The sequence below is a fragment of the Lentzea sp. NPDC054927 genome, from assembly GCF_053610285.1.
The window spans coordinates 56,655-140,279 of record NZ_JBSGXZ010000018.1; the positions used below are offsets into that span (position 1 = coordinate 56,655).

Annotated in this window: 101 protein-coding genes, 2 tRNA genes and 1 rRNA gene (1 of these 104 cut by a window edge); 42 read left to right on the plus strand and 62 right to left on the minus strand. The window is 68.4% G+C overall.

The window, feature by feature from the left end:
• Nucleotides 1–504: the 3' end of an ATP-binding protein gene (locus tag ACWGE0_RS23640; protein ID WP_452263070.1), read on the plus strand. It extends 837 nt beyond the left edge of the window; the window shows 504 of its 1,341 coding nt (coding positions 838–1,341); its start codon lies beyond the left edge, outside the window; it ends in the stop codon at nt 502–504.
• Here ACWGE0_RS23640 and ACWGE0_RS23645 read toward each other — a convergent pair.
• From ACWGE0_RS23645 to ACWGE0_RS23655, 3 genes are read right to left on the minus strand one after another with little or no spacing between them, the layout of a single operon-like run.
• Nucleotides 457–1,080 (minus strand): hypothetical protein, encoded by a 624-nt coding sequence (locus tag ACWGE0_RS23645; RefSeq protein WP_452263071.1) that lies wholly within the window; start codon nt 1,078–1,080, stop codon nt 457–459. The genes ACWGE0_RS23640 and ACWGE0_RS23645 overlap by 48 nt on opposite strands.
• A 16-nt stretch (nt 1,081–1,096) precedes the next feature.
• Entirely contained in the window at nt 1,097–1,957 is an 861-nt protein-coding gene (locus ACWGE0_RS23650; RefSeq protein ID WP_452263072.1) for an exodeoxyribonuclease III, read from the minus strand.
• 23 nt (nt 1,958–1,980) lie between these two features.
• Nucleotides 1,981–3,114, minus strand: a complete 1,134-nt coding sequence (locus ACWGE0_RS23655) for an MFS transporter (protein WP_452263073.1) — start codon at nt 3,112–3,114, stop codon at nt 1,981–1,983.
• Between the two features lie 53 nt (nt 3,115–3,167).
• Between ACWGE0_RS23655 and ACWGE0_RS23660 the strand changes: the two genes are divergently transcribed.
• Nucleotides 3,168–3,899: an AraC family transcriptional regulator gene (locus ACWGE0_RS23660; RefSeq protein WP_452263074.1), complete on the plus strand. Its 732-nt coding sequence runs from the start codon at nt 3,168–3,170 to the stop codon at nt 3,897–3,899.
• Here the strand turns inward: ACWGE0_RS23660 and ACWGE0_RS23665 are convergent.
• Nucleotides 3,896–4,597: an SDR family NAD(P)-dependent oxidoreductase gene (locus ACWGE0_RS23665; protein WP_452263075.1), complete on the minus strand. Its 702-nt coding sequence runs from the start codon at nt 4,595–4,597 to the stop codon at nt 3,896–3,898. The genes ACWGE0_RS23660 and ACWGE0_RS23665 overlap by 4 nt on opposite strands.
• A gap of 109 nt (nt 4,598–4,706) precedes the next feature.
• Between ACWGE0_RS23665 and ACWGE0_RS23670 the strand changes: the two genes are divergently transcribed.
• The gene (locus ACWGE0_RS23670; protein WP_452263076.1) at nt 4,707–5,264 is read left to right on the plus strand and encodes a TetR/AcrR family transcriptional regulator; all 558 of its coding nucleotides are present in this window, start codon (nt 4,707–4,709) and stop codon (nt 5,262–5,264) included.
• 109 nt (nt 5,265–5,373) lie between these two features.
• Here ACWGE0_RS23670 and ACWGE0_RS23675 read toward each other — a convergent pair.
• A tRNA-Ile gene (locus ACWGE0_RS23675) sits at nt 5,374–5,448 on the minus strand.
• Between the two features lie 104 nt (nt 5,449–5,552).
• Between ACWGE0_RS23675 and ACWGE0_RS23680 the strand changes: the two genes are divergently transcribed.
• Nucleotides 5,553–6,014, plus strand: a complete 462-nt coding sequence (locus ACWGE0_RS23680; protein ID WP_452263077.1) for a GNAT family N-acetyltransferase — start codon at nt 5,553–5,555, stop codon at nt 6,012–6,014.
• Here the strand turns inward: ACWGE0_RS23680 and ACWGE0_RS23685 are convergent.
• Nucleotides 5,969–6,826, minus strand: a complete 858-nt coding sequence (locus ACWGE0_RS23685; protein ID WP_452263078.1) for an oxygenase MpaB family protein — start codon at nt 6,824–6,826, stop codon at nt 5,969–5,971. The two genes, ACWGE0_RS23680 and ACWGE0_RS23685, sit on opposite strands and share 46 nt — an antisense overlap.
• 67 nt (nt 6,827–6,893) lie before the next feature.
• Here ACWGE0_RS23685 and ACWGE0_RS23690 point away from each other — a divergent pair, with 67 nt between their 5' ends.
• Nucleotides 6,894–7,973, plus strand: a complete 1,080-nt coding sequence (locus tag ACWGE0_RS23690; RefSeq protein ID WP_452263079.1) for a glycosyltransferase family 4 protein — start codon at nt 6,894–6,896, stop codon at nt 7,971–7,973.
• A 50-nt stretch (nt 7,974–8,023) separates the two neighbouring features.
• Here ACWGE0_RS23690 and ACWGE0_RS23695 read toward each other — a convergent pair.
• Nucleotides 8,024–8,096 (minus strand) — tRNA-Asn (locus ACWGE0_RS23695).
• Between the two features lie 143 nt (nt 8,097–8,239).
• Between ACWGE0_RS23695 and ACWGE0_RS23700 the strand changes: the two genes are divergently transcribed.
• On the plus strand, nt 8,240–8,521 hold the full coding sequence (locus tag ACWGE0_RS23700) for a YtxH domain-containing protein (protein ID WP_452263080.1): 282 nt from the start codon (nt 8,240–8,242) through the stop codon (nt 8,519–8,521).
• 6 nt (nt 8,522–8,527) lie between these two features.
• Here ACWGE0_RS23700 and ACWGE0_RS23705 read toward each other — a convergent pair whose 3' ends face one another.
• Genes ACWGE0_RS23705 through dnaG form a run of 3 tightly spaced genes read right to left on the minus strand, consistent with a single transcriptional unit; the run spans nt 8,528 to nt 11,673 of the window.
• Nucleotides 8,528–9,268: a trans-aconitate 2-methyltransferase gene (locus tag ACWGE0_RS23705; RefSeq protein ID WP_452263081.1), complete on the minus strand. Its 741-nt coding sequence runs from the start codon at nt 9,266–9,268 to the stop codon at nt 8,528–8,530.
• A gap of 24 nt (nt 9,269–9,292) precedes the next feature.
• Nucleotides 9,293–9,784: a hypothetical protein gene (locus ACWGE0_RS23710; protein WP_452263082.1), complete on the minus strand. Its 492-nt coding sequence runs from the start codon at nt 9,782–9,784 to the stop codon at nt 9,293–9,295.
• Nucleotides 9,784–11,673: a DNA primase gene (gene dnaG, locus ACWGE0_RS23715; protein WP_452263083.1), complete on the minus strand. Its 1,890-nt coding sequence runs from the start codon at nt 11,671–11,673 to the stop codon at nt 9,784–9,786. Before dnaG ends, ACWGE0_RS23710 begins: the two co-directional genes overlap by 1 nt.
• Nucleotides 11,674–11,699: 26 nt before the next feature.
• Between dnaG and ACWGE0_RS23720 the strand changes: the two genes are divergently transcribed.
• Both ACWGE0_RS23720 and ACWGE0_RS23725 read left to right on the plus strand, forming a co-directional pair.
• Nucleotides 11,700–12,575, plus strand: coding sequence for a sigma-70 family RNA polymerase sigma factor (locus ACWGE0_RS23720; RefSeq protein ID WP_452263161.1), 876 nt, complete (start codon nt 11,700–11,702; stop codon nt 12,573–12,575).
• A 96-nt stretch (nt 12,576–12,671) separates the two neighbouring features.
• Nucleotides 12,672–13,298, plus strand: a complete 627-nt coding sequence (locus tag ACWGE0_RS23725; protein WP_452263084.1) for a dioxygenase family protein — start codon at nt 12,672–12,674, stop codon at nt 13,296–13,298.
• A 15-nt stretch (nt 13,299–13,313) separates the two neighbouring features.
• On the opposite strand, the gene ACWGE0_RS23730 is transcribed toward ACWGE0_RS23725, so the two are convergent.
• Together ACWGE0_RS23730 and ACWGE0_RS23735 are read right to left on the minus strand one after the other, a co-directional pair.
• Complete coding sequence (locus tag ACWGE0_RS23730; RefSeq protein ID WP_452263085.1) at nt 13,314–14,126, minus strand: class I SAM-dependent methyltransferase; 813 nt, start codon at nt 14,124–14,126, stop codon at nt 13,314–13,316.
• A gap of 4 nt (nt 14,127–14,130) precedes the next feature.
• Nucleotides 14,131–14,688 (minus strand): carboxymuconolactone decarboxylase family protein, encoded by a 558-nt coding sequence (locus ACWGE0_RS23735; protein WP_452263086.1) that lies wholly within the window; start codon nt 14,686–14,688, stop codon nt 14,131–14,133.
• Between the two features lie 95 nt (nt 14,689–14,783).
• Here ACWGE0_RS23735 and ACWGE0_RS23740 point away from each other — a divergent pair, with 95 nt between their 5' ends.
• Nucleotides 14,784–14,963: a hypothetical protein gene (locus tag ACWGE0_RS23740; RefSeq protein WP_030472123.1), complete on the plus strand. Its 180-nt coding sequence runs from the start codon at nt 14,784–14,786 to the stop codon at nt 14,961–14,963.
• On the opposite strand, the gene ACWGE0_RS23745 is transcribed toward ACWGE0_RS23740, so the two are convergent.
• From ACWGE0_RS23745 to ACWGE0_RS23760, 4 genes are all read right to left on the minus strand, one after another.
• Nucleotides 14,960–15,478 carry a Scr1 family TA system antitoxin-like transcriptional regulator gene (locus ACWGE0_RS23745; protein WP_452263087.1) on the minus strand — a complete coding sequence of 173 codons (519 nt, stop codon included), beginning with the start codon at nt 15,476–15,478 and terminating at the stop codon, nt 14,960–14,962. The two genes, ACWGE0_RS23740 and ACWGE0_RS23745, sit on opposite strands and share 4 nt — an antisense overlap.
• Nucleotides 15,479–15,556: 78 nt before the next feature.
• Nucleotides 15,557–16,564 (minus strand): serpin family protein, encoded by a 1,008-nt coding sequence (locus ACWGE0_RS23750; RefSeq protein ID WP_452263088.1) that lies wholly within the window; start codon nt 16,562–16,564, stop codon nt 15,557–15,559.
• A 277-nt stretch (nt 16,565–16,841) separates the two neighbouring features.
• A complete protein-coding gene (locus ACWGE0_RS23755; protein ID WP_452263089.1) occupies nt 16,842–18,080 on the minus strand; it encodes a deoxyguanosinetriphosphate triphosphohydrolase in 1,239 nt (412 codons plus the stop codon).
• The gene (locus tag ACWGE0_RS23760) at nt 18,080–18,745 is read right to left on the minus strand and encodes a YdcF family protein (RefSeq protein WP_452263090.1); all 666 of its coding nucleotides are present in this window, start codon (nt 18,743–18,745) and stop codon (nt 18,080–18,082) included. The genes ACWGE0_RS23755 and ACWGE0_RS23760 overlap by 1 nt, the downstream gene beginning before the upstream one ends.
• Before the next feature lie 60 nt (nt 18,746–18,805).
• On the opposite strand from ACWGE0_RS23760, the gene ACWGE0_RS23765 reads away from it, so the two are divergent.
• The gene (locus tag ACWGE0_RS23765) at nt 18,806–19,537 is read left to right on the plus strand and encodes a Type 1 glutamine amidotransferase-like domain-containing protein (protein WP_452263091.1); all 732 of its coding nucleotides are present in this window, start codon (nt 18,806–18,808) and stop codon (nt 19,535–19,537) included.
• A 16-nt stretch (nt 19,538–19,553) separates the two neighbouring features.
• Nucleotides 19,554–20,456, plus strand: coding sequence for a serine hydrolase (locus ACWGE0_RS23770; RefSeq protein ID WP_452263092.1), 903 nt, complete (start codon nt 19,554–19,556; stop codon nt 20,454–20,456).
• A gap of 1 nt (nt 20,457) precedes the next feature.
• On the opposite strand, the gene ACWGE0_RS23775 is transcribed toward ACWGE0_RS23770, so the two are convergent.
• The 4 genes from ACWGE0_RS23775 to ACWGE0_RS23790 form a co-directional block, all read right to left on the minus strand.
• On the minus strand, nt 20,458–21,321 hold the full coding sequence (locus tag ACWGE0_RS23775; protein WP_452263093.1) for a hypothetical protein: 864 nt from the start codon (nt 21,319–21,321) through the stop codon (nt 20,458–20,460).
• 5 nt (nt 21,322–21,326) lie between these two features.
• On the minus strand, nt 21,327–21,878 hold the full coding sequence (locus tag ACWGE0_RS23780) for a hypothetical protein (protein ID WP_452263094.1): 552 nt from the start codon (nt 21,876–21,878) through the stop codon (nt 21,327–21,329).
• Entirely contained in the window at nt 21,845–22,294 is a 450-nt protein-coding gene (locus tag ACWGE0_RS23785; protein WP_452263095.1) for a hypothetical protein, read from the minus strand. The genes ACWGE0_RS23780 and ACWGE0_RS23785 overlap by 34 nt, the downstream gene beginning before the upstream one ends.
• Before the next feature lie 90 nt (nt 22,295–22,384).
• Nucleotides 22,385–23,770, minus strand: a complete 1,386-nt coding sequence (locus tag ACWGE0_RS23790) for a glycine--tRNA ligase (protein WP_452263162.1) — start codon at nt 23,768–23,770, stop codon at nt 22,385–22,387.
• 93 nt (nt 23,771–23,863) lie between these two features.
• Here ACWGE0_RS23790 and ACWGE0_RS23795 point away from each other — a divergent pair, with 93 nt between their 5' ends.
• Nucleotides 23,864–24,541 carry a hypothetical protein gene (locus ACWGE0_RS23795; RefSeq protein ID WP_452263096.1) on the plus strand — a complete coding sequence of 226 codons (678 nt, stop codon included), beginning with the start codon at nt 23,864–23,866 and terminating at the stop codon, nt 24,539–24,541.
• Here the strand turns inward: ACWGE0_RS23795 and ACWGE0_RS23800 are convergent.
• Nucleotides 24,528–24,902, minus strand: a complete 375-nt coding sequence (locus ACWGE0_RS23800) for an antibiotic biosynthesis monooxygenase (RefSeq protein WP_452263097.1) — start codon at nt 24,900–24,902, stop codon at nt 24,528–24,530. The two genes, ACWGE0_RS23795 and ACWGE0_RS23800, sit on opposite strands and share 14 nt — an antisense overlap.
• Before the next feature lie 17 nt (nt 24,903–24,919).
• On the opposite strand from ACWGE0_RS23800, the gene ACWGE0_RS23805 reads away from it, so the two are divergent.
• The 3 genes from ACWGE0_RS23805 to ACWGE0_RS23815 are packed head-to-tail and all read left to right on the plus strand — an operon-like array spanning nt 24,920 to nt 25,955.
• Nucleotides 24,920–25,198 carry a hypothetical protein gene (locus ACWGE0_RS23805; RefSeq protein WP_452263098.1) on the plus strand — a complete coding sequence of 93 codons (279 nt, stop codon included), beginning with the start codon at nt 24,920–24,922 and terminating at the stop codon, nt 25,196–25,198.
• 11 nt (nt 25,199–25,209) lie between these two features.
• A complete protein-coding gene (locus ACWGE0_RS23810; RefSeq protein ID WP_051768539.1) occupies nt 25,210–25,560 on the plus strand; it encodes an ArsR/SmtB family transcription factor in 351 nt (116 codons plus the stop codon).
• Nucleotides 25,557–25,955 (plus strand): Fur family transcriptional regulator, encoded by a 399-nt coding sequence (locus ACWGE0_RS23815; RefSeq protein ID WP_030474433.1) that lies wholly within the window; start codon nt 25,557–25,559, stop codon nt 25,953–25,955. The genes ACWGE0_RS23810 and ACWGE0_RS23815 overlap by 4 nt, the downstream gene beginning before the upstream one ends.
• Here the strand turns inward: ACWGE0_RS23815 and ACWGE0_RS23820 are convergent.
• From ACWGE0_RS23820 to ACWGE0_RS23880, 13 genes are all read right to left on the minus strand, one after another.
• Nucleotides 25,948–26,424 (minus strand): hypothetical protein, encoded by a 477-nt coding sequence (locus ACWGE0_RS23820; protein WP_452263099.1) that lies wholly within the window; start codon nt 26,422–26,424, stop codon nt 25,948–25,950. The genes ACWGE0_RS23815 and ACWGE0_RS23820 overlap by 8 nt on opposite strands.
• On the minus strand, nt 26,424–27,125 hold the full coding sequence (locus ACWGE0_RS23825; protein WP_452263100.1) for a TIGR03943 family putative permease subunit: 702 nt from the start codon (nt 27,123–27,125) through the stop codon (nt 26,424–26,426). The genes ACWGE0_RS23820 and ACWGE0_RS23825 overlap by 1 nt, the downstream gene beginning before the upstream one ends.
• Nucleotides 27,122–28,132 carry a permease gene (locus tag ACWGE0_RS23830; RefSeq protein WP_452263101.1) on the minus strand — a complete coding sequence of 337 codons (1,011 nt, stop codon included), beginning with the start codon at nt 28,130–28,132 and terminating at the stop codon, nt 27,122–27,124. Before ACWGE0_RS23830 ends, ACWGE0_RS23825 begins: the two co-directional genes overlap by 4 nt.
• Nucleotides 28,129–28,560, minus strand: a complete 432-nt coding sequence (locus tag ACWGE0_RS23835; protein WP_452263102.1) for a hypothetical protein — start codon at nt 28,558–28,560, stop codon at nt 28,129–28,131. Before ACWGE0_RS23835 ends, ACWGE0_RS23830 begins: the two co-directional genes overlap by 4 nt.
• A gap of 23 nt (nt 28,561–28,583) precedes the next feature.
• Nucleotides 28,584–28,982 (minus strand): YbjN domain-containing protein, encoded by a 399-nt coding sequence (locus ACWGE0_RS23840; protein WP_452263103.1) that lies wholly within the window; start codon nt 28,980–28,982, stop codon nt 28,584–28,586.
• Nucleotides 28,979–29,797, minus strand: coding sequence for an isoprenyl transferase (locus tag ACWGE0_RS23845; protein ID WP_452263104.1), 819 nt, complete (start codon nt 29,795–29,797; stop codon nt 28,979–28,981). Before ACWGE0_RS23845 ends, ACWGE0_RS23840 begins: the two co-directional genes overlap by 4 nt.
• A gap of 47 nt (nt 29,798–29,844) precedes the next feature.
• Complete coding sequence (gene recO, locus ACWGE0_RS23850; protein ID WP_452263105.1) at nt 29,845–30,597, minus strand: DNA repair protein RecO; 753 nt, start codon at nt 30,595–30,597, stop codon at nt 29,845–29,847.
• Nucleotides 30,597–31,493: a GTPase Era gene (gene era / locus ACWGE0_RS23855; RefSeq protein WP_319970072.1), complete on the minus strand. Its 897-nt coding sequence runs from the start codon at nt 31,491–31,493 to the stop codon at nt 30,597–30,599. Before era ends, recO begins: the two co-directional genes overlap by 1 nt.
• 78 nt (nt 31,494–31,571) lie before the next feature.
• The gene (locus tag ACWGE0_RS23860; protein ID WP_452263106.1) at nt 31,572–32,468 is read right to left on the minus strand and encodes a carbohydrate-binding protein; all 897 of its coding nucleotides are present in this window, start codon (nt 32,466–32,468) and stop codon (nt 31,572–31,574) included.
• A gap of 51 nt (nt 32,469–32,519) precedes the next feature.
• Entirely contained in the window at nt 32,520–32,855 is a 336-nt protein-coding gene (locus ACWGE0_RS23865) for a cytidine deaminase (RefSeq protein WP_452263107.1), read from the minus strand.
• A complete protein-coding gene (locus tag ACWGE0_RS23870; RefSeq protein ID WP_452263108.1) occupies nt 32,848–34,134 on the minus strand; it encodes a hemolysin family protein in 1,287 nt (428 codons plus the stop codon). Before ACWGE0_RS23870 ends, ACWGE0_RS23865 begins: the two co-directional genes overlap by 8 nt.
• A gap of 5 nt (nt 34,135–34,139) precedes the next feature.
• Nucleotides 34,140–34,685 (minus strand): rRNA maturation RNase YbeY, encoded by a 546-nt coding sequence (gene ybeY, locus ACWGE0_RS23875; protein WP_086667736.1) that lies wholly within the window; start codon nt 34,683–34,685, stop codon nt 34,140–34,142.
• 5 nt (nt 34,686–34,690) lie between these two features.
• Nucleotides 34,691–35,740, minus strand: a complete 1,050-nt coding sequence (locus ACWGE0_RS23880; protein ID WP_452263109.1) for a PhoH family protein — start codon at nt 35,738–35,740, stop codon at nt 34,691–34,693.
• A 144-nt stretch (nt 35,741–35,884) separates the two neighbouring features.
• On the opposite strand from ACWGE0_RS23880, the gene ACWGE0_RS23885 reads away from it, so the two are divergent.
• Both ACWGE0_RS23885 and ACWGE0_RS23890 read left to right on the plus strand, forming a co-directional pair.
• Complete coding sequence (locus tag ACWGE0_RS23885) at nt 35,885–36,631, plus strand: GNAT family N-acetyltransferase (protein ID WP_452263110.1); 747 nt, start codon at nt 35,885–35,887, stop codon at nt 36,629–36,631.
• 11 nt (nt 36,632–36,642) lie between these two features.
• On the plus strand, nt 36,643–37,425 hold the full coding sequence (locus ACWGE0_RS23890) for a GNAT family N-acetyltransferase (protein ID WP_452263111.1): 783 nt from the start codon (nt 36,643–36,645) through the stop codon (nt 37,423–37,425).
• Here ACWGE0_RS23890 and ACWGE0_RS23895 read toward each other — a convergent pair.
• The 6 genes from ACWGE0_RS23895 to hrcA all read right to left on the minus strand — a co-directional run bounded on the left by ACWGE0_RS23895 (nt 37,422) and on the right by hrcA (nt 42,398).
• Nucleotides 37,422–37,739: a histidine triad nucleotide-binding protein gene (locus ACWGE0_RS23895; protein ID WP_452263112.1), complete on the minus strand. Its 318-nt coding sequence runs from the start codon at nt 37,737–37,739 to the stop codon at nt 37,422–37,424. The two genes, ACWGE0_RS23890 and ACWGE0_RS23895, sit on opposite strands and share 4 nt — an antisense overlap.
• 8 nt (nt 37,740–37,747) lie before the next feature.
• On the minus strand, nt 37,748–38,338 hold the full coding sequence (locus tag ACWGE0_RS23900) for a TetR/AcrR family transcriptional regulator (RefSeq protein ID WP_452263113.1): 591 nt from the start codon (nt 38,336–38,338) through the stop codon (nt 37,748–37,750).
• 9 nt (nt 38,339–38,347) lie between these two features.
• A complete protein-coding gene (locus ACWGE0_RS23905; RefSeq protein ID WP_452263114.1) occupies nt 38,348–39,004 on the minus strand; it encodes an alpha/beta hydrolase in 657 nt (218 codons plus the stop codon).
• Between the two features lie 451 nt (nt 39,005–39,455).
• Nucleotides 39,456–40,187, minus strand: a complete 732-nt coding sequence (locus ACWGE0_RS23910; RefSeq protein WP_452263115.1) for a 16S rRNA (uracil(1498)-N(3))-methyltransferase — start codon at nt 40,185–40,187, stop codon at nt 39,456–39,458.
• Nucleotides 40,184–41,332 carry a molecular chaperone DnaJ gene (dnaJ, locus tag ACWGE0_RS23915; RefSeq protein WP_452263163.1) on the minus strand — a complete coding sequence of 383 codons (1,149 nt, stop codon included), beginning with the start codon at nt 41,330–41,332 and terminating at the stop codon, nt 40,184–40,186. The genes ACWGE0_RS23910 and dnaJ overlap by 4 nt, the downstream gene beginning before the upstream one ends.
• A 43-nt stretch (nt 41,333–41,375) precedes the next feature.
• Entirely contained in the window at nt 41,376–42,398 is a 1,023-nt protein-coding gene (hrcA, locus tag ACWGE0_RS23920) for a heat-inducible transcriptional repressor HrcA (RefSeq protein ID WP_452263116.1), read from the minus strand.
• 186 nt (nt 42,399–42,584) lie between these two features.
• Here hrcA and ACWGE0_RS23925 point away from each other — a divergent pair, with 186 nt between their 5' ends.
• The gene (locus ACWGE0_RS23925) at nt 42,585–44,318 is read left to right on the plus strand and encodes a hypothetical protein (protein WP_452263117.1); all 1,734 of its coding nucleotides are present in this window, start codon (nt 42,585–42,587) and stop codon (nt 44,316–44,318) included.
• A gap of 34 nt (nt 44,319–44,352) precedes the next feature.
• Nucleotides 44,353–44,568 (plus strand): hypothetical protein, encoded by a 216-nt coding sequence (locus tag ACWGE0_RS23930; RefSeq protein WP_452263118.1) that lies wholly within the window; start codon nt 44,353–44,355, stop codon nt 44,566–44,568.
• On the opposite strand, the gene hemW is transcribed toward ACWGE0_RS23930, so the two are convergent.
• A complete protein-coding gene (gene hemW / locus ACWGE0_RS23935) occupies nt 44,569–45,777 on the minus strand; it encodes a radical SAM family heme chaperone HemW (RefSeq protein WP_452263119.1) in 1,209 nt (402 codons plus the stop codon). It lies immediately after the preceding gene.
• 368 nt (nt 45,778–46,145) lie between these two features.
• On the opposite strand from hemW, the gene ACWGE0_RS23940 reads away from it, so the two are divergent.
• From ACWGE0_RS23940 to ACWGE0_RS23980, 9 genes are read left to right on the plus strand one after another with little or no spacing between them, the layout of a single operon-like run.
• Nucleotides 46,146–47,825, plus strand: coding sequence for a nitrite/sulfite reductase (locus ACWGE0_RS23940; protein WP_452263120.1), 1,680 nt, complete (start codon nt 46,146–46,148; stop codon nt 47,823–47,825).
• Nucleotides 47,822–47,980, plus strand: coding sequence for a hypothetical protein (locus tag ACWGE0_RS23945; protein WP_030472080.1), 159 nt, complete (start codon nt 47,822–47,824; stop codon nt 47,978–47,980). The genes ACWGE0_RS23940 and ACWGE0_RS23945 overlap by 4 nt, the downstream gene beginning before the upstream one ends.
• Nucleotides 47,977–48,672, plus strand: coding sequence for a phosphoadenylyl-sulfate reductase (locus ACWGE0_RS23950; RefSeq protein ID WP_452263121.1), 696 nt, complete (start codon nt 47,977–47,979; stop codon nt 48,670–48,672). The genes ACWGE0_RS23945 and ACWGE0_RS23950 overlap by 4 nt, the downstream gene beginning before the upstream one ends.
• Nucleotides 48,669–49,568 carry a sulfate adenylyltransferase subunit CysD gene (cysD, locus tag ACWGE0_RS23955; RefSeq protein WP_452263122.1) on the plus strand — a complete coding sequence of 300 codons (900 nt, stop codon included), beginning with the start codon at nt 48,669–48,671 and terminating at the stop codon, nt 49,566–49,568. Before ACWGE0_RS23950 ends, cysD begins: the two co-directional genes overlap by 4 nt.
• Entirely contained in the window at nt 49,569–50,912 is a 1,344-nt protein-coding gene (locus ACWGE0_RS23960; protein WP_452263123.1) for a sulfate adenylyltransferase subunit 1, read from the plus strand.
• Between the two features lie 14 nt (nt 50,913–50,926).
• Nucleotides 50,927–51,976, plus strand: coding sequence for an ABC transporter substrate-binding protein (locus tag ACWGE0_RS23965; protein ID WP_452263124.1), 1,050 nt, complete (start codon nt 50,927–50,929; stop codon nt 51,974–51,976).
• Nucleotides 51,977–51,996: 20 nt separating this feature from the next.
• Complete coding sequence (locus ACWGE0_RS23970) at nt 51,997–52,773, plus strand: ABC transporter ATP-binding protein (protein ID WP_452263125.1); 777 nt, start codon at nt 51,997–51,999, stop codon at nt 52,771–52,773.
• Nucleotides 52,757–53,629, plus strand: a complete 873-nt coding sequence (locus ACWGE0_RS23975) for an ABC transporter permease (protein ID WP_452263126.1) — start codon at nt 52,757–52,759, stop codon at nt 53,627–53,629. The genes ACWGE0_RS23970 and ACWGE0_RS23975 overlap by 17 nt, the downstream gene beginning before the upstream one ends.
• Nucleotides 53,626–54,321 carry a sirohydrochlorin chelatase gene (locus tag ACWGE0_RS23980; RefSeq protein WP_452263127.1) on the plus strand — a complete coding sequence of 232 codons (696 nt, stop codon included), beginning with the start codon at nt 53,626–53,628 and terminating at the stop codon, nt 54,319–54,321. The genes ACWGE0_RS23975 and ACWGE0_RS23980 overlap by 4 nt, the downstream gene beginning before the upstream one ends.
• Nucleotides 54,322–54,329: 8 nt before the next feature.
• Here ACWGE0_RS23980 and ACWGE0_RS23985 read toward each other — a convergent pair whose 3' ends face one another.
• Nucleotides 54,330–54,506 carry a hypothetical protein gene (locus ACWGE0_RS23985; protein ID WP_452263128.1) on the minus strand — a complete coding sequence of 59 codons (177 nt, stop codon included), beginning with the start codon at nt 54,504–54,506 and terminating at the stop codon, nt 54,330–54,332.
• A 112-nt stretch (nt 54,507–54,618) separates the two neighbouring features.
• On the opposite strand from ACWGE0_RS23985, the gene ACWGE0_RS23990 reads away from it, so the two are divergent.
• From ACWGE0_RS23990 to ACWGE0_RS24000, 3 genes are all read left to right on the plus strand, one after another.
• Nucleotides 54,619–55,722: a sensor histidine kinase gene (locus tag ACWGE0_RS23990; protein ID WP_452263129.1), complete on the plus strand. Its 1,104-nt coding sequence runs from the start codon at nt 54,619–54,621 to the stop codon at nt 55,720–55,722.
• Complete coding sequence (locus tag ACWGE0_RS23995; RefSeq protein WP_452263130.1) at nt 55,719–56,336, plus strand: response regulator; 618 nt, start codon at nt 55,719–55,721, stop codon at nt 56,334–56,336. Before ACWGE0_RS23990 ends, ACWGE0_RS23995 begins: the two co-directional genes overlap by 4 nt.
• A gap of 68 nt (nt 56,337–56,404) precedes the next feature.
• Nucleotides 56,405–57,004, plus strand: a complete 600-nt coding sequence (locus tag ACWGE0_RS24000; protein ID WP_452263131.1) for a hypothetical protein — start codon at nt 56,405–56,407, stop codon at nt 57,002–57,004.
• A 10-nt stretch (nt 57,005–57,014) separates the two neighbouring features.
• Here the strand turns inward: ACWGE0_RS24000 and ACWGE0_RS24005 are convergent, their stop codons facing one another.
• The gene (locus ACWGE0_RS24005) at nt 57,015–57,779 is read right to left on the minus strand and encodes a GNAT family N-acetyltransferase (RefSeq protein ID WP_452263132.1); all 765 of its coding nucleotides are present in this window, start codon (nt 57,777–57,779) and stop codon (nt 57,015–57,017) included.
• Nucleotides 57,780–57,982: 203 nt separating this feature from the next.
• Between ACWGE0_RS24005 and ACWGE0_RS24010 the strand changes: the two genes are divergently transcribed.
• Nucleotides 57,983–58,597: a cyclase gene (locus ACWGE0_RS24010; protein ID WP_452263133.1), complete on the plus strand. Its 615-nt coding sequence runs from the start codon at nt 57,983–57,985 to the stop codon at nt 58,595–58,597.
• A 39-nt stretch (nt 58,598–58,636) separates the two neighbouring features.
• Here the strand turns inward: ACWGE0_RS24010 and ACWGE0_RS24015 are convergent, their stop codons facing one another.
• Nucleotides 58,637–59,029 carry a MarR family winged helix-turn-helix transcriptional regulator gene (locus ACWGE0_RS24015; protein WP_452263134.1) on the minus strand — a complete coding sequence of 131 codons (393 nt, stop codon included), beginning with the start codon at nt 59,027–59,029 and terminating at the stop codon, nt 58,637–58,639.
• A gap of 64 nt (nt 59,030–59,093) precedes the next feature.
• Nucleotides 59,094–59,711, minus strand: coding sequence for a DJ-1/PfpI family protein (locus tag ACWGE0_RS24020; RefSeq protein ID WP_452263135.1), 618 nt, complete (start codon nt 59,709–59,711; stop codon nt 59,094–59,096).
• Between the two features lie 62 nt (nt 59,712–59,773).
• Between ACWGE0_RS24020 and ACWGE0_RS24025 the strand changes: the two genes are divergently transcribed.
• Nucleotides 59,774–60,565, plus strand: a complete 792-nt coding sequence (locus ACWGE0_RS24025; protein WP_452263136.1) for an enoyl-CoA hydratase-related protein — start codon at nt 59,774–59,776, stop codon at nt 60,563–60,565.
• Here ACWGE0_RS24025 and ACWGE0_RS24030 read toward each other — a convergent pair.
• From ACWGE0_RS24030 to ACWGE0_RS24045, 4 genes are read right to left on the minus strand one after another with little or no spacing between them, the layout of a single operon-like run.
• Nucleotides 60,562–60,978 (minus strand): hypothetical protein, encoded by a 417-nt coding sequence (locus ACWGE0_RS24030; RefSeq protein WP_452263137.1) that lies wholly within the window; start codon nt 60,976–60,978, stop codon nt 60,562–60,564. The two genes, ACWGE0_RS24025 and ACWGE0_RS24030, sit on opposite strands and share 4 nt — an antisense overlap.
• A gap of 43 nt (nt 60,979–61,021) precedes the next feature.
• Nucleotides 61,022–61,285 carry a barstar family protein gene (locus ACWGE0_RS24035; protein WP_452263138.1) on the minus strand — a complete coding sequence of 88 codons (264 nt, stop codon included), beginning with the start codon at nt 61,283–61,285 and terminating at the stop codon, nt 61,022–61,024.
• On the minus strand, nt 61,282–61,725 hold the full coding sequence (locus ACWGE0_RS24040) for a ribonuclease domain-containing protein (protein ID WP_452263139.1): 444 nt from the start codon (nt 61,723–61,725) through the stop codon (nt 61,282–61,284). The genes ACWGE0_RS24035 and ACWGE0_RS24040 overlap by 4 nt, the downstream gene beginning before the upstream one ends.
• Nucleotides 61,722–61,946 carry a hypothetical protein gene (locus ACWGE0_RS24045; RefSeq protein ID WP_452263140.1) on the minus strand — a complete coding sequence of 75 codons (225 nt, stop codon included), beginning with the start codon at nt 61,944–61,946 and terminating at the stop codon, nt 61,722–61,724. The genes ACWGE0_RS24040 and ACWGE0_RS24045 overlap by 4 nt, the downstream gene beginning before the upstream one ends.
• A gap of 70 nt (nt 61,947–62,016) precedes the next feature.
• Here ACWGE0_RS24045 and ACWGE0_RS24050 point away from each other — a divergent pair, with 70 nt between their 5' ends.
• Together ACWGE0_RS24050 and ACWGE0_RS24055 are read left to right on the plus strand one after the other, a co-directional pair.
• The gene (locus ACWGE0_RS24050) at nt 62,017–62,985 is read left to right on the plus strand and encodes a quinone oxidoreductase family protein (protein ID WP_452263141.1); all 969 of its coding nucleotides are present in this window, start codon (nt 62,017–62,019) and stop codon (nt 62,983–62,985) included.
• A 108-nt stretch (nt 62,986–63,093) separates the two neighbouring features.
• Nucleotides 63,094–64,512, plus strand: a complete 1,419-nt coding sequence (locus ACWGE0_RS24055; RefSeq protein ID WP_452263142.1) for an amino acid permease — start codon at nt 63,094–63,096, stop codon at nt 64,510–64,512.
• Here ACWGE0_RS24055 and ACWGE0_RS24060 read toward each other — a convergent pair.
• Genes ACWGE0_RS24060 through ACWGE0_RS24070 form a run of 3 tightly spaced genes read right to left on the minus strand, consistent with a single transcriptional unit; the run spans nt 64,487 to nt 68,593 of the window.
• Complete coding sequence (locus ACWGE0_RS24060; RefSeq protein ID WP_452263143.1) at nt 64,487–66,013, minus strand: DUF885 domain-containing protein; 1,527 nt, start codon at nt 66,011–66,013, stop codon at nt 64,487–64,489. The genes ACWGE0_RS24055 and ACWGE0_RS24060 overlap by 26 nt on opposite strands.
• The gene (locus tag ACWGE0_RS24065; protein ID WP_452263144.1) at nt 66,013–67,536 is read right to left on the minus strand and encodes a DUF885 domain-containing protein; all 1,524 of its coding nucleotides are present in this window, start codon (nt 67,534–67,536) and stop codon (nt 66,013–66,015) included. Before ACWGE0_RS24065 ends, ACWGE0_RS24060 begins: the two co-directional genes overlap by 1 nt.
• Nucleotides 67,537–67,546: 10 nt before the next feature.
• Nucleotides 67,547–68,593, minus strand: coding sequence for a nitronate monooxygenase (locus ACWGE0_RS24070; protein ID WP_452263145.1), 1,047 nt, complete (start codon nt 68,591–68,593; stop codon nt 67,547–67,549).
• A gap of 137 nt (nt 68,594–68,730) precedes the next feature.
• Here ACWGE0_RS24070 and ACWGE0_RS24075 point away from each other — a divergent pair, with 137 nt between their 5' ends.
• On the plus strand, nt 68,731–69,510 hold the full coding sequence (locus ACWGE0_RS24075) for a hypothetical protein (protein ID WP_452263146.1): 780 nt from the start codon (nt 68,731–68,733) through the stop codon (nt 69,508–69,510).
• A gap of 92 nt (nt 69,511–69,602) precedes the next feature.
• Here the strand turns inward: ACWGE0_RS24075 and ACWGE0_RS24080 are convergent, their stop codons facing one another.
• The gene (locus ACWGE0_RS24080) at nt 69,603–71,066 is read right to left on the minus strand and encodes a chitinase (protein WP_452263147.1); all 1,464 of its coding nucleotides are present in this window, start codon (nt 71,064–71,066) and stop codon (nt 69,603–69,605) included.
• Between the two features lie 98 nt (nt 71,067–71,164).
• Here ACWGE0_RS24080 and ACWGE0_RS24085 point away from each other — a divergent pair, with 98 nt between their 5' ends.
• Together ACWGE0_RS24085 and ACWGE0_RS24090 are read left to right on the plus strand one after the other, a co-directional pair.
• The gene (locus tag ACWGE0_RS24085; RefSeq protein ID WP_452263148.1) at nt 71,165–71,596 is read left to right on the plus strand and encodes an HD domain-containing protein; all 432 of its coding nucleotides are present in this window, start codon (nt 71,165–71,167) and stop codon (nt 71,594–71,596) included.
• Nucleotides 71,597–71,669: 73 nt separating this feature from the next.
• Entirely contained in the window at nt 71,670–71,894 is a 225-nt protein-coding gene (locus tag ACWGE0_RS24090; protein ID WP_452263149.1) for a hypothetical protein, read from the plus strand.
• A 53-nt stretch (nt 71,895–71,947) separates the two neighbouring features.
• On the opposite strand, the gene ACWGE0_RS24095 is transcribed toward ACWGE0_RS24090, so the two are convergent.
• Complete coding sequence (locus ACWGE0_RS24095; RefSeq protein WP_452263150.1) at nt 71,948–72,559, minus strand: class I SAM-dependent methyltransferase; 612 nt, start codon at nt 72,557–72,559, stop codon at nt 71,948–71,950.
• A gap of 37 nt (nt 72,560–72,596) precedes the next feature.
• Complete coding sequence (locus ACWGE0_RS24100; RefSeq protein WP_452263151.1) at nt 72,597–73,058, minus strand: winged helix-turn-helix transcriptional regulator; 462 nt, start codon at nt 73,056–73,058, stop codon at nt 72,597–72,599.
• Nucleotides 73,059–73,149: 91 nt separating this feature from the next.
• On the opposite strand from ACWGE0_RS24100, the gene ACWGE0_RS24105 reads away from it, so the two are divergent.
• Nucleotides 73,150–73,740, plus strand: coding sequence for a dihydrofolate reductase family protein (locus ACWGE0_RS24105; protein WP_452263152.1), 591 nt, complete (start codon nt 73,150–73,152; stop codon nt 73,738–73,740).
• The gene (locus ACWGE0_RS24110; protein WP_452263153.1) at nt 73,737–74,099 is read left to right on the plus strand and encodes a PPOX class F420-dependent oxidoreductase; all 363 of its coding nucleotides are present in this window, start codon (nt 73,737–73,739) and stop codon (nt 74,097–74,099) included. The genes ACWGE0_RS24105 and ACWGE0_RS24110 overlap by 4 nt, the downstream gene beginning before the upstream one ends.
• An 8-nt stretch (nt 74,100–74,107) precedes the next feature.
• Here the strand turns inward: ACWGE0_RS24110 and ACWGE0_RS24115 are convergent, their stop codons facing one another.
• Genes ACWGE0_RS24115 through lepA form a run of 3 tightly spaced genes read right to left on the minus strand, consistent with a single transcriptional unit; the run spans nt 74,108 to nt 77,027 of the window.
• Nucleotides 74,108–74,293: a hypothetical protein gene (locus ACWGE0_RS24115; protein WP_452263154.1), complete on the minus strand. Its 186-nt coding sequence runs from the start codon at nt 74,291–74,293 to the stop codon at nt 74,108–74,110.
• A 41-nt stretch (nt 74,294–74,334) separates the two neighbouring features.
• Nucleotides 74,335–75,159 (minus strand): DUF72 domain-containing protein, encoded by an 825-nt coding sequence (locus tag ACWGE0_RS24120; protein ID WP_452263164.1) that lies wholly within the window; start codon nt 75,157–75,159, stop codon nt 74,335–74,337.
• 32 nt (nt 75,160–75,191) lie between these two features.
• A complete protein-coding gene (lepA, locus tag ACWGE0_RS24125) occupies nt 75,192–77,027 on the minus strand; it encodes a translation elongation factor 4 (RefSeq protein WP_452263155.1) in 1,836 nt (611 codons plus the stop codon).
• Between the two features lie 89 nt (nt 77,028–77,116).
• Between lepA and ACWGE0_RS24130 the strand changes: the two genes are divergently transcribed.
• Nucleotides 77,117–77,539 (plus strand): type II toxin-antitoxin system PemK/MazF family toxin, encoded by a 423-nt coding sequence (locus ACWGE0_RS24130; RefSeq protein ID WP_452263165.1) that lies wholly within the window; start codon nt 77,117–77,119, stop codon nt 77,537–77,539.
• A gap of 142 nt (nt 77,540–77,681) precedes the next feature.
• On the opposite strand, the gene ACWGE0_RS24135 is transcribed toward ACWGE0_RS24130, so the two are convergent.
• The 3 genes from ACWGE0_RS24135 to ACWGE0_RS24145 are packed head-to-tail and all read right to left on the minus strand — an operon-like array spanning nt 77,682 to nt 81,114.
• Nucleotides 77,682–78,524 carry a transglutaminase family protein gene (locus ACWGE0_RS24135; protein ID WP_452263156.1) on the minus strand — a complete coding sequence of 281 codons (843 nt, stop codon included), beginning with the start codon at nt 78,522–78,524 and terminating at the stop codon, nt 77,682–77,684.
• A gap of 2 nt (nt 78,525–78,526) precedes the next feature.
• Nucleotides 78,527–79,474 (minus strand): alpha-E domain-containing protein, encoded by a 948-nt coding sequence (locus ACWGE0_RS24140; RefSeq protein ID WP_452263157.1) that lies wholly within the window; start codon nt 79,472–79,474, stop codon nt 78,527–78,529.
• Between the two features lie 11 nt (nt 79,475–79,485).
• Nucleotides 79,486–81,114, minus strand: coding sequence for a circularly permuted type 2 ATP-grasp protein (locus tag ACWGE0_RS24145; protein WP_452263158.1), 1,629 nt, complete (start codon nt 81,112–81,114; stop codon nt 79,486–79,488).
• A 98-nt stretch (nt 81,115–81,212) separates the two neighbouring features.
• On the opposite strand from ACWGE0_RS24145, the gene ACWGE0_RS24150 reads away from it, so the two are divergent.
• Entirely contained in the window at nt 81,213–83,441 is a 2,229-nt protein-coding gene (locus tag ACWGE0_RS24150; protein ID WP_452263159.1) for a P-loop NTPase fold protein, read from the plus strand.
• 86 nt (nt 83,442–83,527) lie between these two features.
• Here the strand turns inward: ACWGE0_RS24150 and rrf are convergent.
• Nucleotides 83,528–83,625: ribosomal RNA gene (rrf, locus tag ACWGE0_RS24155) — 5S ribosomal RNA — on the minus strand; the annotation flags it as partial.

Genomic DNA, 83,625 nt, shown 5'->3' on the forward strand with positions numbered 1-83,625 from the left:
GACGACTTCCGCCTGGACATGGCCGCGGTAGCCCTGGAACCCGTCGTGCGCTCAGCCGCCGAGGTGTGGCACGCCCGCTCCCACGCCCGCGGAGTGCACTTCGCCCTGGAGGTGTCCGCCTCCCCGGTGGTGTTCGCCGACGCCCGCCGCCTCCGCCAGGTGATCGACGGCCTGATGGAGAACGCCCTGCGCGTAACACCCGCCGGCCACCCCGTCGTGCTCTCGCTGTCCTCCGTGCTGGAGGTGCGCGACGGCGGCCCCGGCCTGGCGCCGGAGGACTACCCGGTGGCGTTCGACCGAGGCGTGCTGCACGCGCGGTACCAGGAATCGCGACCGGTCGGGACTGGGGTGGGGCTCGCGTTGGTGCACGGGCTGGTGACGCGGATGGGCGGGACGATCAAGGCGGGGCCGGCCCCGGAAGGCGGGGCGGCGTTCACCGTGACGCTGCCACCGCCGTCAGACCTCACCCAGCAGTTGGGAAGGGAACACAACCCGGCTGGATGACGGCAGATCCGCGCCGTCCGGCGAACCCGCGGCCTTGTTCCAGGACTCCAGCACCGCGACGAACAGCTCGTCGATCTGCTTGCCGGTACGGGCGCCGAGCGACCGGCTCGTCTTCCAGTCGACATCGCGCCACTGACCGTCCGACGTCCGGCGCGACGCGTTGGCCAACGGCGCCAGCGCTTCCTGCAACCGGTGCTCGAGCCCTTCGCCGATCGCCTTGGGGCTCAAGGCTTCGAGCACGCCGCCGGCCTCGGGCAGCTGCGGCCACGCCACCACCACGACGTGATGCCAGATCTCGGGCGGGTAGGTGTTGGCCAGGTGGTGGCTCTCCCCGATGGCCAGGTCCTTGAGCCTGCGCTCGGCCTCCAGCGTCTGACCGACGTACAGCAGTCCCCACTGCAACCAGACCCCGTAGACGGCAGGACCGCTCAATCCACCCGCCAGTTCGCGCCCGAGCCGGTGCGCGAACTTGTACCTGTGCTGCCGCCAGGCGAGCGATGTCGCCCTGGTCGCCGCGACGTCGCGCATCGCGTGCCACCAGCGGTCGAAGGCGACGTCGGGAACTCCGGGGTCCATCCGGCCAATCTAGCGATCACTTCGACTGCGGCAGCTTGACCTTCTTCTTCGCCCCCGGCGAAGACGGTGGCGGCACCACGGGCCCGATGTCCCCGTCCGGCGCCTCGTCCAGATCCACGATCACCGGCGCGTGGTCGCTCGGCCCGGTGCCCTTGCGCGCCAGGCGGTCGATCCAGGCCGCCTTCGCCCGCGGCGCGACGGAGGTCGAGGCCAGGATCAGGTCGATCCGCATGCCCAGGTCTCGGTGGAACATGCCGGCGCGGTAGTCCCAGTAGCTGAAGATCCGCTCGTTCGGCCACCGGTCGCGCACGACGTCGTGGAACCCCAACGCTTCGATGGCCTGCAACGCGGCGCGTTCGGGTTCGGTGACGTGGGTCTGGCCGATGTAGGCCTCGGGGTCGAAGACGTCGGCGTCGGTGGGGGCGATGTTGATGTCGCCGCACACCAAGGCGTCCGCGGGGCCGGCTTGCAGGACGTCGCGCAGGGCGGCCAGCCATTCCAGCTTGTACTTGTAGTGGTCGGACTCCGGCTCACGGCCGTTGGGGACGTACAGCGAGTGCACGCGCACTCCGCCGCACGTGGCGGCTACGGCGCGGGCCTCGACGTGCGGGTAGCCGGGGGCGCCGGCCACGCCTACTGCGACGTCGTCCAGGCCCACGCGGGACAGGATGGCCACGCCGTTCCACTGCGTTTCGCCGAACAGCGCGAACTCGTAGCCGCGCTCGCCCAGGGCGTCTCCCAGCAGGGTCGTGAAGGCGTCGTCGGCCAGCTTGGTCTCCTGCAGGCACACGACGTCGGGCTTCCGCTGGTCCAGCCAGGGCAGGAGCCTCGGCACGCGCTGCTTGACTGAGTTCACGTTCCAGGTCGCCACTCGCACGCGTTCAACCGTAGTCACCGCACCTAGAGCGCGCATCGCACTGGTTCGGCCAGACCTCGGGCGGCGACCCAGGCGACCAGCGGCAACACCGGCAGCGCGAGCAGAGCCCACTGCAACGAGGTCACCGAGGCCAGCGCGCCGATCGCGGGTGCGGCCAGCCCGCCGACGCTGACGGCGAGGCCGAGGGTCACGCCGCTGGCCGTGCCCAGCCGGTTCGGCAGGTAGTCCTGGCCGAGCGTCGTGTGCAGGGAGAACGGCACGTACAACGTCAACGCGGTCAGCGCGACGAAGATGTACACAGCTGGTCCCGGCACCAGCGCGATACCTGCGACCGCCGGTATACCGAGCGCATACGACATGCGCACCACGCGGATACGGCCCCAGCGCCCGGCGAGCACGCCGCCGAGCAGCGTGCCGAGAGCGCCGACGCCGAACAGCACGACCAACGCGACCGAACCCGCGATGAAGCCGCCGACCCGTTGCGCCACCCAGATCGCGAGGAACGTGCCCAGGCCGAACGTCACCATCGACCGTGCGATGACCACGACCGTGAGCCGCCCGAACTGACGCCAGTCGTCTTGGCCAACACGCACCGCGGCAGCGTCCACACCCTGTACACCGCGCAACGCAGCAAACGTCAAAGCACCACCCACGAGAGCGGGGATCATCAGCAACGGACTCGCGCCAAGACCGCCGAACGCCAGCACGGGCGTGACGAGCACCGGCCCCAACGCGAACCCCGCGTTGCCGCCCAACGCGAACCAGCTCATCCCCACATGACCGTCACGCGCGACGCGGCGGGCAAGCCGGGCCGCCTCCGGGTGATAGGCGGCCACACCGATGCCGGACAACGCGATCGCGAGCCAGGTGAAGAGGTACGAGTCGCTCAGGCCGCACAACCCGATGCCCACGCCGGCGATCATCATCCCGACCGGGACCAGCCACGGCATGGCCTTCCGATCGGTCAGCACGCCGAACAACGGCTGCAACACCGACGACAGCAACGTCGCGGCGACCGTGATGCCGGCCGCCGCGAGGTAGCTGTAGGACCGTTCGACCACGAGGAACGGCACGACAGCGGGCACGGCTCCCTGGTAGAGGTCGTCCACCGCGTGCCCGGCGACCAGCACCGTCATCCGCCATCGAGAAGTGTTCACGCACCGATCGTCGCGGCCCCAGAGCGTTCGCGATTCCGATATTCTGCCGATGTATGTCGAATTCTCGCCACCAGCCGACTGCTCCGACTGCGAGCCGTGAACTGGCGGCCGCCGCCGGTGTCACCGCGCACTGGCACGACGAGAACCAGATCGTCTACGCCAGCCGCGGTGTCGTGGCCGTGCACACGGAAACGTCGCGCTGGATCGCACCCGCCCACCGTGCGCTGTGGATCCCCTCCGGCACTGTGCACGCACATCGCGCGTATGGCGTCACACAGCTGCATTTCCTCGGACTCACCCAGAACCCGTTGAAGCTGCACGAGCCAACGGCGCTGACGGTGTCCCCTCTGCTGCGCGAACTGCTGATCACCTACACCGGCATGACCGACCGAGAAACCCCTGCAGCGAAACGAATGCGCTCCGTGCTGCTCGACCAGATCGCCACCGCGTCCGAACAACCGGTGCGCGTGCCGGCCGCCACGGACCCGCGGCTCACCAAGGTCTGCGCGATGCTCGAGACCGACCCCTCGGACACCCGCGGTCTCGAAGCACTGGGGCGCGCGGCGGGCGCGAGCGGCCGGACGCTGACCCGGCTGTTCCGCGAGGACCTCGGCATGACGTTCCCCCAGTGGCGCACGCAACTGCGCCTCTACCACGCACTGCGCCTGCTGGCCGAGGGTCAGCCGGTCACCACCGTGGCCCAGCAGTGCGGGTTCGCCACCGCGAGCGCGTTCATCGACGTCTTCCGCCGCTCGCTCGGCCACACCCCCGGTTCGTACCTCTAGAGGACGTTGAACACCTCCTCCGCACGGTCCCGCTTCACGAACATCTGCCACGCGGTCTCAGCGATCTCGTCCGGGTCGAGCGTGTGCTCGGCCAGACTCCCGAACTGCTCCGGCCTGCTCGCCACCAGCTGGTGGATGTCGCCGCGTTCGACGACACCGCCGATCGTGAGCGTCCCCGCGTATACGCCCTTGTCGGCAAGCGCCGCGTTGAGCGTCAACGCGTAGTTGCGCAACGCGGCCGACGAAAGCGCCAACGCACCGAGCACCGGCATGGGCAGCACCGAACTCAAGCCACCGGCGATCAGCACGCCGCCGCCCCGTTCGACCACGCCCGGCAGCACGTGCTCGACGACGTCGACCGCGGGGTAGACCCAGTCCATCGCGGAGCGCACCTCGTCGGACGTGGTCTTCGTGAGCTCGCCGGGCATCTCGTCCAGGTTCGCCGATCCCGGCCCGTAGTAGACGACGTCGACCGGCCCGACCTCGTCCAAAGTGGACAGCAGCCGCGCCCGGTCCGTGAGATCGACAGCGAAGGCCCTCGCCGTCACACCCGCTGCCGCCAACTCGGACAGGTACCCGGCCTGCCGGTCACGACTGCGCGAAACCAGCACGACCTCATAGCCCTCGCGACCGAACCGGTGCGCGACGGACATGCCGAGCCCGGGACCAACACCCAGCACAAGTGCCTTGGGAGACATGACTTTCGTCCTTCCGAGCGCTAATTCGAGGCAGCCCTCGACTTGCCCGGCCGACGCTACCACAGAATTCGAGGGCACCCTCGACTTAACCGCTGAGTAGGATCCGCACATGGTCACCGCGTCGAGGCCCCTGCGTGCGGACGCGGCACGCAACCGGCAGAAGCTGCTGGCAGCGGCCGCGGAACTGTTCGCGGACCGCGGCATCGACGTGCCGATGGAACACATCGCCCGCAAGGCCGAGGTCAGCATCGGCACGCTCTACAAGCACTTCCCGACCCGCGAGGACCTGGTGTCGGCGATCTTCCCCGAACGCCTCGCCGCCCTGGACGTGATCGGCGAGAAGGCCATGGCCGACCCGGACCCGTGGCACGGCTTCGTCACCTACCTGGACGACCTCTACGCCCTGCAAGCCGAGGACCGCGGCCTCAACGACGTCCTCGCGAGGGACCTGCCGAACGCCCCGGAAGTGGTCTCCGCCTGCCACCGCGGCGCCGGCCACGCGGAAACCCTGATCATGCGGGCCATCACGGCAGGAGACCTGCGGCCGGACTTTTCGATCACGGACATGGCCACGCTGACCAGGGCGATGGCCCAGGTGATCAGGGACGTGCCCGGCGAGTGGCGCCGCTTCCTGTCCATCTACGTGGAAGGCCTGCGCGCGCCCTAGCCTCGTACCGGCGAACAAGATCAGGCTGCGGGGTCTGCGGGGTCGCCCCCGCAACATGACGACAACCGAACCGGCGAGCGCTTGCGCGAGCAGGTTCAGCCTGAGGTTGTGGGGCAGGTCGGATTCGAACCGACAACCTGACAGATTATGAGTCTGCTGCTCTGACCGGTTGAGCTACTGCCCCCTCGCAGCCGCAGGCCAAGCCGCTAACGCTGCGTGGTGGAGGATACCGATCACGCCGAACGGCCCTTGCGCGCCCCCGTGGCGAGCGACACATAGGCTGCACGGGTGCGTTTGACCCTCCGCGACTTCACCCCGGCGGACGAGCCCGAGGTGCTGCGGCTGTTCGCCGACTGCGACGACTGGTTCCAGGCTGCCACGGGGCATCCGTCCGGGCCCGGTGACGTGCAGAGCCTCTTCTACGCGTTGCCGGAGGGCGTGGCGTTCGAGCAGAAGCACCTGCTGATCGCCCAGGCCCAGGGCATGATCGGGTTCGTCGACCTCGTGCTGGACCATCCGGCGCCTGGCCATGCCAGCATCGGGTTCTTCCTCGTGCCGAGGGATCTTCGCAGGTGGGGCATCGGCAGCGAGATGGCCAAGGCCCTCGCCGAGCGTTTCCCGGCGGTCACGCACGTGCACGCCAGGCTCGACGACTTCAAGCCCGGCAACGAGTTCCTCAAGGCGATGGGCTTCACGCTCAACGATCAGGGCGCAGTGCTGGAGATCGCTCCCAGGTCCGACGGCCGGTAGCCGCGCGGGTAGCCCGGATAGGTGCGGTTGCGGGCGTTGGTCAGCTTCTGGACCTTGCGCACCGGCATGCGCCGCACGACCAGAGCGCGCACACGCAACGCGACACGTCCCAACGTCCCGACCCAGGCCGGCGGGGCGGTGAAACCGAACGCGCGCACCATCAGCGGGTCCAGCATCGCGACCACAGCGCGTGAGACCACAGGGCGCGCGACCGACGGATACCAGGAGCAGAACAGGTCGAGCGTGTACTGCCCGATGCGCCGGTTCGACTCGGCGAACACGAAATGCGTCTGTTCGTAGGCCTGCTTGAAGGCCAGGAACTCGTCGAAGCCGGCCGGCACGTCCCGAATCCCCATCCGGGCACCGACCGCGCGGTAGAAGTGGAAGGAAGCCAGCTGCTCGTTGCGGGTCAGCGGCCGCCAGCCGTACCGCGAAAGCCACTCGATCGGGTCGTAGATGAACGTCGACAGCACGTAGAGCATGTCGTCGTTGGAGATGTCGTAACGGCCGTGCTGCCGGTTGACCACGCGCAACGCCTCACGTCCGCGCGGTGAGTCGTAGCCGTGCTCCACGAGCTCGGCCATCAGGACCGCGGTGTCGTCGTAGCGTTTCTGCGGGCGGCGTTCGAACTCGCCGGTGCGTTCCAGCAGGCCCGAGATCGTCGGGACGCAGTACGTGCGGAACAGCGCCATCTCCAACGACTTCTGGTAGTCCCACGGGAACTCGAAGCCGGCCGAGATCCGCATGATCTCCTCGTGGTCGGCGACCGGATCCAGCGACGAGATGCGGCGGAGGTTCGCGAAGCGGGCCATCCACCCAAGCTGACCCACCCGAGGGCGATCCGGAAGGCCCCAGTCGGATGACGTGGTTCGATGGCCCGTGCGCATCACCTTCGTCCTGCCGACCTTCGCACGCAAGCCGATCGGCGGTGTCCGGGTCGTCTACGAGTACGCGAACAGGCTGGCAGCACTGGGATGTGAGGTCACCGTCGTGCACGAGCGGTGGCGGCAGGGCTGGGCCCAACCGGTCGTGCACGTCCGCGAAGCGTTGAGAGACATCTGGAACAACCTGAGCCCGAACCGACTCCGCACTGCCATGAAGTGGTTCCCGGTGGACGACAGGGTCCGGCTGGCGATCTTGCCCGTGCTTGAGGCGCGCCGGCTGCCTCCGGGTGACGTCGTGGTCGCCACGCATTGGACGACCGCGCGGCTGCTCCCCCAGCTGTCGCCCGGCCAGGGCAGGCCCGTCCACCTCGTCCAGGGATACGAGGTGTGGGACGGCACCGACGAGGTCCACGCCGTGCTGAAGCTGGACGTGCCCAAGATCGTCGTCTCGTCGTACCTGGCCGGGGTGCTGAAAAGTCTCGGTGTCGACGAGGAGCGGATCACGGTCGTGCCGAACGGCCTGGACCTCGGCACGTTCCGGCCACCGGACATCGAACGCCCGCGTGGCCGCACAGTGGCTCTGTTGGCCGATCGTCATCCCGTGAAGGGCCTGAAAACGGGCGTGGCGGCGCTGACCGCAGCCCGGCGCGTCCTGCCCGACCTCACGGTGCACGCGTTCGGCGTCGGCGAGCGTCCTGACGACCTGCCGGAGTGGATGACCTACCACCAGGGGCTGAGCGGCAACTCGCTGGTGGAGCAGGTTTATCACCGCAGCGCGGTCTACCTGTGCAGCTCCACGACAGAGGGGTGGGGCTTCCCCGCCGCCGAGGCGATGGCCTGCGGGAGTGCGGTGGTCAGCACCCGCAACGGCGGCGTCGAGGACTTCTGCGTCCACGCCGAGACCGCGCTGCTCGCCGACGTGGACGACAGTGCGGGGCTGGCGGAGGCCGTCGTGAAGATGCTGGAGGACGAGGCTTTCCGGGCGAAGTGCGTCCAGGCCGGCTTCCGCGCGGTGTCCCGGATGGACTGGGACACCTCCGCGAAGTCCTTCCACAACGCAATGCGAAGGGCCTGAAACGAAGTGAGGCCCCATCCGCACCGGATGGGGCCTCACCTGCTGTTAAGCTCCCCCAACTGGACTCGAACCAGTAACCCTGCGATTAACAGTCGCATGCTCTGCCAATTGAGCTATGGGGGAATGTTCTGTTGTGTCTTGCCTGTCAGGCTTGGTTCCTCCTGACAGTGGGTAACTCTACATGGTCCGCAAAACGAGTTCATCAACCACCCCCCACTTTGCGGCAAGATGGGGCCTGACCAGGCACGACGTGAGAGGAGACCCGCATGAAGGGCATCTTGGTGGGTGCGGCGATCGGCTACGTGCTCGGCGCGAAGGCCGGACGTGAGCGCTACGACCAGATCGTGCGTCTGTGGCACCGCTTCACCGCCAACCCCACGGTGCGCAAGACCGCGAGCCAGGCGAAGGACAAGGCGTTCGAGGCGGCTCACCAGGCGAAAGACCTGGCCGCGGACGCTGCGGAAAAGGCGGCGGAGAAGGCTCCGTGGCGGCACCAGGAAGAGTCCAACGGCCGCAGCGTCACCCCTCCGGCCACGCCCAGGGCGTGACGATCTTCACACCTGAGCGACCGCGAAGATCCGCCTGAACGGGAACCAAGTGGTGCCGTCGGCGCGCTCGGGGTACGCCTCGCGCAGCCGCGGCGCCAGTTCCGCGACGTAGGCATCCCAGTCCGATGAGGACAGTGCGGCTCGCACCGGCCGCAAAGCCGTGCCGCTCACCCATTCGAGCACCGGATCGGCGCCGGACAGCCGCTGCACGTAGGTGGTCTCCCAGACGTCCACAGAGGAGCAGTCCGCCAGCAGTTCGGCGTACTCCACCGGCGCCAGCACCGGCTTCTCCGCCCGGAAGACGTGTGCCAGCCCCGAACCCGCCACCTCGCGGATCAGCCGGTGCGAGGCGTCGGCGTAGTTGCCGGGCACCTGGAACGCCAGCCACGCCCCGGAAGGCAGTGCGGACGCCCACTTCTCCACGATCGAGGGATGTGACGGAACCCACTGCAGGACCGCGTTGGACACCACGACATCGGTGTCCGGCAACGGTTCCCAGGTCATCACGTCGTCCACGCGCGCATCCACACCAGCGGCGCGAGCGGCCTCGACCATCTCCGAAGACGAGTCGAAGGCCTCGATGACCGCGGACGGCCACCGCGACGACAGCGACGCGGTCAGATTGCCGGGCCCGCAGCCCACGTCCACCACGCGCCGAGGCTCCGAAGCCCCCACGCGCGCCACAAGCTCGTAGAACGGCCGCGCCCGGTGATCGGCGAAGGCCAAGTACTGCGCCGGATCCCACATACGGCTAACAGTACACGCGTACTGCTAGCCCGCAAGCTTCGCGGCGAGCCCGGAAACCGCCTCGCGCACGGCGGCGAGGTCGACCCCCGCGTCCCCGCGGGCCTGCCACACGACGCCGTCGCGGCCGGGAATCTTGCGCTGGACGATCCACACGCCGGGCGACTCGACGCGCTCGCGGTGCCGGATCGAGCCCTCCACGCGCTGGCTGATCGCCCGCAGCACCTTGCCGGGATCGTCGACCGCGAACCGTTGCGCGGGAAGGTCTTCCAGCAGCACGACGGGTCCCTCGGTCGACGCCTCCTGGGCCTCGACCACCCGCAGCGCGCCTTCCCACTTCACCTTGCTGATCAGGTGCCAGCCGATCCTGCGCGGCCCGGGCACCCACAGCCCGAGCGACGTCACGACCAGATGACCGCCTTCCACCGCGGTGAACGCGATGACGGTCTCTTCCGGCTCCAACGTGCCGGTGAACCCGTCCGGCGCCCCAGAACCGAACAACCGCTTGAACAACCCCACTACAGCACTCCCGCGCTCTGCTGCAGGAGCGCCTTGCGGTACTCCTCCAGCGCGACGAGGTCGCCCCACAGCGACCGGTACTCGTCGGCGTCCTTGATCGGGGACAGCCGCCGCAGCCGCGACTTCACGTCCTCGACCTGCTTGCCGACCTGCACCTCCTGCAACCGCGCGATCACCATCGACACGTAGCGGAACTCGTCGTTCTGCTTGACGGTCAACGGTTCCACGGCGAGTTCGGTCAGCACGGACCGCACCGACGCGTGAGAGCACGCCTGCGAGATCGCGTCCAGGTACGCCGTGCCCGCGAGCCCGGAGGAAGCGCCACCGGCCTGGCGGATCGCCTGGTGCAGCGCCACGTACGCAGGTTCGGTGAAGGCCTCGTCCGGCAACGAGTCGTACAGCGGTCCCGCGTACTCGGGCAGCCGCAGCGCGACCTTGAGCACCTCGCGCTGGTGCACGAGCCTCGGGTCGCGCGGGTTCGGCCGGGCCGGTCCGTCGACCTCCACGCCGAGCGCCATCTGGTTCGGGTCGACGCGCTGAGGGGCCGCGGCCGGCGTCTTGCCGCCGGAGACCTGACGGACCCGGCGCACGACCATCGCCTCGTCGTCCCAGCCGACCCACCACGCCAGCCGCGTCGCGTACCCGTCCCGCTTGGCGCGGTCCTTGATCTGTGCGACGAACGGCACCATCTTCTTGAGCGCCTCTACGCGCCCGTCCACGGAGTCGAGGTCGTACGCCCGCAGCTGCGCCTTGATCGCGAACTCGATCAACGGCGTGCGCCGCGCCACCAGGTCGCGCACCGCGACGTCGCCCTTGGCCTGCCGCAGCTCGCACGGGTCCATGCCGTCCGGCGCCACCGCGATGTAGGTCTGCGCGGAGAACTGCTGCTCCCCCTCGAACGCCTTCAGCGCGGCCTTCTGGCCCGCCTCGTCGCCGTCGAAGGTGAAGATGACCTCGCCGTTCACGTCGTCGTCGATCAGCAGCCTGCGCAGCACGTTCATGTGGTCCGTGCCGAACGCCGTGCCGCACGACGCGACCGCCGTCGGCACGCCGGCCATGTGCATCGCCATCACGTCGGTGTAGCCCTCGACGATGACCGCCTGCTTGCGCTTCGCGATCTCCCGCTTGGCCTGGTCGAGGCCGAACAGCACCTGCGACTTCTTGTAGATCATCGACTCGCTGGTGTTGAGGTACTTCGCCTGGATCGGGTCGTCGTCGAAGATCCGCCGCGCACCGAACCCGACGGTCTCGCCGCCGATGTCCTTGATCGGCCACAGCAACCGCCGGTGGAACCGGTCGATCGGTCCCTGGCGGCCCTCCTTGGCGAGCTGCGACTTGATCAGCTCGGTGAGCTCGAAACCACGTCCCAGCAGGTGTTTGGTGAGCTTGTCCCAGCCGCCGGGCGCGAAACCGCAGCCGAACTGCCGTGCCGCCGCCTCGTCGAACCCGCGCTCGGCCAGGAACTCCCGCGCCGCCTGCGCCTCCGGCGTCGCGAGCTGCTCCGCGTAGTACTCCGCGGCCGCCTTGTGCGCCTCGATGAGCCTGCTGCGGGTGCCTCGATCGCGCTGGATCGTGACGCCGCCGCCCTCGTAGGTGAGCTGGATGCCCGCCCGGTCCGCGAGCCGCTCGACGGCTTCCACGAACGACAGGTGCTCGACCTTCATCACGAAGGCGATCACGTCGCCGCCCTCGCCGCAGCCGAAGCAGTGGAACGTGCCGTGCGACGGGCGGACGTTGAACGACGGCGTCTTCTCGTCGTGGAACGGGCACAAGCCCTTGAGCGCGCCCCCGCCGGCCCTCTTCAGCGAAACCTGGTCGCCGACGACCTCATCGATCTGGCTGCGCTCCCGCACCAACGCGATGTCGCTCTCCCTGATGCGTCCTGCCACGTCCCCGAGTCTAATCCCCTGGCAAACTGCCAACCGTGACCGCGGCCGACGACTTCGCACTTCATCGCACCCACCTCATGGGCGTCGCGTACCGGCTGACCGGCAGCGTCGCCGACGCCGAGGACGCCGTGCAGGAGGCGTGGCTGCGCTTCTCGGCGGCCGAGGGCATCCGCGACGTGCGCGGCTGGCTCACGACCGTGGTGAGCCGCATCTGCCTCGACCGGCTGCGATCGGCGGCCGTGCGCAGGGAGACCTACGTGGGTTCCTGGCTGCCGGAACCGCTGCTGACGACCGGCGAGGCCGACGACCCGCTCGCGTCCGTCGTGCAGGCGGACGGCGTGCGCATGGCCGCGCTCGTGGTGCTGGACCGGCTCACCCCGGAGCAACGCGTCGCGTTCGTGTTGCACGACGCGTTCTCGTTGCCGTTCAACGAGATCGCGGACTCCCTCGGGGTCTCGGAGGCCTCCGCGCGCCAGCACGCCTCCCGCGCCCGCAAGGCCGTCGCGGACGCCGACCCACCGCCCCGCGCGGCACTGGCCGAGCAGCAGGAGGTGCTGGAGAAGTTCCTCCAGGCCATGGCCGGCGGCGACATCGAGGCCGTGCTGAGCCTCCTGCACCCGGACGCGGTGATGATCGGCGACGGCGGCGGCAAGGTGCGCACCGCGGTCAACACGGTCTCCGGCGCGGACAAGGTCGCCCGGTTCTTCCTCGGGCTGCTGCGCAAGTACGGCTACCCGGAGCACCGGCCGGTGTTCGTCAACGGCGAGCTCGGCGTGGTCATGGCGGCGCAGGGCGAGGTGGCGGCGCGCGTCACCACGTTCACCGTGCACGACGGCAAGGTCGCCGCGATCTACGACATCGCGAATCCCGACAAGCTCGGTCACGTGGACTTTTTGGTCTAGACCGTAACTGGTCCCGGGATCGTTTCGACGCTAACGTTTTCGCCGCTGGTCCAGCCCAAGCCCCCTGCCGCGGGTTGCAACCACCGGAGTTCGAACATGCCCGAACAAGACCTGCCCACCCGCCGGGCGTTCCTGGCGACCGGTGCGGCCGCTGCGGTCGCGCTGACCGCCGCGGGTACCACCACCGCTCGAAGCGCCCCTCTCCCCCTGACCCCGACCTGCGTCGATGACGACGACACCCCGTCGAACATCGAAGGTCCCTACTTCAAGCGGAACTCCCCGCGACGCACGAACCTGCGCACGCCCGGCGTCACCGGCGTCGTGTTGAGCATCACCGGGTTCGTGTACACGATGAAGTGCGCGCCCATCCCCAACGCACTGCTGGACTTCTGGCAGGCCGACGACCGGGGCGTGTACGACAACACCACGTTCAAGATGCGTGGACACCAGTTCACGAACGCGTCCGGTGCCTATGTGCTGGAAACGATCGTGCCGAAGGATTATCCGGGCCGCACCCCGCACATCCACGTCAAGGTGCAGGCGCGGAACGGCCGGATCCTCACCACGCAGCTGTTCTTCCCGGACAACCTCAGGGCGTACGGGATGAACGTGGCCGCGCTGAACCGGCGCGACGCCTACCTCGACCGCGAGTGCGAGGTCGAGCTGGGCCCACTCGTCGGCAACCGCTACACCGCCAAGTTCGACTTCGTCATCGAGAGCTGATCACCAACCCGAAGATCACCAACGCAGTCGCAGCACCTTCCCGACGTCGCGGAGCTTCGGGATCGCGCTGACGACCTTCATCTGGATCCTGCCGGACCTGGGCAACGCGTCCAGGTGCGGCAGGTCCACGCTGCGCCAAGCGTCCACAGTGGTCAGTCCGGGGTGCAGTGCCTCGATCTCGCGCGGGTCGTCGACGCCCCAGTGCAACGTCGCCCCGGCGTTGCGCACGGCGGGAACGAGCTTCTGCAGCTTGATCCCCCACGAGCCGTAGACGTCGAACAGCAGCTCACCGCTGGCGAACCGGCTGGTGATCCGGCTGATCAGCGCGTGCCCCTCCGCCTGGGTGAGGTACATCGAGAGGCCCTCGAACACGGCCACCGCGGGGCGGTCGGCGGGCACCTCGTCGAGCCACGCGTCCTCGGTGACCGACGACGCGACGAGCCGGTAGTCGCCGGCCGGTTCGGGCAACAGCTTGTGCCGCAACGCGACGACGTCCGGCATGTCGACGTCGATCCACCGCACGGTGTCCGGCCGTTCGATGCGGTGCGCGCGCGTGTCCAGCCCACAGGCAAGGTGCAGCACCGTGCAGGACGGGTTGCGCCGCAGGAAGTCGCGGGTCCAGTCGTCGAGCGTCTTCGCGCGGATGGCGACACCGACCGCGGTCGTCGTGGTCATCCCGGTCTTGCTGAAGTCGTAGTCGATGCGGTCGACCGCACGCCGTGCCTCGTCGTCGTGCAGCACGGAGGTGGCCCGCCCGCTGTCCAGCGCCCGGCCGTACAGCGTGGCGAGCATGGTCTCCTGTGCACCCGTCAGGGTGATCTTCTCCACCCGTCTAGTTTGTCGGAACGCGGCAGGCTTCGCCGCTGGTGAACCCCTGGTCCTTGATTTCGAACGCGCTGTTGAACCGGGCGCGCTGGTTCTCCAGTGCGATCTGGTAGGTCAGCGCGATCAGTTCCTTGCGTCCCAGCAGCTTTTCCAGCTCCGCGACCTGCTCGTCCGTGACGCTGACGGGCGTGTCGGTCATCGCGTCCGCGTAGGCGAGCGCCTTGCGTTCGAGGTCGGTGAACAGCTCGGACGTCGCGTACTCGTCGATGTGCTTGAGCCGTTCGACGTCCAGGCCGCCGTGCTTCATCAGCATCGCGCCGAAGTCCACGCACCACGAGCAGCCGAGCTTCACGGCCGTCCGGTAGACGCAGAGCTCGAACAACGGGCCGTGGATCGCCTTCTTGACCGCCAGCTCGTGCCGGCCGCTCGCGATCAGCAGCTTCGGGTGGTGCGCCATGACCGTGACCGGCTCCGGCACCGCGCCGAACTCACGCCGCGCGAACCAGTACAGGGCCTTGGTGAGCAGGCCCGCGTCCTTCTTGGTGACTCCCTTGATCCTCGTCATGCACTCTGGACGAGGCGGCCCTGAGAAGTGTGACAGGAGAATGTGACACCTTTGGGTGACTGGGTTGCGGGGCGGCCAGCTCATAGGGTCCATCCATGAGCAACGACTTCGTGCTGGACATCGATCACGAGTCGGCCGGCCTGCTGGCGGGAACATTGCTGGCGGGCGACTCGTGTGCGGTGCCGGTGCGTCACCAGAACGTCCGCCTGCTGCTGTGCGCGCTGCCCGGCGAGGACGGCATGCGGCTCTTCCTGCGCCGCAACACCCCGAACTAACGGTCGTACACGGCCACGTACTCCATCAGCACGTCACGCGACCGCTCGTTGTCGAGAGCAACCGCGTGCATGCGCTGAAAGATCACCACGGCCCGTTCAACGGTCGCCGCGTCGCTGACGAGCGCCCAGTTCGCCAGGTAGACCAGCGGCGGCTCGTGGTCGTACTGGATCAACGCGTAGTCCAGGCCGACCGCCGCGGCCCCGCCCGCGCTGGCAGGCACGATCCTGATCGACGGCGCGTGGAACAGCAGGTGCAGGACCTGGTCCTCCATCAGCCGGTTGTTCCCCACCACGGTCTGCAACGCGTACTCGTGGATGAAGAACACGCATTGCGGCAACACACCGTCGCGCTGCAGATCCGGCGACGGCGCGAGGCCCAGCGCGGTGGCCAGCGCTTTCGCGTAGCACTCGGTTCGCAGGAGGACAGGAATGGTGACGCCGCTGAAGCAGGTGATTTGCGTGGCGCCCGCCGCGGCGAGCACGACGAGCTGCTCGCCGGCACCGTGCTGGGTCATACCTGGAACGGTAAAGCCATGATCATGATCTTGCCGCGCGAAACGCCAGCACATCAGGGCGAATGGTGCCGAAATTGGTTACGGACGGGCGACCTGCGCGAGGAAGTAGACGGCGCCGGACCGCGCGTGCCGGACAGCGAGCAGGAACGGCCGGTCGACGTTCACCACGATCGGCTCCGCCGGGATCTCGATCGACACCGTCCGGAACGTGACAGCGGTGGCCGCCGCACCCTCCAGCCCCTCCTCGTCCAGCCGCAGCACGGCCTCGTGGATCACGTCGTCGACGAACAACCGCTCATCCGGTGACAGTCCGCTGAAGTCCGCGTCGCGCGCGAACATGCGGCGGACTCCCAGCCGTGCCAGCACACCCTTGAGCTGGAACTTCTCCCGAACGTCCACTTTGGGCAGTGACAGCTCGAGGTTCACCCGGTCCGAGGCCTGCAGCACCGAGCGGTCCAGCGGCTGGTCCAGTGAGGTGTCGGGCAGCAGGATCACGGCCTCCACGCCGGAGTCGGCGGGCAGCACGATCGTCTGCCAGCCGTCGTGCCGGGCGTAGCGGAACTTCTCGGTCACCTTCATCGTCGGCACGGAGACGTCGCCGCCGGGCGCGTGGAACGGCCTGTCCGCGGTCTCCCAGGCGGAGAACGCGTTGAGCCAGCCCACCTTCAGGTAGAGGGCGTTGACGATGATCGCCGCGGCGTCCGCGGGCGGCGCGTCCGTCAGCAGTTCGGGGATCAGGCCGCGGGTGGTCTCGGCGACGTCGGTGTTGACCAGCTTGCGGACCGTCGCCGGGTCGGAGAACGCCGTGCGGCGCACCGAGGACGTCAGCGAGAAGTCCGGGTTCAGCTTCAGGTAGTCGTCAGCCCACAACGTGTTCGCCACGGCCAGTTCGGGCACGTCGAGCGCGTCGGCGGCGTCGAAGCCGGCCAGCAACGCGTCGAGTTCGGACCGGGTCTCACCGCGCGCGGCCTCGCGGGCCAACGCGAGCGCACTGGCCACCGAGAACGGCGACCAGCACGCGTTGGAGGACGGATCAGGGACGGCGACGCGGTGCATGGACAGAGCGAAGTCGGCCTGATCGGTCACGAGGTTCTCCCTAAGAACGTGGATCTTGCCCAAGAACGCGGATCCTGCCTAAGAACGTGGATCCGGCAGTGACATCACGATCGGGTCTTCCGGGACGGGCCGCTCCCCCGCTCCTCCCATCGGCCCGAGTGGCTTGGGGTGACGGGGTTCGCGCACACCGGCGCTACCGTCGTCGTCCCCCTGGTCGTCGAAGCCCACGGGCACGGCTTCCCGGCTTGGTCTGCGCCACGGCCATCTTCGGCCCGGCGGTCTGGATTCGTCCGCCATGCCTTCGAAGCTACGCCGATGCGCGGTGCCAGGCCACGGCTTGCGCGTCGGTGAGCAGGGCGACCTGGTCGATGACGACGCGAAGCCTTGCCTCGTAGGAGGAAGCCGCCGCGAACACCGGGCGGAACGCGGGGTCGAGCAGCGTCGGGCGCTCCATCAGGCGGGCGACGAGATCGGTGATCAGGTCGCGTTGCTCGGCCTGCATGGCGAGGCGAGCGGGGTCGCTCATCACGTACCGGACGGCCATCGCCTTGAGCAGCGCCACTTCCGCCGCCACCTGCCGGGGGATCTCCAGCGACGCCGAGTAGCGGGTCAGCGCGCCGTCGCCGTGCACTTCGCGGGTCGCGGTGACGGCGGCGCTCGCGAACCTGCCGACCAGTTCGCTGGTGAGGTTCTTCAACGCCACCTGCGCGCCGAGCGAGCCGTCGTACTCGCGGTCGGTCCAGTACGCGATCACCGGCAGCGCGAGCAGTTCCTCCGCGGTGGCCTCGAGCGTGGTCACGGACTCGTCGGAGAACGTCTTCGCGGCGAGCGACGCGATGGCGCCGCGTTCGTCGGGACGGCCCAGCGCGCCGAGGCTGATGCGGTGGGCCAGGACGCCGTCCTCGACGTCGTGCACCGAGTACGCCACGTCGTCGGACCAGTCCATCACCTGCGCCTCGATGCACTGTGCGCGTTCGGGTGCGCCGGCGCGCATCCAGTCGAACACCTCGAGGTCGTCGTCGTACACGCCGAACTTCACCGTGCCCGGCGTGCGCCTCCACGGGTACTTCGTCGACGCGTCGAGCACCGCGCGCGTGAGGTTCAGTCCGTGCGCGGTCTTGGGCTCCAGGCGGACGAGAATGCGGAACGTCTGTGCGTTGCCCTCGAAGCCACCGCACGGGCCTGCGAGCTCGTTCAACGCCCTCTCGCCGTTGTGCCCGAACGGCGGATGCCCGATGTCGTGCGCGAGACCGGCGGTGTCGACGATGTCCGGGTCGCAGCCCAGTTCCTCACCGATGCCGCGGCCGATCTGCGCGACCTCCAGCGAGTGCGTGAGGCGCGTGCGCGGGACACCGGTGACTTCGGACCCCTCGCCGGGGCCGACGACCTGGGTCTTGCCCGCGAGCCTGCGCAGCGCCGCGGAGTGCAGCACGCGGGCCCGGTCCCGGGAGAACGGCGTGCGCGTGTCCTTGCGGGCACCCGGCAGCGCGCCAGTCTTGGGGTCTTCGGGGAGCAGGCGTTCCCCGTCGTGGCCGGTGTATCCCATCACCCGATATTAGGCAGTTTGAGCTCGTCGAACACGCCTGCGTGCGCCTTCATCAGGCGGTAGTACAGCAAGGCTCCGGTCTCGCGCTTGATGTAGAACCACTGCGTCTCGCGCGTCTGCACGTTCGGGCCGCTGCGGGTCGGCGATGTCCACGCGTTCAGTCCGGCGTCCTCCGCCATCGTGCGGGCGCGCAGCGAGTGCCACGGGTCGCTGACGATCACGGCGGTCTTCAGATTGTGCTCCTCCGCGACCGACGCGACGGCCCTGAGCGACCCGAGGGTGTCCGCTCCCTCGCCGACCTGCAGCACGCGGTCCTCCGGGACCCCGCGCTTGACCAGCCAGAGCTTGCCGACCTGACCCTCGGTGAAGTTGTCACCCGGCTGGCGGCCGCCGGTCGTGGCGATGTAGCCGACGACGCCTTCCTTGTAGAGGCCGAGCGCGTGCTCCAGCCGGGCTTCGAGCACGTCGGACGGGACGCCGTTGTACTGCGCGGCGCCGAGGACGATCGCCATGTCGGCCTTCGTCCAGTCGTCCACCCGCGCGACCTGCCACACGCGGAACGCCGTGCCGCCACCCACGAGCACACCGATGACCAACGCGCCGAAGAACAGGCGCAACACGATCCGACGAATCCTGGCCAGTGGTTTGAGGGGTGGGGTCCGCACCCCTGCATGCTCCCAGAACCGGGCGGGCCCCGCGTTGACGCCCCTGCGAGGATCATCGTCATGCCTGCTGAGCAGCCCACCATCCTCGCCACCTCCGGAGGTCTGCGCTCCGGGCGCCGGACCTTCGTCGAGTTCGGCAAGCTGATCCACTTCGCCCTGGACCTGTCCGGCGTGGAAGGCCGCAAGCCCCGGCTCTGCCACGTGGGCACCGCCGGGGGCGACCAGCGGCACATGAACGCGAACATGGCGGAAGCGGGCATGGTCGCGGGCGTCGACGTGTCGATCCTCAACCTCTTCACGATGCCGCCGACCGACGACCTCGAGGACTTCGTGCTGTCCCACGACGTCGTGTGGGTGGGCGGCGGCTCGGTCGCGAACCTGCTCGCGGTGTGGGAGGTGCACGGCCTCGGCGCGGTCTTCCGCAAGGCGTGGGAGGCCGGTGTGGTGCTCAGCGGTGTGTCGGCGGGCTCGATCTGCTGGCACGCGGGCGGCGCCACGGACTCGTTCGGCCCGGACCTGCGGATCGTCACGAACGGCCTCGGCTTCCTGCCCTACGGCAACGGCGTGCACTACGACTCCGAGGAGGCCCGCCGCCCGAAGATCCACGAGGCGGTGGCCGCAGGCGTGCTGCCGACGACCTACTGCACCGACGACGGCGTCGGCCTGCTCTACCGCGGCACCGAGCTCGTCGAGGCGGTGACGGAACGGCAGGGTTCCGGCGCATATGTGGTGGTCAGGGAGGATTCTTCAGCAACCGCACAGGAGGAAAAGCTCGACACCAGGCTCCTCTGACACGGACCTTGGAGGTGTGCGCTGGGCTCTGATCCTCTTCCTCGTCGCGGCGGTGTTCGTCATCCCGGACGCCTCGCCGTGCCACGCCCACGCGAAGCCTTCCGCTGATATATCGCGCGGCCCCGACATACTGGATACAGACGACGGTTCCGCAGACACCGCCGACGAGCCTGGCGGCGATATATCGCATACCAGCCCTGACATATCGGATACCGGTAGCTCGTCGGCAGTATCCACTATTTCAGCAGCTGATATATCGGCTGCGATCGCGGTCGGCGGCAAGTCCGACGTCGGCGTCGCCGTCATGGACCTCGAAACCGGCCAGGTCGTCTCAGCGCAGGGCGACCAGCCGTTCTACTCGGCGTCACTGTCGAAGCTGATCCTCGCCGTCGACGCGCTGCGACAGCCGTTGTCCGAAGACGACCAGGACCTGATCCACCGGGCGTTGAGTGCCAGCGACGACGAGGCGATGGACGTGCTGTGGACGAGGTTCGACGGCATGGAGGCCATCGGCCGCGTCGCCGCCGAAGCAGGCCTCACCGGCACCCACGCCCCGGAGGACCCGTCGCAGTGGGGCGAGGTCGTCATCACCGCGAACGACATGGTCAAGCTCTACCGGTACGTCCTCGGTTCACCGGAGCGGGACACGATCGTCGCGGCGTTGTCCTCCGCTCCCGCGACCGCAGCCGATGGCTTCGACCAGGCGTTCGGCCTGCTCGGCGTCACCGGCGTCTACGCCAAGCAGGGCTGGATGTACTACCTGCCCAGCGACGTCTACCTGCACAGCGCGGGCGTCCTCGACAACCGCTACGCCGTCGCCGTGCTCACCACGAGCCCGACCGGTTCCTGGACCATTGCCAGGCAGTCGATCGACGCCGTCACCAAGGCCGTCCTGGCCAAGCTCGGCGTCAACGGCTGAGTCATCGAGTGGCCGCTCGCTTCTGTTCGCGCCACGGCCGGTCCCACTCTCCGGCGAACTCCCGCACCACGAGGAGCGCGACCACGAGCGACACGGTCGCGGCGAAGATCAGCCCGGCGAACAGCATCCCCGCGGCACCACCCAAGGTGACGAACTTGGTCACGGCGAACGCGCACGCGAAGGGGACGACGTAGTACCAGCCGACGTTGCGCCGGCGCGCCGAGTAGACGTTCCGCACCCGCACGAGCCGCGTCCCGAGCAGCACCGGCGCGAACAGCACAGGCAGGCAGAACACCGGGAGCAGCACCAGGTTCGAAGGCGCCGTGAACACCACCGCCACCCCGGCGACCGACACCACGACGCCCACCGTGACGAGCACGGTTCCCAGCACCCTGATCCGCTGCGCCGGCTCACCGGCTCCGGAGTCCGGCACGATCGGACCGGATTCGGCGACGACGACCTGGTGCACCACGTGGCTTGCCCGCAGGACGAGCGCCAGTGCCGCGATCACCGGCACGGACACCGACACGAGCACGACCGCGTACGCGAAGCCGTAAGACCGCCCTGCTGGCTCGACGCCGAACACGGACCAGTAGAACGGGAAGAAGAGCGCCAGCACGACCCCTTCGAGCACGACGAACACGTGCCGCAGCCGAGCCGCCGACGCCGCGTCGGTGATCCGCGTGGCCACCACCCCGCCCGCCACGGGGCACAGGCACACCAGCCCAGCGATCACCGCCGTCAGCACCAGCGCGTGCGGTGTCTCCACCTCCGCCAGCGCCGCGAAGACCACGACACAGGCCACCAGCACCACACCCACCGCGGCCGACACACGCCCACGGCTCCTGATCTGCTCCCCCGTCATGCCTCCTACACGCGAAAGCGCCCCAGGATGTTGCCTGCGGTGAAGAACGCGATTCCGCACAGCACCACAACCGCCGCCAGCAACGCCAGGTACACCGCCGAGCCCGCGGTGAACGGCAGCGGGCTCATCACCTCGGCGAACCCCGCGAGCAAAGCGCAGAAGATCGCCCCGCCCCACCAGGCCGCGAGCAGCCCGCGGACCAGACGAGCACCGTTGACGTCGACGAACTCGCCCTGAGCGCACGAGCGGGCGGTGGCGAGGCTCAGTCCGGACAGCAGCGCCCAGAACGCGCCGATCCCGGCGATCATCACGCCGATCACGTTGATCGGGCTGGCCGCGGTAGGCAGGTCCAGTCCCACGACGACGAGCGCGATGCCGGCCACCAGCGCCGCGCCGATCAGAGGCAGGCCTGCCTTCGCCAACCGCGCCCTCACCGACTGGACGTGTCTGGCGGACACCCACACCCACTGCGGCGGCTCGCCCCGGCCGATCATGATCACCGGGCGAGCGTCCCACGACTCGGTCAGGTCGGCAGTTCCGGCGAAACGGTGCCCCACGACCTGACGCTCTGTTCCACCTGCACGACGGCGAACGTGACCATCAACCCCGAGGCCACCACGGCCACCGTGAAGACGACCGAGCTCAGGCTGGTCAGCAGGCCGCTCACCTCGAGGTAGTCGGTGTACAGCGTCGACAGGGAAGTGATGGTCCCGGCCGCGGAGACGACCATCCAGATGCGCAGCGGCTTGGTCTGGGTGAGCACCTCCGTCACCCTCGTCATGACCAGTCCCACGGCCAACGTGCCGAACACCGCCAGGACGCCCACCACGGCGAGGCCCGCGCCGATGCCGGCGTACGGCAAGGTCATCCCCGCGACGAACGCCGCCAGCGCGAGGCCCGGCGTCGCGGCGACGAGCACGACGCCGAGCTGCCTGATCTCCTGCGGGCTCCTGGTCGATCTCCACATGCGCACACAGACATCACGCACCAGCACGGCGATTTGTTGCCTTCCGACGAAAACGGGCCCGGTGGCAGAAGCCACCGGGCCCGAAAGAACCGGTTCTCAGCAGCCGATCAGGCGAGCGGCCAGGTACGACTCGAGCTGGTCCATCGCCACGCGCTCCTGCGACATCGTGTCGCGCTCCCGCACCGTCACGGCGAGGTCGGTGAGCGTGTCGAAGTCGACCGTCACGCAGAACGGCGTGCCGATCTCGTCCTGGCGGCGGTAACGGCGGCCGATCGCACCGGCGTCGTCGAAGTCGACGTTCCAGTTGCGGCGCAGCGCGGTCGCGAGGTCGCGGGCCTTCGGCGAGAGGTCGGCGTTGCGCGACAACGGCAGCACGGCGACCTTCACCGGGGCGAGGCGGCGGTCGAGCTTGAGCACGACGCGCTTGTCCACGCCGCCCTTGGCGTTCGGGGCCTCGTCCTCGGTGTAGGCCTCCAGCAGGAACGCCATCATCGGCCGGCCGACGCCGGCTGCGGGCTCGATGACGAACGGCTTGAAGCGCGAGTTCGTGGCCTGGTCGAAGTACGACAGGTCGACGCCCGAGTGGTTCGAGTGCGTGGTGAGGTCGAAGTCCGTGCGGTTCGCGACGCCCTCGAGCTCACCCCACTCCTGGCCGCCGAACTGGAAGCGGTACTCGATGTCGACGGTGCGCTTCGAGTAGTGGGAGAGCTTCTCCTTCGGGTGCTCGTAGTGCCGCAGGTTCTCCTTCGACACACCGAGGTCCGTGTACCAGCGCGTGCGCTCGTCGATCCAGTACTGGTGCCACTCTTCGTCCGTGCCCGGCTCGACGAAGAACTCCATCTCCATCTGCTCGAACTCGCGGGTGCGGAAGATGAAGTTGCCCGGCGTGATCTCGTTGCGGAACGACTTGCCGATCTGACCGATGCCGAACGGCGGCTTCTTGCGCGACGTCGTCTGCACGTTCAGGAAGTTCGTGAAGATGCCCTGCGCGGTCTCGGGGCGCAGGTAGTGCAGGCCCTCCTCGGTCTCGATCGGACCGAGGTGCGTCTTGAGCAGGCCGTTGAACATCTTCGGCTCGGTGTACTGGCCGCGCACACCGCAGTTGGGGCAGGGCACGTCGGAGACGTCGCCCTCCGCGACCTCCTTGCCGGTGCGCTCGGCGTACTCCTCGGACAGCGTGTCCGCGCGGAACCGCTTGTGGCACGACTCGCACTCGACCAGCGGGTCGACGAACGCCTCGACGTGACCGGAGGCGACCCACACGTCACGCGGCAGGATCACCGACGAGTCCAGGCCCACGACGTCCTCGCGGCCGCGAACCATGAAGTTCCACCACTGGCGCTTGATGTTGTCCTTGAGCTCGACACCCAGGGGCCCGTAGTCCCACGCCGAGCGGGTACCGCCGTAGATCTCCCCACAGGGGTAGACGAACCCTCTGCGCTTGCAGAGGCTGACAACGGTCTCGATGCGATCGGCGGCCAACGGGAACTCCATCGGGGGAATGAGATTCGGGGGCCCAAGCCTAGCCCGTCACGTTGCGCCCCGAACGGGCGACCGGAGCCTTACCCTGCACGAATGGAAGACCGGCTGCGAGAGCTGTGGGACTTCGCCGACCTCGACGGCACCGAGGCGAGGTTCCGCGCGTTGTTCAACAACGTGGAGACCGACGACGAGCGCGCGGAGGTGCTGACCCAGCTCGCCAGGGTCGAGGGCCTGCGGGACAACTTCGCCGCTGGTCACACCCTCGTCGACCAGGCGGACGTGCTCGCCGACGCGGACGGCACCGGCCGGGTGCGCGCCCTGCTGGAGCGCGGGCGCCTGTTCCGCTCCGGAGGCGACCCGGAGAAGGCCCAGCCGTTGTTCGTGGCGTCGTTCGTGCTGGCGAAGAAGAGCGGCGACCTGTGGCTCGCCGCCGATGCCGCGCACATGGTCGCGCTGGTGGACGACCCGGAGAAGTGGACGCAGGTGGGCCTCGACCTCATCGAGGAGCACCCGGAGCTCGAGCACTGGCTCGGCCCGCTCTACAACAACCTCGGCTGGCACCACTTCGAGAACGAACGCTTCGCCGAGGCGCTCGCGGCGTTCGAGAAGACGCCCGCCCCCTATGCCGCCTACGGCAGGGCCAAGACGCTGCACCTGCTCGACCGTCCCGCGGAAGCCGCACAGGCCGCGCGCGAGGCGCTGGAACTGCTGCCCGAGGGCTCCGACGAGGAGTTCCTCGAGGAGATGCGCAAGATCGCTAACGAGGCTTAGCCGGACCCGCCGCCTCGCCGAGCCGCACCGTGAACGCGTCCTCGGCGAGCAGGCTGGTGTGCTTCTCGACCTGACCGCCGGCGCTGGTCAAAGTGGGCTCGTACATCGCGGGCTCGTCGGTCAGCGCCTCGGACAGCAACGGGATCACGTGTTCGCGCACGGGGAACGGCGACATCGCCCGCCGATAAGCCACCACGGACTCGAACTCGACCGTCAGCACCCACCGGTCGTCCTCGTCGGTGGACCGCGCCAGCGTGCCCCTCTCGCACCCCGGTTGCGCGGTGAGGAGCTTCAACGCTTCCTCAACGCGGGAGGTGAAAGTCTCGGGGTCGGATACGCGGAAACGGCACACCAGCAGCACGATGCAAGGATGGCACGGTGACCTCCAAGCGCCCTCTCCTGCCCGGCGACGGCCCTCTCGCGCGCGTCCGCCCGGTGGTGGCATTCGTCTTAGTGCTCGGACTGTTCGTCACCGGCGTCCTCGTCGGCGGAACCCTCGGCGCGGTGCTCCTCGGAGCCCTCATCGTGGGCGCCGGAGTGCTCCTGGCGGCCACCTGGAAGGTTCTTTCCCCAGCTCAACGCACATTGCGCGTGGTGGTCCTGATGATACTGGTCATCATCACCGTAGAATTGGTTGTGAAAATCCCTACCAGGTGAGGTGTGCCGCCATGACCGTCCAGCTGCACGGCGAGCACTCCCCCGAACGCGCGGCCCCCGCGCCCGCCCCACCACGCCCCGCCCACACCCTCGCCGAGGCCGGCGACCTGCTGCGCGCACTGGCCGCGCCAGTCCGCATCGCCATCGTGCTGCAACTGCGGGAACACGACCGCTGCGTGCACGAACTGGTGGAAGCCCTGGGCGTCGCCCAGCCGTTGATCAGCCAGCACCTGAGAGTGCTGAAGTCGGCAGGCGTGGTGCACGGCGAACGACACGGCCGCGAGGTCGTGTACCGGCTGGTAGACGAACACCTGGCGCACATCGTCGTGGACGCTGTGACGCACGTCGAGGAGAAGTTGTGACCGGACTGAGGTCCACCAAGCAGCGCACGGCCGTGTCGAACCTGCTCGACCAGCTGGACGACTTCCGCAGCGCCCAGGAACTGCACGAGGAACTACGCCGCCGCGGCGAGGGCATCGGCCTGACCACGGTCTACCGCACCCTGCAGTCCCTGGCGGACGCGGGCCAGGTCGACGTCCTGCGCACCGACTCCGGCGAGGCCATCTACCGCCGTTGCTCGGCCCACCACCACCATCACCTCGTGTGCCGCCACTGCGGCCGCACGGTGGAGGTGGAGGGCCCTGCCGTCGAGAAGTGGGCAGACCGGGTCGCCGCCGAGAACGGCTTCTCCGAGGTGAGCCACACCGTCGAGATCTTCGGCACCTGCGCGGACTGCACGGCCAAGGGCCTCAAGTAGGCCGTAGCCGCGCGGTGGTCACGGCGGTGAGCGCGGCGAGGTGGGCCGCTGGGTCCGCGTCGTCTTGCCGGATCTGGCGGAGGAGGTCCCGGCCGTCCTCGGTCTCGTGCAGAAAGCCGACGAGTCCGCGGTCGCGGTGGTTGTCACCCGGCTCGCGCAGCCACCCGATGACGATCAAGCCGAACTCCGGGTCGGCGGCCGCCATCTCCAGCGGCGCCATCGCCTGGTGGGCACGCCACTTCGCGAACTCACGCGGGTGATGCGGCGGCCCGGCCTCGGGGTGAAGCCGGTGGTAGGCGTCGGCCGCGTCCTGCCAGGCGCGCTGCTCCGCCTCGGTGCGGAAGCTGCCGTCGCTCAACGGCATGATCTTCGTTTCCCGGTGCACGTGACGCCACGCCGGGTGGACTCCCGCCTGCTCGAACCCCAGGTCGTACGCCCAGTCGAGGAACTGCTGCCCCTCGTCGCCCACTACGACTCGTAGGGCTCGACCGGCTCCGCCACCGACGTGAACGACTCCACGGTGAAGCTCGGCACCCACGAGTTCTTCTCCGACGCCGACTTCGGCACGACCTTGCCGGTCACCTCGACCCACTGCTCGTCGGGCAGCGACGGGACGTCCCCGGTCAGCTGGGCCTTCAACGGCCGTGCGTCCGCCGCACAGCACGAGATGGCGAGCCGCGCGACGTAGGTGGCCCCCTCCGCGCGCGTGAGGAACCCGGTCAGCTTCACCCGGCGGTTGTCCAGCGTGCCGGACTCGTCCCACGCCGTGCGCGTCACGAACTCGGTCATCGACAGCGGGATGACCTCCCCGGACGGCAGGTCGCCCAGCAGGTTGCGGGAGCGCTGCGTCTGGTTCGTGTCGGCGGCCGAGCTGACGACGTCGCCGCCCAGCGCGGGTGGCGAGATCAGGAACACCGCGAGCACCGGCAGCAGCATCAGCCAGGTCGAGCGCGACGAGTGCGAGTGCTCGTGGTCGTCGGACTCGGCCTTGCCACGCCGGACGTCCCGGATGATCGCGAACAGCGCCAGGCCGATCATGATCGTGCCGGCCGCGATCAGCAGCGGCAGCAGGCCCTTCTGCACGTAGCGCAGGTACAGGCCGGAGAAGCTGATCTTCAGCAGCGCGCCGCCGAGCAGGACCAGCAGGATGTTCTGGGTTTCCCGCCTCACAGCAGCACCACTCCCGTCACCACAGCGCACAAGATCGCCACCACGAAGGTAGCGGGTGCGAAGCGGAAGGCGAAGGACTTGCCGAACGCACCTGCCTGCAGCGCGATCAGCTTGACGTCGACGGCAGGGCCGACGACCAGGAACACCAGCCGCGGCAGCAACGGCAGCGCCGAGAACGCGACCGCCACGAAAGCGTCCGCCTCGGAGCACAGCGCCAGGATCACCGCCAGGAAGGCCATCACCAGCACGCCCAGCACGATCTGGCCACCCAGGGTCTGCATCCACGCAACCGGCACGAACGTCTTGAACGCCGCCGCGAACAGCCCGCCCAGCACCAGGAACCCACCGGCGTCCACGAGGTCGTGGCGCGCGCTCTCGGCGAAGACGGCCCACTTGTTCTTGCCGGAGTGATCTCCCATTCGTGCCAGCGCACGCTCGGCGATCCACTCCACCTTGCCGAACCGCACCCACAGCCAGCCCATGACCATCGCGGTCAGCAACGACCCCACGAACCGCGCCACGACCATCATCGGGGTGTCGTTGAACGCCACCGCCGTCGACACCAGCACGATCGGGTTCACCGCGGGCGCCGCCAGCAGGAACGTCAGAGCCACCGCCGGCGCGACGCCCTGTTGCATCAACCGCCGAGCAACGGGCACCGAGGCGCACTCACAGCCCGGCAGAGCGATGCCCGCGACACCCGCCACGGGCACGGCCAGCGCTGTCTTCGTGGGCAGCAACTTGCGCAGGGCCGAAGCCGGCACGAACGCCGCGATGGCACCGGAGATCAGCACGCCCAGGACCAGGAACGGCATGGCCTGCACGCAGATCGCCACGAACACGGTCGACGCGGTGCGCAGCTTCGGCACGTCCAGAAGATCGACGAGCCGGGACTGGAAGAGCAGTGCGAGAACGAGGATCCCGCACAGCACCTCCAACGACGTGATCTTCAGCCGAGGCGGTCCCGAGCGCCGCTTCGACGAGCGGATCTCGCCGGTGATCGTCATTCCGCGTCCGCGTCCAGGTCGAGCAGACGGCGGTAGGTGCGGGCCATGCCCTCGCGGATCTCGTCGGGCGACGGCGGCTCGGCGAACTCGGCCTCTTCCTCTTCGAGGTCGTCGTCGTCGAAGTCGACGGGCGTGCCGTTGACCGTCTCCTCCGCGGCCTCTTCCTCTTCGAGAGCGGCCTCGCGGAGCTCCTCGATCGTGGCGGAGACGTCCTCGGCGCTCAGCGCGGGCAGCATCGGCTTCACGATGGCCAGCACGCCGCCCTCGGCGTCGTCGAGCGCCACGGCCTCTGCCAGCGCGACGGCGTGGTCACGCTCGTACGGGCCGCAGATGAACGAGTCCCAGTCGTCGCCGCCCGAGGGCTCGAACGTGACGGTCCACGGGAACTCGTTGATGTCCGAGTCCTCTTCCGGCTCGTAAATGATCACGCCACCCATCGAAGGGTCCTTTCTCAAGAAAAGCGGGAGAGGAGCTCGCCGCGCACCTGCGACGCGGTCGAGACGACCAGCATGAGGAGCGTGCTCAGCGGCTCCGGCTTGAGGCCGTCCGCCGGGAACGCGTACCGCAGCATCACGTCCGTGCCCCGTTCGGACGCGATCACACCGAGCGTGCCGAAAAGGCCCTGACCAGCGCGTTCGGCGACCCACACGGCCACCTCGCCGGGCAGGTCCCACGCGACCACGACGGTCAGCGAGAGCACGGTCAGGCCCTCGGCCAGTTCCATGCCCTGCACGGCGCACGGCACGTCGCCGTGGCGGAAGCTCAACGCGCCGTCGTCGTCCACGGACACGTCGTGGAACAGCTCCAACGCCTTGCGCGCGGCCTCGAGAGCCTCACCGCTCGCGTTCACGACACCTCCGAATCGGGCTTGTCGATCGCACCACCGAAGCGGCGGTCGCGCTCGGCGAACTTCTCGACGGCCCGCCACAGGTCGGTGCGGTTGAAGTCGGGCCACAGGATGTCCTGGAACACCAGCTCGGCGTACGCGGACTGCCAGAGCATGAAATTCGACGTGCGCTGCTCCCCGGACGGCCGGATGAACAGGTCCACGTCCGGCATCTCGGGCTGGTAGAGGTAGCGCGCGATGGTCTTCTCGTCGACCTTGTCCGGGTTGAGCTGCCCGGCGGCGGCGAGACGGGCGATCTCGCGGGCGGCGTCACCGATCTCCGCGCGGCCGCCGTAGTTGATGCACATCGCGAGGTTCAGCTGGTCGTTGTCGCGGGTGCGCTCCTCCGCGACCTCCAGCTCCTTGATGACGCTGCGCCACAGCTTCGGCCGGCGCCCCGCCCAGCGCACCCGGACGCCCAGCTCGTCGAGCTCGTCGGTGCGGTGGTGGATCACGTCGCGGGAGAAGCCCATCAGGAACCGGACCTCTTCCGGGCTGCGGCGCCAGTTCTCCGTGGAGAAGGCGTACAACGACAGCCACTTCACGCCCATCTCGATCGCACCCTTGGCGACCTCGACGACGACCTGCTCGCCACGCTTGTGGCCCTCGACCCTGGACAACCCGCGCTGGTTCGCCCAACGGCCGTTGCCGTCCATCACGATCGCGATGTGCTTCGGCACGAACTCGACCGGAATCTGCGGGGGCACCGCGCCGGACGGGTGCGGCTCCGGCGGGCGCGGGACGCGCTTCTCACGCTCAGAGCGGCGGCGACGCAGCATGTGACTCGGCATCCTTTCAGCGAAAACCGTTGTCGGTAGCCGCCACATTAGCCGTCGTCGGACTTGGCCTTGCGCTCGACCAAAGGCAACGACCGGAGCTGCCGTTCGAGGTGCCACTGCAGGTGCGCCGCGACCAGGCCACTCGCGTCGCGACGGGCGATGTGCGGAATCTCGTCGACCACGGCCCACTCGCCGTGCAGCAGGGCCGAGAGCAGCGTCAACGTGTCCGACGACGGCGAGGCCGAGCCGGGCGGGCGGCAGTTCGGGCAGCACGTGCCACCGGCCTGGACGCTGAACGCCCGGTGCGGCCCAGGAGTACCGCACTTGGCGCACTCGTTCACCGCGGGCGCCCAACCGGCGAACGCCATGGCACGCATCAGGAACGCGTCCAGCAGCAACGACGGATCGCGTTCGCCCGCCGACAACGCGCGCAGTGCACCCGTGACGAGCAGATAGAGCCGCACGGCCGGTTCGCCCTCTTCGGCGGTGAGGCGGTCTGCGGTCTCCAAGATCGCGCACGCGGCCGTGTAGCGCTGGTAGTCGGTGACGATGCCCACGCCGAACGCGTCCAGCGTCTGCACCTGCGTGATGATGTCGAGCGACCGGCCGGGGTGGAACTGCACGTCGACGTGGCAGAACGGCTCCAGCCGCGCCCCGAACTTCGACGACGTGCGGCGCACGCCCTTCGCCACGGCACGGAGCTTGCCGTGCCGCTGGCTCAGGAAGGTGATGATCCGGTCCGCTTCACCGAGCTTCTGCACGCGCAGCACGATGCCGGTGTCGCGGTACAGGTTCGCCATCAGAATCCTAGGCGGCGCAGCTGTTTCGGGTCGCGCTGCCAGTCCTTGGCGATCTTGATGTGCAGGTCCAGGTAGACCCGGCTGCCCAGGAGCGCCTCGATCTGCTTGCGCGCGGCCATGCCGACCTGCTTGAGCCGCTCACCGCGGTGGCCCAGGATGATCGCCTTCTGCGACGGCCGCTCCACGAACACGAACGCGTGGATGTCGATCAGGTCGTCGCGGCCCTCGCGCGCCTGCATCTCCTCCACCACGACGGCGATGGAGTGCGGCAGCTCGTCCCGCACGCCTTCCAGCGCGGCCTCGCGGATGAGCTCGGCGACCAGGGTCTGCTCGGGCTCGTCGGTCAGGTCGCCGTCCGGGAACAGCTGCGGGCCCTCGGGCAGCTTCTTCAGCAGCAGGTCGCTCAGCTTGTCGACCTGGAAGCCGTCGACCGCGGACACCGGGATGATCTCGGCGAACTCCATGACCTTCTGCAGCGCGAGCAGCTGTTCCATCACCTGCTGCTGCGACACCAGGTCGGTCTTGGTGACGATGCCGACCACGGGCGTGCGCTTGGCGACCTTCTCCAGCTCGGCGGCGATGAACTTGTCACCAGGGCCGACCTTCTGGTCCGCGGGCACGCAGAAGCCGACGACGTCGACCTCCGACCACGTCTCGCGCACCAGGTCGTTGAGCCGCTGGCCGAGCAACGTGCGCGGCCGGTGCAGGCCCGGCGTGTCGACCAGCACGAGCTGGCCGTCCTCGCGGTGCACGATGCCGCGGATCGTGTGGCGGGTGGTCTGCGGCTTGCTGGACGTGATGGCGACCTTGGTGCCCACCAGCGCGTTCGTCAGCGTCGACTTCCCTGCGTTCGGGCGGCCGACGAAGCACGCGAACCCGGAGCGGTAACCATCCATCGCTCCATTGTCCCTGGGACCGGCGACAGGGTTGTCACCGGTCCCGGGGATCTGCTATTCCGTCACGTCCGCGACACGTCAGTACCAGGCCTTCTGGTGCACGGCCTGATCGCTTCCGGTGACGAACGCGTCGATGCGGTTCGGACCCCACGACACGGTCCCGGCACCGGACGTCAGCACACCGCCGTGCCACTCCCACTCGTGCCAGCCGTTGTCGAACGCCTTGTGGTACAGCGAGTTGTCCATGCCACGTGCGAAGACGTCGAGCCGGCCGGGCGCCCACGACGCGACACCGGGCGCCTGGGCGATGCCCCCGCCCAGCGACTCCCACGAACCCCACAGGCCGTTGTCGGCCCACGTGTGCTGCAGCGAGTTGTCGTCACCCTTGGCGAACACGTCGATCCGGGTGGCGTCCCACGACACCGCGGCGGGCGTCGAGGTGAGGTTGCCGCCCAGCGACGTCCAGCCGGACCAGGTTCCGTTCTCCAGGCTCTTCACGTAGAGCCCGGTGTCATCGGTGCCCGAGCGGCCGACGGTGAAGAGGTCGAGCCTGCCCGGCCCGCGCGACGAGATGGCCGGGCCGTACCGGTACGTGCCGGTGTCGATCGTCTCCCACGGGTGCCACACGCCGTCGTAGACGAGCCGTTGCACTCCGCCCTGCGCGTTGCCGGCCACGACGTCGATGCGGCCCGGCCCCCACGCCACCGCCGACGGCGAGGTGCCGAGGTAGCCACCGAGTGACTCCCAGGCGTACCACCGGCCGTTGTCGTAGACCCGGTGCTGCAGCGTGAAGTCCGTACCCACCGCAAACACGTCGAGCCGGCCGGGACCCCACGTGGTGACGGTGGGCGTGCCCAGCACCTTCCCGCCGTGCCCGGTCCAGTCGCTCCACGTCGCGTGCGCCGCCGGTGCGGACAAGAACAGCGTGCCCACGGCCACCGCGAGCACGCTGAACAACGCCGACAAACGTCTCATCTGCCGATCCCCCATTTCCGCGCGGGACCTCGCAACGGTCCCGCTCGGGGGTTATCGGAGCACGGCAGCCACGTCTCCGGCCGAAGTTGCACGGATCACCGGCGCAGTTGCCGCGAGATCCCGCACCGCGGCCACCGAACTCTCGTCGAGCGTGTCCGCGTCGGTCACCACGACCGCGGCTTCGAGGCCCTCCGCGCCGCTCGACACCGCCGCGGCGACGGCGGCCTGCAGCGCGGTGAGCTTCAGCGACGGCAACGCGACCGTGGACGCGTTGTACGTGCGGCCGTCGAGGTCCCGCACCGCCGCACCTTCCGCGGCGCCGTTGCGTGCGCGCACGGACCGCGCGAGCGTGACGAGCTTGGAGTCCTCGGGGTCGATGTCAGTCATCTGCGTTCTCCTTGTTGACCGGACGCACGAGCACAGTGGTGACCCGGATGCGGCCGCGTTCGTCCTTGCCGCCCTCCGCCCGCATGCGCAGGCCCGCGATCTCGGCCTCGGTGCCGGGCAACGGCACCCGCCCGAGCCGTTGGGCGAGCAGGCCGCCGACGGTCTCGACCTCGTGGTCGTCGAGCTCGGTGCCGAACAACGCGTCGAGGTCGTCGACCGGCAGGCGCGCGCTGACCCGCACCGCACCGTCCTCCAGGTGCTCGACCGGCGGGCGGTCGTCGGTGTCGGACTCGTCGGTGATCTCGCCGACGATCTCCTCGAGGATGTCCTCGATCGTCAGCAGACCCGCGGTGCCGCCGTACTCGTCCACGACGATCGCCATGTGCCGGCGCGACACCTGCATCTCGCGCAGCAGGTCCGCGATCGGCTTCGAGTCCGGGATGAAGCTCATCGGGCGCATCAGCTCGGAGACGCTCTTGGGGTCCTCGTCCTCGGCGAGCGTGGCCCGCATGAGGTCCTTGAGGTTCACCACGCCGAGCACGTCGTCGACGCTCTCGCCGATCACCGGCACGCGCGTGTAGCCGGTGCGCAACGACAGCGCGAGTGCCTGCCGCAGCGACTTGGACTGCTCGATCCACACGATCTCGGTGCGCGGCACCATGATCTCGCGCGTGATGGTGTCGCCCAGCTCGAACACCGAGTGGATCATCTCGCGCTCGCCCTCGTCGACGACGCCGCGTTCCTGCGCCATGTCGACGAGCTCGCGCAGCTCCACCTCGGAGGAGAACGGACCCTCGCGGAAGCCCTTACCGGGCGTGATGGCGTTACCGATGAGGATCAGGAGCTTCGACAACGGCCCGAGCACGCGCCCGAGCTGCCGGACGGTGCCCGCGGCGAGCAGGCTCACGCCGTACGGGTGCTGACGGCCGAGGGTGCGCGGTCCGACGCCGACGAGCACGTACGACACGACCAGCATGCTCAGGCACGCGTACAGGACGGCCAGCCAGTCCTGTTCCACGTACTGCAGGTACACACCCGTGACGAGCACCGTCGCGAACAGCTCGCAGAACAGCCGCAGCAGCAGCAACAGGTTGACGTGCCGCGGCCGGTCGTTGAGGACCTGCAGCAACTGCCCGGTGCCCCAGCGGCCCTGCCGTTGCAGAGCCTCCACCCGTGCTCGTGACACGGTGCCAAGCGCGGCGTCCACACACGCGAAGACACCGGCGGCCAGCACGAGCAGAACGGCCAGCACGATCACACTGGCAGGGTTCTCGCTCATCAGCGTCAGGCTTCTTCGTTCTTCTCGTCGAGCCCGACCGCGCCGAGCACCTTGTCGTCCGTGCTGCGCTGATGCGCCGCCCGTTCGGCCTCGTCCCGCGCGTTGCGGAAGTCCGCGAGGATGCGGTTCTGCAGCGTGAACATCTCACGCTCCTCAGCGGGCTCCGCGTGGTCGTAGCCGAGCAGGTGCAGCACGCCGTGCACGGTCAGCAGGTGCAGCTCGTCCAGCAGGCCGTGGCCCGCCTTCTTGGCCTGGTCCTTGGCGAACGCCGGGCACAGCACGATGTCCCCGAGCAACGCCGGGCCGAGGCCCGCGGCGTCGGGGCGGCGCGCGGAGTCCAGCTCGTCCATGGGGAAGGCCATGACGTCCGTCGGACCCGGCAGGTCCATCCAGCGCTCGTGCAGGTCGGCCATCACGTCCAGCTCCACGAGCAGCACGGACAACTCGGCCAGCGGGCTCACGCCCATGCGGTCCAGCGCGAAGCGGGCGGCGGAGACGATGGAACCCTCGTCGACTCCGACGCCCGACTCGTTGGCGATCTCGATGCTCACGGCGCCTATCGTCCCCGCCGCTGGTTCCCCCGGCGTGCACCGGGTCCGTGGTGCGGCCCGTTCTGGTCCAGGACGTCCTGCTGGACCTGCCACTTCTCGTACGCGTCGACGATGTCGCCGACCAGGCGGTGACGCACCACGTCGTGGCTGGTCAGCACCGAGAAGTGCACGTCCTCGACACCCTCGAGGATGTCCCTGACGACCTTCAGACCACTGCGCTGGCCGCCGGGGAGGTCGACCTGGGTGACGTCACCCGTGACGACGACCTTCGAGCCGAAGCCCAGGCGCGTGAGGAACATCTTCATCTGCTCGGGAGTCGTGTTCTGCGCCTCGTCGAGAATGATGAACGCGTCGTTCAGCGTCCTTCCCCGCATGTATGCGAGGGGTGCGACCTCGATCGTGCCGGCCTGGGTGAGGCGCGGGATCGTCTCCGGGTCGACCATGTCGTGCAGCGCGTCGTGCAGCGGGCGCAGGTACGGGTCGATCTTCTCGTAGAGCGTGCCCGGCAGGTAGCCGAGGCGCTCGCCGGCCTCGACGGCCGGGCGGGTGAGGATGATCCGGTTGACCTGCTTGTTCTGCAGCGCCTGGACGGCCTTGGCCATGGCGAGGTAGGTCTTGCCGGTGCCGGCGGGGCCGATGCCGAACACGATGGTGTTCTTGTCGATGGCGTCGACGTAGTGCTTCTGGTTCAGCGTCTTCGGCCGGATCGTGCGGCCGCGGCGGCTGATGATGTCCAGGCTCAGGACCTCGGCCGGTGACTCGTCGGCGTTCGCGGACAGCATCGCGACCGTGCGGCGGACGGTGTTCTGGTCGACGGCCTGGCCGCGGCTCGCGAGGGTGACGAGTTCGGAGAAGACCCGTTCCGCGAAGGCCACGTCGGCGGGGGCGCCGGACAAGGTGATCTCGTTCCCGCGCACGTGGACGTCGGCGTCGAGCAGCTCCTCGGCGAGCCGGAGGTTTTCGTCGCGCGACCCCAGCAGGCTGAGCACCGCACCATCGGGCACGGCGAACCGGGACTGACCTTCCTTGTTGCTCTGCTGTGTTTCTTCGGCCACGTGGCCCCGGCCTGCTTCCTGTCGCTCGGATCTGTTGCGTCGATGCTAGTCCGGCCGAAAATGGGTGGCTACCGCATTGCTCACGGTGTGTGCTCAGGCGCTGTGGAGATCCGCAGGCTTGGTGTCGACGACATACCCGAGTGCATGAAGCTCGTGACCGACCGGGGTTGGAGCTGGACGCCCGCGCAGTGGGAGATGCTGCTGTCCCTCGGTCCGGGCTTCGGGGCATTCGACGAGACCGGGTTGCTCGGCACGACTCTGGTCACGCCCTATACCGAGATGCAGGCGATCAGCGGCGTGCTGGTCGGCTCGTGGGCCGAGCGCAGAGGCATCGCGGGCGCGTTGATATCCAATATATTGGATACGGGCCCGTCCGTACTGTATGCAACTTCGATGGGCGAGCCGCTGTACGCAAGGCTCGGCTTTCACTCGGTCGGGCATGCGTCGGCCCATCACGGCGAACTCGCGGGTGCTGCGACCGGCGTGACGCGGCCGGCGACACCCGCTGACCTGGCCGCGGTGGTGGCGCTGGACCGGGTGGCGAGCGGGTTTACGCGAGAGGCGTTCTGGGCGCACGTGTTCGGACCATCTTCTGCATACAGAACACACATCGCGGACGACGGCTTCGCGTGCACGCGGCGCATGGGTGAGACGTTGGTCATCGGTCCGCTGGTGGCGCCGAACGCGGCGGCGGCGTGCGAGATCATCGTTGACCTGGCCGCCGGTGCCGGGCCGTCGCGTGCCGACGTCAGCGACCCGGACGTGGCGGCGTTCCTGTTGGACAAGGGCTACGAGGTGCGCGGGAGCTGCGCGCTGATGGTGCACGGCGTCGACGACGTCGGTGGCGACCGGGCGCGCTACTTCGCGCCCGCGTCGCTCGCGCTCGGATGACTGGGGGATCTGTGGAACTGCGCCAACTCGAACTGGCCGACATCCCCGCGTGTTCCGACCTGGCCGAGAGCCGGTCGTGGCCGCGCGAGGAGAAGAAGTGGGAGTTCCTGCTCACGCACGGCGAGGGCTGGGGACTCTTCGACGATGAAGGCCTGGTCGGCACGACGATCGTGACGCGCTACCCGGAGCTGGCGTCGGTCAGCATGGTGCTGGTCGCCGAACGCGCCGCGCGCCAGGGTCACGCCCGCCGGCTGGTATCCCATGTACTGGATACAGATGTCTCGACGTTGTTCGCGACGTCGATGGGCCGCCCGCTCTACGAGCAGCTGGGCTTCCACGGCGTGGGCTTCACCGACATCCACGCGGGCACCTTCACGGGACCGGCATCCCACACATCGCATACCGCCACCCACGCCGACCTCGACGACCTCGTCGCGCTCGACACGAAGGTCACCGGTCTCACCCGGCCGTACCTGTGGGAGTCGCTGCTCGCCATGGGATCCGTCAGGGTGTCCGACCACGGCATCGCCGGCACGTGGCAGGTGCGCGACGCCCGGATGCTCATCGGCCCGCTCATCGCGGACACCCCGGCCGACGCGTGCGCGCTCATCGCCGACTGCGCCGCCGGCGTTGCCAGCGTGCGCGTGGACGTGCACGACCCGGAGGTGATCGCGTTCGTGCGACAGCACGGCCTGGAGTCGTGGGGCGAGGCCACCTGGATGGTCCGGGGCGCCGAGAACCTGCCCGGCGACCGCACCCGCTACCACGCCCCGCTGCTGCAGGCGCTCGGTTAGAGCCTCTTACCTCCCAGCAGGTGCAGGTGGGCGTGGAAGACCTCCTGCCCGCTGTCGGGCCCGGTGTTGAACAGCAGCCGGTATCCCGATTCGGCCACGCCCTCGGCCTCGGGGCCCGCCTGCGCGGCGGCGCAAGGGGCGCCGAGGGGGTCCCCCGTGAGGTAGGCGGCGTTCGGCACGTGCTCGCGCGGAATGAGCAGCACGTGCACCGGCGCCTTGGGGTGGAGGTCGCGGAACGCCAGCGTCGTCTTGGTCTCGTGCACGATCGTCGCGGGAATCTCACCGTCGACGATGCGGCAGAACAAACAGGACATGCCCCCAGCTAAGCGAAGATGGCGCTCAGTTGCTCGTCGACGGCCTCGATCATGTCGTCGGCCGTGAGCTCGTCCGGCCCGAGCCCGTGGTGGATGTTGAGCCCGTCGATCAGCACGACCATCCGCCGTGCCGACTTGATGGGCACGACGCCGTCCCGCAGTTCCCCGGCTTCCTGAGCAGCAGTGAGAATGCGCGCGATCTCGCCGTACAGCTCACGCGTGCCGTAGCGCTCCAACTCGTGCAACGACGGTTCGACCATCGCGCGCGGCAAGAACGACAACAACACCGTGGCCTCAACGCGTCGCTCGTCGTCCAGGGCAAGCAGTTCGTGCGCGAAAGCCCTCAACAGCTCCCGATGGCTGACCGACGTGTCGATCTTCTCCAGCCGTGCGATGAACCGCCGGTACGCGAGCTCCATCGCGAACCCGAGCAACGCGTCCTGCGTGGGGAAGTAGTGGCGCAACGACCCGCTCGACCACCCGGACTCGGCGGCGACAGCTCGGACGGAAGCGTGGTCGATCCCGTCCCGCTGGACGATGCGCCACACCGCCTCGGCTAGTTCGCGGCGACGTTCCTCATGGTCGACAACCTTCGGCACCGGCCCTTTTTAGCAGTCGCGCGCAAGCCGAACGACAGCCGCGCGGCACCTCTCCCACGACTCGGTGCCCGGCGTGATCATGTCCATGTGCCCGGCCCCCTCCACCACGACGAGTTCGGCCTGCGGCTCGACCTCGCAGAACCCGATGCTCTGCGCCACCGGAACGTCCACGTCCTGATCGCCGTGCACGCAGATCACCGGCTTGCCGATGGGCACAAGTGCAGCGGGCGAAGCCTCCGCGAACTGCTCTTCGGCGCACAGCTCCAACGCCCGTGCAGTGATGTGCTGCGTGAAGTCGAGCACCGCCGCCTGGGCCACCGCTCCGACCACTCGCGCGCTGTGTTTGGCCGCCCACACAGCGAGGTGCCCTCCAGCGCTGTGCCCGAGCGTCACCACGGGCCCGATGTCGACGGCGGAGATGGCGGCGAGAACGTCATCGCCGGTTTGCGGCCATCCCCCACCGCCACTCACGCGCCGGTATTCGATGTTCCAGACGGCAAATCCGTCGGCGACGAGCACGTCCGCGAGCGGCCGGCCGAGCTCCAGCCCATAGCGCTGATGCCAAAAACCACCGTGAATGACGACAACAGCACCCTGAGTCGCGCCCTCGGGCAGATAAAGCTCGCCGAACTGACTGGGATGGTCACCGTAAGCAATTCGCTGCACACGCAGAACTTACGTGAAGCCGCAAAGGGCGACAGGCGAACGAATGGGAGCCGCGATGGCGCGAAGCGCCGAGCCGGCGCGGCGCGAAGCGCCGAGCCGGCGGGGGTCCGGGGGCTTGTCCCCGGCGCGGGGTGTGGGGGCTCGGCCCCCACAAGACACGCATATTTCGCCGCGCGGCGAGGCGCCGCAGGCGCCGAGCAGCAAAGGCGAAAGAAATATGGAGGCGCCTCGCGGTCCGAAGCCTGGGGGTCGCTTCGCCGCGAGGCGCCGACGCCGGACCGAGGGGGGAGGTGTCCGGCGAGTCCTTTAGTTAGAAGGGTCTAACCGTCTACTCCGTTTCCGGATAGACCAATCGGCCCCTCTGCGAACTAGGGTAACCCCATCGGCCTGCGATTCGCTACAACTTGCGTCAAGCCAATCCATCCGATGTTCACCTTGCGAGTGATCGGGGTCACCACCGAGTAGTGAGTACCCCGAGCGCACCAAGAGCAACCGCCGCGGCGGTAGATGCACGCAGAACGGTTGGACCCAATCGGACGATCCGCGCGCCCGAAGATCGCAACGCGTCGAGTTCCTCCGGCGTGATTCCACCCTCGGGACCGACGACGAGCAGCACATCTCCGGAAGCGGGCAGCGGCACGTCGGCAAGACGGTCGGTCGCGCTCTCGTGCAACACGAGCGTCAACGCGGACGACGACACGCGATGAGACAGCTGAGTCGTGCTCACGGGTTCGTCGACGAACGGCACTCGCGAACGCCGGGCCTGCTTCGCCGCCTCACGAACCGTGGATCGCCAGCGGCCCAACGCTTTCGCGCCGCGCGGGCCGTCTTCCCACTTCGCCACGCACCGGGACGCGCGCCACGGCACCACACCGTCCACACCGGCCTCGGTGGCCAGTTCGACGGCGAGCTCGCCGCGGTCGCCCTTCACCAACGCCTGCGCCAGCACGACACGCGGCGTTGGTTCGGGCTCGACCGTGCGCTCGAGCACGCGCAACGACAAGGCGTCGCGCTCGACGGCAACGACCGAACAGCGCGCCAGCACACCGGAACCGTCTGACAGCACGAGTTCCTCACCCACGCGCAGACGCTTCACCGTGGCGGCGTGCCGGCCTTCGGGGCCGTCCAGCACGAACTCCTCGCCGGAGGGCAACACCTCGACGAGGAAGACCGCCAGGGTCACCGGTGGCCGCGCGAGGCACGCAGTCGGGAGAACAGACCGCCGCTGCCCTTGCCGTTGTGCGACAACGAAGGCTCGTTCTCGCCACGCATCTCGGCCAGGTCGCGCAGCAACGACGACTGCGCTGCGTCGAGCTTGGTCGGCACGACGACCTCGAGGTGCACGTGCAGGTCGCCGCGGCCGTCGACGCGGCCGGTGGAGCGCAGCTTCGGCATGCCGCGGCCCGTCATCACGAGCTGCGTGTTCGGCTGCGTGCCGGGGTCGATCTGCAGTTCTTCCTCGCCGTCCAACGTCTTCAGCGGCAACGTGGCGCCCAGGGCTGCCGTCGTCATCGGGATCTGCACGATGCAGTGCAGGTCGGCGCCGTCGCGTTCGAAGATCTCGTGCGGGTGCTCCTCGACCTCGACGTAGAGGTCGCCGGCCGGGCCGCCGCCGGGGCCGACCTCGCCCTGGCCCGCGAGGCGCACGCGCATGCCTTCGGCGACACCGGCGGGGATGTTCACGGAGATCGTGCGGCGCGACCGCGTGCGGCCGTCGCCGGCGCACTGCTGGCACGGGTCAGGGATGACCTCGCCGAAGCCGCGGCACACCGGGCACGGGCGCGACGTCACGACCTGGCCGAGGAACGAGCGCTGCACCGACTGGACCTCGCCGCGGCCGTTGCAGGTGTCGCACTGGACCGGCTTGGAGTTGTTCTGGGTTCCCGCGCCGTGGCAGCGGTCGCACAGGATCGCGGTGTCGACGGTCAGCTCGCGGGTCGCACCGGCCGCGCACTCCTCCAGCGTCATGTCGAGCCGGATCAACGCGTCGGAGCCCGGCTGCACCCGGCTGCGCGGACCACGGCCGCCACCGGTCGAGGCGCCGAAGAAGGCGTCCATGATGTCGCCGAGGCCGAAGCCCGCGAACGGGTCACCGCCGGGACGACCACCGCCGCCCGAGTCGAGCGGGTCGCCACCCAGGTCGACGACGCGGCGCTTCTCGGGGTTCGACAACACCTCGTAGGCGGCCGTCACCTCCTTGAAGCGGGCCTCCTCGCTGGGATTGACGTCCGGGTGCAGCTGCCTGGCGAGCTTGCGATAGGCGCGCTTGATCTCATCCTGTGTCGCGTTCTGCGAGACACCGAGGATGCCGTAGTAATCCCTGGCCACCTTGTTCGCTTTCGTGTTCATCTCAAGTTCAAGAAGTTTCTGGTCAACGACCGGTCAGGATCTCACCGACGTAGTTGGCAACCGCGCGGACGGCCGCCATTGTTCCGGGGTAGTCCATGCGCGTCGGTCCCACGACGCCGAGACCCCCGAGCGGATTGTCACGGCTGCCGTAGCCGATGGACACCACTGAAGTGCTGCGCATCTCAGCCGCCTCGTTCTCCTCGCCGATGCGCACCAGCACACGACCGGGGTCGCGGGAGGCGGCGAGCAGCTTGAGCACGATCACCTGTTCCTCCAGCGCCTCCAGCACCTGCCGGAGCGAGCCCGGGAAGTCCGTGATGTTGCGGGTGAGGTTCGCGGTGCCGCCGAGCACCAGCCGTTCCTCCGGGTGCTCCACCAGCGTTTCGATCAGCACGGTAGCGACCCGGAGCATCGGGTCGCGCAGGTTCGGCGGAACCTCTTCCGGCAGCTCGGCGACCTTGGCCGAGGCGTCGGCCAGTCGCTGACCCGCCATCGCCTGGTTCAGCACGCCGCGCAGCTGCGCCGTGTGCTCCTCGCTGATCACGTCGCCCAGCTCGACGATCCGCTGGTCGACGCGGCCGGTGTCGGTGATCAGCACCAGCATCAGCCGGGACGGTGTGATCGGCAGCACTTCGAGGTGCCGCACGGCCGCACGGGACAGGGTCGGCACCTGGATCACCGCGACCTGCCTGGTGAGCTGCGCGAGCAACCGCACGCTGCGGCGCATCACGTCGTCGAGGTCGAGCGCCCCGTCGAGGAAACTCCGGATCGCCCGCTTCTCCGCCTGCGAGAGCGGCTTGATCTCGCTCAGCTTGTCGACGAAGAGCCGGTAGCCCTTGTCCGTCGGCACGCGCCCGGCGCTGGTGTGCGGCTGGGCGATGTAGCCCTCGTCCTCCAGCGCGGCCATGTCGTTGCGCACGGTCGCGCTCGACACACCCAGGTTGTGCCGGTCGACCAGGGCCTTCGACCCGACGGGTTCCTGGTTGGACACGTAGTCGGCGACGATGGCGCGAAGCACCTCGAACCGACGCTCATCGGCGTTCAACGCTGTTCACCTCCGTGTCCCGTGCTCCCGAGTTTACCCAGCCGGTTTCCTGCCGGGCGCTCGCTTCGGACTCGTGCTGCGCCGGCGCTCATGTAAACACCGCAGAACCGGCCCGTTCCCTTGACTGACGACTCAGTCGAGCCGTTGGGTAGAGCCGCCGCCGCCCCGGTCGAGTGAGGGGTGCGCATGCGCAAGTTGTTGTGTCTGCTGCTGGGAGTGACCCTGCTCGCTCCGCCCGGTGCCGCGCTGGCGGATGGTTCGAGCCGGAACTCCATCAGGGGCTGGACGATCCTCTCCGACAGCGACGCCGGCGCGGACGCGGTGATCGCCTCCGCGAAGAAGTACCAGGTCAATCACCTGCAACTGTCCCACGAGGTGGTGCACGACCTGCAGGAGGTCCACGATCCGCGCAGACAGGCGCAGGTGAACCGGCTCACCGACCTGGCGCACGACTCGGGCGTCCGCGAGGTCGCCGCCTGGGACCACGCCCTCTACAACCTCACCTACTACCCCGCCGAGTTCCGCACCGGCCCCGGCGGCACGATCGACCTGGACAACCCGGCGTTCTGGGACTGGTTCCGCGGCGACTACCGCGCGATGCTCGACCTGGTGCCACGGGTCGACTCGATCATCCTGACGTTCATCGAGACCGGCGCCCGCGTCGAGAACCAGCACTCCACGCGCCTGAAAACCGCCGAGGAGAAGCTCGCCTACCTCGTCGACCAGATCGCGTCGGTGATCGACGAACGCGGCATGCTGCTGTACCTGCGCACGTTCGGCTACTACCCCGCCGAGATGGACCGCACGATCGGCGCGATCGACCGCGTCCAGAACCAGCGCGTGCGCGTGATGGCCAAGGCCCAGCCGCACGACTTCTTCCTCACCCACCCGATCGACGTCACGGTCCCGCGCATCAAGCGCCCGGTGCTGATCGAGTACGACACCACCGGCGAGTACAACGGCCAGGGCAAGATCGCGAACGCGTTCGTCGCCGAGCACGCCGACCGCCTCAGGCACTACCGCAAGCTGCCCAACGTGATCGGCTACGTCGCCCGCACCGACCGCTACGACGAGTCGCGCATCGTGGGCACCCCGACCGAGATCAACCTGTTCGCCCTGAAACGCGCGTCGGAAGGCGCGTCGAACTCCCAGATCTACCTGGAGTTCGCGGCCCGCAAGTACGGCCTGCTCGCCTCGCCCTGGGTGGCCCGAGCGCTCGCCCGTTCGCCGGAAATCGTCACGTCGACGCTCTACACGTTGGGCAGCAACAGCGCGAACCACTCGCGCCTGGACTACGACCCGTACTGCTCCAGCTACCACCGCAGCGTGTCCGGCAAATGGATCGACCCGCCGGAGACGTTCGTGCGGCACGGCGTGAACAAGAAGTTCCACTACTGGATCGACGTCGCGAACCACCTGTCGCCGCCGCACTGCAAGACCGACGGCATCCTGCGCCGCGAGGCCGGCTACGTGCTCGACCGCGGCTGGGTCACGCCCGGCAACCTGATGACGCCGGAGTACCTCGCCTACCTCAACGTCGAGAAGAACCACGGCGTGCAGCTCGCCGAGGCCTCGTTGCGCGACGTCGAACACGTCCGGAAGCTGTTGCGTCCCAACGACTACGCGCAACTGAAGGCCTACTTCGAGCGGACCGTGCTGACCGCGAAGCTGCACCGGGCGGTCGCGAAGGCTTACTTCGGCTACCGGATCTACGTGCAGCAGCCGTCTGCCGACCTCGCCCGTTCCATCTGGGTGGGCCTCGACGAGGCGCAAACCGTTGCGGCACAGGTGAGGGCGTATCCGGCGCCGCCGACCGGGGAGTGGAACTGGGTGATCGACGCGGCGCAGGCAGACCTGTACGCGAAACGGATCTCCGAGGGGTGGGACCGCTACGCGAACATCAAGGTCCCGCGACCGTAGCGAAATTGTCGGTGGTGGTCGCTAGGGTCCAAACGTGGACAACGTGAGGTGGCTCCGGCCGCCCGACGATGAGCCGCCCGACGAGGGGAAACCATGCCTGGTGCACAGCGATGACGAGTGGTGGGAGGGCACGCTGGTCTGGGAGCGGGTAAGGCGCCAGGACGGTCTCTGGTGGGCCACCGTGACCTATCGCAGGGACGGGCAGGTGGTCACCGAGGTGCGCAGCCAGCACGACGTGCGCGCCCGCTGATCACGGCAGCAGGCGCCTGACCACGGCGTCGGCGAGCAGGCGGCCGCGGTCGGTCAGCACGCAACGGTCGTCGAACGGCTCGAGCAGCCCGTCGGCGACGGCCTGCTTGGCCTCTTCGCGTCCGGCGCTGTCCAGCACGTCGATCGGCAGGCCCGAGGCGAGGCGCAGTTCGAGCAGCACGCGCTCCACCCGCCGGTCCTCGTCCGACAACAGCTCACGCCCCGCCGCGGGCGACTTCCCCTCGGCGAGCAGCGACGAGTACCGGGCCGGGTGCTTCACGTTCCAGAACCGCACGCCGCCGACGTGGCTGTGCGCGCCGGGGCCGAAGCCCCACCAGTCGGCGCCCTTCCAGTACAGGACGTTGTGCCGGCACTGGGCTTCGGCGGAGGTCGCCCAGTTGGAGACCTCGTACCAGGAGAAGCCGGCGCCGGAGAGCGTCGAGTCGACCAGTTCGTAGGACGAGGCCAGCACGTCGTCGTCGGGCATCGGCAGGTCGCCGCGGCGGATGCGCCGGGCCAGACCGGTGCCGTCCTCCACGATCAACGCGTACGCGGACACGTGGTCGGCGCCCGACTCCAGCACGGTGTCCAGGGATTCGGCCAGATCCGAGGGCCGCTCCCCCGGTGTGCCGTAAATCAGGTCCAGGTTCACGTGCGAGAACCCGGCGGCGCGGGCCTCGCGAGCGGCGTCCAGCGCGCGGCCAGGTGTGTGTTTGCGGTCCAGAACAGCGAGAACATGCCGGGCCGCAGACTGCATACCGAGCGACACTCGGGTGTATCCAGCAGACCGGATACCGGCGAAGAACTCAGGCGAGGTCGACTCCGGGTTCGACTCCGTGGTCACCTCGGCGCCCGGAGCCAGGCCGAACGACTGATTTACCGCGTCCAACACATCAGTCAGGCCCGGCACCCCCAGCAGCGACGGGGTGCCGCCGCCCACGAAGACCGTCGAGGCGGGCGGAGGAGAGCCCAGAACGGAGGCGGCGAGGTCCAGTTCGCGGCGCAGGCCCTCCAGCCACGACTCCGGCGACGCGGACGAACCGAGTTCGCCGGGCGTGTAGGTGTTGAAGTCGCAGTAGCCGCAGCGGGTCGCGCAGAACGGCACGTGCACGTAGATGCCGAACGGGCGGGAACCGACACCGGAGACAGCGGAAGCGGGGAGCGAACCGTCGGCGGGCGCGGGCTCGCCTTCGGGCAAAGCGGAGGGCATGACGCCCAGTGTCCACCACACAGCCCGAACGGCGGTGTCCAGCCAGCGAATGTGTCTGTCGGTGACAGAGATATTACGGAGTGAAACCAGCCTAGGATGTCAACTTCCCCTCGTCAATCTCAGCATTCGGTTGGCGGTGGACCATGCACTGGACGCCATGCACACTGAGGTCATGCATTCGACTGGAGTCCGCCTCGTGGCCCGCCGCCACGTCGACTTCCGTCGTGTCTCCAGCGCGATGTGCCGTCGTTCGGCATGACCGCGCGCTGATTTGTTCCCGTCAGCGCCCGGCGCGCTGACGACGCCCCCACCACAAGCACCTCCGGGCTCGCACGCGCACCGAGCGCTCGAAACCCCGGAGGATGGCGATGGCCACGCCGCAGACGTCACCGCGCGCCAAGCAGCGTCGCGGCGAGGGGCAGTGGGCACTCGGATACCGAGAGCCGCTGAACCCCAACGAGCGGAGCAAGAAGGACGACAACCCGCTCAACGTCCGCGCCCGCATCGAGAACATCTACGCCCACGGCGGTTTCGACTCGATCGACCCAGCCGACCTGCGCGGACGGTTCCGCTGGTACGGCCTGTACACCCAGCGCAAGCCCGGCATCGACGGCGGCCGCACGGCCACGCTCGAGCCGGAAGAGCTGGACGACGAGTTCTTCATGATGCGCGTCCGCAGCGACGGCGGTGCGCTCACCACAGAGCAGCTGACGGTCCTCGGTGAGATCTCGCAGACCTATGCGCGCGACACCGCGGACATCACCGACCGGCAGAACATCCAGTACCACTGGATCCGGGTCGAGGACGTTCCCACGATCTGGCAGAAGCTCGAAGCCGTCGGCCTGACCACGATGGAGGCGTGCGGCGACAGCCCGCGCGTCATCCTCGGTTCGCCGGTCGCGGGCATCTCCGTCGACGAGATCATCGACGGCCAGCCGGCGATCGACACGATCCTCGAGCGCTACATCGGCGACCCGCGGTTCTCCAACCTGCCGCGCAAGTTCAAGACGGCCATCTCCGGCCTGCAGGACGTCGCGCACGAGATCCACGACATCGCGTTCGTCGGCGTGAACCACCCCGAGCACGGGCCCGGCTTCGACCTCTGGGTCGGCGGCGGCCTGTCCACGAACCCCATGCTGGGCAAGCGACTCGGCGCGTGGGTGCCGCTCGACGAGGTTCCCGACGTGTGGGAAGCCGTCATCAGCGTCTTCCGCGACTACGGCTACCGCAGGCTCCGGCACCGCGCGCGGATCAAGTTCCTCGTCGCCGACTGGGGCCCGGAGAAGTTCCGCCAGGTCGTGGAGGACGAGTACCTCAAGCGCAAGATGATCGACGGTCCCGCGCCGGAGGTGCTGAGCCAGCAGCTCGACCACATCGGTGTGCACCAGCAGAAGGACGGTCTCTTCTACGTCGGTGCCGCGCCGGTCGCGGGCCGGGTGTCCGGCTCGATCCTGGTCGAGGTCGCGAAGTTCGCCGAACGCGCCGGCTCCGGCCGGGTCCGGTTCACGCCGCAGCAGAAGATCATCGTGCTGGACGTGCCGGAAGCAGAGGTCAAGACGCTCAAGAGCGATCTCGCCAAGCTGGGCCTGCAGGTCGACCCGTCGCCGTGGCGCCGGGGCATCATGGCCTGCACCGGCATCGAGTTCTGCAAGCTCGCGATCGTCGAGACCAAGGCGCGGGCCAACGACCTCGTCACGCAGCTCGAGGCCAACCTCAAGGACATCGTCGACGGCGTCACCGCGCCGATCACCGTGCACATCAACGGCTGCCCCAACTCCTGCGCCCGCATCCAGACCGCGGACATCGGGCTCAAGGGCCAGATCGTCACGGACGACAACGGCAACCAGGTCGAGGGCTTCCAGGTGCACCTCGGCGGCGGTCTCGGCCTCGACGCCGGGTTCGGCCGGAAGCTGCGCGGCCACAAGGTCACCGCGGCCGAGCTCGCCGACTACGTCGAACGCGTGGTGCGGAACTTCGTCGCACAGCGCGAAGAAGACGAACGTTTCGCTCAGTGGGTCGCGCGCGCTGAGGAGGGTGACCTGCGATGAGCGAACGCGCGACGCCGTTCTACTGCCCCTACTGCGGCGACGAGGACCTTCGCCCGCAGGAGGAACCCAGCTACGCGTGGCTCTGCACCGGATGCCGGCGCGTCTTCAAGGTCTCGTTCGTCGGGCTCAACCTGCCGCAGGAGGTGAAGAAGTGAGCGATCTGAAGGAAGACCTCAAGATCGTCGCCGAGGCCGCGGAGCTGGAGCTGAGGGACGCGAACGCCGAAGAGGCGCTGGAGTGGGTCGCGCGGACGTTCGGCGACAACTACATCGTCGCCTCGAACATGCAGGACGCCGTGCTGATCGACCTCGCCGCCAAGGTGAAGCCGAACTTCGACGTGCTGTTCCTGGAGACGGGCTACCACTTCCCGGAGACCATCGGCGTGCGTGACGCCGTCGGTGTCGTCTACCCGGACGTGCGCATCGTGAACGCCGCCGCCGAGCAGTCGGTCGAAGACCAGGAGGCGGAGTTCGGCCTGCTGTACCAGTCGGATCCGGCCAAGTGCTGCAACCTGCGCAAGGTCGTGCCGCTGCGGCGGGAGCTCGCGAAGTACGACGCCTGGGTCACCGGTGTGCGCCGCGTCGACGCGCCCACCCGCGCGAACACGCCGATCGTGCAGTGGGACGACCGCAACGGCCTGGTGAAGATCAACCCGATCGCGCCGTGGAGCGACGACGAGTTCAACGCCTACATCCGCGAGAAGGGCATCCTCGAGAACTTGCTGGTGCAGGAGGGATATCCCTCCATCGGCTGTCTTCCGTGCACCGCGAAGCCGTTGCCGGGGCAGGACGCCCGCAGCGGCCGGTGGGCGGGCCAGTCGAAGACGGAATGTGGGTTGCACGGATGAGGCTTGCACTGGACACGTTGGGGCGTCTCGAATCCGAGGCGATCCACATCTTCCGCGAGGTCGCGGGCGAGTTCGACCGGCCGGTGATCCTCTTCTCCGGCGGCAAGGACTCGACGCTGCTGCTGCACCTCGCGATCAAGGCGTTCTACCCGGCGCCGGTGCCGTTCCCGCTGCTGCACGTCGACACCGGGCACAACTTCGACGAGGTCATCGAGTTCCGCGACCGCGTCGTCGCGCAACACGGTCTGCGCCTGGAGGTCGCGAAGGTCCAGGACTGGATCGACGACGGCCGCCTCGAAGAGCGTCCGGACGGCACCCGCAACCCGCTGCAGACCGTGCCGCTGCTGGACTCCATCACGCAGCACAAGTACGACGCGGTCTTCGGCGGCGGACGCAGGGACGAGGAACGCGCCCGCGCCAAGGAGCGGATCTTCAGCCTGCGCACGGCGTTCGGCCAGTGGGACCCGAAGCGCCAGCGTCCCGAGCTGTGGAACCTCTACAACGGCCGGCACCGCGCCGGCGAGCACGTCCGCGTGTTCCCGCTGTCGAACTGGACCGAGCTCGACGTCTGGAACTACATCGAGCGCGAGGTCATCGAGCTGCCGGACATCTACTACTCGCACCAGCGCGACGTGTTCCTGCGCGACGGCATGTGGCTCGCCGAAGGCCCGTGGGGCACGGCGCGCGACGGCGAAACGTTGCTGCGCAAGACAGTTCGCTACCGCACGGTCGGTGACGGCTCCTGCACGGGTGCCGTCGAGTCCGACGCCGCCGACATCCACGCGGTGATCGCCGAGGTCGCAGCGTCACGACTGACCGAGCGCGGCGCCACGCGGGCCGACGACCGGCTGTCCGAGGCCGCCATGGAAGACCGCAAGCGGGAGGGCTACTTCTAAATGAGCGACCTGTTGAGGCTGGCTACCGCAGGCAGCGTGGACGACGGAAAGTCCACGCTCGTCGGCAGGTTGCTCTACGACACCAAGTCCGTGCTCGCGGACACGCTCGACGCCGTGCACCGCGCGAGCGCCGACCGCGGTCTCGCGACGCCGGACCTGTCGCTGCTCGTCGACGGCCTGAGGTCGGAACGCGAGCAGGGCATCACGATCGACGTGGCGTACCGGTACTTCGCCACGCCCAAGCGCTCTTTCGTGCTCGCGGACACCCCCGGCCACGTGCAGTACACCCGCAACACGGTCACCGGCGCCTCCACCGCGCAGCTCGCGGTCCTGCTCGTCGACGCGCGCAAGGGCGTCATCGAGCAGACCCGCCGGCACGCGGCGGTTCTCGCGCTGCTCGGTGTTCCGCGCCTGGTCCTCGCGGTCAACAAGATCGACCTCGTGGACTACGACGAGGTGACGTTCTCCCGCATCTCCAAGGAGTTCACCGCGCACGCCACGGCTCTCGGCTACACCGAGGACGCGGTCGTCGAGATCCCGGTCTCGGCGCTCGCCGGCGACAACGTCGTGGACAAGTCCGCGAACACGCCTTGGTACTCCGGCCCGACCCTGCTGGAGCACCTGGAGAACGTGCCGGTCGAGCCCGACCCGCACGACGCGCCGTTCCGGTTCCCGGTGCAGTACGTGATCCGCCCGCGCACGGCGGAGCACCTCGACTACCGCGGGTACGCCGGTCTGGTCGCGGCGGGCACGATCAAGCCCGGTGACGAGGTCGTCGTGCTGCCGTCGGGCCGTCGCTCGACCGTCACGAAGATCGACACGGCGGACGGCGAACTGACGGAGGCGGCGGCCGGTCAGTCCGTGACGTTGCTGCTGGCCGACGACATCGACATCTCGCGCGGCGACCTGATCTCGGTGGCGGGCAACGAGCCCAACGTCACCGACGAGCTGGACGCCACGCTGTGCTGGCTCGCGGAGAAGCCTCTGCGCGCCGGTGCCCGAGTCCTCGTCAAGCACGGCACGCGCACCGTGCAGGCGATGGTCACCGACCTGCGCGACCGCTTCGACGAGCAGAACCTGTCCAGTGTGGACAGCCCTGCCTCGTTGGAGCTGAACGAGATCGGCCGAGTGGCTCTGCGGCTGGCAGAGCCCGTTCCGCTGGACGACTACAGCTTCAGCCGGCGCACCGGGTCCTTCCTGGTGATCGACGCGAGTGACGGTTCCACGCTCGCCGCCGGACTGGTCGGGGCTCCGCTGCCGCTGCTTGAGGACGGCGTGGAGAGCTGTACCGGGGGTAGCGCCGCTGCCCCCGACACCCATGCCCTCGTCTCCCCCGGTCCCTGAAAGGCCTTTTCCCCGTGAACCTCAAGCCCGCCATCGCCGTCGCTCTCATCGCACTGACAGCCCTGTCCGGTTGCAGCCGCGCCGGTTCCAGTGACACTCCCGCCGCCCAGTCGAAGGGTGCCGCGTCCGAGGTCCGCATCGGGTACTTCCCGAACGTCACCCACGCCGCCGCGTTGATCGGCGTCGAAAAGGGCCTGTTCGCCAAGGAGATCGGCAACACCAAGCTCACCACGCAGACGTTCAACGCGGGCCCGGACGAGGTGAACGCGCTGCTGGGTGAGTCCCTCGACATCGCGTACATCGGTTCCGGCCCCGCCATCAACGCCTACGCGAAGTCCAAGGGCGAGGCCGTGAAGCTCATCGCGGGCGCGACCTCGGGTGGTGCGCAGCTCGTGGTGAAGCCCGAGATCAACTCGATCGAGGACCTCAAGGGCAAGGTCGTCGCCACGCCTCAGCTCGCGAACACGCAGGACGTGTCGCTGAAGAAGTACCTGGCGGAGAAGAACCTCACCGGCCAGGTCACCGTCCAGAACGTGGAGAACGCGGCGTCGCTCGACCTGTTCAAGAAGGGCGACATCCAGGCCGCGTGGCTGCCGCAGCCCTGGTCCGCACGCGTGGTCGCGGAGGCGGGCGCGAAGGTGCTGCTGGACGAGAAGACCCTGTGGGACGGCGGGGCGTTCCCGACGACGGTGATCATCGTGCGGACGAAGTTCCTGCAGGAGCACCCGGAGACGGTCGAGGCCGTGCTGAAGGGTCACGTGGCGGCGATCGACTGGGCCAAGGGCAACAAGGACGAGGCCAAGAAGACCGTGAACGCCGCGCTGGAGAAGCTCACCTCCAAGAAGCTCGGCGACAAGGTCCTCGATGCCGCGTGGGACAACATCGAGCTCACGACGGACGCGCAGGCCAAGCACTTCCCGCAGCTCGCGAAGGACGCCGTCACGGCGGGTGTGGCCAAGGAGGCCGCGAACGTCGCCGGGTACGCCGACTTCACGTTGCTGAACAAGGTTCTTCAGGCACAGGGCAAGCCGCAGGTGCAAGCAGCCGGACTGGACCAGAAGTAACTTCCGAGGGGACACGGACCATGACCGCCACGCTCGAGACCACTGTTCTGCCCACTGTGGACACCGCCGTCGAACTGATCGGCGTCCGCAAGGTGTTCGGCCACGGCAACTCGGCCGTGGTGGCGCTCGACGGCGTCGACCTCAAGGTCAAGCCGGGTGAGTTCGTGTGCCTCCTCGGCGCGTCGGGCTGCGGCAAGAGCACGCTGCTGAACATCGTCGCCGGCCTGGACGGCGCGACGTCGGGTGAGCTTCAGCTCAACACGTCGCGCCCGGCCGTGATGTTCCAGGAGCCCGCGCTCATGCCGTGGCTCACCGCCGCGCGCAACGTCGAACTGGCGCTGCGTTTCGCCGGTATCGGCCGCTTGGCGCGCAAGCGTCGTGCGTTGGACCTGCTGGAGCTCGTGCGGCTCGGTGACGTCGCGGACAAGCGTCCGCACGAGCTTTCCGGTGGTATGCGTCAGCGCGTGGCTCTGGCTCGCGCGCTGGCCTCGGCCACCGTCTCCGCGGACGGTTCTCCCGCCCTGCTGCTGATGGACGAGCCGTTCGCGGCGCTGGACGCCATCACGCGGGACGTGCTGCAGAGCGAGTTGCTGCGCGTGTGGGAGACCACGAACACCGCGATCATCTTTGTGACGCACGACGTGCGTGAGGCCGTGCGCCTCGGCCAGCGCGTCGTGCTGCTGTCCTCACGTCCCGGCCGCGTCGTGCGCGAGTGGGACGTCACGGACTCCTCGAACGAGGTTCTCGACGAGATCAACACCCATCTGCGAGAGGTCATCAGTGGCCACGCCTCCTGACACGCTCGACAAGGTCGGCGCCGGCCTCGACGCGCTCGATGTGCCCGTAGAGGCGCAGAGGCCGCCGATCTGGCGCCGTTTCCTGAAGACGGGCGTGCCACCGATCATCGCTTTCGCACTGCTTTTGGGCGTGTGGCAGGCGTTGTGGGCTTCGGCGATCCTGCCGGAGTTCCAGTTGCCGGCTCCGGTCAACGTGTGGGACGAGCTCGTTCGCTCGATCTCGACCGGCGAGGCGTTCGGCATCCTGTGGACCTCGTTGCACCGCGCGGTGCTCGGGTTCCTCGCGGCGGTGCTGATCGCGACGCCGCTCGGGTTGCTGGTCGCCAAGGTGCGGGTGGTGCGCGCGGCGATCGGGTCGTTGCTGACCGGCCTGCAGTCACTTCCCTCGGTGGCCTGGGTTCCGGCGGCGATCCTGTGGTTCGGCGTGACGCCGTCGACGATCTACTTCGTGGTGCTGATGGGCTCGGTGCCGTCGATCGCGAACGGCCTGGTGGCGGGCATCGACCAGATCCCGCCGCTGCTGCCTCGCGTCGGACGTGCGCTCGGAGCCGGCCGGCTGGCTTCGGCGCGGCACATCCTGCTGCCCGCCGCGCTGCCAGGATATCTGGCCGGGTTGAAGCAGGGCTGGGCGTTCTCGTGGCGGTCGCTGATGGCCGCGGAGATCATCGCGACCTCGCCCCAGCTCGGCGTCGGGCTCGGTCAGTACCTGCACAACGGGTCGTCGTTGAACGACATCAACATGGTGATCGCGGCGATCTTCCTGATCCTGTTGGTGGGCATCGGGATCGAACTGCTGTTGTTCCGCCCGTTGGAGCGCGCCGTGCTGCGGGCTCGTGGATTGACGGGAGCGCTGTGATTCCGCTTGTCGCTGTCGCACACGGCAGCCGTGATCCTCGATCGGCCGCGTCGATCCACGCTCTGTTGGACGTCGTGCGGTCGTTGCGTCCAGAGCTGGACGTGCGCGGGTGCTTTCTCGACCTGTGCGCGCCTCGGTTGAGCGACGTGCTGCGCGGGCCGGCGGTGGTCGTTCCTTTGTTGCTGGGCAAGGCTTATCACGCCCGCGTCGACGTCCCGGCCGCAGTGGCCGAGTCTCGGGTACCCGCTGTGGTCACCGACGTGCTCGGGCCGGATCCACGGCTGGAGTCGGCGGCCCTGCGACGGCTTTCCGAGGCCGGCGTGGACTTCGGCGACCGGTCGCTGGGCGTCGTGCTCGCCGGCGCCGGGTCCTCGCACGCTCCGGCGAACGAGGCCGTGGCGCGCGTCGCCCGGCGGTGGGCTCGCGAGTCGGGGTGGGCAGGGGTGGAGGCGGCGTTCGCGTCGATCGCCTCGCCGACCGTGCCCGAGGCGATCGAGCGGTTGCGCATGAGGGGCGCCCAGCGGATCGCGGTCGCGTCCTGGTTCCTCGCACCGGGATTGCTGCCGGACAAGGTCGCAACGCTGGCACCTGGCGCGGTGGTGGCACGGCCGTTGGGCGACGACGTCGAGGTGGCCCAGCTGGTGCTGGACCGGTACGACGAGGCGCTGGCACGGCAGTCGGTGGCGGCCTAGCTCTTCTGTTACGACTTCTGGGCGGACAGGTATCCGACCGTCGCCCAGCCGATGCCGAGCAACGCTCCCCCGGCGATCGCGACGGCGGTGAGCGCGCTCGAATCCGAGACGGCGAGCAGGGCGATCACGGCCGCGTAGACCATGGACAGGATCAGCAGGACCAGTCCGGACTTCTTCTTCGTCATGGCCGGAAATCCTGGCTCGATCGGTGTTCCGGTCGCATCGACGGACCGGTGGGTTTCGCTCTCAGTCGACCGGCTACTGGTGTTTTCGCGCGTGCGGCCGCACAGTTTCCCGGTGTCCTCCGAAGACGCCTGGGACCGCACCAAGGTCGCCTGGCACGTCACCTTCGCCGTGTTCGCCCTGGTCGGCGTCGTGCTGGTGCTCGCGGAGGACCGTCCCCAACCGGTCGCGCTGGTGCTGCTGGCCGCGTTGTCCGTCTGGTACTGGCGCGTCGGAGCACCACTTCAGCGCGACGCACGCGGCGTGCGGTACGTGGCCGTCGCGATTCCGCTCGTGGTCGCGATGTTCGCTCTCGTGCCCGCGCTTTCGGTGCTGTTCTTCGCTTTGTACCCGCACATCTGGTCGTTGCTGCAACCTCGCCTGGCGATCTGGGCCACCGCACTGACATCCATGTCGATCGGCGTCATCGTGCTGGTGACCGGCCGCTTCAGCAAGGACTCGGTCGGCGCGGCGGTGATCATCTTCCTCAGCGTGATCCCGGCGGTGATGCTGGGCCTCTGGATCGCCCGGATCATCGCGCAGAGCCGCGAACGGGCAGAGTTGGCGGACGTGAGCCACGAGGCAGGCGTGCTCACCGAACGCGAACGGCTCGCCCGTGACCTCCACGACACGCTCGCCCAGGGCGCGACCTCGGTGCTGCTTCTCTTGCGTGCAGCCAGAACGGCCACCGACCCGGTCCTGCGCGACCACCACCTCGCGCTCGCCGAACAGACCACCGCCGAGAACCTCGCCGAGATCCGCGCGCTCGTCGCCGCACTCACCCCTGCCGCACTGAACGGCGCCGCCCTGCCCGCCGCACTCGAACGCCTGACAGCGCGGTTGGGCCGCGAACTCGGGCTCACCGCGTCGATGAAGGTCGAGGGTGAGTACCGGCCGTTGCCTCCCAACAGCGAAGTCACGCTGCTCCGCGTCACGCAGGAGGCGCTGGCGAACGTCCGCAAGCACGCACACGCCTCGAACGTCACCGTCTCACTCGACTACTCGTCCGGCGTCGAGCTGTCCGTCACGGACGATGGCCGCGGTTTCGGCCCGGACACCCCGCACGGCTACGGCCTCGACGGGTTGCGGGATCGTGTGCGCGACGCGGGCGGTGTGTTCGAGATCCGTTCCACGCCAGGCGAAGGAGTTCGTGTGCACGTTCGTCTGGAGGGCTCGTGATCCGCGTGCTGCTGGCCGACGACCACCCGGTGGTCCGGTTCGGGTTGCGCACGATCCTTGAAGCGCAACCGGATCTGACCGTCATCGGCGAGTGCGGCTCGGGTGCGGAAGCCGTGCGGCTGACCACGGAGCTGACTCCGGACGTCGTGCTGATGGACCTCAAGATGCCCGGCATGGACGGCGCGACCGCGACCGCCCAGGTCGTCGCGACCACGTCCAGCCGGGTGGTCGTGCTGACCACGTTCGACACCGACGGCGACATCCTGCGCGCCATCGAGGCGGGCGCCACCGCCTACCTGCTCAAGGACGCGCCCAGCGACGACCTGGTCGAAGCCGTCCGCGCCGCCGCACGCGGCCAGACCGTGCTCGCCTCCCCCGTGGCGACCAAGCTGGTCAGCGCCGTGCAACGGCCAGGGCTGAGTGCCCGCGAGGTCGAGGTGCTGACGCTCGTGAGCCGCGGCCTGTCCAACGTCGCGATAAGCCAGGCGATGCACGTGAGTGAGGCGACGGTGAAAAGCCATCTGCTGCACGTGTTCACGAAGCTCGGCGTGAGTGACCGCACCGCTGCTGTGACGGTGGCGATCACCCGTGGTTGGCTGCCGCCGCCGGCCTGATCCACTGAATCGCCCTCGGCACAAAGACTTGGCGTGGTACTAACTGTGCCAACGGCACCGGGGGCGACGTGAGCGACGATTCGCAGAGTTCTGACCTGAGTTCTGCCAGCAGTTCTGACAGCAGTTCTGACAGCAGCGTTCGCGATGGCATCTTCGACGGCAGCGCCGACGACGTCCAGGACCTCAGCCATCCCGACTTCGCGGACTTCGACGACGACTTCCCGCGCTCACGACGCCGTTACCGGTCCGGCTACCGCGATCTGTCCGGGGCGCCTCCATGGGTCAAGGTGTGCGTGTGGGTGGGCGCTCTCCTGGCAATAGCGGGCATGGGGGTGATCATCTTCGGCGTCCTGATTCCCACGAACGCGCCTGAGCCGTTCAGCACCCGCCTGACGCCGGTCGTCACCGTCGGCGACGTGCCACCCGATTTCCCCACCGACCAGCTGCCACCCGGCTTTCCCGTCCAGCAGTTGCCGCCCGGCTTCCCCGCCGAGCAGCTGCCACCCGAGTTCCGGTCCATCTCGACGCAGACCTTCCCCGTGCCCGGGCAGCCCCCGCGACCGAGCGTCGGCGGCCCGAACCTGGCGCTGGGCTTCGGTCTCTTCTTCGCCGGCTTCGTGCTGACGGCGATCGGCGCACTGGGCCACAGCACCTCGACCCGGCGCTGAGCCTGATCAGTCACGACCGGTTGAAGTGATGGCCGCGGGACACCTCGGTGTAGCCGAGCCGCTGGTACCAGCCGTACGTCCAGTCCTGGGCATCGGCGGTCAGGAACGACAGCGCGCATCCGGCCTCCTTCGCCCGGCCGAGCGCTGAGCGCACCAGTGCCGCACCATGACCTCGGCCGCGGAAGTCGGGATGCGTCACCAGACTTTCGAACTGCGCCAACGATCCGGCGCGGTCGATGTACAGCTCTGCGTGCGCGGCGATCTCATCGCCGTCGTAGGCCGCGAGCAGAGTCAGGTCGGCACCCTTCGCGCCCAGGGCCACGCGGTCGGCGAGCTGTCCGAGAACCTCGTCGGTCGCGTCCGGCAGCGCCACCCGCCAGTCGCGGATCACCGCGGGTCGCAGCGTTTCCAGCGAGACCGCACGAACCGGTTGCGATCCTGGTTCGGCCGGGTCGCCCGAGTGGACCATCGCGGCGACCACGGCGTGGCTGTACCCGGCGGCGACGAACTCCGGTGCCAGCGACGCCCCCAGCGCGTCGTCGTCGACCGTCACGTACCGGTGCGCCCGTCCGGCGCCACCGAGCACGTCGTCAGCGGCCGCGAGCACCTCTTCCGCGGTTGCCCGCGCGGTGACGACAAGCCTGTTGTGGTAGTGCGACAAGGGAAAATCGTCCTGCAGCACGGCGAAGCCCCACGGCAGTTCCACGACGTCGGTCGCTTGGGCGCGGGCGAATCGATGTTCGAAGCCGCTGATCTGATCGAAGTTCGGAAGCACCTGGCCAGAGTGCCGTTCCGGCCGGGTGCGGTCGAGCCGGTTTCTGAGCTCCCGCCACTTTCGGCCGCCGCCACAAGATCGAATCCGCAGAGCCGTTCGGGCGATGTGAACTGTGAACTGTTGACGTGAAACCTACTCATGAGTAGTCAGGTGGTTACGCCGCGTGCTGGAAATGTCCCTCGTCCACTCATCGGGGAGAGGTCATGAAGCTAGCCGGAATCGCATCCCTCGCACTGGTACCGATGCTGATGTTCGCCACCAACGCGTCAGCAGCCGCTCCGCAGACCATCACCTACAAGCTCCGGGCGAGCGCCGCCGGGCAGTCGTCGGACTTCACGCTGGACCAGGGCGTCGACGCGTCGGCTCCGGCGACCGTCGCGCCCAACGGGACGGTCAAGGTCACCATCGACCCCGCTCCCAACAAGATCCCGTCCGAGGCCGGCGGCCGGCAGGTCCGCGAGATCAAGGGCCTCGCGCTCAAGCTGCCGGTGCCCGGCAACTCGAAGTTCCAGTCCGCCTCACTGTCCGGCGGCGCGGGACTGGGTGGCACGCCGACGGTTGCCTTGCAGGGCAACGACGTCGTGCTGAGCGTCCCCGGTCCGATCAAGGGCGGTGCGGACTTCGAGCTGCCGACCGTGACGATCAACCTGCAGGCCGGCGGCACCGGCACGATCACCACGAAGCTGGGCGGCACCAGCTACGACGCCCCCGGCCTCACCTTCACCGCCGTGGTCCTGGTGATCGGGTTCCCGGTCAACGCCGCCGCGAAGGGCTACCCGGACCCCAGCCCCGTTCTGACGACCACGACCATCGGCTAGCCGTGCTCCGTTCCGGGATGCCCACCCCCCTGCCGGGCATTAGGAAGTAGCAGCGACCAGCTTGGTCATGGTTTCGAGCGTCGTGCGCAGGTCTTCCAACGAGACCTGCGCACTGACGCGGTTCGCCCACTCGTACTGCGCGTCCCGCAACCGTTCGATCGCCGCGAAGCCTTCCGCGGTGGGCCGGACCAGCTTCGCGCGGGCGTGCGCCGGGTTCGGCAGGTACTCCGCCAAACCCTTGTCCACCAACAGGTCCGCGATCCGCTGCACCGACTGCCGGGCCAGCCCCATCTCGCGCGCGATGCCCGAGACCGACAACGGCTCGCGCAGCACCGCGCCGAGCACCTGCCACCACGCCGCGGTCAGTCCGACCGGCTTCGTCATCACCTCGGCCGCGTCGAGAAACGCTCCGTACAAACGGAAAGTCCTCATCACGACGTCGGTCAGCACATCACCCGATTCAGTCCTGGACACTGATTCAGACCTGGGCACCGACTCACCCCTGGACACTCGCCACCAGCTTCCCGAACGCCTCGACCGTGTCGTCGCGGTTGAACTCGTACCAGGCCTGCAAGGTCTGCGGCGAGAGCGCCTCCAGCTCGGCCAGCACCTCGCGCGCCCACTCCAGCGCACTCGCGCCGCCGGCCGTGATCACACCCTGATCCCGCACGACCCGTTCGTCGCGGTACAGCGCCGCGCCACCGTAGGAACCAAGCCCCTCGAGGAAGTTCGACGTGTGCGCCACGTCGTCCAGCAGCCCTTCGGCCGCCAGCGCGACCGTCGCGCCGCAGATCGCCGCGACTGGCTTGCCCGCCTCGCGGAACCGCCGCGCGAGCTTCCCGAACGCGGCCAGCTCACCGCTCTCCCACCCGTCGCCGCCGGGCAGCACCAGCATCGCCGCGTCGTCGAGCGAGACGTCGTCGAGAGCGATGTCCGGCAGCATCCGCACACCGCCGAGCGTGCGGATCGGATCCGTGGTGAGACCGACCGTCCTGATCTCGTAGCGACCCGGCTGGACCTGGAACTGCTGCAGGTTCACCTGCGCGGCCACGTGGCCGTACTCCCAGTCCGCGAGCTTGTCGGCCAGCACCAGGTACACCGTCTGCGTTGTCATGACAGTAGACTGTCATATTCGACAGCATGCTGTCAACCATGCCCTTGGCTAAGGTCAGCCGCATGGCAGACGAGCTGGTCCACTACGAGGTGCGGCGTGGCATCGCGACGATCACGCTGGACTCTCCCCACAACCGCAACGCGCTGTCCGCACAGCTGCGCCGGGAGCTCCGCGACCACCTGACCGTGGCAGCCCAGGACGACCAGGTGCGCGTGGTCGTGCTGACCCACACGGGCACCGTGTTCTGCTCCGGCATGGACCTCAAGGAGGCCGCCGGCGCGAGCGCGGGAGACCAGGGCGTCAACGAGTTCCCCGCGATCCTCGAACAGCTCTGGACCAGCCCGAAACCGGTCGTCGCCGCGCTCAGGGGCCCGGCCCGCGCGGGTGGCGTCGGCATCGTCGCGGCCTGCGACATCTCCATCGCCGCGAACGAGGCCACGTTCGCTTTCAGCGAGGTCAGGATCGGTGTCGTGCCCGCGGTCATCTCGGTGACCGTGCTGCCTCGGCTGCTCCCCCGCCAGGCCCACGAGCTGTTCCTCACCGGCGAGGCCTTCAACGCCCAGCGCGCGGTCGAGATCGGCCTGCTCAACTCGGCCGTGCCGGTCGACGGCGTCGACGCGGAGGTCCGCCGCTACACCGACATGCTCGCGCTCGGTGCGCCCAACGCCCTCGCCGCCACCAAGGAGATGCTGCAGCAGGAGCGGTCCACGAACCTCGGCGAGGTTTTCGCGGACATGCTGAAGCTCTCAGCGCAGCACTTCGGCGGCCCGGAGGGGCAGGAGGGCATCACGGCGTTCAAGGAGAAGCGCAAGCCCTCCTGGGTGCCCGCCGAAGATGATCCGGCTGAAAGCTAGAACCAGCCGGTGCACTCGATCACGCCCTGAGACGAACCGCAGGCGCGCATCACCTTGCCGTCGTTCTTGAACGCCTCGGTGTACTTCGCGCTGCCCGAGTCGATCCGCGTGTAGCCCAGGAACCCCTCGTGCACGTTGGCCGAGGGGTCCTTGCGGTCGGTCCAGATCTCCTCGCCGGGAGTCCCGGAGGAGATGCGGCCCCAGGCGCATTTGGAGGCGTTCGAGGCGCGCAGCTCGACGACGCGGCCGTTCTGCATGGTCACCGGGTTGTCGCCGTCGATCGTCTCGAACGGCGTGAAAGGCCCCTCCTGCGAACAGTCGGGGTCACCGGCGAACGAGACCGCCGGACAAAGCACACCAACAACTGCAACGACGCCGAGCGCACAGCTCATGCGGCGGAAATGCGTTCCCATAGGTGCGCACTGTCCACTCCGGACAGCACGAGCGCAGCCCAAGTCACCGATCTGTGCGAATCACGCGCAGTTTCCGGTCACCTGATTCAGCGGTCCGCTTCGCAGCGTCACGCAACACCTGCGACACGGACGAGTCCAGGTTCACGGGCACGACCAGCACGTACTCGCCCTCCGGCAGCCACGAGAGATCGCTCAGGCTGTCGTACAACGCGTCCAGGTTCTGCCCGAACCAGTCCGGGAAATCCAGAGCCCTGGCAATGGCCGCGATGGCAGCGTTCTTTTCCGAAACGAGAATGTGCCGTTTCATTTGCTCACGTCCACGACGACGAACGTCGAATAGTGGTCGCCGGTGTAGAAGACCTCTTTTTCCGACCCGGTCACGAGACGGCGCGCACCGCGGTCCGGACTACCGGGCGTCGGCACGGTGTACTCCTTGTAGTACCCGGACTTCTGCTGCGGCAGCCGCTTCTCGCGGTTCTCGAACGTCACGCCGTCGTTGCGCGGGTACGGGAACGGACCCTTGGCCTCGATCAGCTTCCACGTCTTCGCGGCCTCGGAGGGCAGCTTCGACAGCGCCTGCACGTCCAGCTTCGACGACGCGCCGGGCACCGCGAGCTGGGAGGCCGACGGCGGAATGCTCGCAGGCGGCGTCTCGGGGCTGGCGACGTTGTCCTTGACGAACCACCCGACCACGACCAGCGCGATCAGGCCGACCAGTGCGACGGTCAGGCGACGACCAGGGCTCACGCGGTGACCTTCTCCGACTCGTTCTCCGACTCGTCCTCGTTCTCGAGCTCAGGCGACGACGCGGGGTTCTTCGCCCGCCAGTCGACGACCCGGTCGATGAGACGCGCCACGCCGAGACAGGCCGGCAGCACGACGATCATCACGACGGGGAACTGCACGGCGACGGGCAGCTGCACGACCCACAGCTCGACCCCGTCCCACCACTGCACCAGCCAATCCACCCGCCCGACTCTAGTCTCGTGACCGGTGTCACGGCATTTGGCCACGGCAAGGCTGGGTATGTTGCGAACCATGTTCGCCGTTTACGCAGCAGAACCCAGTCCCGAGAACCCGCTGGCCTCGCTTCGCGTCGGCGAGCGCCCCGACCCCGAGGTACCGGACGGGTGGGTGCGCGTCGCCGTCAAGGCGGCCAGCCTCAACATGCACGACCTGTGGACGTTGCGCGGGGTCGGCATCAAGGCCGAGCAGTTCCCGATGATCCTGGGCTGCGACGGCGCCGGCACCCTCGACGACGGCACCGAGGTGGTGCTGCACTCCGTCATCGGCGACCCGAACTGGTCCGGTGAGGAGACGCTCGACCCGAAGCGCACGCTGCTCACCGAGAAGCACCAGGGCACGTTCGCCGACTACGTGGTCGTGCCTGCCCGCAACGCGCTGCCCAAGCCCGCCGGGCTGTCGTTCGCCGAGGCCGCCTGCATGGGCACGGCGTGGCTGACCGCGTACCGGATGCTGTTCGTGAAGTCCGGCCTGCGCCCCGGCCAGACGATGCTGGTGCAGGGCGCGTCCGGTGGCGTGTCGACCGCGCTCATCCAGCTCGGCCGCGCCGCCGGTTTCCGCGTGTGGGTCACCGGCCGCACCGAGGAGAAGCGCGCACTCGCCACCTCCCTCGGCGCCCACGACGTGTTCGAGTCCGGCGCCCGGCTGCCCGAACGGGTCGACGCGGTGTTCGAGACCGTCGGTAAGGCCACCTGGTCGCACTCGATGAAGGCGCTCAAGCCCGGCGGCATCGTGGTGATCTCCGGCGCGACGTCCGGTGACGCGTCGGCGGCCGAGCTGCAGCGGCTGTTCTTCCTGCAGCTGCGCGTGGTCGGCTCGACCATGGGCACCCGCGAGGAGCTGGGCGACCTCATCCGGTTCTGCGCGCTCAACGACCTCAAGCCGCAGATCGGCGCCGAGCTGAAGTTCGAGGACGCCGAGCAGGGGCTCAAGGCGATGCTGGACGGCGAGACAGCCGGCAAGATCGTCTTCGCCAGGCCGTAAACAGCCCAAAGGGCCAAAAATCGGCTCTCTGATTGGTGGGTCCGGACAAACCGCGTGACAGTTGACGCGCATAGGTTCGCCCGGACCCACTCATCAAGGGAGCTAGGCATGACCACACAGGGCGTCTTCCGGCGCAAGCCCATCGACCAGATCGCCGAGGACAAGGGCGACGGGCTCACCAGAACGCTGGGCCTGTGGCAGCTGACCGCGATCGGCGTCGGCGGCATCATCGGCGCGGGCATCTTCTCGCTCGCCGGCGCCGTCGCGAACAAGACGGCCGGCCCCGCCGTGCTGGTCTCGTTCCTCATCGCCGGTATCGCGAGCGCGGCGGCGGCGTTCTCCTACGCCGAGTTCGCCGGCCTGATCCCCAAGGCCGGCAGCGCCTACACCTACGGCTACGCGGTGCTCGGTGAGATCGTCGGCTGGTTCATCGGCTGGGACCTACTGCTCGAGTACACGGCGATCGTGGCGGTGGTCGCGATCGGCATCTCGGGCTACTTCACCGAACTGCTGAGCCTGCTCAACATCCATCTACCGCAATGGATGCTGGGCGCGCCCGGCACAGAAGGCGAAGGTGTCGCCGCGGGCTCGTACAAGGTGAACCTGTTCGCGGTGATCCTCTGCCTGCTGATCGCCTACGTGCTGAACCTGGGCATGAAGAACGCGGCGAGGTTCGAAACCACGTTGGTGTACCTCAAGGTCGCCGTGGTGCTGCTGGTGATCGGCGTCGGTGTCTTCCACATCGACACCGACAACTACAACCCGTTCTTCCCGTTCGGGCTGACGGGCGCTTTCGCCGGTGCCGCAACGGTCTTCTTCGCGGTGTTCGGCTACGACGCGATGAGCACGGCCGCCGAGGAGTCGAAGGACTCCCAGAAACACATGCCCAAGGCGATCATGTACTCGCTGGCGATCTCGATGGTCCTGTACGTGCTGGCCTGCCTCGTGCTGACCGGCATGGTCAACTACAAGGACGTCGACGCGGAGAGCGCGTTCGCCACGGCGTTCGCGGACATCGGCTTCCACTGGCTGGGCATCATCATCAGCGTCGGTGCGATCCTCGGCATCACCACCGTGCTGTTCACGTTCCTCATGGGCGCGGCCCGCGTCGGGTACTCGATGAGCCGTGACGGACTGCTGCCCAAGTGGTTCGCGAAGGCGCACCCGGTGAAGCACGTGCCGACGCGCATCACCTGGGTGCTGGGCATCGCCTCCGCGATCATCGCCGGGTTCCTGCCGATCGCCGAGGCCGCGGAGCTCACCAACATCGGCATCCTGCTGGCGTTCGTCGTGGTCTGCATCGCCGTGATCGTGTTGCGCTACAAGCAGCCCGACCTGCCGCGCACGTTCAGGACGCCGGGCATGCCGGTCGTCCCGATCATCGGCGTGATCTTCTCGATCTGGCTGATCACGTTCCTCACGCCGGAGACCTGGCTGCGGTTCGCGATCTGGTTCGTGATCGGCATGGTCATCTACTTCGCCTACTCGAAGCGCAACTCCGTCATGGAGCAGCAGTCCAAGCTGTGACCTGCTGATCGAGCACGGACAGCGGAACCGGTCCGAGCCCGATCACCAGGTCGTGGAACGCCCTGACGTCGAAGCGGTCGCCCAGCCGGGCGGCCGCTTCGGCACGTACGCGCTGGATTTCCAGGCGTCCCACCATGTACGCCAACGCCTGCCCCGGCGTCTCGATGTACCTGTCGATCTCGGAGTTGATCTCCGGCTCGGTCATGACGGTGTTCTCCCGCAGGTAGTCCACGGCCCTCTGCCGCGACCAGCCGAACGCGTGCAGGCCGGTGTCGACGACCAACCGGCCGGCGCGCATCGCGTCGAGGCTCAGCATGCCGAAGCGTTGCTCGTCCGACGAGTACAAGCCCATCTCGTCGGCCAGACGTTCGGTGTAGAGGCCCCAGCCCTCCAGGTAGGCCTCGATGAACGCGAACCGGCGCATGTTGGGCATGTCCGTCTCGGCGGCGACGGTCAGCTGGTAGTGGTGGCCCGGCACGGCCTCGTGGAACGCCGTGACCTCGGACAGCGTACGGCTGCGTTCGGTGGCGCCCAACGGGTTCAGCCAGTAGGTGCCGGGACGGCTGCGGTCCAGCGGGGCGGGCTGGTAGAACGCGATCGCGGCCGTCTGCCGTTCCGCCTCGTCGACGGTGAGCACCTGGCATCCGACCTGCGGCATGCGGCCGAACCAGTTCGGTGCCTCGGCCTCGGCCCTCTTGATCGCCTCGACCGCGTGCGCCACCATCTCGTCCTCGTTGGCCCACAACAGTTCCGTGCGCAGCCGGTGGAAGATCTCCGGCACGTCGGTGGTGCCCCACACCCGTGAGCCGATCTCCGCGTACTCCTCGCGCAGCCCGGCGATCAGGTCCAGGCCGAGCTGGTGCAGTTCGGCCGGGGTGTACGAAGTGGTCGTGTAGTTGCGGACGAGCTTCGTGTAGTTCGCTTCACCCTCGGGCAACCAGCAGATGCCCGCCTGGTCGTCGGGGCGGCCGTCGGTCGACGCCAGCACGTCGCGGTACCCGGCGACGGCGGTGCGGATCTCGGCGGAGAAGTCGCCCTCCCACTCCTGCGCGGGCGCTGCGAGGAACCTGTCCAGCCGCGCCGTGGCGGTCTGCACGTGCCGGCGCATCGGCCTGCGGTCGGACTCGCGGACGCGGTCGGCGGCCTGCCCGACGTACCGCGCGATCTTGTCGCGCCGCTGCGACACGTCCAGTTGTGACGCGACCATGAGCAGGCCGGTCACCGGCGCGCTCAGCCCGGTCGCGACGGTGTGCTCGACCAGCCTGGCGTCGATCCGCGCCGCGATGGACTCGCCCTGGTGCTTGATCACCGCGATGGTGACGGGGTCCTCGTCGCTGGTCTCGGCCCGGCGCAGGATGTCGCCGATCCGGGCCCGCAGCGCCTGTTCGCCCTCCACGCTCAGGTCCTCGAGCTTGTCGTCCCAGCCCTCCAGCCCGTACATCGTGGGCATGAACGGCGACCAGTCCATGGACGCCTGGAACATCTCATCCGCGAGCGACATCAGGCCCTCTCCGACCACGTGGTGACAAGTTCTCCGAGCGTGGACAACGGCACCGCGCCGTTCTCCAGCACCAGGTCGTGGAACGCCTTGACGTCGAACCGCGAGCCCATCTTCGTCTCGGCCTCCGCCCGCACGCGCTGGATCTCCAGGCGCCCCACCATGTACGCGAGCGCCTGACCGGGCGTCTCGATGTACCTGTCGATCTCGGAGTTGATCTCCGGCTCGGTCATGACGGTGTTCTCGCGCAGGTAGTCGACGGCCTGCTGACGCGACCAGCCGAGCGCGTGCAGGCCCGTGTCGACCACCAGCCGTCCGGCGCGCATCGCGTCCAGCCCGAGCATGCCCAGCCGTGCCTCGTCCGACGAGTACAGGCCCATCTCGTCGGCCAGCCGTTCGGTGTAGAGGCCCCAGCCTTCGAGGTAGGCCTCGATGAACGCGAACTTGCGCAGGTTCGACAGGTCGGTCTCGGCGGCGACGGTCAGCTGCAGGTGGTGGCCGGGCACGGCCTCGTGGAACGCCACCACCTCGGACAGCGTGCGGCTGCGTTCGGTGGCGCCCAACGGGTTCAGCCAGTAGACGCCGGGACGGGAGCCGTCGAGCGCGGCGTCCATGTAGTAGGCGAGCGGGGCGGTCTCCCGGTCGTTCTCCGCCACCAGACGCACCTCGCAGCGCGCCTCCGGCAGGCGGCCGAACCACTTCGGCGCCTCCCGCTCGGCCCGCCCGACGGCCTCCACCGCGCTGGTGAGCATGTCGTTCTCGTTGGCCCACAACAGTTCCGTGCGCAACCGCCGGAAGATCTCCGGCACGTCGGAAGTCCCCCACACCCGCGAGCCGATCTCCGCGTACTCCTCGCGCAGCCCGGCGATCAGGTCCAGGCCCAGCCTGTGCAGTTCGGCCGGGGTGTACGCGCTGGTCGTGTAGTTGCGGACCAGCTTCGCGTAGTTCGTCTCGCCCTCGGGCAGCCAGCACAGTCCGGCCTGCTCGTCGACGCGGCCCGGCAGGTCCAGCAGCACCTCTCGGAACCGGGCGAACGCCGGTCGCAGGTCCGCGTCGCCCTCCCACTCCTGCTTCGGGGAGGCGAGGAAGCGCTCGACGTGGGCGGCACCGCTCTCGGCGTGCCGGCGCAACGGCCTGCGGTCGGTGTTCTGCAACCGTTCCGCCGCCTGCTCCAGGAACCGCGGCACCAGGTGCCGCCGCTGCGAGAAGTCCACCTGCGGGGCCATCTCCAGCAGGCTCCGCACCGGTGCGCCCAGGCCGGGCGAGACCGTGTGCTCGACCAGCCTGGCGTCGATCTCCGTGATGATCGACTCGGCCTGATGCCTGATCACGGCACGCGCGACCGGGTCCTCGTCGCTGTCGTCGACGCGCCCCAGGACGTCCGCGAGCCTCGCGCGCAGGGCCTGGTGTCCGTCGACGCTGTGGTCTTCGAGCCGGTCGTCCCAGCCGGGCACACCGACGAGCGAGGCGAACAGCGGGTTCCAGTCCATCATCACCTGGAACGTCTCATCCGAGAGCGAGGTCACGCTCTCCTTCTTAGCCGCGCTTGAAGCGCTCCGCCAAGGTGTTGACCACTTCCGTGACCTCGTCGTGGAGCCTTCGCACGATGTCGGCGGCAGGTTCGGCCGTCGCGAGCGGGTAGGTGGTGCCCGCCCACAGCGACATGACCTCCGGCTCACCGGTCGCGCGCACCGGCTTCGTGAGGTGGTGCACGTTCGGGTAGGCGGCCGGCGCGTGCGCGCTGTGCTCGATCAGGAACCGGTTCACCAGCCCACGGGCGGGCCGTCCGGTGAACGCCCGCGTGAGCGCCGTCCTGCGGCCCCCTTCCGCGAGCGCTTCCCGGTGCGCCGCAGAGGTTCCGGCCTCCGGGCAGCCGAGGAACGCGGTGCCGAGCTGGGCCGCGACCGCACCCGCGGCCAGCACCGCGGCGACGTCGGCGCCGTTGATGAGGCCGCCGGTCGCGATCACCGGCAGGTCGACGGTGCCCAGCACGAGCCGGATCGCGGCGAGGGTGCCGTACAGCTCGCCACCGCCGGGCGAGATGCCGTCGTCGGTGAACGTGCCGCGATGGGCGCCGGCGTCCGCACCCTGCACGCACAGCACGTCCGCACCGATCTGCTGGGCCTGCCGCGCCTCGCTCGGCGTGGTGACCGTCACGACGATCGTGGTGCCGGTCGCCTTGAGCCGCTGCACGTCGTCCGCGTCGGGCAGCCCGAACGTGAACGACACCACCGGAACCCGCAGCGCCAGCACCAGTTCGAGCTTCGCCGCGTAGTTGTCGTCGTCCCAGCGCGGGTCACCCGGCACCGCGCCGATCTTCGCCGCGCAGGCCTTCACCCGTTCCACGTAGGACGAGATGTCCGCCGTGGAACGCGTCCCCGGCACGAACAGGTTGACCCCGAACGGCTTGCTGGTGAGCTGGCTCGTCTGGGTGATCTTCTCCGCGAGCTGCTCGACGGTGATGTAGCCCGCTGCCAGGAACCCGAACCCGCCCGCGTCGCTCACCGCGGCGACCAGTTCTGGGGTGGAGGCGCCGCCTGCCATGGGCGCGGCGATCACGGGCACGGCCAGCGTGTGGAACATGAGCACAACCTAGTTGGACCGGCCGGTGGATGCCCGGTGAAGCGGCTGTGTCCTTGATGACGCAACGGCATTCGGGCGAATTCAGCGTGAACAGCTCCGTTCACCTCGCGTCCACGCTGATAGGCAAAGGTGTGCGGGTGAAGCGTCGCGTGTACGTCGTGGTTCTCGCCGGACTGCGCCCCGAAGAGGTCAGCGAGGCCCTGACCCCCAACCTCCTGGCTCTGCGAAACGATGGCACGTACTTCCCGCAGGCGCGGTCGGCGCCGGCCGTGGAGACGATCCCCGATCCCGCCTCGATGCTGGCCCCTGTCCTGGACCGCCTGCCGGAACAGGGTTTCCGCACGTGTTCGGTGCTGCCGGACACCAAGCACCCGGCGGACGCGTTCACCTCGCACGCGCTGCACACCATGATCGAGGAGACCGACCCCGACCTCGTGTTCGTGGCCTTCGGCGACGGCGACCCGCCCCTGGGCATGATCCGTTCGCTGGCCGTGCGCACCTCCGACGAACAGGTCGGCAAGCTGGTCCGGCACCTCAAGGCGACCGGCCGCTGGGACCGGTCCGTGCTGGTGGTCGTCGCCGGCGGGTCGTCACCGTCGACCGGTGCGTCGTTGCAACGCCACATCGACGCGGATTCGTTGCTGAGGGGCAAAGTCGTGGTGGCGAGCAACCAGCTCCACTGGACCGGCTCGGCATCCGACCGCGCGGTGGCGTGGAGGCACCTGGAGTCCGTGGTCAGCAGGGTGTGCCGTCCCGCGACGGCACCGGTACCGCTGCTCGTCGCGGGAGGCGATCCCGTGGCAGGGCGCGGAGTTTCCGCCGCGCCCGTGTCCACTGTGGATGTGGCCCCGACGGTGGGGAGGCTGTTCGGCCTCCCCGAACCGCCGGGTGGTTACGCCGGCCGGGCCATCATCTGATGCGGGACGTCGGTGACGCTGTCGACAGGGGAGAAGATCACCAACCCGTCACACGAACAGAGGGATCGCCAGCGGCCGGCCGGACTGCCCGACTAGGGCAGGGAGTCCAGATGAGGGGCGACGGTGTTGGCGAACTGCCAGTTGTTCGAGGCGTCCCAGTTGATCGACCACGTCATGGCGCCCCGGATGGACGGCCAGGTCGTGCTCGGCTTGAACGTCCCGCAGTTGGTGCCGCGGGCGAGGCAGCTGAGCGCGTTGTTGACGTTGGACGGCGACTGGTAGCCACCACCGGCACCTGACGGTGACGCGGGCAGGCCGAGACCGACCTGGTCGGGCCGCAGGCCGCTCTGCAGCTGGATGCACGCGAGGGCGGTCAGGAAGTTGACCGTGCCCTGGCTGTAGACCTGCTGGTCGCAGCCGAGCATCGAGCCGGAGTTGTAGTACTGCATGTTGACGATGGTCAGGATGTCCTTCACGGCCAGCGCCAGCTTGAAGTACTCGGAACCGGTGTTCTGCATGTCGATCGTCTGCGGCGCCATGGTGATGACGGTGCCGCCGCCGGCGTGGATGCTGCGCAACGCCTGGCCCATGTAGGTGGCGTTGACGCCGTTCTCCAGGTCGATGTCGACGCCGTTGAAGCCGTAGTTGGAGATCAGCGACCGGACGCTGTTGGCGAAGTTGGTCGCCGCCGTGGAGTTGCCGACGCTGATGGTGCCCTTCTCACCGCCGACGGAGATGATCACCTTCTGGCCGCGGTTCTGCAGGGTCCGGACGTCGGCCTTGAACTGCGCGTCGGTGTAGCCGCCGAGCTGGCTGCTCAGTCCGGGGTCGAGGTTGAACGCGACCTGTCCCTGCACGGCCGTCGCGTCGGCGAACGAGACCGCGACGATGTCGTAGGTGGTGGGCACGTCCGACAGCCTGAGTGCGCGCGCACCGTTGTAGAAGTTCTGCCAGTAGCCCGTCAGGACGTGCTTGGGCAGACCGGTGTTCGGCGGGTTGCTGGTCGTGGTGGTGGTCGTGGTTGTCGTCGTGGTGGTGGAGGTCGTCGTGCTCGTGGTCGTCGGCGGCGTGCCGGGGCCGTCGAGGTTGACGTCGTCCGCGAAGTACGCGGGCTGGCCGTACCACCCGTGCAGGTAGATCGTCACGCTCGTGGCGCTACCGCTGTTGAAGTCGACCGTGAGCTGCGTGAAGCTGCTCGCGCCCGGCGTCCACGTGCTCTTCTCCACGCCGCCGGTGACACCGAGGTAGACGTAGCTGCCCTGCACCCAGGCGGACAGCTTGTAGGCCGTGTTCGGTTGCACCGTCACGGTTTGCTGGCAACGCGCGTTGCTCTGCCCGGCAGGCGCACCCTGCAGCGCGTAGCTCCCGGTGCGCTTGGTGCTCGTGGTGGCGCTGGTGCCCTCGGTGCAGGTCCAGCCGCTCAGGCTGCCGGCCTCGAAGCCGCTGTTGGCCGCGAGGTTGGCGGCCACGGCGCTGCCGTTGATCACCAACACCAGACCGGCGCAGGCGAACAGCGCGGACAGCAGCGCTATAGCTGCTCGTCTGGTCTTGGACATGGTCCACCTCCACACATCATGCGGCGGCCATGTTGTGAGTGGACTAAAAATGGACTAGACCACTGCCCCAGGTCAAGACCTGGTTTAGCTTGATGCGCGTGTTCACCCTCGAAGACGCCATCGCGCTCGCCACCTCCGCCCACGACGGCCAGTTCGACAAGTCGGGCCGGCCGTACATCGGACATCCGTTGCGGGTCATGACATCCGTGACAGGTGAACACGCGCAGATGGCCGCCGTCCTGCACGACGTCATCGAGGACACCCCGATAACCGCCGACGACCTCACGGCCCGTGGGTGCCCAACGGCCGTTGTCGACGCGGTCGTCGCTCTGTCACACCTGCCGGACGAGCCCCAGGACGTCTACTTGCGGCGCGTCGCCGCGAACCCGTTGGCACTCTCCGTGAAGCGCGCCGACATCGCCGACAACCTCTCACCGGCCCGCATGGCCCGCCTCGACGCCGCAACGCGGGAGCGTCTGCAGGCCAAGTACGCGAACGCCCTGAGGTTGCTCGCGGAGTTCGTGAGCTAACTAACCTCTTCATCGGTACAGATCGCTTGAGCTGGGTGTATTATCGAATCGTAACCAAGATTGGAAGGACACGATGACCCGCCACGACCTGTCCGTGAAGTCCCTGCGTTCGAGCCTGGCCACCCGCCGTGCGGCTCGGATCTCACGCCGGAGCCTGGAACGGCAGTTGGCCAGCTACACCACCGAGAGCGACCGGCTCGAGCTGGACGCCATCCTCTCCCGCCACACCGGCGAGGAGGCGAACGAACTCCGTTCGATCATCAACCGCCAGGCGATGGACCGCTTGATCCGCGCCTGACGAACAACACCTGGGCCACCCCGGCAACGTTGCCGCGGGTGGCCTTCGCGTTTCTAGAAGAGGCGCTTGACTGTCAGGACGTTGTCCTTGCGCGTCTCCTCCTGCCCGTCCGGCCCCACCAGCGGCCGCTCGACGATCTCGTCGGTGACGACGATCCAGTTGTCCGTCAGCTTGAGGTGGTCGAGCACGTCCTTGGTCGTCGGGAAGTAGTAGTCCTGGTGCTCGGACCACGACGGCGCCCCGGCGTGCCCGCCGATGATCAGGTACCCGCCCGGCGCCACGGCCCGCGAAGCGCTCTTCAGGATGCTGTTGCGCTCCCCGTCCTCTTCCACGGGTGAGTGCAGGAACTGGGCGCTGACGAGGTCGTACTCCCCCTCGGGGAACGTGGCCTTGAGGTCGTGCCGCTCCACCGAGATCTCCACGCCGGCGTCGAACGCGTGCTGGAGCGCCCGGTCGAGCGCGACCTGCGACACGTCGACACCGAGCACGCGCCAGCCGCGCTTGGCCAGCCAGACGGCGTCGCCACCCTCGGCGCACCCGATGTCCAGCGCGCTGCCGGGCGTGAGGCGCTCGGCCTCCCGCACCAGCAACGGGTTCGGCCTGCCGGACCAGACCTGGTCCCGCTCCGAGTAGAAGGTCTCCCAGAACTCCTGTGCGGTCGTCATGACTCAAAGATGCGACGGACCGTGCGGAATCGGCAAACTACGTTGCTGATTCAGCAACGCCGGGACCGGCCAGCAGATCGACGTCACCCGCCCGCATCGGCTCCCCGCAGTGGTCGCACCGCAGCTCGACATCGCTGATCTCGCCACAAGCGTGGTGCCGGTACAGCACCGGCGGCCCCGCCTCGCCCGCGAGCCACCTGTCGCCCCAGCCCTTCATGACCATCAGCAGGTCGACCAGCTCGGTGCCCTTCCGCGTCAGCACGTACTCGAAGCGCGGCCGCCGGTCGTACGGGCGGCGCTCCAGGACCCCCTGCTCGACCAGGTGGTTCAGCCGCTCGGTCAGCACCTTGCGCGAGATTCCGAGATCCGCCTGGAGCTGCTCGAACCGCGTCATCCCGACCCACACGTCCCGCAGGATCAGCGGCGACCAGGGCTCCCCGATCACGTCGAGCGTGCGCGCGATCGAGCACGCCATCCCACTGAAGCTCGTGCGTTGCATACGGCCACTTTAGCAACCGGGGTTCCCTTAAGGAACTGAGCCCTGCTACGGTCTTGGAGTCTCCTGAAGGAACTCGAAAGGAACCTCTCCGATGAGCAAGGTCTTCAGCGCCCACTCGGTGTCGGTGGACGGGTACATCACCGGCCGCGACCCCCGGCCAGGACACGGACTCGGCGACGGCGGGATGCTCTTCGACTGGTACTTCGACGGCGACACCCCGAGCCAGGTGTTCGGCGGGTTCAAGCTGAGCGAGGCCAGCGCCCCGTTCTTCGACACCCTCGCCGGCCGGTCCGGCGCCATCGTGGCCGGCCACAACACCTACGAGGACTCCGACAGGTTCGGCGGCGGCAGCCCGCACCCCGACGCCAAGCTCGTCCTGCTCAGCCACCACCAGGTGGAGGTCAGCGAACAGCAGACCCTCGTGACCACCGGCATCGAGGACGCGATCGCCACCGCGCGGGAGATCGCGGGCGGCAAGGACGTCGGCCTGATGGGCGGCGGAGTGCTGACCGCGGCGCTCGAGGCGGGCCTGGTCGACGAGTTCGTGCTGCACCAGGTGCCGATCCTGCTCGGCGGCGGCCGCCCGTTCTTCCAGGAGCTCCCGGACCACGTGCACCTCAACCTCGTCGAGGCCATCCCCGCGCCCGGCGTGACGCACCTCCGTTACGAGGTGCAGCGATGAACCCGGACGTGCGCGAGGTGCTCGACGGCACCCCGATCGCCCACCTCGCGACCGTGCTGCCCGACGGCTCGCCGCACTCCGTGCCGCTGTGGATCGGCACGCACGGCGACCACGTCGTGATCCTCACCGGGCCGGGCTCGCAGAAGGCGCGCAACCTGCGCCGCGACCCGCGGGTGGCGATCTCGCTGACGCCGCCGGACAACCCGTTCCAGCCGATCACCATCCGCGGCCGCGTCGTCGAGTGGGTCGAGGGCGAGCCGGCGTGGGAGATCGTGGACCGGATCGCTCAGAAGTACATCGGCCGGCCGTACTCGCGTGACGAAGAACGGGTCGTGGCGCTGATCGAGCCGGGCGCATGACGGCACGCTCACTCCGGTGGCAACAGCACCAACGCCAGGCAGATGGCCCGGCCGAAAACCTCTCCCGGCGCCACCTCCCGGCGGTCCAGGCACACACTGCGGCCTCGGCTGTCGAAAGCGGTCACGAGTGCGTCGAGCAGCTGGCTGATGAAAATGCCCGTCGAGCCCGTCGTCCCGATCAGCGGCGTCTCCACCTCCAAAACCCTACGACACCGCACAGCCCGTGTGCGTTCGCTCAGAACAGAGTCGCGGGCTCAACCGGCTCAGGCTCGGGCAGTGCGTCGAGGCCGGGCACGAGCGTCCGCACCTCGTCGTGGAACCGGCGCGCGAGCGCGGGCGCGTCGTCGTTGTCGGGGGTGTGCAGGAACACCGTCGGCGACCGGCCCTCCCGCAACCAGTCGGCGACCACCTCGGCCCACGACCGCCACCCCTCGACTGTGTCGTCGACCGAGTCCCGGCCCAGGTAGCGGACGACCGGCTGGTCGGTCAGCGCCCGCGTCCGCCGCGGCAACCGCGGTTTCCTGTCCCAGGCCTCACGCTCGGCCTCGCTGGTCGGCGGGCTCTGGAAGAAGACAGTGGTGTCGAACGGCACCCACTCGGCATCCGCGTCGGCGAGCGCCCCCTCCAGCACAGACGTCGCGCCGGCGTCGGTGAAGAACACGGGGTGACGCACCTCCACGGCACGCCGGAGGACGACGGGCAGCCTGCGCAGGAAGCGGCTCAGGGCGTCGACGTCCGAGGGGCCGAACGAGCCGGGCAGCTGGGTCCACAGGACCGCACGTTCGCCAAGAGGTTCGATCGCGTCCAGGAACGCCCGCATCTGAACCTCGACGCCGCCCAACCGGCGCTCGTGCGTGACGGCCTTGGGCAGCTTGACCACGAACCGGAAGCCGGGATCGGTCTGCCGCGCCCAGGTCTCGACGGTCTTCCGGGCGGGCGTCGCGTAGAACGTGGTGTTGCCCTCGACGGCGTTGCACCAGCCGGCGTAGGCCCGCAGTCGCTCTCCGGCAGGAAGCGACTGCGGCAGGAACCGCCCGAGCCACGCTTTGTGGTTCCACATCGCGCAGCCGACATGAAGACGTGCCACTGCGCCTACTTCTTGCCCTTCGGCTCATCGGTCGACAGCGCGGCGACGAAGGCCTCCTGCGGCACCTCCACCCGCCCCACCATCTTCATCCGCTTCTTGCCTTCCTTCTGCTTCTCGAGCAGCTTGCGCTTACGGGTGATGTCACCGCCGTAGCACTTGGCGAGAACGTCCTTGCGGATCGCGCGGATCGTCTCGCGGGCGATCACGCGAGCACCGATCGCCGCCTGGATCGGCACCTCGAACTGCTGCCTGGGGATGAGCTCACGCAGACGGGTCGCCATGCGCGTGCCGTACGCGTAGGCGTAGTCCTTGTGCACGATCGCGCTGAACGCGTCGACCGTCTCGCCCTGCAGCAGGATGTCGACCTTGACGAGCTCCGCGTCCTGCTCGCCGGACTCTTCGTAGTCCAGCGACGCGTAGCCGCGGGTGCGGGACTTCAGCGAGTCGAAGAAGTCGAAGATGATCTCGCCGAGCGGCATCGTGTAGCGCAGCTCGACGCGGTCCTCCGACAGGTAGTCCATGCCGCCGAGCTGGCCGCGCTTGGACTGGCAGAGCTCCATGATCGCGCCGATGTAGTCGGACGGGGCGATGATGGTGCACTTGGTGATCGGCTCGTAGACCTCGGCGCGCTTGCCCTCCGGCCAGTCGGACGGGTTCGTCACCACGTGCTCGGTGCCGTCCTCCATCACGACGCGGTACACGACGTTCGGTGCGGTGGAGATCAGGTCGAGACCGTACTCGCGCTCCAGGCGGTCGCGGGTGATCTCCAGGTGCAGCAGGCCGAGGAAGCCGCAGCGGAAGCCGAAGCCCAGCGCCGCGGAGGTCTCCGGCTCGTAGGTGAGCGCGGCGTCGTTGAGCTGGAGCTTGTCCAGCGCCTCGCGCAGCTCCGGGTAGTCCGAGCCGTCGACCGGGTACAGGCCGGAGTAGACCATCGGACGTGGCTCGCGGTAGCCGGCCAGCGGCTCCGTGGCGCCCTTGCGCTCCGACGTGACGGTGTCGCCGACCTTGGACTGGCGCACGTCCTTCACGCCGGTGATCAGGTAGCCCACCTCGCCGACGCCGAGGCCCTGCGACGGCTTGGGCTCCGGGGAGACGATGCCGACCTCGAGGATCTCGTGGGTGGCACCCGTCGACATCATCTTGATGCGCTCGCGCGGCGTGATCTTGCCGTCGACGACCCTGATGTAGGTGACGACGCCGCGGTAGGTGTCGTAGACCGAGTCGAAGATCATCGCGCGGGCCGGGGCGTCCGAGGCGCCGACCGGGGCGGGAACCTTCCGCACGACCTCGTCCAGCAGCGCCTCGACGCCGAAACCGGTCTTCGCCGAGACGCGCAGCACCTCTTCCGGCTCGCAGCCGACGATGTGCGAGATCTCCTTGGCGTACTTGTCCGGGTCCGCGGCGGGCAGGTCGATCTTGTTCAGCACCGGGATGATGGTGAGGTCGTTCTCCATCGCCAGGTACAGGTTCGCGAGCGTCTGCGCCTCGATGCCCTGCGCGGCGTCGACCAGCAGCACGGCGCCCTCACAGGCCTCCAGTGCGCGGGACACCTCGTAGGTGAAGTCGACGTGACCAGGCGTGTCGATCATGTGCAGGACGACGTCCTGCCCGTCGAGCTGCCACGGCAGGCGCACGTTCTGCGCCTTGATGGTGATGCCGCGCTCGCGCTCGATGTCCATGCGGTCGAGGTACTGAGCCCGCATCGCCCGCGCGTCGACCACGCCGGTGAGCTGCAGCATCCGGTCGGCCAGGGTGGACTTGCCATGGTCGATGTGCGCGATGATGCAGAAGTTCCGGATGAGCTCCGGCGGCGTGAAGGTCGTGTCGGCGAACGAGGTCAAGGCAGTCCTCAGCAAAAAATCGGACGGGTGTCCCCTTATGGTCCCATAGTGGCCGGAGTGCTCTGCACCACTAGGGTGCGTCCGTGCTGATGAACGGTGAAGACCCCCGCCCCGCGAAGGGCGCGGTCCGCGAAATCCACGACGCCGCCAACGCCGCGAAACTCGAGTACGAGCCCTCGATGGACGGCGACGCCGACCCCGGCGAGGTCGTCTGGGCCTGGGTGCCCTTCGAAGAGGACGCGAACCGCGGCAAGGACCGCCCACTGCTGGTCGTGGGCCGTGCCAAGGGCGAACTGGTCGCGCTGATGCTCTCCTCGAAGGAGCCGCGCGACGACTTCATGGAACTGGGCGCCGGCGCCTGGGACCGCGAGGCCCGCCCCTCCTATCTCCGCCTCGACCGCGTCTTCGCGCTCGACTCGGACGACGACATCCGGCGTGAGGGCGCCGTGCTGGCACCCGCCGCCTTCGGCCAGGTCGTGGACGTCCTGCGCGACCGTCACGGCTGGCGCTGAACGAACGCGGGCTCGCTCCAGGGCGAGCCCGCCCGTCTAGTGGTGCGACCCGGAACGTTGGCGAGGTAATCCACGCTCAGCAGGGCACCTCGCGGCACCCGTCTGACCGCGCATTCCCCCGGCAACGTTCCGCGCCACACCACTAGGCAAGTCGCGTGATGTCCACGGTGACTTCCAGCGCCGTTGCGGCCCCTCCGGAATAGATGCCCTTCAACGGCGCAACGTCCGCATAGTCACGCCCAAGTGCCACCCACACGTGCCGTGGCCCGACCGGCATCGCGTTCGTGGGGTCGTACCCCCACCACCCGCCGGTCCACGCCTCAATCCACGCGTGCGACTCGCCGCGAACCGTCTCTCGCAGCGCACCATCTTCTTTCGTGTGCAGGTAGCCGGACACATAGCGCGCCGGAATCCCCATACCGCGCAGCAGCACCAACGTCAGATGGGCGAAGTCCTGACACACGCCCTTGCGTTCCCGCCACGCGTCAACGGCCGAACTGTGCACACCGGTAGACCCCGGCTGGTACTTCAGCTGCTCCCACACCCACTGCGACGCGGCCAGCACCGCGTCCGACGGCGTCTGCCCCTTCTTCAACTCTCGTGCCACCGCGAGCAACTCACGGTTGCGCGGCGTGTACCGCGTGGGCTCCAAGAACTCCGTGTACCGGTCCACCAGGTTGTCCGCGCGCACGTCAGCCCACGAGCCGGTGGTGACGGGTTCGATCTCCGCACTCGTCTCGACCACCGACGACGCGACGACCTTCAGTTCCTTGTGCGGCGCGTGCAGGTCGAAGGACGTGACCTCGGTGCCCCAGTAGTCCGTGTAGCGATAAGCACGCGTAGCCGGTGTGGTTTCAACGCGCGAGACGACGACGTTCTGCCGCCTGTCCCCACGCGGAGTCAGCCGCGCCTCGTTGTACGACTGCACAACAGGTGCCTCGTACCGATAACCCGTCGTGTGCACGACACGCACTCGCCAGCTCATGGTCAGCCCACCTCGGTGTTCGTCCAGGCAACCCACGGAGACACGTGGAAGTACTGCTGCGACACGGCTTCACCGACATCACGGACCGTCTTCTGCAACGCCGCAAGCCGCTTCGGCAGGTCGTCCAGCAAGTCGTGCGGCTTGAGGAACTCCAACTCACTCCGCGCCTTGCCCAACAACCTCAGCGCCTCAGCCCGCGCCCCAACCCGCACCGACGGCTGGTTCTCCAACTGCTCCAGACAAGCCTCGGCCTGCCTGAGCGCATGAAACACCGAACGCGGAAACAGCCTGTCCAACAACAAGAACTGCACAACGCGCGACGCGTCCAACGCGCCCCTATAGGTCCGCAAGTACGTGTCATGCGCGCCGGCCGACCGCAACACCGTGACCCACCCAGGCGATGACGCACGGTCGCCAACGCGTGCCAACAACAACCGCACGATCATGTCCACACGCTCGACAGACCGCCCGAGCACCAAGTACCGCCACCCGTCGTCACGCGACATCGTGGAGTCGGCCAGCCCAGCGAACATCGCCGCACGTTCCTCAACGAACGAGAAGAACGCGTGCGGCCCCATCGTGCGCGCGTAGGTCTGCCGTTCGGCAACGGCGTTCCACATCGCGTTCAGGCACTCCCACATTTCGGTCGACACGACCTCGCGAGCACCACGCGTGTTCTCTCGCGCGCTGTTCACCGACGCCACGATTGAACTGGGGTTGTCCTTGTTGTAGGCCACCAGTTCGGTGAGCGACCACACGTCGAACTGATCCGCACCCTTCGGCGGCTTGATCCCGAGAACGGTCAGCAACTGCCGCGACGTGGCGTCCGGGTCCACGGTCGCGTCCTCCAGCAGCTGGTGGACCGAGACGTCGAGGATGCGCGCCGTGTCGTCCGCCCGCTCGACGTAGCGGCCGATCCAGTACAGCGACTCCGCATTGCGTGCCAGCACTTCGCGCCTCCCTACTGCTGCTGTTGCTGTTGCTGAGAAGTGGTCAGCTCGGGCCCCTGCTCGGCGGCCGTCGACTCCATCTTGGCCGCGCCGGCCAGCCCTGGTTCCGCGAGCTCACGCTCCACAGTGGACGACTTCGCCGCGAGCACCCAGGTGTCCTTGGAACCGCCGCCCTGCGACGAGTTCACGATGAGGCTGCCCTCCGGCAACGCCACTCGCGTGAGCCCGCCCGGCAGCACAAAGATGAAGTTGCCGTCGTTCACCGCGAACGGCCTCAGGTCAACGTGCCGCGGCGCCAGCTTGTCGCCGATCTTCGTGGGCACCGTCGACAGCTGCACCACGGGCTGCGCGATCCACCCGCGCGGGTTGTTCCGAATCCGCTTCCGCAACGAGTTCAACTCACGAACCGTCGCATCCGGCCCGAACACGATCCCGTACCCGCCAGATCCCTCGACCGGCTTCACCACGAGCTCGTCGAGGCAGTCCAGCACGTGCGCCCGCTCGTCCTGCAACCAGCACCGGAACGTGTCCACGTTGGGCAGCAACGGCTTCTCGCCAAGGTAGTACTGCACGATCTCCGGCATGTAGGTGTAAACGAGCTTGTCGTCCGCCACCCCGTTGCCCACAGCGTTGGCCACGACGACATTGCCCGCCCGAGCCGAGTTCAGCAGCCCGGCGATCCCCAGCACCGAGTCCGGCCGGAAGTGCACAGGATCCAGGAAGTCGTCGTCGATGCGCCGATAGATGACATCAACCTGGCGCTCCCCCTCAGTCGTGCGGAGGTACACAAAGTTGTCACGGCAGAACAGGTCCCGCCCCTCAACCAGCTCCACACCCATCTGCCGCGCCAACAGCGAGTGCTCGAAGTACGCACTGTTGGCCAACCCAGGCGTCAGCACAACAACGTTCGGATCCGCAGCGTTAGGCGCAGCCGCGTTCCGCAACGCACGTAGTAGGTGAACCGCATAGTCGCCCACGGCCCGCACGCGATGCCGCGCGAACAGGTCCGGGAACACCCGAGCCATCGTCCGCCGGTTCTCCATGACGTACGAGACGCCGGACGGGCACCGCAGATTGTCCTCGAGCACCCGGAACGTCCCCTGCTCGTCCCGCACCAGGTCCACACCCGACACGTGCAGGCGCACCCCGTTCGGCGGGTTGATGAGCGCGGCCTCGCGGTGGAAGTGCTCGCAGCTCGTAATGAGACGCCGCGGCAACACTCCATCCCGGACGATCTGAGCGTCCCCGTAGATGTCCGCGAGGAACATCTCCATCGCCCGGACCCGCTGAACGATGCCCTTTTCGAGCTTCGACCACTCACTCGCCGTGATGATTCGCGGAATCAGGTCGAGCGGAAACGGCCGTTCCTGCCCACTCAGCGAGAACGTGATCCCTTGGTCAACAAACGCCCGCCCCAACGCCTCGGAGCGCGCGTTCAGCTCGTTGACCTGCGACGGAGCCACCGACTCGTACAACGCGCGGTAAGCACTCCGCACCCCGTTGTCAGTGGAGAACATCTCGTCGTAAGCGCCGGCATGCGGGCGCTCGGGATTGAGATAGCCGTTGAACAGCTCACCGAGCCTCGGCGTGGTGACCGTGCGGCTGCGGCGCAGTCCTGAGGTGCGGGCTCGGCGTTCCATGGTCCACATCTTCACCCTGTTCAGGCCGATTTCGCACTAGTCCGACCGGACAGAAACCTGCCGGAAACGAAACTCGCCCCTTTCCCGACCTCCCAGGCGTGACCTCAGCCGACGTGCCAGGCGTGGAGCTCGAACGCACCATCGAGCTGAGCAGCCGCATCACCGGGCTCGCCGTCAACGACGACACTCCAGCGAACCCGCTGCTCATCGTGTACTTCGAGCAGCGGTCACCGGTGATCATCGTGGCGAACACAGGCGCGCATTTCGAGGACTACACAAATGGCCTCTACTTCGAAGGGAAGCCTCAAAGCACACAGCAGTCGCTGACCATGTCCGATCTCCTGGTCCAGGCTGAGAACACGGACATCGTGGTGACGTCCGCCTCGAGAGCCACCGCCCGACGACTGGCAGGGCACAGCAGTCGTATCACGACGTTGGGGCTGTACCTGAGCGGGACTGAACCGCTGTTGATGTCGGGGAGCGAGGGCGGTTCCCTCCGCATCTGGAACCCGCACACGGGCGAGTTGATTCGCCGGAGTCAGCCGTCACCGGTCTCGGCGCTGATCACTTTTCCGGGACCGGATGGACGTCCCCGCATCGCGTCCGGCGACAAGACGGGCAAGCTGCGCATCTGGAACCCGCACCTGCCCGCCGTCCTGCGCATCGGGCCCGTTGCCACGCGCGGGTTCAGCGACCGAGTAGCTGCCCATGATCTGCTCAACCGCGGCTCGTTGGTGCAGGCGCTCGTCCAACTGCTCAAGCCCGGCGAAGACGACAGCCCGACCGTGATCACGATCGAGGGTGCCTGGGGATCGGGCAAGAGCACGCTGCTCGACTTCGTGCGGGAAGAACTGGCGGTGACGCCTGATGAGCTTCCGATCGGACGGCGACTGACCGTGCTGGCCGCAGACCGGATGTTGTTCCAGCCTCCCCTGCGCGAGGAGTCCTCCTGGAAGAGGCCTGACAAGCCGTTGGTCGCCATGTTCAACCCGTGGCGACATCAGTCGAGCGAACAGGTGTGGGCAGGACTCGCGACCGCTGTGGCCGAGGCCGCCGAGCCGGCGATCATGCCCGACCAGAACTCCAAGGAGCGCTATTGGTTCGCGAAGAACGCCGCACGCGTTGACCGCAGGCATCTGCAACGCCAGCTGTGGAAGCGGATCTACTCACCGCTGTTGTCATTCGCGGGCTTCGGCTTCGGGCTATCGGCTCTGGGTGCGCTGACAAAGCTGAACATCACATGGGGGTGGTGGGTGACGGCAAGCTTGGCGGGGCTGGGTCTGCTGCACACCGCACGGCGGTACTTCTTCGGGCGAGCGTCGGCGTTCCTGCCGGGAGAGCTGTTCGCGGGCCCCGTCGCCAGCAACGCGTTCTCCGGCTCCAGCACCGACCCGTTGATCCGTGATCCCTACTACCACGCCAAGTCCGGCTATCTGTACCTCGTGCAGCATGACGTCAAGGTCTTGCTGGAAGACCTGGCGGACAAGGGATACCAGCTCGTGCTGCTGATCGACGACCTCGACCGGTGCACGCCGCGCACGACGGCTCAGGTGTTCGAGGCGATCAACGTGTTCCTGGCGGACGACTTTCCGGACTCGAGGTTCGTGCTGGGCCTCGACTCATCTGTCGTGGCATCGCACGTCGACCACGCCTACAAAGAACTTGCGGACGCAAAGGTGGTAGCACATCCCGACGATCCAAGTCCGGGATGGACGTTCCTGCGCAAGCTCGTCCAACTCCCGGTGCGGCTGCCGCCTACCAGTTCGGACGATGTCGACCGACTGCTGCTCTCCCAACTCGGGCCTGTGCACCAGGACGGCATGTCCGCTGTGGTGAAGAAGCTGGCGATTGACGACCTGACCACCACTGAGCTCGCCGATGTCCTTTGGCTTGCGGCCGCTGTCAAGCGGCAACCGGATGCGGCCGAGATCGAAGAGATCATCGTCTCCGTCGAACGGCACGCCGAGGTGCGCGAGCACCTCCGGCGCCGGCTCAGATCCCAGCCAGAGCAGTCGGTGCGGGAGGAGAAGCGACTGCTGAACGTATGGCAGTTCTACCTCCGGGTGCTTGGCTCGTCCGACGTCGAACAGGCATGCCAGCTGGTCGCCGTCGCCGAGATCTCTGTCAGATGGCCTGCCTATCTCCACCGGCTGCGCGGCGGGTGGCAGGAGCTGGCCGACGCGGTCGGCGATGACGTTCAGTGGGGCGCGACGATTGCGAAGCTCGGGTTCGCATACTCGGACCGGAAGGCGGTCGCGAACCTGCGGGCGTTGCTGCGCGACTGCGATGCGCAAGCGGTTGCGGGGCTTGCCGACCAGCTGTTCTAGAGGCGAACCTTCAGGACTGTCCGAGGTCGAACGTAAAAAAGCCCTGCGGGGAGCGCTTGTGGCGCTCAACCCGCAGGGCAAATTAAGTTCGGCGGCGACCTACTCTCCCACACCGTAACCAGTGCAGTACCATCGGCGCAGAAGGGCTTAACTACCGGGTTCGGAATGGGACCGGGTGTTTCCC

Coding starts and splice junctions, on each gene's coding strand:
- ACWGE0_RS23645 (WP_452263071.1), bottom strand. CDS start 1,080: ATGGACCCCGGAGTTCCCGACGTCGCCTTCGACCGCTGGTGGCACGCG.
- ACWGE0_RS23660 (WP_452263074.1), top strand. CDS start 3,168: ATGTCGAATTCTCGCCACCAGCCGACTGCTCCGACTGCGAGCCGTGAA.
- ACWGE0_RS23665 (WP_452263075.1), bottom strand. CDS start 4,597: ATGTCTCCCAAGGCACTTGTGCTGGGTGTTGGTCCCGGGCTCGGCATG.
- ACWGE0_RS23670 (WP_452263076.1), top strand. CDS start 4,707: ATGGTCACCGCGTCGAGGCCCCTGCGTGCGGACGCGGCACGCAACCGG.
- ACWGE0_RS23685 (WP_452263078.1), bottom strand. CDS start 6,826: ATGGCCCGCTTCGCGAACCTCCGCCGCATCTCGTCGCTGGATCCGGTC.
- ACWGE0_RS23700 (WP_452263080.1), top strand. CDS start 8,240: ATGAAGGGCATCTTGGTGGGTGCGGCGATCGGCTACGTGCTCGGCGCG.
- ACWGE0_RS23705 (WP_452263081.1), bottom strand. CDS start 9,268: ATGTGGGATCCGGCGCAGTACTTGGCCTTCGCCGATCACCGGGCGCGG.
- ACWGE0_RS23725 (WP_452263084.1), top strand. CDS start 12,672: ATGCCCGAACAAGACCTGCCCACCCGCCGGGCGTTCCTGGCGACCGGT.
- ACWGE0_RS23735 (WP_452263086.1), bottom strand. CDS start 14,688: ATGACGAGGATCAAGGGAGTCACCAAGAAGGACGCGGGCCTGCTCACC.
- ACWGE0_RS23740 (WP_030472123.1), top strand. CDS start 14,784: ATGAGCAACGACTTCGTGCTGGACATCGATCACGAGTCGGCCGGCCTG.
- ACWGE0_RS23745 (WP_452263087.1), bottom strand. CDS start 15,478: ATGACCCAGCACGGTGCCGGCGAGCAGCTCGTCGTGCTCGCCGCGGCG.
- ACWGE0_RS23755 (WP_452263089.1), bottom strand. CDS start 18,080: ATGGGATACACCGGCCACGACGGGGAACGCCTGCTCCCCGAAGACCCC.
- ACWGE0_RS23765 (WP_452263091.1), top strand. CDS start 18,806: ATGCCTGCTGAGCAGCCCACCATCCTCGCCACCTCCGGAGGTCTGCGC.
- ACWGE0_RS23775 (WP_452263093.1), bottom strand. CDS start 21,321: ATGACGGGGGAGCAGATCAGGAGCCGTGGGCGTGTGTCGGCCGCGGTG.
- ACWGE0_RS23795 (WP_452263096.1), top strand. CDS start 23,864: ATGGAAGACCGGCTGCGAGAGCTGTGGGACTTCGCCGACCTCGACGGC.
- ACWGE0_RS23810 (WP_051768539.1), top strand. CDS start 25,210: ATGACCGTCCAGCTGCACGGCGAGCACTCCCCCGAACGCGCGGCCCCC.
- ACWGE0_RS23830 (WP_452263101.1), bottom strand. CDS start 28,132: ATGACGATCACCGGCGAGATCCGCTCGTCGAAGCGGCGCTCGGGACCG.
- ACWGE0_RS23845 (WP_452263104.1), bottom strand. CDS start 29,797: ATGCTGCGTCGCCGCCGCTCTGAGCGTGAGAAGCGCGTCCCGCGCCCG.
- recO (WP_452263105.1), bottom strand. CDS start 30,597: ATGGCGAACCTGTACCGCGACACCGGCATCGTGCTGCGCGTGCAGAAG.
- era (WP_319970072.1), bottom strand. CDS start 31,493: ATGGATGGTTACCGCTCCGGGTTCGCGTGCTTCGTCGGCCGCCCGAAC.
- ACWGE0_RS23860 (WP_452263106.1), bottom strand. CDS start 32,468: ATGAGACGTTTGTCGGCGTTGTTCAGCGTGCTCGCGGTGGCCGTGGGC.
- ACWGE0_RS23865 (WP_452263107.1), bottom strand. CDS start 32,855: ATGACTGACATCGACCCCGAGGACTCCAAGCTCGTCACGCTCGCGCGG.
- ACWGE0_RS23870 (WP_452263108.1), bottom strand. CDS start 34,134: ATGAGCGAGAACCCTGCCAGTGTGATCGTGCTGGCCGTTCTGCTCGTG.
- ACWGE0_RS23885 (WP_452263110.1), top strand. CDS start 35,885: ATGAAGCTCGTGACCGACCGGGGTTGGAGCTGGACGCCCGCGCAGTGG.
- ACWGE0_RS23895 (WP_452263112.1), bottom strand. CDS start 37,739: ATGTCCTGTTTGTTCTGCCGCATCGTCGACGGTGAGATTCCCGCGACG.
- ACWGE0_RS23925 (WP_452263117.1), top strand. CDS start 42,585: ATGCGCAAGTTGTTGTGTCTGCTGCTGGGAGTGACCCTGCTCGCTCCG.
- hemW (WP_452263119.1), bottom strand. CDS start 45,777: ATGCCCTCCGCTTTGCCCGAAGGCGAGCCCGCGCCCGCCGACGGTTCG.
- ACWGE0_RS23940 (WP_452263120.1), top strand. CDS start 46,146: ATGGCCACGCCGCAGACGTCACCGCGCGCCAAGCAGCGTCGCGGCGAG.
- ACWGE0_RS23945 (WP_030472080.1), top strand. CDS start 47,822: ATGAGCGAACGCGCGACGCCGTTCTACTGCCCCTACTGCGGCGACGAG.
- cysD (WP_452263122.1), top strand. CDS start 48,669: ATGAGGCTTGCACTGGACACGTTGGGGCGTCTCGAATCCGAGGCGATC.
- ACWGE0_RS23960 (WP_452263123.1), top strand. CDS start 49,569: ATGAGCGACCTGTTGAGGCTGGCTACCGCAGGCAGCGTGGACGACGGA.
- ACWGE0_RS23970 (WP_452263125.1), top strand. CDS start 51,997: ATGACCGCCACGCTCGAGACCACTGTTCTGCCCACTGTGGACACCGCC.
- ACWGE0_RS23985 (WP_452263128.1), bottom strand. CDS start 54,506: ATGACGAAGAAGAAGTCCGGACTGGTCCTGCTGATCCTGTCCATGGTC.
- ACWGE0_RS24010 (WP_452263133.1), top strand. CDS start 57,983: ATGAAGCTAGCCGGAATCGCATCCCTCGCACTGGTACCGATGCTGATG.
- ACWGE0_RS24015 (WP_452263134.1), bottom strand. CDS start 59,029: ATGAGGACTTTCCGTTTGTACGGAGCGTTTCTCGACGCGGCCGAGGTG.
- ACWGE0_RS24020 (WP_452263135.1), bottom strand. CDS start 59,711: ATGACAACGCAGACGGTGTACCTGGTGCTGGCCGACAAGCTCGCGGAC.
- ACWGE0_RS24025 (WP_452263136.1), top strand. CDS start 59,774: ATGGCAGACGAGCTGGTCCACTACGAGGTGCGGCGTGGCATCGCGACG.
- ACWGE0_RS24030 (WP_452263137.1), bottom strand. CDS start 60,978: ATGGGAACGCATTTCCGCCGCATGAGCTGTGCGCTCGGCGTCGTTGCA.
- ACWGE0_RS24035 (WP_452263138.1), bottom strand. CDS start 61,285: ATGAAACGGCACATTCTCGTTTCGGAAAAGAACGCTGCCATCGCGGCC.
- ACWGE0_RS24050 (WP_452263141.1), top strand. CDS start 62,017: ATGTTCGCCGTTTACGCAGCAGAACCCAGTCCCGAGAACCCGCTGGCC.
- ACWGE0_RS24055 (WP_452263142.1), top strand. CDS start 63,094: ATGACCACACAGGGCGTCTTCCGGCGCAAGCCCATCGACCAGATCGCC.
- ACWGE0_RS24060 (WP_452263143.1), bottom strand. CDS start 66,013: ATGTCGCTCGCGGATGAGATGTTCCAGGCGTCCATGGACTGGTCGCCG.
- ACWGE0_RS24070 (WP_452263145.1), bottom strand. CDS start 68,593: ATGTTCCACACGCTGGCCGTGCCCGTGATCGCCGCGCCCATGGCAGGC.
- ACWGE0_RS24080 (WP_452263147.1), bottom strand. CDS start 71,066: ATGTCCAAGACCAGACGAGCAGCTATAGCGCTGCTGTCCGCGCTGTTC.
- ACWGE0_RS24090 (WP_452263149.1), top strand. CDS start 71,670: ATGACCCGCCACGACCTGTCCGTGAAGTCCCTGCGTTCGAGCCTGGCC.
- ACWGE0_RS24095 (WP_452263150.1), bottom strand. CDS start 72,559: ATGACGACCGCACAGGAGTTCTGGGAGACCTTCTACTCGGAGCGGGAC.
- ACWGE0_RS24100 (WP_452263151.1), bottom strand. CDS start 73,058: ATGCAACGCACGAGCTTCAGTGGGATGGCGTGCTCGATCGCGCGCACG.
- ACWGE0_RS24105 (WP_452263152.1), top strand. CDS start 73,150: ATGAGCAAGGTCTTCAGCGCCCACTCGGTGTCGGTGGACGGGTACATC.
- ACWGE0_RS24110 (WP_452263153.1), top strand. CDS start 73,737: ATGAACCCGGACGTGCGCGAGGTGCTCGACGGCACCCCGATCGCCCAC.
- ACWGE0_RS24120 (WP_452263164.1), bottom strand. CDS start 75,159: ATGTGGAACCACAAAGCGTGGCTCGGGCGGTTCCTGCCGCAGTCGCTT.
- ACWGE0_RS24130 (WP_452263165.1), top strand. CDS start 77,117: ATGAACGGTGAAGACCCCCGCCCCGCGAAGGGCGCGGTCCGCGAAATC.
- ACWGE0_RS24135 (WP_452263156.1), bottom strand. CDS start 78,524: ATGAGCTGGCGAGTGCGTGTCGTGCACACGACGGGTTATCGGTACGAG.
- ACWGE0_RS24145 (WP_452263158.1), bottom strand. CDS start 81,114: ATGGAACGCCGAGCCCGCACCTCAGGACTGCGCCGCAGCCGCACGGTC.